Source organism: Streptomyces sp. sk2.1 (assembly GCF_008120935.1).
Taxonomy (GTDB): Bacteria; Actinomycetota; Actinomycetes; order Streptomycetales; family Streptomycetaceae; genus Streptomyces.
Map to the genome: position 1 here is coordinate 29,617 of NZ_RDBO01000055.1, position 102,291 is coordinate 131,907.

Annotated in this window: 89 protein-coding genes, 2 tRNA genes and 2 pseudogenes; 45 read left to right on the top strand and 48 right to left on the bottom strand. The window is 71.1% G+C overall.

Going from position 1 to position 102,291, the window contains the following annotated elements; genetic code table 11:
- A partial coding sequence (locus EAO76_RS17370; protein ID WP_148837367.1) for a VWA domain-containing protein occupies window positions 1-671 on the top strand: 671 nt, incomplete at its 5' end.
- Here the strand turns inward: EAO76_RS17370 and EAO76_RS17375 are convergent.
- Both EAO76_RS17375 and EAO76_RS17380 read right to left on the bottom strand, forming a co-directional pair.
- Entirely contained in the window at window positions 605-1,819 is a 1,215-nt protein-coding gene (locus EAO76_RS17375; protein ID WP_148836870.1) for a cell wall metabolism sensor histidine kinase WalK, read from the bottom strand. The two genes, EAO76_RS17370 and EAO76_RS17375, sit on opposite strands and share 67 nt — an antisense overlap.
- Window positions 1,816-2,469 (bottom strand): response regulator transcription factor, encoded by a 654-nt coding sequence (locus tag EAO76_RS17380; RefSeq protein WP_222872185.1) that lies wholly within the window; start codon window positions 2,467-2,469, stop codon window positions 1,816-1,818. Before EAO76_RS17380 ends, EAO76_RS17375 begins: the two co-directional genes overlap by 4 nt.
- 148 nt (window positions 2,470-2,617) lie before the next feature.
- Between EAO76_RS17380 and metG the strand changes: the two genes are divergently transcribed.
- Window positions 2,618-4,222, top strand: a complete 1,605-nt coding sequence (gene metG / locus EAO76_RS17385; RefSeq protein ID WP_148836872.1) for a methionine--tRNA ligase — start codon at window positions 2,618-2,620, stop codon at window positions 4,220-4,222.
- A gap of 97 nt (window positions 4,223-4,319) precedes the next feature.
- Here the strand turns inward: metG and EAO76_RS17390 are convergent, their stop codons facing one another.
- Window positions 4,320-5,147: a L,D-transpeptidase family protein gene (locus EAO76_RS17390; protein WP_262375555.1), complete on the bottom strand. Its 828-nt coding sequence runs from the start codon at window positions 5,145-5,147 to the stop codon at window positions 4,320-4,322.
- A gap of 781 nt (window positions 5,148-5,928) precedes the next feature.
- Between EAO76_RS17390 and EAO76_RS44635 the strand changes: the two genes are divergently transcribed.
- The 3 genes from EAO76_RS44635 (at window position 5,929) to EAO76_RS17405 (ending at window position 8,023) form a co-directional block, all read left to right on the top strand.
- Window positions 5,929-6,873, top strand: coding sequence for an amidase domain-containing protein (locus EAO76_RS44635; protein WP_187438674.1), 945 nt, complete (start codon window positions 5,929-5,931; stop codon window positions 6,871-6,873).
- Between the two features lie 43 nt (window positions 6,874-6,916).
- The gene (locus EAO76_RS17400; protein WP_148836874.1) at window positions 6,917-7,387 is read left to right on the top strand and encodes a hypothetical protein; all 471 of its coding nucleotides are present in this window, start codon (window positions 6,917-6,919) and stop codon (window positions 7,385-7,387) included.
- A 201-nt stretch (window positions 7,388-7,588) separates the two neighbouring features.
- Entirely contained in the window at window positions 7,589-8,023 is a 435-nt protein-coding gene (locus tag EAO76_RS17405) for a hypothetical protein (RefSeq protein WP_148836875.1), read from the top strand.
- Between the two features lie 64 nt (window positions 8,024-8,087).
- Here EAO76_RS17405 and aspS read toward each other — a convergent pair whose 3' ends face one another.
- Complete coding sequence (gene aspS / locus EAO76_RS17410) at window positions 8,088-9,908, bottom strand: aspartate--tRNA ligase (protein WP_148836876.1); 1,821 nt, start codon at window positions 9,906-9,908, stop codon at window positions 8,088-8,090.
- 242 nt (window positions 9,909-10,150) lie between these two features.
- Between aspS and EAO76_RS17415 the strand changes: the two genes are divergently transcribed.
- Window positions 10,151-12,307 carry a SpoIIE family protein phosphatase gene (locus tag EAO76_RS17415; protein ID WP_148836877.1) on the top strand — a complete coding sequence of 719 codons (2,157 nt, stop codon included), beginning with the start codon at window positions 10,151-10,153 and terminating at the stop codon, window positions 12,305-12,307.
- Window positions 12,308-12,400: 93 nt separating this feature from the next.
- Here EAO76_RS17415 and EAO76_RS17420 read toward each other — a convergent pair whose 3' ends face one another.
- The 3 genes from EAO76_RS17420 to EAO76_RS17430 all read right to left on the bottom strand — a co-directional run bounded on the left by EAO76_RS17420 (window position 12,401) and on the right by EAO76_RS17430 (window position 15,234).
- Window positions 12,401-13,501: an AI-2E family transporter gene (locus EAO76_RS17420; RefSeq protein WP_148836878.1), complete on the bottom strand. Its 1,101-nt coding sequence runs from the start codon at window positions 13,499-13,501 to the stop codon at window positions 12,401-12,403.
- Window positions 13,502-13,665: 164 nt separating this feature from the next.
- On the bottom strand, window positions 13,666-14,622 hold the full coding sequence (locus EAO76_RS17425) for a pirin family protein (RefSeq protein WP_148836879.1): 957 nt from the start codon (window positions 14,620-14,622) through the stop codon (window positions 13,666-13,668).
- Between the two features lie 171 nt (window positions 14,623-14,793).
- Window positions 14,794-15,234: an SseB family protein gene (locus EAO76_RS17430; RefSeq protein WP_148836880.1), complete on the bottom strand. Its 441-nt coding sequence runs from the start codon at window positions 15,232-15,234 to the stop codon at window positions 14,794-14,796.
- Window positions 15,235-15,406: 172 nt separating this feature from the next.
- Here EAO76_RS17430 and EAO76_RS17435 point away from each other — a divergent pair, with 172 nt between their 5' ends.
- From EAO76_RS17435 to EAO76_RS17455, 5 genes are all read left to right on the top strand, one after another.
- A complete protein-coding gene (locus tag EAO76_RS17435; protein ID WP_148836881.1) occupies window positions 15,407-17,233 on the top strand; it encodes an acyl-CoA dehydrogenase in 1,827 nt (608 codons plus the stop codon).
- A 105-nt stretch (window positions 17,234-17,338) separates the two neighbouring features.
- The gene (locus EAO76_RS17440; RefSeq protein ID WP_148836882.1) at window positions 17,339-17,962 is read left to right on the top strand and encodes a Uma2 family endonuclease; all 624 of its coding nucleotides are present in this window, start codon (window positions 17,339-17,341) and stop codon (window positions 17,960-17,962) included.
- A gap of 73 nt (window positions 17,963-18,035) precedes the next feature.
- The gene (locus EAO76_RS17445) at window positions 18,036-18,716 is read left to right on the top strand and encodes a hypothetical protein (RefSeq protein WP_148836883.1); all 681 of its coding nucleotides are present in this window, start codon (window positions 18,036-18,038) and stop codon (window positions 18,714-18,716) included.
- 106 nt (window positions 18,717-18,822) lie between these two features.
- The gene (locus tag EAO76_RS17450; protein WP_148836884.1) at window positions 18,823-20,121 is read left to right on the top strand and encodes a M18 family aminopeptidase; all 1,299 of its coding nucleotides are present in this window, start codon (window positions 18,823-18,825) and stop codon (window positions 20,119-20,121) included.
- A 226-nt stretch (window positions 20,122-20,347) separates the two neighbouring features.
- Window positions 20,348-23,326, top strand: a complete 2,979-nt coding sequence (locus tag EAO76_RS17455; protein ID WP_148836885.1) for a BTAD domain-containing putative transcriptional regulator — start codon at window positions 20,348-20,350, stop codon at window positions 23,324-23,326.
- A gap of 581 nt (window positions 23,327-23,907) precedes the next feature.
- Here EAO76_RS17455 and EAO76_RS17460 read toward each other — a convergent pair.
- On the bottom strand, window positions 23,908-25,740 hold the full coding sequence (locus EAO76_RS17460) for an NHL domain-containing thioredoxin family protein (protein WP_148836886.1): 1,833 nt from the start codon (window positions 25,738-25,740) through the stop codon (window positions 23,908-23,910).
- An 82-nt stretch (window positions 25,741-25,822) separates the two neighbouring features.
- On the opposite strand from EAO76_RS17460, the gene EAO76_RS17465 reads away from it, so the two are divergent.
- The gene (locus EAO76_RS17465; protein ID WP_148836887.1) at window positions 25,823-26,314 is read left to right on the top strand and encodes an LURP-one-related/scramblase family protein; all 492 of its coding nucleotides are present in this window, start codon (window positions 25,823-25,825) and stop codon (window positions 26,312-26,314) included.
- 131 nt (window positions 26,315-26,445) lie between these two features.
- On the opposite strand, the gene EAO76_RS17470 is transcribed toward EAO76_RS17465, so the two are convergent.
- A complete protein-coding gene (locus EAO76_RS17470; RefSeq protein ID WP_148836888.1) occupies window positions 26,446-27,225 on the bottom strand; it encodes a carbon-nitrogen family hydrolase in 780 nt (259 codons plus the stop codon).
- Between the two features lie 172 nt (window positions 27,226-27,397).
- Between EAO76_RS17470 and EAO76_RS17475 the strand changes: the two genes are divergently transcribed.
- Entirely contained in the window at window positions 27,398-28,222 is an 825-nt protein-coding gene (locus EAO76_RS17475; protein WP_148836889.1) for a maleylpyruvate isomerase family mycothiol-dependent enzyme, read from the top strand.
- A 99-nt stretch (window positions 28,223-28,321) separates the two neighbouring features.
- On the opposite strand, the gene EAO76_RS17480 is transcribed toward EAO76_RS17475, so the two are convergent.
- Window positions 28,322-29,632 carry a nitrate/nitrite transporter gene (locus EAO76_RS17480; protein ID WP_148836890.1) on the bottom strand — a complete coding sequence of 437 codons (1,311 nt, stop codon included), beginning with the start codon at window positions 29,630-29,632 and terminating at the stop codon, window positions 28,322-28,324.
- Window positions 29,629-30,336: a GntR family transcriptional regulator gene (locus EAO76_RS17485; RefSeq protein WP_316248352.1), complete on the bottom strand. Its 708-nt coding sequence runs from the start codon at window positions 30,334-30,336 to the stop codon at window positions 29,629-29,631. Before EAO76_RS17485 ends, EAO76_RS17480 begins: the two co-directional genes overlap by 4 nt.
- Before the next feature lie 288 nt (window positions 30,337-30,624).
- Between EAO76_RS17485 and EAO76_RS17490 the strand changes: the two genes are divergently transcribed.
- Entirely contained in the window at window positions 30,625-31,524 is a 900-nt protein-coding gene (locus tag EAO76_RS17490) for a D-alanyl-D-alanine carboxypeptidase family protein (RefSeq protein WP_148836891.1), read from the top strand.
- A 142-nt stretch (window positions 31,525-31,666) separates the two neighbouring features.
- A complete protein-coding gene (locus EAO76_RS17495) occupies window positions 31,667-32,365 on the top strand; it encodes an alpha/beta hydrolase (protein ID WP_148836892.1) in 699 nt (232 codons plus the stop codon).
- Between the two features lie 45 nt (window positions 32,366-32,410).
- Here the strand turns inward: EAO76_RS17495 and EAO76_RS17500 are convergent, their stop codons facing one another.
- Complete coding sequence (locus EAO76_RS17500) at window positions 32,411-32,800, bottom strand: VOC family protein (protein WP_148836893.1); 390 nt, start codon at window positions 32,798-32,800, stop codon at window positions 32,411-32,413.
- A 93-nt stretch (window positions 32,801-32,893) separates the two neighbouring features.
- Window positions 32,894-33,826, bottom strand: coding sequence for a class I SAM-dependent methyltransferase (locus tag EAO76_RS17505; RefSeq protein WP_222872180.1), 933 nt, complete (start codon window positions 33,824-33,826; stop codon window positions 32,894-32,896).
- A 355-nt stretch (window positions 33,827-34,181) separates the two neighbouring features.
- On the opposite strand from EAO76_RS17505, the gene EAO76_RS17510 reads away from it, so the two are divergent.
- Window positions 34,182-34,643 carry a hypothetical protein gene (locus tag EAO76_RS17510; protein WP_148836894.1) on the top strand — a complete coding sequence of 154 codons (462 nt, stop codon included), beginning with the start codon at window positions 34,182-34,184 and terminating at the stop codon, window positions 34,641-34,643.
- 79 nt (window positions 34,644-34,722) lie between these two features.
- Here EAO76_RS17510 and EAO76_RS17515 read toward each other — a convergent pair whose 3' ends face one another.
- Both EAO76_RS17515 and EAO76_RS17520 read right to left on the bottom strand, forming a co-directional pair.
- A complete protein-coding gene (locus EAO76_RS17515) occupies window positions 34,723-34,905 on the bottom strand; it encodes a DUF397 domain-containing protein (protein ID WP_148836895.1) in 183 nt (60 codons plus the stop codon).
- Complete coding sequence (locus EAO76_RS17520; protein WP_262375558.1) at window positions 34,902-35,789, bottom strand: helix-turn-helix transcriptional regulator; 888 nt, start codon at window positions 35,787-35,789, stop codon at window positions 34,902-34,904. Before EAO76_RS17520 ends, EAO76_RS17515 begins: the two co-directional genes overlap by 4 nt.
- A gap of 243 nt (window positions 35,790-36,032) precedes the next feature.
- On the opposite strand from EAO76_RS17520, the gene EAO76_RS17525 reads away from it, so the two are divergent.
- Entirely contained in the window at window positions 36,033-36,551 is a 519-nt protein-coding gene (locus EAO76_RS17525) for an ATP-binding protein (protein ID WP_148836896.1), read from the top strand.
- Here EAO76_RS17525 and EAO76_RS17530 read toward each other — a convergent pair.
- Genes EAO76_RS17530 through pdhA (EAO76_RS17540) form a run of 3 tightly spaced genes read right to left on the bottom strand, consistent with a single transcriptional unit; the run spans window position 36,538 to window position 40,276 of the window.
- Complete coding sequence (locus EAO76_RS17530; protein ID WP_148836897.1) at window positions 36,538-37,986, bottom strand: dihydrolipoamide acetyltransferase family protein; 1,449 nt, start codon at window positions 37,984-37,986, stop codon at window positions 36,538-36,540. The two genes, EAO76_RS17525 and EAO76_RS17530, sit on opposite strands and share 14 nt — an antisense overlap.
- A 10-nt stretch (window positions 37,987-37,996) precedes the next feature.
- Window positions 37,997-38,977: an alpha-ketoacid dehydrogenase subunit beta gene (locus EAO76_RS17535; RefSeq protein WP_148836898.1), complete on the bottom strand. Its 981-nt coding sequence runs from the start codon at window positions 38,975-38,977 to the stop codon at window positions 37,997-37,999.
- A 6-nt stretch (window positions 38,978-38,983) separates the two neighbouring features.
- Window positions 38,984-40,276 (bottom strand): pyruvate dehydrogenase (acetyl-transferring) E1 component subunit alpha, encoded by a 1,293-nt coding sequence (gene pdhA / locus EAO76_RS17540; RefSeq protein ID WP_262375559.1) that lies wholly within the window; start codon window positions 40,274-40,276, stop codon window positions 38,984-38,986.
- A 340-nt stretch (window positions 40,277-40,616) separates the two neighbouring features.
- On the opposite strand from pdhA (EAO76_RS17540), the gene EAO76_RS17545 reads away from it, so the two are divergent.
- The 3 genes from EAO76_RS17545 to EAO76_RS17555 all read left to right on the top strand — a co-directional run bounded on the left by EAO76_RS17545 (window position 40,617) and on the right by EAO76_RS17555 (window position 43,132).
- On the top strand, window positions 40,617-41,276 hold the full coding sequence (locus EAO76_RS17545) for a response regulator transcription factor (protein ID WP_148837373.1): 660 nt from the start codon (window positions 40,617-40,619) through the stop codon (window positions 41,274-41,276).
- Between the two features lie 170 nt (window positions 41,277-41,446).
- Window positions 41,447-41,974, top strand: coding sequence for a pyridoxamine 5'-phosphate oxidase family protein (locus EAO76_RS17550; protein ID WP_148836899.1), 528 nt, complete (start codon window positions 41,447-41,449; stop codon window positions 41,972-41,974).
- A 156-nt stretch (window positions 41,975-42,130) separates the two neighbouring features.
- On the top strand, window positions 42,131-43,132 hold the full coding sequence (locus EAO76_RS17555) for a phosphotransferase (RefSeq protein ID WP_262375560.1): 1,002 nt from the start codon (window positions 42,131-42,133) through the stop codon (window positions 43,130-43,132).
- A 98-nt stretch (window positions 43,133-43,230) separates the two neighbouring features.
- Here EAO76_RS17555 and EAO76_RS17560 read toward each other — a convergent pair whose 3' ends face one another.
- Window positions 43,231-44,862, bottom strand: a complete 1,632-nt coding sequence (locus EAO76_RS17560; RefSeq protein ID WP_148836901.1) for a protein kinase domain-containing protein — start codon at window positions 44,860-44,862, stop codon at window positions 43,231-43,233.
- Between the two features lie 354 nt (window positions 44,863-45,216).
- On the opposite strand from EAO76_RS17560, the gene EAO76_RS17565 reads away from it, so the two are divergent.
- The 6 genes from EAO76_RS17565 (at window position 45,217) to EAO76_RS17590 (ending at window position 53,188) form a co-directional block, all read left to right on the top strand.
- Window positions 45,217-46,863: a protein kinase domain-containing protein gene (locus EAO76_RS17565; protein WP_148836902.1), complete on the top strand. Its 1,647-nt coding sequence runs from the start codon at window positions 45,217-45,219 to the stop codon at window positions 46,861-46,863.
- 488 nt (window positions 46,864-47,351) lie between these two features.
- Window positions 47,352-47,840 (top strand): hypothetical protein, encoded by a 489-nt coding sequence (locus tag EAO76_RS46305; RefSeq protein ID WP_262375561.1) that lies wholly within the window; start codon window positions 47,352-47,354, stop codon window positions 47,838-47,840.
- 81 nt (window positions 47,841-47,921) lie between these two features.
- Window positions 47,922-48,536, top strand: coding sequence for a PadR family transcriptional regulator (locus EAO76_RS17575; RefSeq protein ID WP_148836903.1), 615 nt, complete (start codon window positions 47,922-47,924; stop codon window positions 48,534-48,536).
- 175 nt (window positions 48,537-48,711) lie between these two features.
- Window positions 48,712-49,563 carry an ABC transporter ATP-binding protein gene (locus EAO76_RS17580; RefSeq protein WP_148836904.1) on the top strand — a complete coding sequence of 284 codons (852 nt, stop codon included), beginning with the start codon at window positions 48,712-48,714 and terminating at the stop codon, window positions 49,561-49,563.
- The gene (locus EAO76_RS17585; RefSeq protein WP_148836905.1) at window positions 49,560-52,409 is read left to right on the top strand and encodes an ABC transporter permease; all 2,850 of its coding nucleotides are present in this window, start codon (window positions 49,560-49,562) and stop codon (window positions 52,407-52,409) included. Before EAO76_RS17580 ends, EAO76_RS17585 begins: the two co-directional genes overlap by 4 nt.
- A 224-nt stretch (window positions 52,410-52,633) precedes the next feature.
- Complete coding sequence (locus tag EAO76_RS17590) at window positions 52,634-53,188, top strand: bacterial proteasome activator family protein (RefSeq protein WP_148836906.1); 555 nt, start codon at window positions 52,634-52,636, stop codon at window positions 53,186-53,188.
- A 170-nt stretch (window positions 53,189-53,358) separates the two neighbouring features.
- On the opposite strand, the gene EAO76_RS17595 is transcribed toward EAO76_RS17590, so the two are convergent.
- The 7 genes and pseudogenes from EAO76_RS17595 to pdhA (EAO76_RS17630) form a co-directional block, all read right to left on the bottom strand.
- Window positions 53,359-54,345 carry an NAD(P)H-quinone oxidoreductase gene (locus EAO76_RS17595; protein WP_148836907.1) on the bottom strand — a complete coding sequence of 329 codons (987 nt, stop codon included), beginning with the start codon at window positions 54,343-54,345 and terminating at the stop codon, window positions 53,359-53,361.
- A gap of 118 nt (window positions 54,346-54,463) precedes the next feature.
- The gene (locus EAO76_RS17600) at window positions 54,464-55,600 is read right to left on the bottom strand and encodes a TrkA family potassium uptake protein (RefSeq protein ID WP_148836908.1); all 1,137 of its coding nucleotides are present in this window, start codon (window positions 55,598-55,600) and stop codon (window positions 54,464-54,466) included.
- Window positions 55,558-57,166, bottom strand: a pseudogene (locus tag EAO76_RS17610) (molybdopterin molybdotransferase MoeA). The gene EAO76_RS17600 and the pseudogene EAO76_RS17610 overlap by 43 nt, the downstream one beginning before the upstream one ends.
- A 392-nt stretch (window positions 57,167-57,558) precedes the next feature.
- Window positions 57,559-58,440 (bottom strand): DUF6457 domain-containing protein, encoded by an 882-nt coding sequence (locus EAO76_RS17615; RefSeq protein ID WP_148836909.1) that lies wholly within the window; start codon window positions 58,438-58,440, stop codon window positions 57,559-57,561.
- A 182-nt stretch (window positions 58,441-58,622) separates the two neighbouring features.
- Window positions 58,623-60,068, bottom strand: a complete 1,446-nt coding sequence (locus tag EAO76_RS17620) for a dihydrolipoamide acetyltransferase family protein (RefSeq protein WP_148836910.1) — start codon at window positions 60,066-60,068, stop codon at window positions 58,623-58,625.
- Window positions 60,068-61,099, bottom strand: coding sequence for an alpha-ketoacid dehydrogenase subunit beta (locus tag EAO76_RS17625; RefSeq protein ID WP_148836911.1), 1,032 nt, complete (start codon window positions 61,097-61,099; stop codon window positions 60,068-60,070). Before EAO76_RS17625 ends, EAO76_RS17620 begins: the two co-directional genes overlap by 1 nt.
- On the bottom strand, window positions 61,096-62,259 hold the full coding sequence (pdhA, locus tag EAO76_RS17630) for a pyruvate dehydrogenase (acetyl-transferring) E1 component subunit alpha (RefSeq protein WP_148836912.1): 1,164 nt from the start codon (window positions 62,257-62,259) through the stop codon (window positions 61,096-61,098). Before pdhA (EAO76_RS17630) ends, EAO76_RS17625 begins: the two co-directional genes overlap by 4 nt.
- A 265-nt stretch (window positions 62,260-62,524) precedes the next feature.
- Between pdhA (EAO76_RS17630) and EAO76_RS17635 the strand changes: the two genes are divergently transcribed.
- Window positions 62,525-63,031, top strand: a complete 507-nt coding sequence (locus EAO76_RS17635; RefSeq protein WP_148837375.1) for an Lrp/AsnC family transcriptional regulator — start codon at window positions 62,525-62,527, stop codon at window positions 63,029-63,031.
- 227 nt (window positions 63,032-63,258) lie between these two features.
- Here EAO76_RS17635 and EAO76_RS17640 read toward each other — a convergent pair whose 3' ends face one another.
- Window positions 63,259-63,852, bottom strand: coding sequence for a TetR/AcrR family transcriptional regulator (locus EAO76_RS17640; protein ID WP_148836913.1), 594 nt, complete (start codon window positions 63,850-63,852; stop codon window positions 63,259-63,261).
- A gap of 123 nt (window positions 63,853-63,975) precedes the next feature.
- Here EAO76_RS17640 and paaN point away from each other — a divergent pair, with 123 nt between their 5' ends.
- Entirely contained in the window at window positions 63,976-65,676 is a 1,701-nt protein-coding gene (paaN, locus tag EAO76_RS17645; protein WP_148836914.1) for a phenylacetic acid degradation protein PaaN, read from the top strand.
- A gap of 91 nt (window positions 65,677-65,767) precedes the next feature.
- On the opposite strand, the gene EAO76_RS17650 is transcribed toward paaN, so the two are convergent.
- The 3 genes from EAO76_RS17650 to EAO76_RS17660 all read right to left on the bottom strand — a co-directional run bounded on the left by EAO76_RS17650 (window position 65,768) and on the right by EAO76_RS17660 (window position 68,636).
- Window positions 65,768-66,409: a TrmH family RNA methyltransferase gene (locus tag EAO76_RS17650; protein WP_148836915.1), complete on the bottom strand. Its 642-nt coding sequence runs from the start codon at window positions 66,407-66,409 to the stop codon at window positions 65,768-65,770.
- A 179-nt stretch (window positions 66,410-66,588) separates the two neighbouring features.
- The gene (locus EAO76_RS17655; protein WP_148836916.1) at window positions 66,589-67,857 is read right to left on the bottom strand and encodes an HTTM domain-containing protein; all 1,269 of its coding nucleotides are present in this window, start codon (window positions 67,855-67,857) and stop codon (window positions 66,589-66,591) included.
- The gene (locus EAO76_RS17660) at window positions 67,854-68,636 is read right to left on the bottom strand and encodes a DUF5819 family protein (RefSeq protein WP_148836917.1); all 783 of its coding nucleotides are present in this window, start codon (window positions 68,634-68,636) and stop codon (window positions 67,854-67,856) included. Before EAO76_RS17660 ends, EAO76_RS17655 begins: the two co-directional genes overlap by 4 nt.
- A 115-nt stretch (window positions 68,637-68,751) precedes the next feature.
- Here EAO76_RS17660 and paaA point away from each other — a divergent pair, with 115 nt between their 5' ends.
- From paaA to EAO76_RS17690, 6 genes are all read left to right on the top strand, one after another.
- The gene (gene paaA / locus EAO76_RS17665; RefSeq protein ID WP_148836918.1) at window positions 68,752-69,783 is read left to right on the top strand and encodes a 1,2-phenylacetyl-CoA epoxidase subunit PaaA; all 1,032 of its coding nucleotides are present in this window, start codon (window positions 68,752-68,754) and stop codon (window positions 69,781-69,783) included.
- The gene (paaB, locus tag EAO76_RS17670) at window positions 69,780-70,070 is read left to right on the top strand and encodes a 1,2-phenylacetyl-CoA epoxidase subunit PaaB (protein WP_093548044.1); all 291 of its coding nucleotides are present in this window, start codon (window positions 69,780-69,782) and stop codon (window positions 70,068-70,070) included. Before paaA ends, paaB begins: the two co-directional genes overlap by 4 nt.
- Complete coding sequence (gene paaC, locus EAO76_RS17675) at window positions 70,067-70,768, top strand: 1,2-phenylacetyl-CoA epoxidase subunit PaaC (protein ID WP_148836919.1); 702 nt, start codon at window positions 70,067-70,069, stop codon at window positions 70,766-70,768. Before paaB ends, paaC begins: the two co-directional genes overlap by 4 nt.
- Window positions 70,762-71,268: a 1,2-phenylacetyl-CoA epoxidase subunit PaaD gene (gene paaD / locus EAO76_RS17680; protein ID WP_148836920.1), complete on the top strand. Its 507-nt coding sequence runs from the start codon at window positions 70,762-70,764 to the stop codon at window positions 71,266-71,268. Before paaC ends, paaD begins: the two co-directional genes overlap by 7 nt.
- Window positions 71,269-72,327 (top strand): 2Fe-2S iron-sulfur cluster-binding protein, encoded by a 1,059-nt coding sequence (locus EAO76_RS17685; RefSeq protein ID WP_148836921.1) that lies wholly within the window; start codon window positions 71,269-71,271, stop codon window positions 72,325-72,327. It begins immediately after the preceding gene.
- Between the two features lie 114 nt (window positions 72,328-72,441).
- Window positions 72,442-73,629 (top strand): acyl-CoA dehydrogenase family protein, encoded by a 1,188-nt coding sequence (locus EAO76_RS17690; protein WP_148836922.1) that lies wholly within the window; start codon window positions 72,442-72,444, stop codon window positions 73,627-73,629.
- 156 nt (window positions 73,630-73,785) lie between these two features.
- On the opposite strand, the gene EAO76_RS17695 is transcribed toward EAO76_RS17690, so the two are convergent.
- From EAO76_RS17695 to EAO76_RS17710, 4 genes are all read right to left on the bottom strand, one after another.
- Entirely contained in the window at window positions 73,786-74,130 is a 345-nt protein-coding gene (locus EAO76_RS17695; RefSeq protein ID WP_148836923.1) for a rhodanese-like domain-containing protein, read from the bottom strand.
- Between the two features lie 46 nt (window positions 74,131-74,176).
- Window positions 74,177-75,217 carry a J domain-containing protein gene (locus EAO76_RS17700; protein ID WP_148836924.1) on the bottom strand — a complete coding sequence of 347 codons (1,041 nt, stop codon included), beginning with the start codon at window positions 75,215-75,217 and terminating at the stop codon, window positions 74,177-74,179.
- A gap of 185 nt (window positions 75,218-75,402) precedes the next feature.
- Window positions 75,403-76,854 carry a DUF2252 domain-containing protein gene (locus EAO76_RS17705; protein WP_148836925.1) on the bottom strand — a complete coding sequence of 484 codons (1,452 nt, stop codon included), beginning with the start codon at window positions 76,852-76,854 and terminating at the stop codon, window positions 75,403-75,405.
- A 146-nt stretch (window positions 76,855-77,000) separates the two neighbouring features.
- Window positions 77,001-78,176: a hypothetical protein gene (locus EAO76_RS17710; protein WP_148836926.1), complete on the bottom strand. Its 1,176-nt coding sequence runs from the start codon at window positions 78,174-78,176 to the stop codon at window positions 77,001-77,003.
- Window positions 78,177-78,268: 92 nt separating this feature from the next.
- Here EAO76_RS17710 and EAO76_RS17715 point away from each other — a divergent pair, with 92 nt between their 5' ends.
- On the top strand, window positions 78,269-78,730 hold the full coding sequence (locus tag EAO76_RS17715) for a MarR family winged helix-turn-helix transcriptional regulator (RefSeq protein ID WP_148836927.1): 462 nt from the start codon (window positions 78,269-78,271) through the stop codon (window positions 78,728-78,730).
- 134 nt (window positions 78,731-78,864) lie between these two features.
- On the opposite strand, the gene EAO76_RS17720 is transcribed toward EAO76_RS17715, so the two are convergent.
- Window positions 78,865-78,947, bottom strand: a tRNA-Leu gene (locus EAO76_RS17720).
- 315 nt (window positions 78,948-79,262) lie between these two features.
- Here EAO76_RS17720 and EAO76_RS17725 point away from each other — a divergent pair.
- The 6 genes from EAO76_RS17725 to pknB all read left to right on the top strand — a co-directional run bounded on the left by EAO76_RS17725 (window position 79,263) and on the right by pknB (window position 87,335).
- Entirely contained in the window at window positions 79,263-80,132 is an 870-nt protein-coding gene (locus EAO76_RS17725; RefSeq protein ID WP_148836928.1) for a DUF3662 and FHA domain-containing protein, read from the top strand.
- Window positions 80,133-80,142: 10 nt separating this feature from the next.
- A complete protein-coding gene (locus EAO76_RS17730) occupies window positions 80,143-80,658 on the top strand; it encodes an FHA domain-containing protein (protein WP_148836929.1) in 516 nt (171 codons plus the stop codon).
- 129 nt (window positions 80,659-80,787) lie between these two features.
- Window positions 80,788-82,302: a Stp1/IreP family PP2C-type Ser/Thr phosphatase gene (locus tag EAO76_RS17735; protein WP_148836930.1), complete on the top strand. Its 1,515-nt coding sequence runs from the start codon at window positions 80,788-80,790 to the stop codon at window positions 82,300-82,302.
- 22 nt (window positions 82,303-82,324) lie between these two features.
- A complete protein-coding gene (locus tag EAO76_RS17740; RefSeq protein WP_148836931.1) occupies window positions 82,325-83,734 on the top strand; it encodes an FtsW/RodA/SpoVE family cell cycle protein in 1,410 nt (469 codons plus the stop codon).
- On the top strand, window positions 83,731-85,188 hold the full coding sequence (locus tag EAO76_RS17745) for a penicillin-binding protein 2 (RefSeq protein ID WP_148836932.1): 1,458 nt from the start codon (window positions 83,731-83,733) through the stop codon (window positions 85,186-85,188). Before EAO76_RS17740 ends, EAO76_RS17745 begins: the two co-directional genes overlap by 4 nt.
- 167 nt (window positions 85,189-85,355) lie before the next feature.
- Entirely contained in the window at window positions 85,356-87,335 is a 1,980-nt protein-coding gene (gene pknB / locus EAO76_RS17755; RefSeq protein WP_148836933.1) for a Stk1 family PASTA domain-containing Ser/Thr kinase, read from the top strand.
- A 244-nt stretch (window positions 87,336-87,579) separates the two neighbouring features.
- Here the strand turns inward: pknB and EAO76_RS17760 are convergent, their stop codons facing one another.
- From EAO76_RS17760 to EAO76_RS17785, 6 genes are read right to left on the bottom strand one after another with little or no spacing between them, the layout of a single operon-like run.
- Complete coding sequence (locus EAO76_RS17760) at window positions 87,580-88,308, bottom strand: class E sortase (protein WP_148836934.1); 729 nt, start codon at window positions 88,306-88,308, stop codon at window positions 87,580-87,582.
- 27 nt (window positions 88,309-88,335) lie between these two features.
- Entirely contained in the window at window positions 88,336-89,829 is a 1,494-nt protein-coding gene (locus EAO76_RS17765) for a class E sortase (RefSeq protein WP_148836935.1), read from the bottom strand.
- The gene (locus EAO76_RS17770; protein WP_148836936.1) at window positions 89,826-90,464 is read right to left on the bottom strand and encodes an aminodeoxychorismate/anthranilate synthase component II; all 639 of its coding nucleotides are present in this window, start codon (window positions 90,462-90,464) and stop codon (window positions 89,826-89,828) included. Before EAO76_RS17770 ends, EAO76_RS17765 begins: the two co-directional genes overlap by 4 nt.
- On the bottom strand, window positions 90,461-90,643 hold the full coding sequence (locus EAO76_RS17775) for a hypothetical protein (protein WP_148836937.1): 183 nt from the start codon (window positions 90,641-90,643) through the stop codon (window positions 90,461-90,463). Before EAO76_RS17775 ends, EAO76_RS17770 begins: the two co-directional genes overlap by 4 nt.
- Window positions 90,644-90,700: 57 nt before the next feature.
- Complete coding sequence (locus EAO76_RS17780) at window positions 90,701-91,396, bottom strand: class E sortase (protein WP_148836938.1); 696 nt, start codon at window positions 91,394-91,396, stop codon at window positions 90,701-90,703.
- A gap of 45 nt (window positions 91,397-91,441) precedes the next feature.
- Window positions 91,442-92,209 carry a DUF881 domain-containing protein gene (locus EAO76_RS17785; protein ID WP_148836939.1) on the bottom strand — a complete coding sequence of 256 codons (768 nt, stop codon included), beginning with the start codon at window positions 92,207-92,209 and terminating at the stop codon, window positions 91,442-91,444.
- A 141-nt stretch (window positions 92,210-92,350) separates the two neighbouring features.
- On the opposite strand from EAO76_RS17785, the gene crgA reads away from it, so the two are divergent.
- Entirely contained in the window at window positions 92,351-92,605 is a 255-nt protein-coding gene (gene crgA, locus EAO76_RS17790; protein ID WP_148836940.1) for a cell division protein CrgA, read from the top strand.
- Between the two features lie 434 nt (window positions 92,606-93,039).
- Here the strand turns inward: crgA and EAO76_RS17795 are convergent, their stop codons facing one another.
- Window positions 93,040-93,939, bottom strand: coding sequence for a rhomboid family intramembrane serine protease (locus EAO76_RS17795; protein WP_148837376.1), 900 nt, complete (start codon window positions 93,937-93,939; stop codon window positions 93,040-93,042).
- Between the two features lie 169 nt (window positions 93,940-94,108).
- Window positions 94,109-94,636 carry a peptidylprolyl isomerase gene (locus EAO76_RS17800; RefSeq protein WP_148836941.1) on the bottom strand — a complete coding sequence of 176 codons (528 nt, stop codon included), beginning with the start codon at window positions 94,634-94,636 and terminating at the stop codon, window positions 94,109-94,111.
- 542 nt (window positions 94,637-95,178) lie between these two features.
- On the opposite strand from EAO76_RS17800, the gene EAO76_RS17805 reads away from it, so the two are divergent.
- On the top strand, window positions 95,179-95,889 hold the full coding sequence (locus tag EAO76_RS17805; RefSeq protein WP_148836942.1) for a DUF5324 family protein: 711 nt from the start codon (window positions 95,179-95,181) through the stop codon (window positions 95,887-95,889).
- 155 nt (window positions 95,890-96,044) lie between these two features.
- Here EAO76_RS17805 and EAO76_RS17810 read toward each other — a convergent pair.
- Window positions 96,045-96,117 (bottom strand) — tRNA-Ala (locus EAO76_RS17810).
- 170 nt (window positions 96,118-96,287) lie between these two features.
- On the opposite strand from EAO76_RS17810, the gene EAO76_RS17815 reads away from it, so the two are divergent.
- On the top strand, window positions 96,288-96,836 hold the full coding sequence (locus EAO76_RS17815) for a DNA-binding protein (RefSeq protein WP_148836943.1): 549 nt from the start codon (window positions 96,288-96,290) through the stop codon (window positions 96,834-96,836).
- A 100-nt stretch (window positions 96,837-96,936) separates the two neighbouring features.
- On the top strand, window positions 96,937-98,316 hold the full coding sequence (locus EAO76_RS17820; RefSeq protein ID WP_148836944.1) for a serine/threonine-protein kinase: 1,380 nt from the start codon (window positions 96,937-96,939) through the stop codon (window positions 98,314-98,316).
- Between the two features lie 63 nt (window positions 98,317-98,379).
- Here EAO76_RS17820 and EAO76_RS17825 read toward each other — a convergent pair whose 3' ends face one another.
- From EAO76_RS17825 to EAO76_RS46310, 4 genes and pseudogenes are all read right to left on the bottom strand, one after another.
- Window positions 98,380-99,726 carry a hypothetical protein gene (locus tag EAO76_RS17825; RefSeq protein ID WP_262375564.1) on the bottom strand — a complete coding sequence of 449 codons (1,347 nt, stop codon included), beginning with the start codon at window positions 99,724-99,726 and terminating at the stop codon, window positions 98,380-98,382.
- On the bottom strand, window positions 99,726-101,603 hold the full coding sequence (locus EAO76_RS17830; protein ID WP_399462453.1) for a VWA domain-containing protein: 1,878 nt from the start codon (window positions 101,601-101,603) through the stop codon (window positions 99,726-99,728). The genes EAO76_RS17825 and EAO76_RS17830 overlap by 1 nt, the downstream gene beginning before the upstream one ends.
- 224 nt (window positions 101,604-101,827) lie before the next feature.
- Window positions 101,828-101,962 carry a DLW-39 family protein gene (locus EAO76_RS45430; RefSeq protein ID WP_003958712.1) on the bottom strand — a complete coding sequence of 45 codons (135 nt, stop codon included), beginning with the start codon at window positions 101,960-101,962 and terminating at the stop codon, window positions 101,828-101,830.
- Between the two features lie 101 nt (window positions 101,963-102,063).
- Window positions 102,064-102,204, bottom strand: a pseudogene (locus EAO76_RS46310) (acyl-CoA dehydrogenase family protein); the annotation flags it as partial.
- Between the last annotated feature and the right edge of the window lie 87 nt (window positions 102,205-102,291).

A 102,291-nucleotide genomic window follows, 5' to 3' on the forward strand; every position in this document is an offset into this window, starting at 1 on the left:
CCCGGGTCAAGTCGCGCGCCCCCGGCCTCGTCGCCCCGTACAAGGCCGCCCAGGCCGGACTGAAGGCGCACGGGCTGACCGGCCTGCGCGCCACCGTCTACCTGGTCCTCGACCGCTCCGGCTCCATGCGGCCGTTCTACAAGGACGGCAGCGCCCAGCACCTGGGCGACCGCACCGTGGCGCTCGCCGCGCACCTCGACGAGGACGCGACCGTCCCCGTCGTCTTCTTCTCGACGGAGATCGACGGCACCGGCACGATCGGCCTCGCCGACCACGAGGGCCGGATCGACGAACTGAACGCGGGCCTCGGCCGCCTCGGCCGGACGAACTACCAGGCCGCCGTCGAGGAGGTCGTCGCGCACTACGAGGGCTCCGGGGCCACCGGTCCCGCCCTGGTGATCTTCCAGACGGACGGCCCGCCGGACGCCAAGCAGCCCGCCAGGCAGGCGCTGGCCGACGCGGCCCGGCTGCCGCTGTTCTTCCAGTTCGTCGCGTTCGGCGAGCAGGACGCCAAGGGCTTCGACTTCCTGCGGAAGCTGGACGCCCCGAACGCCGGGTTCTTCCACGCCGGCCCCGCTCCCCGCGAGGTCGCGGACAGCACGTTCTACCGCGAGGTGCTCGCCGCGCTCCCCGCCTGGCTCGCCGCCCGCGAAACGGCGCCCGACGCCTGATCCACCGGCAGTCGTACGGTCACGGCGAGCCCGCCCCCGGGGCCCGGCACCGCCGTGACCGTACCGCCGTGCGCCAGCGCGATGGACCGCACGATCGACAGGCCGAGGCCGGAACCGCGCCCCATCCGGTCCCGGCCCTCGCCCCGCCGGAACGGTTCGAACAGCCCCGGGATGTCCGCCGCCTCCACCACCGGCCCGGTGTTGCGCACCTCCAGCAGCGCCCCGCCGCCGTCCACCGTCAACGACACGTCCACCGACCCGTCGGGCACGTTGTACGTGACCGCGTTGGCCAGCAGGTTCGCCACCAGCTGCGCGAGCAGCAGCCGGTTGCCCCGGACCATCGTGCGGGGGCCGGTCCCGACCCGCACCCCCGGATGCCGGGCGGTCTCCTCCGCCACCACGTGCGCCAGGTCCACCGCCTCCCGCTCGCCCTCCGCGAGCCCGCGCTCGCTGCGCGCCAGCACCAGCAGCCCCTCGATGAGCCGCTCGCTGCGCCGGTTGTTGTCCAGGAGCGTCTGCCGGGTCCGTACGAGATCCTCCGGGGACGGGTCGTCCAGCCCGATCTGGATCGCGGCCCGCTGGGTGGCGAGCGGCGTCCGCAGCTCGTGGGAGGCGTTGGCGATGAACCTCCGCTGGCTGTCGAACGCCTTCTCCAGCCGGGCCAGCAGCGCGTCGAGCGTGTCGCCCAGCTCCTTCAGCTCGTCGTCCGGACCGCTGGACGCGATCCGCTCGTGCAGGTTGTGCTCGGAGAGCCGCCGCGCCTTCGCGGTCATGGCGTGCACCGGGCGCAGCACCCGCCCCGCCGTCCACCAGCCCACGCCGACCGCGCACGCCGTCATGACGAGCAGCGAGGCCACGGACCACATGAGCAGCTGGTGCCCGGCCGCGTCGCTGACGTTGTCGGTGAGGTCGTAGACGGTGGGCGGCCCGAGGCTGCGCCGGGTGACCAGCGGACCGTTCACCGCGTAGCCGGGCTGCACCACGGCCGCGGTGCGGGCTATGTCGCGCGCCTGGGAGTCCGTACCGACGCGGGAGGCCAGGTTGACGGTGGTGAGCAGCGCCGTGCCGAGGATCAGGAACACCCCGCCGTACACCAGCGCGATACGGGCCCGGATCCTGGAGTGCGGCACCCCCGACAGCCACTTCACAGCGCGTACCCCACACCCTGCACCGTGCGTATCACGGCCGGTTCCCCGAGCTTCCCGCGCAGCTTGCTCATGCAGACGCGGACCGCGCCGGTGAACGGGTCGGCGTTGGCGTCCCAGGCCCGTTCCAGCAGCTCCTCCGCGCTGACGGCCCCGCCGTCGGCCTCCAGCAGCAGCTGGAGCACCGAGAACTCCTTCGGCGACAGGTCCAGCTCGCGCCCCTCCCGGGAGGCGGTGCGCCGCACGGTGTCGAGCCGGATGCCGTGCCGTTCCAGCTGCGGCGGCACGGGGCGGGCGCTGCGGCGGCGCAGCGCCCGTACCCGCGACACCAGCTCGGGGAACTCGAACGGCTTGCCCAGGTAGTCGTCGGCGCCGAGGTCGAGCCCGGCGACCCGGTCCTCCATGGAACCGGCGGCGGTGAGCATCAGGATCCTGGTCCGGGAGCCGGAGGCGACGAGCCGCCGCGCCACGTCGTCGCCGTGCACCCGCGGCAGGTCGCGGTCGAGGACGACGACGTCGTAGTCGTGCAGCCCCAGGTAGGCGAGGGCGGCGTCGCCGCTGTACACCGTGTCGACGGCGAAACCCGCGCGCCGCAGCCCGGTGGCGACCAGCTCCGCCAGGATCTCCTCGTCCTCGGCGACCAGTACCCGCATCGTGATGTCCCCTGCCTCGTGCATGCGCGTCCACTCCCTCCCAGGATGCGTCTTTGCTACGGGAAGGCATGTTTCGCAAAGGTCTCCGCACCCGTGAGCGGGTTTATCGGTGTGAATCGATCTCCCGCAGGCCGTTAGGATTTCGACCATGGCGGCCACTGGATCCGAGAAGCAGGGGGCGACGGCGTACTACGTCTCGACCCCCATCTACTACGTCAACGACGCTCCTCACCTGGGCCACGCCTACACGACCGTCGCAGGCGACGTGCTCACGCGCTGGCACCGCCAGCGCGGCGAGAAGGTGTGGTACCTCACCGGCACGGACGAGCACGGTCAGAAGATCATGCGCACTGCCGAGACGAACGGCGTCACCCCGCAGGAGTGGTGCGACAAGCTCGTGGAGGAGGCGTGGAAGCCCCTCTGGGAGCACCTGGACATCGCGAACGACGACTTCATCCGTACGACGGAGAAGCGCCACACCGACCGGGTGCAGGAGTTCGTGCAGGACCTGTACGACAAGGGTGAGATCTACAAGGGCGGCTACGAGGGCCCGTACTGCGTGGGCTGCGAGGAGTACAAGCTCCCCGGCGACCTGATCGAGGACGAGGCCGGCGTCAAGCTGTGCCCGATCCACAAGAAGCCGGTGGAGATCCTCAAGGAGGAGAACTACTTCTTCAAGCTGAGCTCCTACGGCCCGAAGCTGATGGAGTTCTACGCGGACAACCCGGACTTCATCCAGCCCGAGTCCGCCCGCAACGAGGTCGTGAACTTCGTCAAGCAGGGCCTCCAGGACCTCTCCATCTCCCGCTCGACCTTCGACTGGGGCGTCCCCGTGCCGTGGGACGAGAAGCACGTCATCTACGTGTGGGTCGACGCCCTGCTGAACTACGCCACGGCGGTCGGCTACGGCGCCAACCAGGACAAGTTCGACGGGACCTTCCCCGCGAACGTGCACCTGGTCGGCAAGGACATCCTCCGCTTCCACGCGGTGATCTGGCCCGCGATGCTGATGGCGCAGGGCCTGCCGCTGCCCGGCAGGATCGCGGCCAACGGCTGGCTGATGGTCGGCGGCGAGAAGATGTCGAAGTCGAACCTGACGGGCATCAAGCCGCAGGACCTGACCTCGCACTTCGGCGTGGACGCCTACCGCTGGTACTTCCTGCGCGCCATCGCGTTCGGCAGCGACGGCTCGTTCTCCTGGGAGGACTTCTCCGCCCGCTACACCTCCGAGCTGGCCAACGACTACGGCAACCTCGCCTCGCGCGTCGCCGCCATGGTCGGCAAGTACTTCGGCGGGGCGCTCCCGGAGGCCACCGCCGCGGGCGACGCCGAGAAGGCGGTCCAGGACGGGCTGGCGAAGGCCGTCGCCACGGCCGACCGGAAGATCGGCGAGGAGCTGGACTTCCAGGCCGGCATCCTGGCGATCTTCGACTTCGTGAAGCAGGTCAACGGCTACATCACGGAGCAGGAGCCCTGGAAGGTCGCCAAGGACGACTCCCCCGAGGGCCGGGCCCGCCTCGCGACGATCCTCTACACGGCCGCCGAGTCGCTGCGCGGTGTCGCGGTCCTGCTGAACTCCGTGATGCCGGAGACCTCGCAGAAGCTGTGGGACTCCCTCGGCGCCGAGGCGTCCCTGGGCGCGCTGGCCGACCAGCGCGTGCAGGACGCCGGCACCTGGGGCCGTCTCCCGGTGGGCGCGACGGTGACGAAGGGCGCGGTGCTCTTCCCCCGCCTGGAGGAGAAGCCCGCGTAAGCGGCCCCGTACACACGGCAGAGGGCCGGCCTCGCACCCGCGGGGCCGGCCCTTTCCGGTGTCCGGCGTACGGGCCCGTCCCCGGCCCGTTTCCGGTTCACCGTTCCAGGGCCTCCTCGTCGCCCATCACGACGACGGGCTTCTTCGCCGGGTCGAGGGCGCCCAGGAGTTCCCGCATCCGGTCCTCGGTGAGCGAGATGCAGCCCTGGGTGGGGCCGCCGTGGTCGACGTGGATCCAGATGCCGCCGCCGCGCTCCTGGCCGAGCGGGCGTTCCCGGTCCAGGGGGGTGACACCGGGGACGCGGTTGTAGTCGATGGCGACGACGTAGTCGAAGGACCCTTCGAGCGGCTCGCCCTCGAACCCCTCGCCGCTCACCGAGAACAACGGGTCCTGGTCGTAGGGGAACGCCGTCCGGGGCGGTTCGAGCAGACCGCCCGCGTGCGTCAGCCCGTAGACACCGACCGGGGAGCGGAGGTCCCCCTCCCAGTGCTCGTCGGTCCAGCCGTTCAGGGCGTTGTGGGCGGGCCAGCGGGTCGTGACGGGCTGCCAGCCGCGGGCCGGTTCGTCGCGGGTGTAGAGGACCGCGCTGGACCGGCTGGAGTCGTAGTCCTCACCGGTGACGACGAGCACCTGCTTGGCGTCCGCCGGGATCGAGGCCCGGGTCCTCGGCCCCAGTGCGGGGATCTCGCGCGGCCGGGCGATCGGCACGCGCGGCCCGGGGGCCGCCCGTTTCCGCACCCCGTCGCCCTGCGGGCCCGCGACACCGACGGACGCCGTGGCACTCGCCCCGGCGGCGGTGTCGGGGGCGGCGGCGGAGTCGGAGGTGTCGCCGCAGGCCGTGAGCAGCAACAGTGCGGCGGCGCAGGCACCGAGGTGGACGGCGTACGGGGGACGCCGGACAGCCGACGGACGGGACACGGACACGGGGACTCCTCAGCGTTCGGTCATGGGTGGGGGACAGCACCGGCGACCTCCCCGTCACGCCTCCTGCTGCCGACCCCAGTTAACGCCGCGTCGCACGAGCGCGAATCCGCACGAGGGCCATACGGCTGTACCGCCCGCCGTTTCCGCGCGCCGGAAAGTCCCCGGCCGGTCGCTTGCGTGTAGGTTCCGGGCCTTTCCGTTCGGTGGGGAACACGAAGGCCCGGCCTTCACCGGGCCGGTGATCGCGGACTCCGCGACGAAGCACCGGCCGATGCGTGCGGCAGGTGTGCCCGTTCTCGTGCCCGGCATTCAGCACGCCATGGGGCAGTCGTGTACGGGTGCGGACGTCACCCCCGCCGGTGTGCCCACGCCCGCCACTCACGGGAGAACAATGCTTGCAAAAGCAACTTCATTCCGTTCAGTCGATCCACGAGAAACCTTATTCGCCAATCTCATCGCAGGTTTCGGACAAGGTTCCTTCACGCATCGAACGTTCCCTCATGCCAATGCGTCCTTGAGCACGACCAGTCACCAAGCTCTTGGGGGAAGCATGCGCATGGACACATCGCACAGACGCGTCCTCATCCCGGCATTGGCCACAGCACTGCTGTCCGTCGGCACCGCCGCGGCGGCGGATTCCGCGGACCGCCCTTCGGCACCACCGGATCCAGGCCGTCTCTCCCAGTTGGCCGAGCGCTACCTGCAACAGCGCGCCGATGCGGTGACGACGAACCCGGTGCGGTCGCGCTCGGCTGACGCCCTGTCGACTGCAACGGGGCCGATGAGGGCAGAACTGCGGCGCGACCTCGCCGCGCTGGCCCGAAAAGGCAACGCCTACAAGAAGATCGACGGAGGTTACACGCACGCCGAGGTCGATGTGACCGTGCTCGACACGACGACCAACGGGAGCACGGCGACCTCGCACATCATCGAGAACGGCCGTCTCCGTCTGCCGTTCACCGCGACCGAGGTGGCCGACGGGGCTCCGGAGTACGAGGAGTACTCCGTCCCCCACACGCTGACGTTCACGCGGGACACGTCCGGTGCGTGGCTGCTGGCGAAGGACGGGGTCGAGGCCGACGGCGGGCCCGTGCCGAGCACTCAGATCGCCGACCCCGCCGACGACCCGGCTCCGGATTCGGAGAACGAAGGCAACAAGGGCACGGCCTCCGCGACGACCAGACCGCCCGGTGGCTCGGCCGATCCGAAAGCCACCCTCGCCGCCAAGGCCTCCGCAACCGCTTCGTACAACTACAGCGCCATGGTGCGCTACGCCAACAAGCACTGGAAGAAGCCGAACAGCGACTACCGCACCTACGGAAACGACTGCACGAATTTCATCTCCCAGGTGATGCGGGCCGGCGGCTGGAAGGCGACCTCCGGCAGCTTCGCCAGCCGCAAGAACAACAAGAAGTGGTTCTACGCAAGCCACACTTGGACCACCAGCTACACGTGGGCCGGTGCCGAGAACTGGTACTGGTTCGCGGTGAAGCACTCAAAACGGACCAAGTCGCTCGACAACGTCTGGAAGCTCACTTCCGCCGATGTGCTCCAGGCGAACTGGAAGCCCCGGAAGGACGACATCATCGATCACACCATGGTCGTCACCAAGCTCTACAAAGGCACCCCATACCTCACATATCACACAGGAAACACCCACAACAAGAGCCTCCGCAAGCTGCTCGCCGATCACCCCAACGCTGCCTGGTACGCACACCGGACCTGAAGAACCCGCCTGACATCCAGGCCGAATCACTTGTGAGGGACACATGAACAGGCGCTACTTCGTCGGCGTCACCCTCGCCGCGCTGCTCGGCCTGGCCGGGTGCGGCAACGGCGATTCCGAGCCGAAGGCGAGCGGTGACCGCGAGACGGTCGAGGCATACATCACCGCGCTCAACGAACGTGATACGGAAGCCCTGTTGGAGCTGGACGGCGCGACCGGCCAGACCGCCGAACGGGACGCCGAGAAGATCGTCGAGGAAAAAGGCGGTCGCGGCCTCAAAATCGAGGACATCCGGATCGACTACGACTTCGGCCCCGATGTCGGGTCCGCGAAAATCATCGCCAAGGACAGCAAGGGCGCCGACTACCGCGAGAGTCTCACCATCACCCGCGATGACGGAAAGTGGTACCTCACCGTGCTGCCCGCACCGACGCAGGGGCAGGAAGGAAAGAAGACGGCCGGGACGAACAAGCCGTCCGACGGTACCGGCCCCTCGAAGTCCATGTCCGGCTGACCCCGGCACCCACAAAGGAACGTGGATGCGGCCTCCGGAGCATCCCGGGACACGGCGTCGAGGCGCGGATGCGGCGTCAGGACACGGGTACGGGGCACGGCATCCGAGGTCCGGGGCACGGCGTCGGGCCCCGGTCCCGGCGCCGGTCCCGGAACCGGGACCGGCTTTCCCGTGTGCCGCGTCTCGTGTTCGATGGCGGTCATGAGGACCGAGGACGAGGCCCCGCGGACCGAGCGCGTCCTGCTCGTGGAGAGCCGTGCCGATCCGACCGCGCTCACGACCATGGGCCGGGGGCTGCCCCGGCCCGCCGGGAACAAGGTCGCCCTCTTCCTCTCGTACAACTACGCGGAGGTGCCGGTGGGCCGGCGCTTCGGCTGCTGCTTCCGGCGCTCGGACGAGAGCGACATCGTCCGGGTCGCGGCCACCGTCGTCGCCGTGACCCAGCAGTTCGGGGCCGTGTGGGACGAGATCCCGCACGGCTGGAAGACCCTGGCCGTGCTGAGGTTCGAGCCGGAGGTCCCGGCCATGGTCCGCGACCTGCCGGAGGCCGGTGCGTGGTTCGAGCGACCCGTCTCCGTGTACATCTCCGACATGGCCACCTGGGAGGCCCGGACGGCTACCGGGCGAGAACGCTGAAACAGCCCCCGGCCGAGGTGGCCGGGGGCTGTTTCACGTGGAACCGAAGCGGAACGGGCGACGCCTACTTCGCGCCGGTGTCCCGTGCCACGGAGTCCCTGGGGTCGGCCTTGTCCTTCGTCGTCGCGGCGACCGGCTTGCGGAGCTGGATGTTCAGCTCGCGCAGGCGGGACTCGTCCAGCTCCGTCGGGGCGCCCATCATCAGGTCCTGGGCGTTGCCGTTGAGCGGGAAGGCGATCGTCTCGCGGATGTTGGGCTCGTCGGCCAGCAGCATCACGATGCGGTCGACGCCCGGGGCGATGCCGCCGTGCGGCGGGGCGCCGAGCCGGAAGGCGCGGAGCATGCCCGCGAACTCGTGCTCGACGGTCTCGCGGTCGTAACCGGCGATCTCGAACGCCTTGAGCATGACGTCGGGCTCGTGGTTCCGGATGGCGCCGGAGGACAGCTCGATGCCGTTGCAGACGATGTCGTACTGCCAGGCCAGGATGTCCAGCGGGTCCTTCTCCTCCAGGTCCTTCATGCCGCCCTGGGGCATCGAGAAGGGGTTGTGGGAGAAGTCGATCTTGCCGGTGTCCTCGTCCTTCTCGTACATCGGGAAGTCGACGATCCAGCAGAACCGGAAGACGTCCTCCTCGAAGTGGCCGGCGCGCTTGGCGGCCTCGACGCGGACGGCGGACATGATCTTGGAGACCTCGTCGAACTCGCCCGCGCCGAAGAACACGGCGTGACCGGGAACGAGGGAGAGCCGCTCGGTGAGGGTCTTGACGTCGGTCTCGGTGAGGAACTTGGCGATCGGACCGGCCAGCGTGCCGTCCTCGCCGACGCGGACCCAGGCCAGGCCCTTGGCACCGTGCTGGACGGCGTAGTCGCCGAGGCCGTCGAAGAACTTGCGGGACTGACCGGCGGTGTCCGGGACCGGCAGGGCACGGACGTGCTTGCCGGCGAACGCCTTGAACTCCGAGTCGGCGAAGACGTCGGAGATGTCGACCAGCTCCAGCTTGGCGCGCAGGTCGGGCTTGTCGTTGCCGTACTTCAGCATCGACTCGCGGAACGGGATGCGCGGGAACGGCGAGGTGACGTGACGGCCGTTGCCGAACTCCTCGAAGAGCTCGGTCATCAGCTTCTCGATCGGCTGGAAGACGTCCTCCTGCTCCACGAACGACATCTCGACGTCGAGCTGGTAGAACTCGCCGGGCGAACGGTCCGCGCGGGCGTCCTCGTCGCGGAAGCACGGCGCGATCTGGAAGTAGCGGTCGAAGCCGGAGATCATCAGCAGCTGCTTGAACTGCTGCGGGGCCTGCGGCAGGGCGTAGAACTTGCCCGGGTTCAGCCGGGACGGGACGACGAAGTCACGGGCGCCCTCGGGAGAGGTCGCGGTGAGGATCGGGGTCGCCATCTCGTTGAAGCCGAGGGCCACCATCTTGGAGCGGATGGCGGCGATGACGGCCGAGCGCAGCATGATGTTGCGGTGCATGCGCTCGCGGCGCAGGTCGAGGAAGCGGTACTCCAGGCGCCGCTCCTCGTTGACCCCGTCCTCGGTGTTGATCGTGAAGGGGAGCGGGGCGGCCTCGCCCAGCACCTCGACCTCGGTGACCTCGATCTCGATCTCACCGGTCGGGAGCTCGGGGTTGACGTTGTCGGCGCCGCGCGCGGAGACCTTGCCGTCGATCCGTACGACGGTCTCCTTGGTGAGCTTCGCCAGCGCCTCGTTGCCGGGAGTGCCGGGGCGGGCCACGAGCTGCACCAGACCGTAGTGGTCGCGCAGATCGATGAAGAGGATGCCGCCCAGGTCTCGGCGATTGTGCAGCCAGCCGCTCAGCCGGACGTCGGTGCCGACGTCAGAGGCGCGGAGCTCGCCGCAGGTGTGGGACCTGTACCGATGCATCGTCGTTCATCCAGTCTTCGCGATTCGGGGTGGATTCAGCCTCCCCAGGCTACCGCCCGCACCCGCGCCGGTTCATTGACATTGGCACGGCCATGATCGTCCGGTGCGGTACGGGCCGCCCCGGAAGCCGTGCGGACCGGCCCCGGACGAGCTCCGCGACCGGCCCCCGCGATCCTCCGCGACCGTCCTCGGGCGGCCGTCCTCGGTGGCGTTCGCGGAGCAGATCTTCTTAAAGTGGGGCAATGCGCACCGAGGACGTCCTGGCCGCGACGGGGACCGGCCTGTGGCGCTGGGACAGCGGAGCCGGGACCGTCACGCTCGATGCGGAGGCCGCCCGGCTGCTCGACATGCCCGCGGAGGCCGGTGTCTTCCGCGAGTCCGCGGTGCGTTCCCGCTTCCATCCCGTGGACTGGAACGAGATCCACGGCCTGGTGGGCCTCGCGTTCGCCGAGGGCACCCTCGCCGAGGCCCGGATGCGGATCGTGGACGACCGGGGCAGGGTGCTGCGCACCGTGCGCAGCCGTTCCCGGCCGCTCCTGCCCGAGGAGGTGGACGGCACGCACTACGTGCTGGTCGGCACCCTCCAGGAGGTCACCGAACCGCAGCCCGGCGTCACCGGGGTGCCCACGCCCATCACCGGCGACTGGCGCCGCTCCCGCGAGGCGTTCCTGCTGGACGCGGGCCGGGCGCTGGCCGAGGCCCGGTCCACCGCGGAGGTGCTGCGGGTCGCCGCCTCGCTCTCCATGCCCGGGTTCTCGCCGGACGGCCTGGCGGTCTTCGGCGTCTCGGGCGACCGGCTGACGGTCACCGGGCACCACGGGCACAGCGTGGGCGACGAGGACCCGTTCAACGACATGCCGCTGGAGACGGACTACCCGGCCGCCGAGGTCGTACGGACGGGACGGGCGATCTACCTGTCCTCGCCGGAGGAGTACCGCCGCCGCTACCCGGTCACCTGGCCGCTCGCCGGCCGGTTCGGGCGCCGGTCCTGGGCCTTCCTGCCGCTGATCGTGGCGGGGCGCACCATGGGCGCCTGGATGGCGGGGTTCCGGCACCCGGTGTCGTTCTCGCCGGACGAACGGTCCGTGCTGACGACGGTGGCCCGGATGCTCGCGCAGGCGCTGGCCCGCGCCGGGGTCGCCGAGACCGAGCGGGAACTGTCGCTGGGTCTCCAGCGCTCGATGATGCCCTCCCTCGGCCCGGAGATCCCCGGCATGACGGTCGCCGCCCGCTACATCCCGACCGGTGGCGGGCTCCAGGTCGGCGGCGACTGGTACGACATGATCCCGCTGCCGAACGGGCGCATCGCCCTGGTCATCGGTGACGTCCAGGGCCACGACGTGCGGGCCGCCGGGCTGATGGGGCAGCTGCGGATCGCCCTGCGCGCGTACGCCGCCGAGGGGCACCGGCCGGACGCGGTGCTCTCCCGGGCCTCGCGCTTCCTGTCCGGGCTCACGGACGCCTACGAGAACGGGGAGGCGATCGGGCCGCGGTTCGCGACCTGCCTGTACGCGGAGGTCGATCCGGAGACCGGCACGCTGGACATCGCCCGGGCGGGCCACCCCGACCCCGTGGTGACGACCGCGGACGGAACCGCGCTGATCCGCCAGACCGAGGGCGGACTGCCGCTCGGCGTCGAGGCGGACGCCGACTACCCGACGAGCCGGCTCACCCTGGAACCCGGCGAAACGATCATGCTCTGCACGGACGGGCTGATCGAGACCGGCGGCCACGACATGTTCTCCGGCTGGTTGCGACTGCGGCCGATCATGGAGCGGCACACGGGCGACCTGGAGAAGCTCGCCGATGCCCTCCTCCAGGTGGTGCACGGGCCGGCGGCGCGCTACCTGACGGGCCCGCTGGCGGACCGCCGGGAGGACGACATCGCGTTGCTGCTGCTGCGGCGCGACGAGGGGGAGGCCAGGCAGACGGCACCCCGGCGCACCGCGCTGACCATCGCTCAGGCCGAGCCGGAGCGGATCGCGGCGGCCCGGCAGCAACTGCGGGAGCTGCTGCACGACTGGGCGGACCCGGAGCAGGTCGACGCCGCGGTGCTGATGATCTCCGAGATGGCCACCAACGTCCTCGTCCACACGGACGGGGACGCACGGATGGTCGCGCAGGCCACGGGGGAGCACGGCGAGCGGCGGCTGCGGGTGGAGGTGGCCGACAGCAGCGACGAACTGCCGCACAAACGACGACCCGGCGAGATGGCCTCCAGCGGCCGGGGGCTGGTCCTGATGGAGATGCTCGCCGACGCGTGGGGGGTCGATCCGCGGGGAGCGGGGAAGTCGATCTGGTTCGAGCTGTACGAGTCGGAGCCGGAGGACACGACGGACGGGGAGGCCGACTCCGTGCCCGAGGACTCCCAGAAGCCCCAGGACTCCCAGGAGCCCTGAAAGCCCAGGGAGCCCCAGGACTCCCTGGGGCCCCAGGGTCCCGAGGACCGAGCCGGTCCCGCCGGCTCCGGGGCTCCCCGGAAGGCCCCGCCCTCAGCCGACGGACGGACCGGGGGCCCCGCCCCCGGAAGCGCCCGGAGCACCCGACGACGGCCCCGGACGGTCGCCGCGCAGCTCGCCGATGACGCCGAAGGCCGCCGCGCAGACCGGGACCGCGAGCAGCATGCCCAGCAGCCCGGCCACACTGGCCCCCGCGGTGATCGCGATCATGACCATGGCGGGGTGCATCTGGACCGTACGGCTCTGGATCATCGGCTGCAGGACGTGCCCCTCCAGCACCTGCACGGCGAGCACCACCCCCAGCGCCCAGAGCGCGATCACCAGCCCCCGGTCGGCGAGCGCGACCAGGACCGCGACGGCGCCGGAGATGAAGGCCCCCAGGTAGGGGATGTAGGCGCCGACGAAGACCAGCGCCCCCAGTCCCACCGCGCCGGGAACCTGCAGGATCAGCAGGCCGACGGTGATGCACACGGCGTCGATCAGCGCGATGAACGTGGTGCCGCGCATGAAGCCCTCGACGGCCTCGAAGGCCCGCCGCCCCATGGCCTCGATCAGGTCCCCCGTGCCGCGCGGCGCGATCGCGTGGGCGAGGCTCGCGGCCCGGTCGGAGTCGCGCAGGAAGAAGAAGGTCAGCAGGAGGGCGAGAACGCCGGTGGCGACGAGCGAGCCGACCAGGCTGAGCCCGGAGAGGATTCCGCCGGCCGCGCTCGCGCCGAACTTCTCGACGATCTTCCGGGCGTTGGCCACGAGGTCGTCCGCGTTGGTGTTCTCGCCGATGCCGAAGTGGTCGATGATCCACTGGCCGGCGTCCTTCAGCGACCGGACGATCTGGTCGCCGGTGTCCACGAGCGCGGTGACGACGATGTACCCGGCGCCGCCGACCACCGCGACGAGCAGGACGCAGGTGAGGCCCGCCGACAGCGAGCGCTTCAGGCCGGCGGCAGTCAGCCGGCGGTCGACCGGGCCGAGCAGCGCCGTGCCGAGCAGCGCGAGCAGTACTGGGGTGACCGCCGTCTTGAGGACGATGCACAGCCAGATGACGACTGCGGCGACCCCGGTGACGAGCAGCGCGACGACGCACCAGGCGGCCGTGCGCCGCGCCGCGTCGGGCAGCAGGGGTTTGTCGGTCTGCACCCTCCCACCCGACCACGGCGCGGGGGCCGTGTCCCGCCTGCGGAGCCGTACGGGTGACGGGTCGTCACACGCCGGTGCCGGGCGCCCCCGTCGGGGACGCCCGGCACCGCGGGCCGCGGGCCGGACCCGTCACCCGGCCCGTGACCCGTCACGCGCGGCGGACGTCACATGCCGTGGACGGCGGGCACCGTGCCGAGGCGGCCGGCCTGGAAGTCCTCGAACGCCTGCTTCAGCTCGGCCTGGCTGTTCATCACGAACGGCCCGTAGTGCGCCATCGGCTCGCGGATCGGGCGGCCGCCGAGCAGCACGACCTCCAGGTCCGGGGTGTTGCCGTCCTGCTTCTCGTCCGCGCGGACGGTCAGCGAGGAGCCGGCGCCGAAGACCGCCGTCTGCCCCATGTGCACGGGGCGGCCCTCCGCACCGACGCTGCCGCGGCCCGCCATCACGTACGCGAGGCCGTTGAAGTCCTCGCGCCACGGCAGGGTCACCTCGGCGCCGGGGCGCACGGTGGCGTGGATCATCGTGATCGGGGTGTGGGTGATGCCGGGGCCCTCGTGCCCGTCGAGCTCACCGGCGATGACGCGGAGCAGCGCGCCGCCGTCCGGGGAGGCGAGGAGCTGGACCTGGCCGCCGCGGATGTCCTGGTAGCGGGGGGCCATCATCTTGTCGGCCCGGGGCAGGTTCACCCAGAGCTGGAGGCCGTGGAAGAGGCCGCCCGACATCACGAGGGACTCCGGCGGGGCCTCGATGTGCAGGAGGCCGGAGCCGGCGGTCATCCACTGGGTGTCGCCGTTGCGGATGGTGCCGCCGCCACCGTTGGAGTCCTGGTGGACGAAGGTCCCGTCGATCAGGTACGTGACGGTCTCGAAGCCGCGGTGCGGGTGCCAGGGCGTTCCCTTCGGCTCGCCCGCCGCGTACTCCACCTCGCCCATCTGGTCCATCATGATGAACGGGTCGAGGTGCTTGTAGTCGATCCCGGCGAACGCACGGCGAACCGGGAAGCCCTCGCCCTCGAACCCGCTCGGCGCCGTGGTGACGGCGAGCACGGGACGGGCCGTGGCGTCGCCCGGGGCGGCGACCTTGGGCAGGGTCAGCGGGTTTTCGACAGTCACTGCGGGCATGGGAGCCACCTCCGGCTTGGTCTTCCCCCAATTTAGTTGAATGGTGAACATCCCGCAAGGTCCCATCCATTCCCGCGCCGCCCCGCGCACGACGAGAAGGGCCCGTACCGGTCGATACGGGCCCTTCTTCCGATGATTCCGGCCGGACGCCGGCCGCGTACGCGCGACGCGTCAGCCGTACATGCGGCGCATCGCGAAGTCGACCATCTGCTCCACGGCCTTCGCGTCGAAGACCATGCGGTGCTCACCCTCCATGTCGAGGACGAAGCCGTAGCCGGTCGGCAGCAGGTCGATCACCTCGGCACCGGTGATCACGAAGTACTTGGACTCCTTGCCCGCGTACCGCCGCAGCTCCTTGAGCGTGGTGAACATCGGGATCACCGGCTGCTGGGTGTTGTGCAGCGCCAGGAACCCGGGATTGTCACCGCGCGGGCAGTAGACCTTCGACGTCGCGAAGATCTGCTGGAAGTCCTCGGCGGACAGCGAGCCGGTCGTGAAGGCACGCACCGCGTCCCCCAGGGACGGCGGCGAGGGCTCCGGATACAGCGGCTGCTCGCCGTAGCCGCCACCCATCTGCTGCTGTGCACCCGGGTTCTGGTCGTAGCCGTACATGCCGCAAAGAGTAATCGGACACATCGGGGCCTTGAGGGGTTGCGTCTTATTACTGACGGGTAGCATCATCGTAGAGGTCAGCTGATATACGCACGCCGGCTCGTCGCCCGTCCGGCCCGCACCCCGACCCCCGGGGCGCCGCGCGCCACCGCTATTGATTACGGAGCCTTCCATGGGGCACTACAAGTCGAATCTCCGCGACATCGAGTTCAACCTCTTCGAGGTCCTCGGTCGCGACAAGACGTACGGCACCGGTCCGTTCGCCGAGATGGACGTCGAGACGGCGAAGAGCATCCTCGACGAGGTCACCCGCCTCGCGGAGAACGAGCTGGCCGATTCCTTCGCCGACGCCGACCGCAACCCGCCGGTCTTCGACCCCGAGACCAACACCGCGCCGGTCCCGGCGGCCTTCAAGAAGTCGTACAAGGCGTTCATGGACTCCGAGTACTGGCGTCTGGGCCTGCCCGAGGAGATCGGCGGCACCACCTCGCCGCGCTCCCTGATCTGGGGCTACGCGGAGCTGCTGCTCGGCGCCAACCCGGCCATCTGGATGTACTGCTCCGGCCCGGCGTTCGCCGGCATCCTCTTCGAGGAGGGCAACGAGGCGCAGAAGAAGATCGCCGAGATCGCCGTCGAGAAGCAGTGGGGCTCGACGATGGTGCTGACCGAGCCGGACGCCGGTTCCGACGTCGGCGCGGGCCGCACGAAGGCCGTCGAGCAGGCGGACGGCTCCTGGCACATCGAGGGCGTGAAGCGCTTCATCACCTCGGGCGAGCACGACATGTCCGAGAACATCCTCCACTACGTGCTGGCCCGCCCCGAGGGCGCCGGCCCCGGCACGAAGGGCCTCTCGCTCTTCCTGGTCCCGAAGTTCGAGTTCGACTGGACCACCGGCGAGCTGGGCGAGCGCAACGGCGTGTACGCGACCAACGTCGAGCACAAGATGGGCCTCAAGGCGTCCAACACCTGCGAGATGACCTTCGGCGACAAGCACCCCGCCAAGGGCTGGCTGATCGGCGACAAGCACGACGGCATCCGCCAGATGTTCCGCATCATCGAGTTCGCCCGCATGATGGTCGGCACGAAGGCGATCGCGACCCTGTCGACCGGCTACCTGAACGCGCTGGAGTACGCCAAGGAGCGCGTCCAGGGCACGGACCTGTCGCAGTTCATGGACAAGACCGCCCCCAAGGTCACCATCACGCACCACCCCGACGTGCGCCGCTCCCTCATGACGCAGAAGGCCTACGCGGAGGGCATGCGCTCCCTCGTGCTGTACACCGCCACCGTCCAGGACGCGATCCAGGAGAAGGAGGCCGCGGGCGAGGACACGAAGGCGCTGCACGGCCTCAACGACCTGCTGCTCCCGATCGTGAAGGGCTACGGCTCCGAGAAGTCGTACGAGCAGCTGGCGCAGTCGCTCCAGACCTTCGGCGGCTCCGGGTACCTCCAGGAGTACCCGATCGAGCAGTACATCCGTGACGCCAAGATCGACACGCTGTACGAGGGCACGACCGCGATCCAGGGCCAGGACTTCTTCTTCCGGAAGATCGTCCGCGACCAGGGCGCCTCGCTGAACGCCCTCGCCGAGGAGATCAAGAAGTTCCTCGCCGGCGCCCAGGGCAACGAGGAGCTGGCCGGTGCGCTGGACTCGCTCGCCAAGGCGGCCGTCGACCTGGAGGCGATCGTCGGCACGATGATCACCGACCTCACCGCGACCGGCGAGGACGTCAAGAACATCTACAAGGTGGGCCTCAACACCACCCGCCTGCTGATGGCCTCCGGCGATGTCGTCGTCGGCTACCTGCTGCTCAAGGGCGCCGCCGTCGCGGCCGAGAAGCTGCCGACCGCGACCGGCAAGGACGTCGCGTTCTACCGGGGCAAGATCGCCGCCGCGAAGTTCTTCGCCGCGAACGTCCTGCCGGGCGTCTCGACCGAGCGCGCGCTCGCCGAGGCCGTCGACAACTCCCTGATGGAGCTGGACGAGGCCGCCTTCTAGTCCCGTTCAAGATCGCCAACACGCACCGCCACCCGGACACGCTTTCGGGTGGCGGTGCTGTCGTACCAGCTGGGTACGCTGAGTGCACGGCCGAGAATCCCGTCCATGGGAGGAACCATGACCGCCGAGGCACTGCCCGAAGCGTCGCAGCCGCGGCGCGACGATTCCAAGTGGCCGGTCCCACCGCCGGACGGCTACACCGTGGACGAATTCTTCACGCTCGACCTCCCGCCGCACGCAGAGCTGATCGACGGGAGTCTGGTTTTCGTGAGTCCGCAGCGAGAATTCCACACGCTGGCGATGTATCTGCTGGAGCAGGGACTGCGCAGTCATGTCCCGGAGGAGCTGCGTGTCCGTCGTGAGATGGCCGTCGTGCTCGGCAGGCGCAACGTTCCGGAACCCGACCTCGTCGTGGTGAAGGCGGACGCCGTGGGAGGACTGCGCCGGACCCGCTACGAGGCCGCCGACGTCCTGCTCGCCGTCGAGGTGGTCTCCCCCGACTCCGAGGACCGCGACCGCGACACCAAGCCCCACAAGTACGCGGCGGCGGGCATCCCGCACTTCTGGCGGGTCGAGATGGACGGCGAGCACGACCGGCCCGTGGTGTGGACGTACGAGTGCGACGCGGTGACCAGGACGTACGCCCCGACCGGTGTCCATCGCGACCGGCTGAAGCTCTCCGTCCCGTACGACATCGACATCGACCTGACCGACATCGACCGGCTGTAGACCTGGTACCGCCCCGCCGCGCCGGCCCTCTCTAGTATCGGAGGTCCAGGCAGCCGGAGGGGGCGGGTCACTCGTGGGTGGCAAGGGTTTCGCGGGTATACGGGGTGTACGGGGGAGCCGGGGGCTCCTGGCGGCCGGGGCGGCGCTGCTGCTGCTCGCGGGCTGCGGGGGCGACGGCACGGAGGCGAAGGCGCTCGACCGGAAACAGGCCGCCTCCTTGCTGCCGGACGCGAAAGCCGTACCGGGCTGGCGGATGTACGTGAAGCCCGACGCCCAGAAGCCGGTGGCCGGGTTCCCGCCGTCGGTCTGCATGGCCACCACCGAGAAGAAGCGGAAGACGGCCTGCGACACCGTCACGTCCTGGGGCGGCTCGGCCTTCGTGCGGAAGCCGGACGTCACCACGCTGAACTTCTGGGTCCTCGCCTACGAGGACGAGAAGACCGCGGACGCCGCCTACGACGTCCTGATCGAGTGGTACGGCGGGGACCGGGTCGGCCGGGACGCCCGGAAGGTGGACCTGGGCGACATCGGCGACGACCGGGAGGCCAACCGCGCCGCCGTCGGCACCATGGGCGGACCGGCCACGATCGCACAGGTCCGGGTCGGGACGACCGTCCTGGGCATCAGCACCGGCACCCAGGGCAAGACGACCGTTCCCGACGAGCAGGTCGAGGCGTTCGCCGCCGTGATCGCCGAGCGGGCGCAGCAGGCGCAGAGCGGCGAAAAGCCCTCCGCGAGGGTCTCCGGACACTGACCGGGCGTCGACCGGACACGGGGCGGGCACGGGGCGGGCACGGGGCGGACACCCCGCCGGGGGCGACGGTGAGGCGCGCCGGTCCGGCCTCGTTACAGTGAGGAACATGAGTTCCTCCCCCCGCTTCGACCGCGGCCACACCGACGATCTGCAGGCCTTCCTGATGGCCTCCCCCTCCCCGTACCACGCCGTTGCCACCGCGGCCGAGCGCCTGGAGAAGGCCGGATTCCGGCAGGTGGAGGAGACCGCCGCCTGGGACGGCACCACCGGGGGGAAGTACGTCCTGCGCGGCGGCGCGATCGTGGCCTGGTACGTGCCGGAGGGCGCGGGGGCGCACACCCCGTTCCGGATCATCGGGGCGCACACCGACTCGCCGAACCTGCGGGTCAAGCCGCTGCCCGACACCGGGGCGCACGGCTGGCGGCAGGTCGCGGTGGAGATCTACGGCGGGACGCTGCTCAACACCTGGCTCGACCGGGACCTCGGCCTCGCCGGCCGGATCTCGCTGCGGGACGGCACCCACCGGCTGGTGAACATCGACCGGCCGCTGCTGCGCGTGCCGCAGCTGGCCGTGCACCTGGACCGGTCGGCCAACCCCGACGGGCTGAAGCTGGACCGGCAGAAGCACATGCAGCCGATCTGGGGCCTGGGCGAGGTCTCGGAGGGCGACCTGATCCGGTTCGTCGCCGAGGAGGCGGGCGTCGACGCCGAGGACGTGACCGGCTGGGACCTGATGCCGCACGCCGTCGAGCCCCCCGCCTACCTGGGCCGGGACCGCGAGCTGCTGGCCGGGCCCAGGATGGACAACCTGCTCTCGGTGCACGCGGCGACCGCCGCGCTCGCCGCCGTCGCCGGGCAGCCGGACGACGAGCTCCCGTACATCCCGGTCATGGCCGCCTTCGACCACGAGGAGAACGGCTCGCAGTCCGACACCGGTGCCGACGGCCCGCTGCTCGGCACGGTCCTGGAGCGCTCCGTCTTCGCACGCGGCGGCGCGTACGAGGACCGGGCGCGGGCCTTCGCCGGGACCGTCTGCCTCTCCTCCGACACCGGTCACGCGGTCCACCCCAACTACGCCGAGCGCCACGACCCGACCCACCACCCGGTGGTCAACGGCGGACCGATCCTCAAGGTCAACGTCAACATGCGGTACGCGACCGACGGCAGCGGCCGGGCCGTGTTCGCGGAGGCGTGCCGGAAGGCGGACGTGCCGTGGCAGACGTTCGTCTCCAACAACTCGATGCCGTGCGGCACCACGATCGGCCCGATCACCGCCGCCCGGCACGGCATCCAGACGGTGGACATCGGTGTCGCGATCCTGTCCATGCACAGCGCCCGTGAGCTGTGCGGCTCGGACGACCCGTACCTGCTGGCCAACGCGATGACGGCGTTCCTGCAGGGCTGATCCCCGCCCGCCGGGGCCCGCACCGCCCGCCGCCCGGCCCGTCGGCGGCGGCGGGCGGCGGGCATCCGGCCCGCGAACGGGTGTTCCGGAACATGCCGGAATGCGGCATTCCACTTTTGTCGCGGCAACCGGCGCCACCCGTCGTCGACGCCTCGGGAGCCCCGATATCCTGGGACTTTCCCGCTGCCCGGCCATGGGCGCGTCCGGCCCGGAAGGAAAGCCGCTCGTGGAGTTCCGGCTGCTCGGCACCGTCTCCGTCGACACGTACACCGGGCCCCTGCCGCTCGGCCCCGCCAAGCGCCGCAGCCTGCTCGCCGCGCTGCTGCTGTCCGCGAACACCCCCGTCTCCATAGCGAGACTGACGGACTCCCTGTGGGACGACGAGCCGCCGCTGCACGCCCGCAGCGTCATCCAGGGACACGTCTCCCGGCTGCGCGCCCTCCTGGTCGGCGCGGACGCGGAGGCGTACGGGGTGGAGCTGGTCACCCTCGGCGACGCGTACGTGCTGCGGCTGCCGGAGACCCTGCTGGACTCGCAGCGGTTCGAGGAGCTGCTGACGCTGGCGCGGGGGCAGCGCAACCCCGCCGACGCCGTGCTGATGTTCAAGGAGGCGCTGTCCCTGTGGCAGGGCCCCGCGCTCAGCGGCGCGTTCGCCGGGCCGCCGCTCCAGGCCGCCGCGCACTCGCTGGAGGAGTCGCGGCTGGCCACGGTCGAGCAGCTGGCGCGCGCCTACTCGGCGCTGGGGGAGCACAACCGGGCCGCGGCGGTGCTGCGGGCGGAAGCGGTCACGCACCCGATGCGGGAGTCGCTGGCGGCGGGGCTGATGACGGCGCTGTACCGGGCGGGGCGCCAGTCCGAGGCGCTGGACTGGTTCCACCGCACGCGACGGCTGCTCGCCGACGAGCTGGGCATCGACCCGGGGCACGAGCTGGCCGACGCGTACGCGCTGATCCTGCGCGGCGACCCGGGGCCGGACGCCGCGCGCAACGCGTCCGACGGCCGGGGCGCGGCGCCGTCCGCCCCGGCCCGGACGGACGGCGGCCCCGGCCCCCGTGCCGAGGGCGGTGCCCCGGCCGCCGGGGCCGGGTCCACGACGAGCCCGGCGGCCGCCCCGCCGGCCGGTCCGGGCTCCGGGGACGGGGCGGCGGGGACCGATGCCGGTTCGACGGCCCGGCCGGCCGTTGCCGCGGGCGCCGGTACGGGCCCGGGCGCGGGCGGTGACACGGCCGTCGCCCTCGCGCCCGCGGCGGCCCGGCCCCTCCAGCTGCCGCTCCTCGGCAGCACCCCGCACCCCGCCGACCTGCTGCCCCGCGCGCCCCGCGGCTTCCAGGGCCGGACCGCCGAGCTGGCCGCGCTGACCCGGGCCGCGGCGGGCGAGGCACCCGTCTGCCTGGTCACCGGACCGGCCGGGGTGGGGAAGACCGCGATGGCCGTGCAGTGGGCGCACCGCAACTCCGCCACCTTCCCGGACGGACGGCTCTTCGCCGATCTGCGCGGGTTCAGCGACACCGGCGAACCCGCGGCCATCGAGGTGCTGCGCGAGTTCCTGCTGGCGCTCGGGGTCGCGCCGCGCCGCGTCCCGGAGTCCGTGGCCGCCGCGGCGGCGCTCTTCCGCTCGCTGACCGACGGGCGCCGACTGCTCGTCGTCCTCGACAACGCCCGCGACTCCGCCGCCGTCCGGCCGCTGCTGCCGGGCGGCAGCGACTGCGTCACCCTGGTCACCAGCCGGCACCGGCTGGAGGGCCTCATCGCCTCGGACGCCGCCCGTCCCGTACCGCTCGACGTCCTCGAACCGCCGGACGGCACCGCCCTGCTCGCCGGTGTGCTCGGCGAGGACCGGGTCCTGGCCGAACCGGTCGCGGCCCGCCGGCTCGCCGAACTCTGCGGGGGGCTGCCGCTCGCGCTGCGGGTCACCGCGGCCCGGCTGGCGGGGCGCCCGACCCGGACCCTGGCCGGTCTCGCCGACGAACTGGCCGACGAGCGCAGCCGGCTGACGTACCTCGACGTGGACGACACCGGCGTCTCGGCCGCGCTGCGGCTGACCGTGCAGCAGCTGCCGCAGGACGCCGTCCACCAGCTCGCCCGGCTCGGCCACCACCCGGGCAGCCACTTCGACCCGTACACGGCCGCCGCGCTCGCCGGAACCGACCCGGTCGCCGCCTCGGCGGCACTGGAGCGGCTCGCCACCGCCCACCTCGTCTCCGAGACCGCGCCCGGCCGCTGGGGGCTGCACGACCTGGTGCGCCTCTACGCCCGCGGCATGGACCCCACGAGCGGGCCCGAGGCCCTCATCGGCGTCCTCGACCACTACATCGCCACCGCGCTGGCCGCCGCCGACACGGCCGAACCCGGCGGCGAGCCCTGCTTCGTCCTGCCGGACGACTACCACCGCCCCGCCGCCGTGCGGGACTTCACCGACCGGGCGACGGCCATGCGCTGGCTGGTCACCGAGCGCGACGATCTGGCGCTGGCCGCCGTCGCCGCCCGGAACGCCGGGTTCCACGACCGGGCGTGGCGGATCATCCTGCTCCAGTGGCCGCAGGTGGTCTGGCGGGTGCGGGACAACTGGTCCCCGCTGCTGGAGCTGGCGCTGGACTCCGCCCGCGCCCGCGCCGACACGTACGCCGAGTCGCGGGTGCTCAACCTGCTGGGCTGGGTGCTGACCGAGGAGGGCCGGACCGCCGAGGCGATCGCCCTGCTGGAACGCTCGCCCGGCCTCGCCCGGCAGTCCGGCGACCGGCTCGGCGAGGCGACCGCGCTGATCAACCTGGCCGTCGTCCAGGCCGAGCAGGGGGAAGTGGACATCGCGCTGGAGAACTGCGAGCAGGCCGTCGGGCTGGCCCGTGCGGAACAGGACCCGCACACCGAGATGCTCGCCCTCCAGCACCTGGCCCGGATGCAGCTCACGGCGAACCTGCCGCTGGACGCCCTGGAATCCGCCCGGACCGCGCTCGACCTCGGCCCCGAGCACGAGGAGGTCGCCCGCAGGGTGCTGCTGCTGACCACCAGCGGCGAGGCCCATCTGGCGCTCGGCTCGGAGGAGGAGGGCATCCGGCTGCTGGACCGGGCGGCCGGGGAGGCGGAGCGCACCGGTTACGACGGGGGCGCGGTCCGGGCCCTCGAAGCGCTGCTGCGGGTGACGGCCCGACCGGAGTACCGCAAGCGGTACGAGGAGGCCGTCCACCGGCTCACCGACGACGGGTGACACGTGCGTGCGCGGGGCCGGGCCGTCGCGCACGGGCGGTTCCGCGGCCCCGCGGCCCCGCGCCCGGCCTCCCGCGCCCCGCGGCGCCCCGTACGTCGTGCCCCGTACGTCGTGCGTCGTGCCCCGTACGTCGTGCGTCGGCCCGGATGCGCCCGGTCCCGCGCACCGGACGCGCCCGGCCCCGCACATCAGCGAAACGTCAGGATCACGACAGCGGAACGTGAGCGGCGCCGCCCAGAATCGTCGATGCCGACGAGGCGGGAACGGGTTCGCCGACGCCCGTTGTCCGCCGCCGCTCCCTCGTCGGGAGAAACCGGAAGGAACCCGCGCGTTCCTTCCGCGACCGGCCACCGGTCGCGCGGCCGCGCGACGGCATGGACGGCCTCGGAGCTGTCGGGCCCCGACCCAGCGGGTCCCGGCGGAACAGGTCCCGACCGGCAGACCCCGAACTGCCGGTCGGGACCACCGGAGCCGGATCGCACCGGGGGGTGGGATCCGGACGCCCGGGGGGCGGGGTCCGGACCGGCAGGACCCGAACCCGCCGGTCCGGAAGCCCTGCCCGACGTCCCCGGCCCGGTGTCTCAGCCCCGGGCCTGTTCGTCCATTCCCGCCAGCACCAGCGGCAGCCGGGGCGCTCCCCCGGCGCTCACGCGGACGGGGACGCCCCAGTCCTGCTGGTGGACGTGGCAGGCCGGGTACTCGTTGGCCGGGTCGTCGTCGCAGGAGGCCGCCATCGCCGACACGTGCAGCACGCCCTCGGTGACGCCGTCGGCCAGGACCAGGTCGCGGAACAGGTCGGTACCGGCCCCCGCGCCCCCGGCCAGCAGCTCGGGCGGGGTCGCCGAGACCAGCAGCCGGGTCGAGGGACCGTACCGGGTGTCCAGCTTCTGCCCGGCGGGGGCCTGGAAGACCACGTCGAGCCGGAGCGTGCCCGGGGCGATCTCGGTGGCCGCGCGCTGCGTGCGGTGCGCCCGGTCGGCGACGCGTACGGCCTCCTCGGGCAGGCGCAGCCGGGTCAGCCGGTGCCGGGCGGACTCGACGACGACGAGGTCGCCGTCGACCAGCACGGCGTCGCTGGGCTCGCGCAGGTCCGTGGCCAGTGTGGTGACCTCGTCGCTCGCGGGGTCGTAGCGCCGCAGCGCGTGGTTGTACGTGTCGCAGACCGCCACGGACCCGTCGGGCAGCGCGGTCACCCCCAGCGGGTGCTGGAGCAGGGCCTGTCCGGCGGCGCCGTCGCGGTGCCCGAAGTCGAAGAGCCCGGTGCCGACCGCCGTACGGACGGCGAAGCCGGTGCCGTCGCGCTCGACGTACCGGAGGGCGGACGTCTCCGAGTCGGCGACCCAGAGCCCGGTCCCGTCGGCGGACACGGCGAGCCCGGACGGCTGGGCGAACCACGCCTCGGCGGCCGGTCCGTCGACCAGCCCCTCGTTGGTCGTACCCGCCTCGACGCGCACCGTCCCCGTCCCGGGGTCGTACGTCCACAGCTGGTGCACGCCCGCCATGGCGATCCACAGCCGGTCCGCGAACCAGGCGACGTCCCAGGGGGAGGAGAGGTCGACCTCACGGGCCGGGCCGGACGTCGGCGAGCCCTGCCACCACTGGCGGCCGGTGCCCGCGAGGGTCGTGGTCCCGCCGGTGGCGGGGTCGAAGGCGCGCAGGGCGTGGTTGACCGTGTCGGCGACCACGATCCGCCCGTCGGGCAGCGCGGCGAGCCCCTGCGGCTCGGAGAACCGGGCCTCGTCGGGCCCGCCGTCGGCGAACCCCCTGTCCCCCGTTCCGACGTGACGGCGAACCGTTTCACCGTCACGTTCGATCTCGACCAGGCGGTGGCGGGTGGTGTCGGAGACGAGGAAACCGCCGTCGGGCAGGAGCAGCGCCTTGCCGGGGAAGCGCAGATGCGTGGCGACCGGCTCGGGCGCGACGTACGGGCCGTCGCCCCGGCGCAGCGTGCCCTTCGCGCCGTGCTCGGCCTCCAGCTCCTCGACCAGCTTCTCGATGGCGTGCGCATGGCCCTCGCCCGCGTGCTGGGCGACGACGTAGCCCTCGGGGTCGATGACGACGAGCGTCGGCCAGGCCCGTACGGCGTACTGCTTCCAGGTGGCCAGCTCCGGGTCGTCGAGGACCGGGTGGTGCACCCCGTACCGCTCGACGGCGTCCACGACGGCCCGGTGCTCGGCCTCATGGACGAACTTCGGCGAGTGCACACCGATGATCACGACGGTGTCGCGGTGCTTCTCCTCCAGCTCGCGCAGCTCGTCGAGCACATGCAGGCAGTTCACACAGCAGAAGGTCCAGAAGTCCAGGATCACGATGCGTCCTCGCAGGTCGGCGAGGGTGTACTGCTGGTCGCCTGTATTGAGCCAGCCGCCCTTGCCGATCAGCTCGGGGGCCCTGACGCGCGCACGTGTTGCCATGTGGACAGTCAACATCACCGCGGCCCGCGCGCATTCCGGAGGGTCCGGGCCTTCCGGGAGTTCCTGGGGGAACCTGTGGCCCATGAGATTCCTGGTGCGCGAACGGCTCTTCGCCGTCGGTGACGACTACTGGATCGAGGACGCGAACGGCCGCAAGGTCTTCCTCGTCGACGGCAAGGCCATGCGGGTGCGGGACACCTTCGAGCTGAAGGACGCCTCGGGCCGCGTCCTGGTCCGGAGCCGGCAGAAGCTGCTCAGCCTGCGCGACACGATGGTCGTCGAGCGCGACGGCGAACAGCTCGCCGAGATCAGGCGCAAACGGCTGTCGCTGCTGCGCAACCACTACCGGGTCACACTGGTGGACGGCACCGTGCTCGACGTCAGCGGCAGGATCCTGGACCGCGAGTTCGCCATCGAGTACGACGGGGAGCTGCTGGCCCAGATCTCCCGGCGGTGGCTGACCGTCCGGGACACCTACGGGATCGACATCGTGCGCGAGGACGCGGACGCGGCGCTCCTCCTCACCGTGGCGATCTGCGTCATCATGCTCGCCGACAAGGAACGCGACGGCTGAATCCGGCCGCTCTCGCACCACCCGGCCGACTCATGGTGACCGGCCGGTTCGCAGTGACCTGACCCGGCCGTTTCACGTGAAACGGCCCAAGGGCGCGCTCCGGGCCCGTCGCATACCGGGAGCGGGCGGGGTCAGAGGCCCAGGCGGCGGTCCTTGAGGGCCGGGAACTGCTCACGGGTCTCCGCCACTCTCGCCGGGTCGAACTCCACGTCGAGCACCTCCTCGTCCGCGCCCGCCTCCGCGAGCACCTCGCCCCAGGGGTCGACGACGATGCTGTGCCCGGCCTGCTCGACACCGCCATGGGTGCCCGCGCAGCCGACGGCCAGGACGTACGACTGGTTCTCCACCGCGCGGGCGCGGGCCAGCAGCGTCCAGTGGGCGCGACGGCGCTCGGGCCAGCCCGCCGCGACGACCAGCGTCTCGGCGCCCGCGTCCACCAGGCCCCGGAACAGTTCGGGAAAGCGCAGGTCGTAGCAGGTGGCGAGGCCGAGCGTGGTCTGCGGCAGGGCGACCGTGACCAGCTCGTCGCCGGCGCCCATCATGACCGCCTCGCCCTTGTCGAAACCGAAGCGGTGCACCTTGCGGTACGCGGCGGCCAGCTCGCCCTCGGGAGTGAGGACGAGCGAGGTGTTGTAGAGGGTCCCGTCGGCGGCCCGCTCGACGACGGAGCCCGCGTGCAGCCAGACCCCGGCGTCGGCCGCGGCCTTCGCCATGATGTCGTGGGTGGGGCCCCGGAGCGGTTCGGCCTCCTTCTCGAACTCGGCGTACGAGAAGGCACCGACCGGCCAGAGCTCGGGAAGGACCACCAGGTCCGCGCCGCGGCGGGAGGCGACCAGCGAAGCCGCGCGCCGCCTGCGGGAGTCGACGGATTCGTCCGGGTCTACTGCGATCTGGATGAGGGAGGCGCGCACACTACCACCGTCCTGGCGTTCAAGCCGTCGACACGGCCTACGATCGTCACACGAAAGCACTGCCGAGGTACCTGCTCGCAGCGTAACTTAGCGACCGAACCTCCCACGCAGTCCGCCGCCGCCCGCGCCCAGCACTCCAGCCCATGCACCGCAGAACCGCACGAGGGGTCCCGTGACCGTCCATCCCAGCCTCCAGACCTACGCCGATGCCTGGACCCACTCCATCGAGTCGATAGCCGAGCTGGTGAAGTCGCTCCCCGAGGGGGAGTGGAACCGCAGGACACCGTGCCCCGCCTGGTCGGTGCGCGATGTCGTCTCGCACATCATCGGCATGGAGTGCGAGCAGCTCGGCGACCCGCGTCCGATCCACTCCCTGCCCCGCGACCTCTACCACGTGCAGAGCGACTTCGCCCGCTACATGGAGATGCAGGTCGACGTGCGGCGCCACCACACCGCGCCGGAGATGACCTCCGAACTGGAGTACACGATCATTCGCCGCGCACGTCAGCTGCGCAACGAGACGCGCGATCCCGAGACCATGGTCCGGGCCCCGCTGGGCGCCGAGCAGACTCTCGAACTGGCACTGCGGATGCGGGTCTTCGACGTCTGGGTGCACGAGCAGGACCTGCGGACGACGCTGGGCCGGCCCGGCAACCTGGACTCCCCCGGCGCCACCGTCGTCCGGGACACCCTGCTCGACGCGCTGCCGAAGGTGGTCGCCAAGGACGCGGGCGCACCGGCCCGTTCGGCGATCGTGCTCGATGTGAACGGGCCGCTGGAGTTCCTGCGCACCGTCAGGGTCGACGCGGAGGGCCGCGGTTCGGTGGACGGTTCGCCCTCGCTCGGCCCCGCGGTGACGCTGGCGATGGACTGGGAGACGTACTTCCGTCTCGCCTGCGGGCGGGTGCGGGCGGGCGCGGTCGCCGACCGGATCAAGATCGAGGGCGACCAGGACCTGGCGGACGCGATCCTGCGGAACTTCGCCGTCACCCCGTGAGGCGCGCCCCGGTGCGGCAGGCGCGGCGCGGGACGTGGCACCGCGCCGCGCCGCACCGCATCGCGTCACATCGATCCGCGCCGCACCGGGCCGGCAGCGTCACACCGGTACGTGCACGGCCTCCACGCGGCTGATGACGTGGTGCTCCCGCTCCCGGTGCGCGGCCCTGGAGCGCAGTCGCAGGATCTGCACGACGCCGATCGCCTCCAGCACGAAGACCGAGGAGAACGCGATCCGGTAGTTGTCACCGGTCGCGTCGAGCAGGACGCCGACGGCGAAGAGCGTGGTCATCGAGGCGATGAAGCCGCCCATGTTGACGATGCCCGAGGCGGTGCCCTGCCGCTCCGGCGGGTTGGCGGGCCGGGCGAAGTCGAAGCCGATCATCGAGGCCGGGCCGCACGCGCCGAGCACCGCGCACAGAACGATCAGCAGCCACATCGGCGCGTGGTCGGCCGGGAAGAAGACGGCCGAGGCCCAGAGCAGCGCCGTGGCCGCGACCGTGCCCAGGGCCAGCGGGGCGCGGGCGGCGTGGTGCCGGGCCACGATCTGCCCGTAGACCAGACCGAACGCCATGTTGGAGAGCACCACCAGGGTGAGCAGCTCACCGGCGACGGACCGGCTCAGCCCCTGTGCCTCGACCAGGAACGGCAGCCCCCACAGCAGCAGGAACACCATGGCCGGGAACTGCGTGGTGAAGTGCACCCACATGCCGAGCCGGGTACCGGGCTCCCGCCAGGCGTCCGCGATCTGCCCGCGCACGTGGGCGGCACCCGCCCGCTCGACGGGCGGCGGCCCGTGGCCCTCGGGGTGGTCCTTCAGGAACAGCAGCAGGGGTACGAGGACGACGACGCCGGCCATCGAGCTGCCGACGAAGGTGGTGGTCCAGCCGAGCCCGTGCAGGGCGCGCGCGATCAGGAGCGTCGAGACGAGGTTGCCCGCCATCCCGAAGAGCGCCGCGATCTGCCCGATCAGCGGGCCGCGCCGGGCCGGGAACCAGCGCGCCCCGAGCCGCAGCACGCTGATGAACGTCATCGCGTCGCCGCAGCCCAGCAGCGCCCTGGACGCCAGCGCCATGCCGTACGAGGGGGACAGCGCGAAGCCGAGCTGCCCGAGGGTGAACAGAACGGCCCCCATGGTGAGGACCTTCTTGGTGCCGAGGTGGTCGACCATCAGGCCGACGGGTATCTGCATGCCCGCGTAGACGAGCAGCTGGAGGATGGAGAAGGTGGCGAGCGCGGAGGCGTTGACGTGGAACCGGTCGGCGGCGTCGAGCCCGGCGACGCCCAGGCTGGTGCGGAAGATGATGGCGACGAAGTAGACCGCGACGCCGATGCCCCAGACCCACACGGCACGTCGGCCGCCGGGGGGATCGCCGGGCAGGGACAGGGTGGGAGCAGCGGCGGAGCTCACCGGTCCTCACCCCTGACCAGCACCTTGACCCGGCTGACATGGCGGCGCACGACCTGCGCGGCACCCTCCGCGTCACCGGCCCTGATCGCCTCCAGCAGCTCGCCGTGCTCGGTGATGTTGGCGGCGATCCGGCCCGGGTGCGCCTCCATCACGGCGACGCCCATCCGCAGCTGCCGGTCGCGCAGCTGGTCGTAGAGGCGCGAGAGGATCTCGTTGCCCGCGTTGCGCACGATCTCGGCGTGGAAGCAGCGGTCCTTCACGGACACCTCGGCCAGGTCCCCGGCCTCGGCCAGCAGCCGCTGCTCCTCCAGGAGTTCCTCCAGCCGGGCGATCAGCCGCGGGGAGGCGGGCACGGCCTTGCGGGCCGCGAACTCCTCGACGAGCAGCCGGGTCTCCACCACGTCCGCGATCTCCTGGGCGGATACGGCGAGCACCAGGGCACCCTTCTTCGGGTACAGCTTGATCAGCCCCTCGACCTCCAGCCGCAGCAGCGCCTCGCGCACCGGCGTGCGGGAGACGCCGACGGCCTCGGCGAGGTCGCCCTCGGTGAGGAGCGTGCCGCCCTCGTAACGGCGGTCCAGGACCGCCTCCTTGATGTGGGTGTAGACGCGCTCGGCGGCGGGCGGCCGCTTCACGACCGCCTTCGCGGTCGCCTTGGTGACGGTCTCATCGGAGGGCTTCACGGTCGAGGGCGCGGCAGGCATGCACACAGCATAGATACAACATGCGTACATGCTGAAACCCGTCCAGGATGCGGACCGGCAGGCACCCGCCCGGGGCCCGGCCGGCCCTCCTGACCAGCACCCCCGATCAGCATCCCGGCCCGGACCCGATCAGCACCCCGGCACGGACCCGCCCCGAGCCCCGGCCGGAAATCGCCCGCAGCCCGAAATTGCCCCAGGAATCGGCACATCCATCCCCCGGTCTCATGAGTCTCACCACCGAGCGGCACCTTCATGTGGCCGCATTCAAGGGGCATTTGGAGCTTTCAGTTGAAAATCGGCATCAAGGGCATAAACCGCATCACCTCCTCCGCCACCGTGGCCCTGACAGCGGGTGCCGTCATCGCGAGCGGCGTGTTCGCCTCCACGGCTCAGGCCGCCACGCCGCCCACCCCGAAGATCACCGCCGCCGGCGGTTACACGATGAACAACGGCACCGCGAAGTCCCTTTTCGCCAAGGCCGCGGACACCCGTCGTTCCACCGGCTCCACCACCAAGATCATGACGGCCAAGGTGGTGCTGTCGCAGAAGAACCTGAACCTGGATTCCAAGGTCACGATCCAGAAGGCGTACAGCGACTACATCGTCTCCAAGGGCGCCTCGTCGGCCCGCCTCATCGTGGGTGACAAGGTCACCGTCCGCCAGCTCCTGTACGGCCTGATGCTGCCGTCCGGCTGCGACGCCGCCTACGCGCTGGCCGACAAGTTCGGCTCCGGCACCACCCGCGCGGCCCGTGTGAAGTCGTTCATCGGCAAGATGAACGCCCAGGCCAAGTCCCTCGGGCTGAAGAACACCCACTTCGACTCGTTCGACGGCATAGGGAACGGCTCGAACTACTCGACGCCGCGCGACCTGACGAAGATCGCCAGCAGCGCGATGAAGAGCTCCACCTTCCGCTCGATCGTCAAGACCAAGTCGACCAAGCAGAAGGTCACCACGAAGTCCGGCGGCTACCGCTACATGTCGTGGACCAACACCAACACCATGCTCAGCAGCTACAGCGGTGCGATCGGCATCAAGACCGGCTCCGGCCCGACGGCCAAGTACTGCCTGGTCTTCGCCGCCACCCGCGGCAGCAAGACGATCGTCGGCACGGTGCTCGCCTCCACGAACGCGACCAACCGTTCCGCGGACATGAAGAAGATCATGGACTACTCCTTCAAGAAGTAGCCCGGTCCGGTCGTCACGGCAGGAGGGGCCCCGTCGCATCCCGGCGTGGGCCCCTCCGCTGTGTCCGGGGTCCCGTCCGCTCGGTGTTCGCCGTCGGCCGAGCCGGTCGCGCCCGTCGGCCGGCCGACGGCACGATGCCCGTATGCGACCGACCCTCGTCCTCGTCCACAGTCCGTCGGTGGGTCCCGCCACCTGGGCCCCGGTGGCCGCACGGCTGACCGCCGCGGGGCACCGGGTGCGGGTGCCGTCCCTGCTGCGCGTGGGAACCGGCGAACCGCCGTACTGGCCCCGGGTCGTCGAGGCCGTCCGGAACGGCCTCGACGGAATCCCGGCGGAACACCCCCTCGTACTGGTCGCGCACAGCAACGCGGGACTGTTCCTCCCGGTCGTCCGCGCGGGGCTCGACCATCCGGTGACCGCCTCGGTCTTCGTCGACGCGGCCCTGCCGGCCCGTACCGGACCGACCCCTGTCGCCCCGCCCGGCCTGCTGGAGTTCCTCCGCCCCCTGGCGGTCGACGGCACACTGCCGCGCTGGACCGACTGGTGGGACGAGGCCGACGTCGCGCCGATGTTCTCCGACCCCGAGGTGCGGCAGCGGGTCGTCGACGAGCAGCCGAGGCTGCCGCTCGCCTACTACGAGCAGCGCGTCCCCGTCCCCGAGGGCTGGGACGACCACCCCTGTTCCTACCTGCTGTTCGGGCCGCCGTACGACGGGACGGCCGCCGAGGCACGCGAACGCGGCTGGCGCGTCGCGCACCTGCCCGGCGAGCACCTGCACCAGATCGTCGACCCCGCCGGCACGGCCCGGCACATCCTCGAACTCACCTGGGGCGGGGCCTGAACGGCCCCGCCCCCGGTGATGCGTCGCCCGCCGCCCCGAGGACGCTCAGTCGAGACAGAACTCGTTGCCCTCGACGTCCTGCATGTTGATGCACGACTCGTTCTCCTCGTCGGCATACAGCACCTTCGTGCACACCGCGCCGAGCGCCACCAGCCGATCGCGTTCGGCCTCCAGCACGGCCAGCCGCTCCGCACCCACGAGCCCGGTGCCGGCCCGCACGTCGAGGTGGACCCGGTTCTTGGCGACCTTGCCCTCGGGCACCTGCTGGAAGTACATCCGCGGACCCTCGCCCGTGGGGTCGGAGCACACGGCCCACGTGCCCTTCCCCTCGGGAGGCAGCGTCAGGGAGTACCCCAGCACCTCGCACCAGAAACGGGCGACACGCTCGGTGTTCGCACAGTCGAAGGTGACCTGGAACTTCTTGACCGATGACATCCCGCCAGCCTAACAGCGCACCTCAGCGGCCCAATTCCCGGCGGGAACAGGCGAATTGCCCGACGAACAACCAGTCCCCGGGCACCCGGGGAATCACCGGCCCGCGTGCCGCCACCAGAAGGAGCCCGGGTGGAAGTGCCCGGTCACGCCGAGCCGGCGCCAGAGCGGATCGAGGATCCTCCGCAGCTCCGGGTCGGCGTGGACGAAGGCGTTCGGCAGCCGGACGTCGAAGCGCTCCGGCGCGGCCGTGAGCAGCGCGGCCAGCAGGTACTGCTCCGAGTACAGGCGCCAGCGCCAGGACTCCGGATAGTCCGCCGGGAGCATGATGTCGTGGACCTGGACGAGCACCCCCGGCTTGAGGCGGGGCAGCAGCTCGAAGAAGAACACCATGACGTCGGAGCCCATCTGGAGCCGGTGCGAGCCGTCGACGAAGAGGATGTCCCCCGGCTCCAGTTCGGCGAACACCCCGAGGTCGGCGTCCTGGAGCGGGACACGGACCACCTCGTCGCAGAGGTGGTCGATGTGGGCCCGGGGCTCCGGGTCGATGGACGTGATGCAAGTGCTCAGCCCGAGGTCCTCGATGGCCCGGCGGGCGAACTTGGTGGAGTTCCCGGAGCCGACCTCCAGGTAGCGGGCCGGCTTCTCCGCGGCGAGGAAGCCGTAGAGCGCGGCCGCGTCCAGCGGGGGCAGCCAGGTGTTGCCCCAGTAGGCGGTGGACGCCTTCTCCACTCCCTCCATGGGGATCGCGGCCAGCTGGTCGGCGTACTCCAGGAAGCCGGTGAGCTGCTCCGCGTAACGCTCCCGGTTCTTCTCCAGGAGCTCGCGCACGGGGCCGAGTTCGGCACGCGGCTCGGGTCTCACCACATGGTCCAGGAACACCGGTTTGGCCAGCCCGAAGGCCCACATGACCAGCCCGAACGCGGTGGGTCTGCGCTCCAGTCGGTCGAGCCCGCGGCGCAGGACGGGTAATCGCTCCAGCAGAGTGGGAGAGGGTTCGGACACGACGTTCGGGGGCTGCGTGCGCAAGGCGGGGAACCTTTCGATCGGTCGGACGGCCGAGAAGGATGAACCACGGGTTCCGCAGGCACTGTTCGGTCGGAGGCGGCGGTACTCAGGACGCCGCTGATCCTTTCCCTGATCCGCCCGCCCGTATCCCCGAAGTCCGTCCGCACGACGCCGGACCAGTGCCGTATCGGACACCGCCCGCCCCGCTCCGACGCGTCACCCCCCGGGGGGCATCGCCCCGTGACGGCGCGAGTCGTTCCCGGGACGGGACGCCGACATTGTCATGGCAGTGCAACCACCTGACACGTCACGACCGGTTTCGGCCCCTCGCTGGATAGCTTGGCCCGTGATTACCGGCAGATCAGAGGGGATTCACATGAAGCTCAAGCATGTCGGCCGTGTGGGGGCCACCGGTGGACTGGTCGCAGCGGCGCTCGCCACATCGGTCGTCATCACCCCCTCCGCAGCCTCCGCAGCCGACAGCTGGCAGTGCTACGGCAAGGAGGTCAGGCGCTGCGCGACCGTCTCCTGGGACAACGCGAGCAAGACCTTCCGGGCCAAGGCGAAGATCACCGACGTCGCGGGCGGCGGCGACTACCAGGTCAAGGTCACCAACGTGAAGCTCGAACGCTACCCGGCGGGCAAGCGGGTGACGATGCGCACCGCACAGGACTACGACGGCTGGCACGGCACCGGTGACTCGGCCACCACCAGCAGCATCAACGCCTGCAAGTACCCGCACGACAGCTACCGCGTGGTGGCGACGTTCAGCTGGAAGAAGGGCAAGGCCTCGGAGGACAGGACCTGGCGCCCCGACATGTCCTGGGTCGGCTGCTGAACCACCCGAGGCGTCCGTCCCGTATCGCTCCGGTGCGGGACGGACGTGTTTCCTGTCCCGCCGGCCCCGCCGTTCCGGGTCAGTCCGCCCGGCCCAGCCCGGCCCGAAAGGCGTCCCAGGCGGCGGGACCGAGAACGATGACGGGTCCGGCGGGATTCTTGGAGTCGCGGACGGCTACCACTCCGGGGACGTTGGCAGCCACTTCTATGCACTCACCATGCGCTTCGCTGTAGCTGGACTTCCTGAAGCAGAACGCGATCATTTACTCATCCCTTTGGCGATGCTCGCGATGAACCGCACCGAATCGTACGGCGACAGGCTCATGGCGCAGGTGCGCGCGAACAGCTCGGAGTACGCCATGCTCTCTTCCGCTCCCTCCACCCAGTTGGTGGTGCGCAGCCCGTCCATGTGCACCACGTCCACGGCGTCCTCCTCGGCGAACGAGAGGATGTTGAAGGGGCCTCCGCTGCAGGGATTCACCTCCGCGCGGAAGGGAAGCACCTGCACGTCGATGTTGGGCTGCTCCGCGAGTCGGCACAGATGCTCCAGCTGCCCTCCCATGACCTGAGGGCCACCGATCATCTGACGCAATGCGGCTTCCCAGATCACCGCGTGCACACGCAGAGGCTTCTCGCCCTGCAGGCGGCGCTGACGGTGCGCACGCACATCGACGATACGCTCGACCTCATCGATCCTGTCGGGCGAAACAGCCGCCACCGCAAGGGCTCTCACGTACTCGGGCGTCTGGAACAAGCCGGGAACCAGGGCAAGTTGCCAGGTTCGCACTCTGAGCGCGACATCCTCCATCGCAACGTACTCGCGCAGGCTTCCCGGATTGAGTGAAGTCGTCCACCAGCCCTTCGCCTTGCGTCGCTCCCGGTCCAGTTTGGCCAGCCGGAGCAACCCCTCGACCACGTGCGGATCATCGACGTCATACGCCCGGCAGAGCGCTGCGACATCCGGGTCCCTGACCGGAACCCATCCGTGTTCCATCTTGGCGATCTTGGCCGCCTGAGCACTGAGAACGGCCGCGGCCTGCGTCTGATTCAACCCTGCGGCCTCCCGGAAGGTCAGCAGCTGACCGCCCAACTGCCGTGCCAGAACCGTAGAAACGCGATTCCCCAACCCCACACGCGCTTTCGACACCGTTCAGTACCTCCTGTACGCGCCCAGTCTGCACGGCGTGACCGGACAGTCACAATCACTCGTTGGGGATAAATATCTCCAAGTTGGTTGTGCCACCATGCGGGAGTCACTACGTTCGGTGTCCAGTCGCTCACCGAGCGGCGAACAGACTCTGGCGGAAGTGCACCGCCCTGCCCCGCGCCCGAAAACGGCGCCCCGCAGGCACGGCATCGCCACCGCCCGCACCCACGGAGGCACGCGCCCATGACCGCAGCCGAACAGAACTCCGTCCCCGAACCCGCCCCCGAACCCGTCCTCCGCGAGGACCGGATCGACTTCGCCCCGACCGCCGACCGGGTCTCCTTCTCCCGGCGGCGCGCCGCGCGGCTGGTGCGGGAGTGGGGGTATCCGGGGCTGGCCGGGGACGCGGCGTTGCTGGTCAGCGAGTTGGCGACCAACGCGTTACTGCACGGCGTCGTCCGGGGGCGGCTCCTGCGGGTGCGGCTCACGCTCACCGCGACCACGCTCCGGGTCGCGGTCAGCGATCCGTGGGGCGAACGGCTGCCGGTTCTGCGCGAGGCGACGAGCGAGGAGTGCTACGGGCGCGGGCTCCTGATCGTGGCGGGGATCGCCGACCGGTGGGGCGTCGAGTCGCGCACCGTCGGCAAGACCGTGTTCGCCGAACTCGCCCTGCGGAAGGGGCCGGACGCGCCGGTGGGCCCGCGCGAACTTCGCGCGGGCCCACCTCATGCACGTACCGCCGGAACGGTCACGCCCAGGTGATCAGGCGCTTCGGCTGTTCCAGGATCGCGGCGACGTCGGCCAGGACCTTGGAGCCGAGCTCGCCGTCGACCAGGCGGTGGTCGAACGACAGGGCCAGCGTGGTGACCTGACGCGGCTTCACCTTGCCCTTGTGGACCCACGGCTGGAGCTTGATCGCACCGACCGCGAGGATCGCGGACTCGCCCGGGTTCAGGATCGGGGTGCCCGTGTCGACGCCGAAGACGCCGACGTTGGTGATCGTCACCGTGCCGCCCGCCATCGCGGCCGGGGACGTCTTGCCGTCCCGGGCCGTGGAGACCAGCTCGCCCAGGGCCGCCGCGAGCCGCGGCAGGGTCATGTCGTGCGCGTCCTTGATGTTCGGCACGATCAGACCGCGCGGGGTGGCCGCGGCGATGCCCAGGTTCACGTAGTGCTTCTGGACGATCTCCTGGCCGGCCTCGTCCCAGGCGGCGTTGATCTCCGGGTTCCGCCTGATCGCGACCAGGAGGGCCTTGGCGATGATCAGGAGCGGGTTGACCCGCACCCCCGCCATGTCCTTGTCCTCCTTGAGCTCCGCGACCAGCTTCATCGTGCGCGTCACGTCGACGGTGACGAACTCGGTGACGTGCGGGGCCGTGAAGGCGCTGCCCACCATCGCCTGCGCGATGGCCTTGCGCACGCCCTTGACCGGGATGCGGGTCTCGCGGGCGTCCGCCACCGTCCCGGCCACCGCCGGTGCCTCGACGGCGGGTGCGGGTGCGGGCGCCTGAACCGGAACGGGCACGGGGGCCTGCGCCGGTACGGGCGTGGCCGCGGCGTGCACGTCCTCGCGGGTGATGATCCCGTCCTTGCCGGTCGGGACGACGGTCGCCAGGTCGATGCCCAGGTCCTTGGCCAGCTTGCGCACCGGCGGCTTGGCGAGCGGACGGTCCTTCGGGGCCGCGAGCGCGGCGCCGTGGCCGTTCATCTCGCCCTGGATCGCCGCGACGGCGGCCGGCACGGAGGCCACCGCGCCCTTGCGGGCGCGCCGCTTCGTGGAGGTCTCGGCCACGCCGTAACCCACCAGGACGGGCTGGCGGCCCTTGGGGGCCTCGGCCTCCGGCTCGGCCGCGGCGGCCGGCGCGGGGACCTCGGCGGCCGGTGCGGGGGCCGCCGCCTCGGCCGGGGCCGCGTCACCGCTGCCCGGGGCCACGTCCACCGCGATGATCACCTGGCCGACGTCGACGGTCGTGCCCTCGGGGAAGCGCAGCTCGTGCACCACCCCGTCGAACGGGATCGGCAGCTCCACGGCCGCCTTCGCGGTCTCGACCTCGCACACGACCTGACCGTCGGTGACGGTGTCGCCGGGCTGGACGTACCACTTGAGGATCTCCGCCTCGGTGAGTCCCTCGCCCACGTCGGGCATCTTGAACTCGCGGAAGCGGGCAGCGTTGGAAGTGTCGGTCATCGTTGTCACGTCCCAGTCCTCAGTACGCCAGCGAGCGGTCGACGGCGTCGAGCACACGGTCGAGACCCGGCAGGTACTCGTCCTCCAGCCGCGCCGGCGGGTACGGGGCGTGGTAGCCGCCGACCCTCAGCACCGGCGCCTCCAGGTGGTAGAAGCACCGCTCGGTGATCCGGGCGGCGATCTCCGCGCCGGAGCCGTAGAACACCGGGGCCTCGTGGACCACCACGAGCCGGCCGGTCCGCTCCACCGAGGACTGGATGGTGTCGAAGTCGATCGGGGACATCGAGCGCAGGTCCAGGACCTCGACCGACTTGCCCTCCTCCTGGGCGGCCTCGGCCGCCGCCAGGCAGACCTTCACCATCGGCCCGTAGGCGGCGAGCGTCAGGTCGGAACCGGTGCGCGCCACCGCCGCCCTGTGCAGCGGGCCGGGGATGGCGTCGGTCTGGACCTCGCCCTTGTCCCAGTAGCGCCGCTTCGGCTCGAAGAAGATCACCGGGTCGTCGCTCTGGACGGCCTGCTGCATCATCCAGTAGGCGTCGCTCGCGTTCGACGGCGAGACCACCTTCAGGCCCGCGACGTGCGCGAACAGTGCCTCGGGCGACTCGCTGTGGTGCTCGACGGCGCCGATGCCGCCGCCGTAGGGGATGCGGACGACGACGGGCAGCTTGATCTTGCCGAGCGCGCGGGCGTGCATCTTCGCGAGCTGGGTGACGATCTGGTCGTACGCGGGGAAGACGAAGCCGTCGAACTGGATCTCCACGACCGGCCGGTAGCCGCGCAGGGCCAGGCCGATCGCCGTGCCGACGATGCCGGACTCGGCGAGCGGGGTGTCGATCACCCGGTCCTCGCCGAAGTCCTTCTGGAGCCCGTCGGTGATCCGGAAGACCCCGCCCAGCTTGCCGACGTCCTCACCCATGATGAGGACCTTGGGGTCGGTGTCGAGGGCCTTGCGCAGCGACTCGTTGAGCGCCTTCGCGATGGACATCTTTTCCATGGCCATGGCTGCTTACTTGCCCTTCTCGGCGGAGTCGGCGAACGATGCCTGGTACGCGGCGAACTGGGCGCGTTCCTCGTCGACCAGCGGGTTGCCGTCTGCGTAGACGTTGTCGAAGATCGCGATCGGGTCCGGGTCGGGCATCGCCCGCACCACTTCGCGCACCCGCTTGCCGAGTGCCTCGCTCTCCTCGTCCAGCGCGGTGAAGAACGCCTCGTCGGCGGCGCCCTGCTTCTCCAGGTACGTGCGCAGCCGCAGGATCGGGTCCTTCGACTCCCAGGCGGCCCGCTCCTCGTCCCTCCGGTACTTCGTCGGGTCGTCGGAGGTGGTGTGCGCGCCCATCCGGTAGGTGAACGCCTCGACGAGGGTGGGCCCCTCACCCCTGCGGGCCCGCTCCAGCGCCGACCTGGTGACCGCCAGGCAGGCGAGTACGTCGTTGCCGTCGACCCGGATGCCGGGGAAGCCGAAGCCCTGCGCGCGCTGGTACAGCGGGACGCGGGTCTGCCGCTCGGTCGGCTCGGAGATCGCCCACTGGTTGTTCTGGCAGAAGAAGACGACGGGGGCGTTGTAGACCGCGGAGAAGGTGAACGACTCGGCCACGTCGCCCTGGCTGGAGGCGCCGTCGCCGAAGTACGCGATCACGGCCGAGTCCGCGCCGTCCTTGGCGACGCCCATGGCGTAGCCGGTGGCGTGCAGGGTCTGCGAGCCGATGACGATCGTGTACAGGTGGAAGTTGTTGCTGTTCGGGTCCCATCCGCCGTGGTTCACCCCGCGGAACATCCCGAGCAGGTTGGTCGGGTCGACCCCCCGGCACCAGGCGACGCCGTGCTCGCGGTACGTCGGGAAGACGTAGTCGTCGTCGCGCAGGGCCCGGCCGGAGCCGATCTGGGCGGCCTCCTGGCCGAGCAGCGAGGCCCACAGGCCCAGCTCGCCCTGGCGCTGCAGCGCGGTGGCCTCGGCGTCGAAGCGGCGGGTCAGGACCATGTCCCGGTACAGACCGCGCAGCTCGTCGTCGGTCAGGTCGATCGAGTAGTCCGGGTGCTCGACGCGCTCCCCCTCGGGCGTCAGCAGCTGGACGAGCTCGGGCTCGGAACGCTGCGGCGCCTTCGTGGCTGCCGTCCTCGCCGCGGTCTTCTTCGCGGCGGTCCTCTTCGCGGGCGCTTTCGCGGACTTCTTCGCCGGCGTGCTCACCGGCTTCTTCGCGGGCGTCGGCGTCTCAGCGGGCGCTTTCGCGGTCGTCTTCGCTGCGCTGGTCCGCTTGCTGCTGCGTCGCGGTGTGCGCGCGGCAGTGCTCTCCACGGTCACGTGCGTGCTCCTCCGTCGGTCCGGCCCCCGGGGTCTGCCGGGAAGCCAGTGCGGCTCGCCTGGGTCCGTACCCGTGCACGGGGTGGGTGCCGCTCGGTTCGGGGACAGGCGTGACAGGTGCCCCGGCGAGCGCCCTGCCAAAAGCACGTTACCCAGTGCGACGCATAACTGCGAAACCCCATCTGACCTGCGATTTTGCTTGGATTTCCAAGTAAATCGAAAAAGTCGGGAACTCTCGCTGGTCACAGCCTAGGTAACGGCCCCGCAGGTCACCGGAACAACCGCACGTTATCCCGCCGTTCGGCGGCAGGGAAGAGGCGAGTGTGTGAGACTGCATTTTGTGCGCGAACAAGGAAAAATCACCGTTTTCCTGCTGGACGACCATGAAGTCGTCCGGCGGGGAGTCCATGAATTGCTCTCGGTCGAGGACGACATCGAGGTCGTCGGCGAGGCCGGCACGGCGGCGGACGCCCTGGTGCGCATCCCGGCGACCCGGCCGGACGTGGCGGTGCTCGACGTACGGCTGCCGGACGGGAGCGGCGTGGAGGTGTGCCGGGAGATCCGCTCCCAGGACGAGAACATCAAGTGCCTGATGCTCACCTCGTACGCCGACGACGAGGCCCTGTTCGACGCGATCATGGCGGGCGCCTCGGGGTATGTGCTGAAGGCGATCCGGGGCAACGAACTGCTGAACGCGGTGCGGGACGTGGCGGCCGGGAAGTCGCTGCTGGACCCGGTGGCGACCGCCCGGGTCCTGGAGCGGCTGCGCGACGGGAAGAAGGACCGGGGCGACGACAGGCTCGCCTCCCTCACCGACCAGGAGCGCAAGATCCTCGACCTGATCGGTGAGGGGCTGACGAACCGGGTGATCGGCGAGCGGCTGCACCTCGCCGAGAAGACCATCAAGAACTACGTCTCCAGCCTGCTCTCCAAGCTCGGCATGGAACGGCGCTCGCAGGCCGCCGCGTACGTGGCCAGGCTGCAGGCGCAGAAGCACTGAGCGGGCACTGCCGGGCGAGTACCGACGAGCAGGACTGCCGGGCGAGTACCGCTGAGCAGGACTGCCGAGCGGGAGTGTCGGGCGGGACCGCTGAGCGGGACTTTGGTCCCGGCGCAACCGGGGCCGCAGCCTCTGTCGGCGGTCTCGCCCGGTGACGGAGAGTGGAGGCCATGTCCTCCGAGGAACTCCAGGCGATCGAACTGCTCGGCCGCGTCCCGTACGGTCGGCTGGCCACGAGCATGCGGGCCCTTCCGTTTCTGATGGTGGCGCGCCACGTCGTGATCGACGGCCGGGTCCTCCTGCGGCTGCACGGCGGCTTCCGCTACCACGACTCCTGCGACGGGGCGGTCGTGGCGTACGGCGCGGACAACTTCAACACGGTGGTCCCGGGGACGGGGAGCATGCTCCCGGGGGTGGACGACGGCGCGGCGAGGACCGTGGTCCCGGGGATGGAGACCGTGGTCCCGGGGGAGGGGGGCGGCGAGGTCGTGGACGGCGGCGATCTGTGGGCCGTCCAGTTCACCGGACCCGCCCAGGTCGTGCGCCCGACGGCCGAGCAGCGGGAACTCTTCGGCACGGCCCCGGCCCGGGTGAACGGCGAGCCCTTCGCCCCGGCGTACCTCAGGATCGACCCGCATTTCGCCTCTGTGCACACTCTGGGCTTTCACGCAAGTGAACCAAAGCGCCACGTAGCGTGATCTAACATTTGGTGAGTGCCGCGCTCATCTGTCACCCTTTCTTCCGCTCCGCCGGTAGCCCTCTCCGCCGCCCCGCCGGGGGCCTTCTCCGCCGCTCCGCCGGTCGGCGAACCGCACCCGTCCACGCCCCACCGACCAGGGCGCCCGGTGCCCCCGGTGGACGAGGTACTGCGCCGATACCCGGACGCGGGCGAGCCCCTGACCTGCAAACCCGTCACTCAGGGGCTGCTCAACCACGGCTACCGCGTCTCCACCACCCGCGGCTCCTTCTTCCTCAAGCACCACCTCGACGACACCACCGGCGACCGCGCCACGATCGTCCGCCAGCACCGCGCCACCCAGCGCCTGCAGTCGCTCGGCGTGCCCGTGGCCCCGCCCGTGGCGGACACCGAGGGCGAGACGGTCACGGAGATCGGCGGCCGGTGCTACGCCCTGCACCCCTGGGTGGACGGGCTGCACCGGGCGGGCGACCAGCTCACCACCGCCCAGTCGGAGCGGCTCGGGTCCCTGCTCGGGGCCGTGCACACCGGGCTCGAACAGGTCATGGAGGAGGGCACCGGCCCCGCGCAGCGGACCGGCGGCCACCACAGCCCCGACCCCGTGGAAACGTTCACGCTGATCGACGAACTGCTGGCCGCCGCGCGCCGGCGCCGGCCCCGGGACGCCTTCGACGAACTGGCCGAGCACCGCCTCCTGGAGCGGCGCGTCCTGCTGGAACAGCACGCCGACCGCAGACCGCCCACGCCCGACGTCCCGGCGACGGGCTGGGTGCACGGCGACTTCCACCCGTTGAACGTCCTGTACCGGGGCGCGGACCCGGTGGCGATCCTCGACTGGGACCGGCTGGGCATCCAGCCGCGCGCGGAGGAGGCGGTGCGGGCGGCGGCGATCTTCTTCGTGCTCCCGGCCGGGAGGCTGGAGCTGGAGAAGGTACGGGCGTACGCGCGGGCCTACCGGCGGGCGGCCGGGGCCGGGGCGGCGGAACTGGCCGCCGCGGTGCACCGGGTGTGGTGGGAGCGGCTCAACGACTTCTGGATACTGCACTGGCGGTACTGCCTGCACGACCGGAGGGCCGACCCGCAGTTCCCCGCGGTGTCGGCCCTGGCGGTCTGGTGGACGCGCGAGTACGAAGCGGTGCGCGAGGCGTTCACGGAGTGAGCCCGGCGGGGCCCGTTCCGGTTCCGGAACCGGAACGGGCCCGGGGCCCGGACCGGAGGGTGTCCGGTCCGGGCCCCGGGCCCGTCGAGTCGCTCAGATCACTGGCCGGCGCCCGACGCCGCACCGGCCGCGGCCGATGCGCCGGCGGGAGTGCCCGTGCCGCCGGCGTCCGTGCCGGTGCCGCCGTTGTCCGTGCCCGTGCCGCCGTTGTCCGTACCGGTGCCGCCGTCGTCCGTGCCCGTACCGCCGTCGTCCGTACCGGTGCCGCCGTCGTCCGTGCCCGTACCGCCGGCGTCCGTACCGGTGCCGCCGTTGCCCGTGCCCGGCGTGGACGGTCCCGTGGTCGGCGGCTCGTACGTCTGGCTCGGGGTGGTGGACGGGGAGTAGGTCCGCGACGGGGGCGTGTCCTCCTGGCTGCCGGTGGAGTCCCCCGGCAACTGGTTCTGCTCGGTCTCCTCGTCGGTCGGCTCGGAGGAGTCCTTCGTCGGGGACGGCGATTCGGATTCCGTCACCGGGGGCTTCTTCTGCTTCGTACCGCCGTCGTTCGCCGCGTTGACCGCGATGGCGACGCCCGCGCCGATCGCGATCAGCGCGAGCACCACGAACAGCCACAGCTTGCCGCGGCCGCCGCCGGAACCGCCCTGGCCGCCCTCGTAACCGCCGTCGTCGGGGTTCATCGGCGGCAGGATCGGGCCCTGCGAGGTGTCCCCGTAGTGCGGCGGGTGGCCCATCGCCATCGTGCCCCCGGTGACGCCCGCGGGCGGGGTGTGGCCGCCCTCGTGCACCGCGACCGGGCCGGTGTTCCACGTGTGCGTGTGGCCGCCCTGGACCTGGAGCATCTGCAGGCCGTACTGGACGAGGCCGCGCATCTCCTCGGCGCTCTGGAACCGGTCGTCCGGGTCCTTCGCCAGCGAGCGCATGACCAGACCGTCCAGCTCCGGCGGCACCGAGTTCAGCACCTCGGACGGCGGGACCGGGATGTCCTGGACGTGCTGGTACACGACGGAGAGCGGCGTCTCGCCCGTGAAGGGGGGCCGCAGCGCCAGGAGTTCGTACAGCAGACAGCCGGTGGCGTAGAGGTCGGAGCGGTGGTCGACGGCCTTGCCCAGCGCCTGCTCGGGGGAGAGGTACTGCGGSGTGCCCATGACCATGCCGGTCTGGGTCATCGTCGACTGCGCGCCGTGCAGGGCCCGCGCGATGCCGAAGTCCATCACCTTGACCGCGCCCGAGTTGGTGATGATCACGTTGGCGGGCTTGATGTCGCGGTGGACGATGCCGTGCTGGTGCGAGTACGCGAGGGCCTCCAGCACCCCCGAGACGATGATCAGCGCCTGCTCGGGCGGCGGGGCCTCGGCGCTGATCAGCAGATCGCGGATGGTGCGGCCCTCGACGWRCTCCATCACGATGTAGGGGACGGTCTGCCCGCCCACCACGTCCTCGCCGGAGTCGTACACGGCGACGATCGCATGATGGTTCAGGCCCGCAACGGACTGCGCCTCGCGCGTGAAGCGGGCCTTGGAGACCGGGTCCTCCGCCAGGTCGGAGCGCAGCAGCTTGACCGCGACCGTGCGGCCGAGTCTGACGTCCTCGGCCGCGAAGACCTCCGCCATTCCGCCCCGGCCGAGGCGGTGGGTCATCCGGTAGCGTCCGTCGCCCACGACGCCGTCGATGCCCCAGGAGTCGGTGCCATCCGAGACTCCGCCGCCGTTTGCTTCGGAATCGGGTGCCATCAGTCCTCGCCGTCGTATCTGTCCGCGCGTCCGCGGTGCTCACGGTGCCCGGGGCCTTCCGTTCGGATCGCGCCGGGCTTGCGGGCCCGGCGCGATCCGAACGGAAGGCCCCAGCTGCATTGCCACGCCACGCTACAGCCTCCGCCGGACACCCCGTGGCCGACAGGGGCGGGTCATCCGACCGCCCGGCGCGCCTTCCACAGAAAATCCATGTTGTTCCTGTAACGCTTCCGAGACGCTTCTTGTGCGTAGGGTCACGGAACGGGCACCTGGCTTGACGTGTCGTACCCCTGGGGCAGACTTGGCGCGTAAATAGGGATGATCGCGTCAGTCGCGCCGAGGGGGAAGCAAGTCATGAGCCAGGACGGCGCACACGGCGCTCAGGGTCGCTATGCGGGCGGTTCGGTCGCCGGCGGGCGCTACCAGCTGCGCGATCTGCTCGGCGAGGGCGGGATGGCGTCCGTATACCTGGCGTACGACACCGCGCTGGACCGCCAGGTCGCGATCAAGACCCTGCACACGGAACTGGGCCGCGAGCAGTCCTTCCGCGAACGCTTCCGGCGCGAGGCCCAGGCCGTCGCGAAACTGCAGCACACCAACATCGTCTCGGTCTTCGACACCGGCGAGGACGAGCTCGGCGGCGCGCTGATGCCGTACATCGTCATGGAGTACGTCGAGGGCCAGCCGCTCGGCTCGGTGCTCCAGGCGGACGTCCGGAACCACGGCGCGATGCCGGCCGACCGGGCGCTGAAGGTGACGGCCGACGTCCTGGCCGCGCTGGACACCAGCCACGAGATGGGCCTGGTCCACCGCGACATCAAGCCCGGCAACGTGATGGTGACCAAGCGCGGCGTCGTGAAGGTCATGGACTTCGGCATCGCCCGCGCCATGCAGTCGGGCGTCACGTCGATGACCCAGACCGGCATGGTCGTCGGCACSCCGCAGTACCTCTCCCCCGAGCAGGCCCTGGGCCGCGGGGTGGACGCCCGCTCCGACCTGTACTCGGTCGGCATCATGCTGTTCCAGCTGCTGACCGGGCGGCTCCCCTTCGACGCGGACTCGCCGCTCGCGATCGCGTACGCGCACGTCCAGGAGGAGCCGGTCGCGCCCTCCACGATCAACCGGTCGATCACGCCGGCGATGGACGCGCTCGTCGCCCGTGCGCTGAAGAAGAACCCGAACGAGCGCTTCCCGAGCGCGGCGGCGATGCAGGACGAGATCGCCCGCGTGCTGAACGCGGGCGGTGCCGCGGGCGCGCCGATGATCGTCGCGGGCGGCGGCGCCCCGACGAACAGCGGTTCGGGCGTCGGTTCGGCGGTCTTCCCGCCGGTCGACCAGTCCGGCGGCATGCCCCAGAGCGTCCAGACGCCGTACCAGCCGGGCCCGTACCAGTCGGGCGCCCAGCCGGGCCCGTACGGCCCGACGACCCCGGCCCCCGCCCCGGCCCAGTCCTACGGCTACCCGCAGTCGCCCCAGCCGTACCAGAGCCAGGCCCCGGCCCACCAGACCCCGCCGCCCTACACGCTCTCCCCGCAGACCCAGAACCAGCCGCGGTCCGGCTCGGGCGGCAGCGGCTCGAAGCGGAACATGCCGGTGATCGTGGGCGCGATAGTGGTCTCCCTGGTCGCGATCGGCGGACTGATCACGGTGCTCTCGCTGAACGGCAACAACGAGGAAGACCCGGATCCGACCAAGTCGACGGTCGCCGGCGAGCACAAGCCGCCGGAGCGGAACCGGACGATGGACCCCGAGAAGTGCACGGACGCCCTGGAGGACAACGACGATCCGGCGAAGGTGAGCGCGCCCAAGTTCCTGTACAAGGACTACCTCTCGGCGAAGGCGTGCGCGGACGCGGCCGGCTGGGTCGTCAAGAAGGTCAAGGTTCCCGGCAACACGTACGCGGAGGACCAGATCATCGACCAGTTCCCGTCGGCCGGCACCGCCGTGGACAAGACGGGCGCCCACTTCGAACTCCGCGTCGCGACGGGCGACCCGGCCTGAGCCGCCCAGGTGCGGCTCCAGGTCTGCCGGGGTGAGGGAGACACCCTGCTCAACTGCGCGTACAGCCCCTGGAGGTCCAACGGCCTCGCTTAGGAAATCCACAGAAAGGACCCGGCGTACACCCGTATGCCGGGTCTTTCCTTTGCCGAAATGCCCGTCATGTCCATGCATGCAACGCTGTGTCCATGTTTGCCGAGCTCATCCGCACATGCCCTGCAAGGCGAGCCGCCTTCATAGCCGCGGCAGGGATGGCACTGGCCCTGGCTCAGCCCGTGGCCCACGCCGGCCAGCGAGCACCTCGCGAGACGCTCGGGCCGGTGCACGAGCCGCGCAACACCTCGGCGGGCGATCCGGCGCACACACACCGCAGTCATGGTCCGGCAAGTTCCGCGCCGCCCCCTCGTCAGCACCCCCCGTCAGCCACGGCCCCGCCGAACGGCCCATCGGCCGTTCCTTCATCGATCCCCCCTTCAGTCGGCCACTCACCCATGCCGACGACCACCCCTCCTGCGGGCAGTTCGGCCACTGAGGCACCGCCGATATCCGGCTCCCCCTCCGGTTCCGCGTCCTCCCCCCGGTCACCTGCGTCCCCTTCTTCCTCCTCGTCCACCTCCGGGGCCGACTCCGAGACCACCTCCGGCAAGGGGTCCTCGCCTCCCGACGCGCAGTCCCCGCTGGCCGGGCGCGAGGCCGGGGAGGGGCGGCTGCGGCCCGGACGGCAGTTCTCGCCGTGGGAGCTCGCGCACGCGGACGGCCTGCTCGATCCGCCCGAGGAGCAGACCCCGGCGATCGATCCGGAGCCGATACCCGTCACCACCCCCACGGAGACCGCGCCCACCGGGACGGAGCCGGCCCCGCGGCAGGCCCTGGACGCGCCGACCGTGAGCCAGGTGAAACAGGTGTCGCTCGGCGCGGGAATCGCCCTGATCGGGACGGGACTGGCCTTCCTGGCGTTCCGCATGCGCCGCTCGAACTGACCCTCCGCCCGGCCCCCGAGCAGCCCCGGGCCTCACGGAGGAGGCTTGCATCGAACAACATACTCGGTATACATACTGAGTATGTCGATCCGCCACGGGCTGCTGGCCCTCCTGGAGCGGGGCCCCCGGTACGGCTCCCAGCTCCGCACCGAATTCGAATCGCGCACCGGCTCCACCTGGCCGCTCAACGTCGGGCAGGTGTACACGACGCTGGGCCGGCTGGAGCGTGACGGCCTGGTCGTCCAGGACGACGAGGACGACCAGGGACACGCCCTCTACGCGATCACCGACGACGGACGCACCGAACTGCGGAACTGGTTCGAGACGCCCGTCGACCGCAGCAACCCGCCCCGGGACGAGCTGGCCATCAAGCTCGCGATGGCGGTCGGCGCGCCGGGGGTGGACATCCGCGCCGTCATCCAGTCCCAGCGCCGCCACACCCTGAAGGCGATGCAGGACTACACCCGGCTCAAGGCCCAGTCGCTCAGCTCCGCCCCGTCCAACCGCGACGAGGTGGCCTGGCTGCTCGTACTGGAGCAGATGATCTTCCAGGCGGAGGCCGAGGCCCGCTGGCTGGACCACTGCGAGACCCGGCTGGTCCGTCTCGCCGAGGCCGCCGCCACGGAGCCGGAGCCCGAGGTCCGCACGCCCGGCCGCGCCGCGTCCCGTACCGCCCGCGCACGCAGCCGACGCTGACGCGCACCACTCACCACTCACCACTCACCACTCACCACTCACCACACAGGATGCGCACCGCACAGGATGCGCACCGAGGTCCGCGGACCGCGCAGCCGGCAGGACGCCCGCCGACCCGTCGCGGCCCCGCCCACCCCGTCGCCACACACCCGTTCCTAGGGGGGAACCGCCCGCCATGTCCTCGCACGCCCCGTCCCGATCCGCAGCACCCGCCGGTTCACCGCCGTCGGCCGGCACACCGGTGCTCGAACTCCGGGCGCTCACCCGCACCCACGGCTCCGGCATCGCCGAGGTGCACGCCCTGCGCGGCATCGACCTCCGCGTGCACGCCGGTGAGTTCGTCGCCGTGATGGGCCCCTCGGGCTCCGGCAAGTCGACCCTGCTGACCATCGCGGGCGGCCTCGACACCGCGACCGGCGGCCAGGTGATCATCGAGGGCCAGGACATCGCCGCCCTCGGCCGCAAGGGCGTCGCCGCCCTGCGCCGCCGCAGCATCGGCTACGTCTTCCAGGACTACAACCTCATCCCCGCCCTCACCGCCGCCGAGAACATCGCCCTGCCGCGCGAACTCGACGGCGTCTCCGTCCGCAAGGCCCGCAAGGAGGCGCGGGCGGCGCTGGAGGAGATGGGGCTCCTGGAGATCGCCGACCGGTTCCCGGACGAGATGTCCGGCGGCCAGCAGCAGCGGGTCGCGATCGCCCGCGCGCTGGTGGGGGACCGACGTCTGGTGCTCGCCGACGAACCGACCGGGGCCCTCGACTCCGAGACCGGCGAAACGGTGCTCGCCCTGCTGCGCAACCGCTGCGACCAGGGCGCGGCCGGGGTGATGGTGACCCACGAGCCGCGGTACGCGGCCTGGGCCGACCGGGTCGTGTTCCTCCGGGACGGCTCGATCGTCGACCAGTCGCTCACCGCCGACGCCGACTCGCTGCTCTCCGTCGGAGCCACCGGGGGCACCGAAGCCGCAGGCACCGACGGCACCACCGGAATCACCGGAATCACCGGAATCACCGGGACCGCCGAGTGAGCGTCTTCACGGGCTGGCGCGCGGCCCTCCGGATAGCCCGGCGCGACGCACTGCGGGCCAAGGGCCGCAGCGCGCTGGTGGTCGCGATGATCGCCGTACCGGTGCTCGGCGTCACCGCGCTCGACGTGACGTACCGCAGCGCGTATCCGACCACGGCCGAACGGCTGACGGCCGAACTGGGCTCCGCCGACGCCCTCTTCAGGGACCCGCGGAGCGGCCCCATCGAGCAACTGCCCGACGGCGAGATGTACATGTCCGTCGACGAGGAGGCCGTCCCGGACGAGAGCGGCCCGGCGATCGACATCGGCACCACGTTCCCCAAGGGTTCGCGGGCGATCGACATCCGGTCCGCCCCGGCGGACGTCACCACCGCGTACGGCATCGCCAACACCGACATCTTCGAGGTCCGGACCTCGGACAAGATGGTCCGCGGCATGGTCGACCTCGTACGCGGCTCCTACCCGCACGGCGCGGGCGAGGTCGCCGCCACCGAGCCGTTCCTGAAGTCGACCGGGCTGGACGTCGGCTCGACCACCACCGTGCGCAATTCCGGCAGGAAGTACCGGATCACCGGCGTCGTCGAGCAGCCGAACGCGCTGAAGACCGATGCGCTGTACGCCGATCCCGGAGCGGTCCTCGCCCCGTGGAAGGCCGGCGCCAAGAACGACAAGAAGGTGATCCCGCCGAACGAACGCCCCGTGCAGTGGCTGGTCGAGGGCCCCGCGGGAGCAGGAGTGACCTGGCCGGACATCCTCCGGGCCAACAAGTCGGGTGTTCTCGTCAAGTCCCGTCAGGTCGTGCTCGACCCGCCGCCGGACTCCGAGGTCCCGCTGGCCGGGAAGGGCTACCAGTCGTACGCGGGCGGTTCCGACGAACTGAGCGTCGCAGTCGTCACCGTGGTCGCCATGGCGATCCTGGAGATCGTGCTGCTCGCCGGGCCCGCCTTCGCGGTCGGTGCGCGCCGCTCCCGCCGTCAGCTCGGTCTCCTCGGCACCTGCGGCGGGGACCGGCGCCATGTCCGGGCCGTGGTGCTCAGTGGCGGTCTCGTGCTCGGCGGGGTCGGGGCGGTGACCGGTGCGGTGGCCGGGATCGGACTCACCGCGGTGCTCCGCCCGATACTTGAGGACCTGGTCGGACACCGCTTCATCTCCCTCGAACTGCGGCCGGTGGAACTGCTGGGCATCGCGGCGTTCGGCCTGGTCACCGGCCTCCTGGCGGCGTTCGCCCCGGCGATCGTGGCAAGCCGGCAGTCCGTGCTCGAATCGCTCACCGGCCGTCGCGGCGTCCGCCGTTCCTCCCGGGTCCTGCCGATCCTGGGCTGCTGCGTCCTGACCATCGGCACCGGCGTCGCCGTCTACGGCGGCACCACCGGCGACTCGGGACTGGTCTCCGGCGGTTCGATAGTCGCCGAGCTCGGTCTGCTCGCCTGCATCCCGGTGCTCGTCGGCCTCCTCGGCCGGATCGGCCGGAGGCTGCCGCTCTCGCCCCGGATGGCGCTGCGCGACGCGGCCCGCAACCGCGGCCGTACGGCTCCGGCGGTCGCGGCCGTGATGGCGGCCGTCGCGGGATCGGTGGCCGTCGCCACGTACACGTCCAGCTCCACGGCCGAGAACGAGTTCAACTACGTCCCCACGATGACGCAGGGCACCATCCTCCTGTCCTCCTCCTACTCCGCCGAGGACGATGTCGCCGAACAGCTCCCGCGGGCCCGGCCCGCCGTCGAGCGGAGCCTGGCCACCACCGGCAGGCGCGCCGACTACCGGCGGGTCTGGGCGGGCAGCGACTGCAACGTCTACGAGTCCGAGAGCTGCGGCTCGCTCGAAATGGTCGTACCCGCCGGAAAGGACCACGCCTGCCCGCTCACCGGCAAGGGCGCCAAGGCGCTCGCCGCCCGGCTCTCCGCCGACGAGCACAAGGAACTGATGCGCTCCCCGGCCTGCCTGACCCGCCTCATGCCGTCGGGCATCTTCAACTCCGACATGAGCAGCATCATCGTCGCGGACGAGGCCCTGCTCGACGTCTACGCGAAGTTCTCCGACCCCGCCGCCGCCGAGGCCCTGGCGGCGGGCACCCCGGTACTGCTCAACAAGACGTACGCGAAGAACGGCGAGGTCACCATCAAGGCGGTCCACCGGTACAGCAAGGAGGACAAGGAGAACCGGGCACAGCACCCGGGCAAGCCCCGGACCACCACGGCGAAACTGAAGGTGTACGTGGCGCCCGAGAAGTACGCGGCCACCCCCGGGATCAGCATGGTCATGCCGCAGAGGACCGCGGAACGGCTCGGCCTGCACACCTCGCCCGCCGGAAGCGTGTACACCGCCGCCCACCCGCCGACGGACGCCGAGCTCCAGCGGGCGCGCGCCGCGATCGACCAGGCCGGCGGCGGCCTCTGGGTGCAGGCCGAATCGGGCCCCTACAAGATGGAGGACACCATGCTGGTGATCCTCACCCTGCTCGCCGGACTGGTGACCCTGGGCGCCGCGTCGATCACGACGGGCCTCGCCAAGGCGGACGCCGAGGCGGATCTCAACACGCTCAGCGCGGTGGGCGCGCCCCCGGGCGTACGGCGGAAGCTGTCCGGCTTCCAGTGCATGGTGGTGGCGCTCACGGGGGTGGTGCTCGGCACGCTGGCGGGTCTGGTGCCCGCGGTGGCGCTGCGCCTCGTCGACCTGCGCGACGCGCTGAAGACGATGCGCGCGGAACCCATGGAGTCGGCGTACACCCCGATCGTGCTGCCCTGGGGCACCATCGGCCTGCTCGTCGTCGGGGTTCCGCTGCTGGCCGGGCTGCTCGCGATGGCGTTCACCCGCTCGCGCCTCGCCCTGGCCCGCCGGGCCGGATGACGGTACGGGGGACGGCACCGGCGGCGACGCGGATGGCGGTACGGGGGACGGCACCGGCGGCACCGGCGGCGACGCGGATGGCGGTACGGGCCGGAGAGCCGGTGCCGCGAACCGCCGCCGGGTGACGGGCGCGATCGGCCGATCCAGTGCCCCCGCGAACGGTGGATCAACCGTTCGCGGGGGCACCAAGGTGTTGTACGGCAGGTGTGCGAGACAATGTCGCCATGGAGATGCCGAGGAATGAACGGTCGCAGGAGCACCCCCAAGTCCTCGTGGTGGGACAGGACGGCATGGCGATCGGCGGCGGTGGCGGTGGCACTGACGACGAATCGCGTGAGGTCCCGGTGACGGAGATGGTCGAACAGCCCGCGAAGGTCATGCGCATCGGCAGCATGATCAAGCAGCTCCTGGAGGAGGTCAGGGCGGCTCCTCTCGACGAGGCGAGCCGGGTCAGGCTCAAGGAGATCCACGCCGGCTCCGTGAAGGAGCTGGAGGACGGTCTCGCGCCGGAGCTGGTCGAGGAGCTGGAGCGGCTCTCCCTGCCGTTCACCGACGAGTCCGTGCCCTCCGAGGCGGAGCTCCGGATCGCCCAGGCCCAGCTGGTCGGCTGGCTGGAGGGGCTGTTCCACGGCATCCAGACGACACTGTTCGCCCAGCAGATGGCGGCGCGGGCCCAGCTGGAGCAGATGCGTCGCGCCCTTCCGCCGGGCAGCGTCCACGAGGACGAGGACGGCAGCGGGGACCCGCACGGCGCCCTGCGGTCGGGCCCGTACCTCTGATCCGCCGCCGCTGACCGCCCCCACGACCACCGGGCCGGACGCAGAACCGCTTCCGCCCCCACATACCCACAAGTCCCACAGCCCACAGCCCACAGCCCACAGCAACGTACCGCCGAGGCCCGGCGCACAGGTCATGAACCAGGTGCGCCGGGCCTCGGTCGGTCCACGGATCAGCCCGCGGGCGCCCGCAGCAGCACCTTTCCGACGTGTCCGCTCGACTCCAGCACCCGATGGGCCTCGGCGGCCTCCGACATCGGCAGCGTGCGGTCCACGACCGGCCGGACGATGCCGTCGGCGATCAGCGGCCACACGTGCTCACGCACCGCGGCGACGATGGCGGCCTTCTCGGCGAGCGGACGGCCGCGCAGCGAGGTCGCGGTGATGGCGGCCCGCTTGTTGAGCAGGGCCCCCAGGTTCAGCTCGCCCTTGACGCCCCCCTGAAGGCCGATGACGGCCAGCCTGCCGTTGACGGCGAGCGCCTTCACGTTCCGGTCCAGGTACTTCGCGCCGACGATGTCGAGGATGACGTCCGCACCGGCCCCGTCCGTGGCCCTGCGCAGCTCCTCGACGAAGTCCTGCTCCCGGTAGTCGATCAGGATGTCGGCCCCGAGCTCCGCACAGCGCGCCAGCTTCTCCGGTCCCCCGGCGGTCACCGCGACCCTGGCCCCCACGGCCTTGGCGAGCTGGATCGCCATCGTGCCGATGCCGCTGGACCCGCCGTGCACCAGCAGCGTCTCGCCGGGGCGCAGGTGGGCCACCATGAAGACGTTCGACCAGACCGTGGCCGTCACCTCGGGCAGCGCCGCGGCCAGGACCGGGTCGACCCCGTCCGGTACGGGCAGCAGCTGCCCGACGGGTACGGCCACCTTCTCCGCGTATCCGCCGCCCGCGAGCAACGCGCAGACCTGGTCCCCGACCGACCAGCCGGTGACGCCGGGCCCGACCTCCGAGATGCGGCCCGCGCACTCCAGACCGGGGTACGGGGACGCGCCGGGCGGCGGGTTGTAGAAGCCCTGCCGTTGCAGCACATCGGCGCGGTTGACCGCGCTGGACACCACATCGACGAGGACCTCGCCCTCGCCGGCCACCGGATCGGGCACCTCGGCCCACACGAGTGCCTCGGGGCCACCGGGTTCGGGGATCGTGATCGCATACATGGCCGCGAGGCTACTCCGTGCCCCCGGACGGACCACGAAAGCGAACCGAACCGCGCCGGACCACGCCGAGCCACGCCGGGACGAGCCGCCCCGAACCGCACCGATGCAACCGCTCCGTCTACGAGCGCGGCATGGCCGGGGGCTGATTGTCCGGCGGCAGGTCGTTCGTGGCCCGCACGATGGTGATCAAACGGTCCGTCAACTGCAGTGGGCTGGCCGCCGGATCGTCGTAACCGAGCAGCCGGTGTCCCCGCAGCACGCTGACCACCAGATCGTCCGTCTCCCGGACGCTCTTGCCCACCTCGGCCTTTATCACCGGCCGTTCGACGAGGTCGAGCCCGCTGCCCTGCTGGATCAGGTCCTCCATCACCGTGCCCGCGCTGGGGCTGAGGACGGAGAGGCCCAGCAGCCGGCCCGCCGCGCTGGCGCTGGTGATCACGGCATCGGCCCCGGACTGCCGGAGCAACGGGGCGTTCTCCTCCTCGCGCACCGCGGCGACGATCTTCGCGCCGCGGTTGAGCTGCCGGGCCGTCAGCGCCACCAGCACCGCCGTGTCGTCGCGCTGGGTGGCGATGATGATCTGACGTGCCTTCTGAAGCTCCGCCCTCAGCAGGACGTCGCTGCGCGTCGCATCGCCGATCACGCCCACGAACCCTTCGGCGTTGGCGATCTCGATCACCTTGGACGCCGGGTCGACGATGACGATCTGTTCCTTCTTCAGGCCGGTGGCGCGCAGGGTCTGGATGGCCGAGCGGCCCTTCGTCCCGAAGCCGACGACGACGGTGTGGTCACGCAAGTTGGTTCTCCAACGCTTCAGCCGAAAGTCCTCCCGGGTCCGTTCCGTGAGGACCTCAAGAGTGGTGCCGACCAGAATGATCAGGAAGAGCACCCGCAGCGGTGTCACGAGCAGCACATTGGTGAGCCGGGCGCCGTCCGAGTACGGGGTGATGTCGCCGTAGCCGGTGGTGGAGAGCGTGACCGTCGAGTAGTACACCGCGTCCAGCAGATCGACCCGGTCGTCGGCGGCGTCGTGATAGCCCTCGCGGTCCATCCAGACGATCAGCACGGTCACGGCGAGCACCAGCAGCGCCATCAGCAGTCGCTTGGCGACCTGCCGGGCCGGTCCGTCGACGACACGTCTCGGAAGCAGCACCCGCGTGGGCAGGGTCTTTTCGTCGGCACGCCTGGCCATCGCATCATGGCCGGGAAGTTTCACGTGAAACGCCCTTCCGTCCACGGCAGCGCCGAGACCCACGGCAGGTCGAGGATCTCCACCTCGGTGCCGGACCGTACCCCGCCGGGCGGTACGACGGCCAGACCGTCAGCAGCAACGATCCCGCGAAGCATCGCCGGACCGTTGTAGTGCAGTGGTACGACGTACTCGCCGCCGCCGTTCCCGGTTCCCATGCCGCCCCTGCCGTATCCGCCACCGGTTCCCGAGCCGCCACCGTATCCGCTGCCCGTTCTGCCCGTGGAGCCGCGTCCACCACCCGGCACATCGATGAAGTCGACGGCGGGTGCCGCGGGTCCGGCGGTACGGCGGGCGACGGGCACGAGCCGGGTGTCGTGCGGATGCCCCCGCACCCCGTCACGCACGACGGCCCGGCGCACCGGTTCCGGCATCCGGCCGGTCAACCCGTGCAGCAGCGGCGCGGCGAGGGTGAGGAGCGCGGAGACGGCGGCCAGCGGATTGCCCGGCAGCCCGACGAGGTACGCCCTTCTCCCACTCGCCGCACGAGCCTCCGGTTCCCCGCCTCCCTCACGCCCCGTCGACCAGCAGCTCGGCACCGACCTCGGCAAGCACCGGGTGGACATGATCGACCGGGCCTGCGGCCGTGCCCCCGGTGGTGATGACCAGATCGGCATCCGTGCTGGTCAGAGCATGCCGCAGGGCTGCGGCGTCGTCGCCGAGCCGCTGCGGGTCGGACACCTCGGCGCCCAGCGCGCGCAGCCAGGGACCGATCATCGGGCCGAGGGCGTCACGGATCAGGCCGTCGTGCGGCAGCCCCTCGGTCAGCAGTTCGTCACCGAGGACGAGGACGTCGACCCGGGGCCGGGGCGCCACGGCGAGCGTGTCGTACCCGGCCGCCGCGGCCAGACCGAGAACGACGGGGGTCACCACGGTCCCGGCGGGCACGAGCCGGTCCCCGGAACGGCACTCCTGCCCGCGCGGCCTGATGTCCTGCCCGGGAACGACCGAACGCGTCGCATGAAGCAGCCCCTTGGCCTCGTCCACGCGCGCGTGTTCGCTACGGATCACGGCGTTGGCGTTCGCCGGGATACGGGCCCCGGTGGCGATCCGCACTGCATCCCCGTCGGGCAGCGGGGCGGGAACGCCCTGTCCGGCGAGAATGCCCGGTCCCCGGCCCGGACTCGCCCCCGTCGCCGAGCCGGCCCCGGCCTCCTCCTCGGTCACGGGGGCCTCACGGACGGTCCACGGTCCCGGCCCGGAAACGACCCAGCCATCCATCGCGGAAGTGTCGAAGGACGGCAGATCGGTGAGCGCGACGAGCGGCTCGGCGAGTACGTGGCCGAATGCCCGGTCGAGCGCGAGCCGATCGGTCCGTACAGCCGCCTCGCGCCCGGCCCGGGCCGCGAGCGCACGCGCCTCCCGCCAAGGGGCCGACGTCTCGTGCCGGTCACGCCCCGGGACCCGGCCGACACCCCCGCTCACCGGCACCGACCCGACCGCCCGGAACCCCGAATCCAGTCCCGGTCCCGGTTCCGGTCCCGATCCCCCTGAGTCCAGCCGGCTCGACGAATCCGATCGCCCCGGAAGATTCCCCCTGTCCGAGGAATCCGCGCTGTTCGTGGACCCCACCCCGTCCGAAAGGTCCGCCCCGTCCGGGGAATCAGGCTGGTCCCGGGAATCCGGCTGGTCCGGGGAATCAGACTGGTCCGGGGAATCAGACTGGTCCCGGCAGTCCCGGTGTTCCGGGGACCGGGAACCCGTGGGGTCGAGACGCGTCCCGGGACAAGGCCGGCCCACCGGACGGGGCTCATCGGCCGTCCGGCGCCTGACCAGTGCGAGCGCCTCCTCGACGGCCCGTTCCTCCTCCGAAGCCGGATCGGGAGCCGGGCCGGGAACCCAGCCGGGATCGGAGTCGGGATCAAAGGCGGGACCGGCCCCGGAGGCAGAGGCGTGGACGACCCCGGGAACAGACGCGTGGCCTGCTGCCGGCCGCCGGGCACCGGCCCCGCTGTCGCGAGCCGTCATTGCGTCTCGTTCTCGTCCGCCCAGCGGCGGGCGAGCGCGGCGGCCTTCCGCGCGGCCTCGGCCACCGCCTCCACGGCACCGTCCCCGTCCCCGCTCCCGTCCCCGCTCCCGGCCCCGTTCCGGCTCGCCCTCGCCGCCGCGTAGCCGACCAGAAAGGTCGTCAGCGGCGCGGCGGGCCGGGCGACGCCGTGGGCGGCGTCACGGGCGAGGTCGAGCAGGACATCGGTGTCGACGTCGAGTTCGATGCCGAGTTCGTCCTTGACTGCGGTGATCCATTCGTCCAGCACCACCCCATGCTCTCTGATGCGGGCCCGGGCCGACGCGATGTCCTTCCAGGTGTCGCAGTCGAAAGAGGCCAGGGGGTCGCCCTCCACCCGCGCGAGATCGAGTTCGTGCGTCAGCAGGCGCAACGGCAGCCCGGACAACCCCCCGTGCTCGGTGGCGAGCAGCGCGAGCTCGCGACGCAGCGGTTCGGCACCATAGACGGCGACGAGCGGCTGGTCACGCCCGTCCTGGTCGACGCACAGCGCTCCCTCGCGCCGCCCGTCCTCCACGGCCGCCAGCAGCGCTCCGACCGTGTCGGCCCCCAGAAACGGCAGATCGGCGGAGAGCACGAGGACCCGCTCCGCCGTGGTCAGCCGGACCCCGGCGTCGAGCGCCGCCAACGGACCGCCGCCCCGCGGCACTTCGTACGTCCAGGTCACCGCGCGCACAGTGGGCCGGCGCCCGCCCACCACGACCGTCGTCGAGGCGTCGGCACAGGCCGAGAGCACCCGGTCGAGCAGCGCACGGCCACCGACCCGGATTCCCGGCTTATCGGCGCCGCCGAGCSGCTCGGCGGCCCCTCCGGCAAGGACGATGGCGTCATAGGCGGTCATGCGTCCGAGTATGCGGGCCGTGCTCCCCCGCCGTTCCCCCGCGTCCGTGTTCCAGCGAACCCGCCAAAACACGGACGCGGGGAAACACGGACTCGGAGAACACGGACGCGGAGGACAAGGGCTCGGGCTCGGCTCGGGCTCGGCTCGGGCTCGGGGGAGACGAGGCCTGCGGCTGTTCCCGCCTACAACGTGCGCAGCAGCACCGCCGGTTGTTCCACGCAGTCGGCTATGTAGCGGAGGAACCCACCGGCCGTACCGCCGTCGCAGACCCGGTGGTCGAAGGTCAGCGAGAGCTGGACGACCTGGCGTACGGCCAGCTCGCCCCCGTGCACCCAAGGCTTGGGCACGATCCGGCCGACCCCCAGCATCGCCGCCTCGGGGTGGTTGATGATCGGGGTCGATCCGTCGACCCCGAACACTCCGTAGTTGTTCAGCGTGAACGTGCCGCCGGTCAGCTCCGCCGGGGTCAGCCGCCCGGCCCGTGCCGCCTCCGTCAGCCGGGCGATCTCGGCCCCGATCGACTCCGCGTTCCGGTTGTGCGCGTCCCGCACGACGGGGACCACCAGCCCGCGATCTGTCTGGGCCGCGAACCCGAGGTGGACCTCCGGCAGCCGCACGATCTCCCGCGCCTCCAGGTCCACGGTGGAGTTGAGCTCGGGGAACCGGGCCAGCGCGGCGGTGCAGATGCGCGCCAGCAGGGCGAGCACCGACACCTTGGGACCGGCCGACGGACCACCGGCACCGTTCATCGCGGCTCTGGCCGCCATCAGCTCGGTGGCATCGGCGTCGACCCAGCACGTGGCGTCGGGGATCTCCCGCCGACTGCGCGCCAGCTTGTCGGCGACCGCGCCCCGCACACCGCGCAGCGGAATCCGCTCCGCGCCCGCGGTCACGGCCCCGCGCGCCGCCGACGGCTGTGCCGGCGCCACACCCGCCGCTGTCGTCTCTGCCATTGCCGTTCCCACTGTGGGAACCGCGGTCGACAGAGCTGTGGCCGGCTCTTCCAGCATCCTGATCGCGGCCTCGACATCGGCCCGCAGGATCAGCCCGTCCGGCCCGGAACCCGCCAGTTTTCGCAGGTCAAGACCATGCTGCCGCGCCAGCTTCCGTACCGGAGGGGAAACGACGGCCACCGGGCCCGGCTCCGCGACCGGAAGCGGAGCGGCGCCCCCGGCCGACACCTCCGCGGACACCCGCGCCACCGACGCCTCGGGGCGGACCCGGCGCCGACGTGCCACCGGCGCGCCCGTCCCGTACCCGACCAGCACATTGCCGGACGACTCCGCCGCCCCTGAACCAGAACCGGAACCGGAATCAGCACCGGAACCAGCGCCGACACCGGAGCCGGTGTTCGGACCGGCACCGGCTCCCGCCTCCTGCTGCGATCCCACCGCGACCGTCAGCAGCGGTGCCCCGACCGGGAGTTCGGCTCCTTCCTCGCCGAACCGCGCCGTGACCACACCCCCGTACGGGCACGGCACCTCCACCATCGCCTTGGCCGTCTCGACCTCGACGACCGGCTGGTCGATGGCGACGACATCGCCGACCTCCACCAGCCAGCGCACGATCTCCGCCTCGGTGAGCCCCTCACCGAGGTCCGGCAGCTTGAATTCGAGTACCTGGGCCATCAGCTCTCCGCCTCCCACTGCAAGCGGGCGACCGCGTCCAGCACCCGGTCCACGCCCGGGAGGTGGTGCCGCTCCTGCATCGGCGGCGGATACGGGATGTCGAACCCGGCGACGCGCAGCACCGGCGCCTCCAGGTGGTGGAAGCAGCGCTCCGTGATCCGGGCCGCGATCTCACCGCCCGGCCCGCCGAACCCGGAGGACTCGTGGACGACGACCGCACGCCCCGTGCGCCGCACGGAAGCGGCGACGGTCTCGTCGTCGAACGGCACCAGGGAGCGCAGGTCGACGACTTCGAGGTCCCAGCCCTCCTCGACGGCCGCTTCCGCGGCCTCCATGCAGACGGGCAGCGAGGGCCCGTACGTGATCAGCGTGGCGCTGCGCCCGGTGCGGCGGACCACGGCCCGGCCGATCGGTTCCACGGCCACCGGCGCCTCGGGCGACCAGTCGGCCTTCGACCAGTAGAGCCGCTTCGGCTCCAGGAACACCACCGGGTCGTCGGAGGCGATCGACGCCCTCAGCAGCCCGTACGCGTCCTCGACCGTGGCGGGCGTGACGACGTGGAGGCCGGGCGTCGCCATGTAGTACGCCTCGGAGGAGTCGCTGTGGTGCTCCACCCCGCCGATCCCGCCGCCGTACGGCACCCGCACCGTGATCGGCAGCGGCATGGCGCCGGCCGTCCGGTTCCGCATCTTCGCGACATGGCTGATGAGCTGCTCGAAAGCCGGGTAGGCGAAGGCGTCGAACTGCATCTCCACCACGGGCCGCAGCCCGTACATCGCCATGCCGACCGCCGTACCGAGGATGCCCGCCTCGGCCAGCGGGGTGTCCGTGCAACGGTCCTCGCCGAACTCCTTCGCCAGACCGTCGGTGATCCGGAAGACCCCGCCGAGCGTGCCCACGTCCTCGCCGAGCACATGCACCGTCGGGTCCTGCGCCATCGAGTCGCGCAGTGCCCGTCCGAGGGCCTGGGCCATCGTGGCGGGCTTGGTCCTCGCCGTCCGCTCCCCGGTGGCAGCCGCCGCCGTCGTCATCGCCGCTCCTCCACGTCGTCGTGGCCGTTCCGGTCCTGCTCCGCGTCCAGTTCGACGCGCAACCGGGCGGCCTGCTCCCGGAGTTGCGCGGTCTGTTCCTCGTAGACGTGGGCGAACAGGTCCATCGGGTTCAGCACCGGGTCGGCGTTCATCCGCTCGCGCAGGGCGGCCGCCATCCGGTCCGCGGCCTCGCGCGCCTCCTCGATCCCCTCGTCACCGAGCAGCCCCCGCCCGGTCAGCTCCCGCTCCAGGATCCGGATCGGGTCGTGCTCGCGCCACGCCTCCACCTCGCTGTCGACGCGGTAGCGCGTGGCGTCATCGGCGTTCGTGTGGGCGTCCATGCGATAGGTCACCGCCTCGACGAGTGTCGGGCCGTCCCCACGACGGGCCCGCGCCACCGCCTCGCCGAGCACCTGGTGCACGGCGGCCGCGTCGTTGCCGTCCACCAGGCGGCCCGGCATCCCGTATCCCACGGCCTTGTGCGCCAGGGACGGCGCGGCCGTCTGCTTCGCCAGCGGTACGGAGATCGCGAAGCCGTTGTTCTGCACGAGGAAGACCACCGGGGCCCGCCAGACCGCGGCGAAGTTCAGCGCCTCGTGGAAATCGCCCTCGCTGGTCCCGCCGTCACCGACCATGGCCAGCGCCACCACGTCGTCGCCCTTGAGCCGGGCCGCGTGCGCCAGCCCCACCGCGTGCGGCAACTGGGTGGCCAGGGGAGTGCAGAGCGGGGCGATGCGGTGCTCCCGAGGGTCGTAACCCGTGTGCCGGTCACCGCGCAGCAGCGTCAGCGCCTCGACCGGGTCCAGCCCCCGCGCCACCGCCGCGAGGGTGTCGCGGTAGCTGGGGAAGAGCCAGTCCCGCTCCTCCAGCACCAGGGCGGCCGCTATCTCGCAGGCCTCCTGGCCCGTGCTCGACGGGTAGACGGCGAGCCGGCCCTGCTTGGTGAGCGCGGTGGCCTGCGCGTTGTACCTCCGGCCGCGGACCAGCTCCGCGTAAAGGCGCAGAAGCAGCTCGGGATCGGCGTCCGCCACGGCGTCCGTACCGAGCACGCGGTACGGCTCGGGGTCCGGGAGCAGCGGCGCGGGATCGGTGAGCGGCTTCCAGGCCGGGGGCGGCGCGGGCCGGTAAGCAGCCGCGCCGGGCAGCTCTTGGACCGTCATGACAAGCACCTCCTGGCATCGAGGGGTTTCGAGCGGCGTCTGTCGGCATCGGGGGGATGGTCCGATGCCGAGGGGTGTCGAAATACATCGAAATGTCGAGCGCTGTCCGAGGTGCCGATGCGGCGTTCCTCACCTACCGATTGTTCGGTCGCGAGCGCATTTTGGCTACAGGCGCCTCCAGCCTGTGGACAAACGGTTCTCCACAACCTGGGATAGAGGCAGGTCGTCCAGGACGGGGAGGCACGGGCACATGTCAGCTGAACAAATGGCCGCTGGTGGAGAGGATCCCGGCCGGCTTCCGCCCGCCCGCCCGCTCGACGCCATCGACCGCGACATCCTGCGACTGCTCCAGACGGACGGACGCGCCTCGATCCGGTCGGTGGCCGATCGCGTCCACGTGTCGCGGGCCAACGCCTACGCCCGGATCAACCGGCTCCTCGACGACGGCGTGATCCGCGGTTTCAGCGCGCGCGTGGACCACGAGCGGGCCGGGCAGGGCGCCTCCGCGTACATCACGCTCAAGATCGTCCAGAATTCCTGGCGCACCGTGCGCGAGCAGCTCCAGGCGCTGCCCGGGGCCACCCACATAGCGCTGGTCAGCGGCGACTTCGACGTGCTCCTGCTGGTGCACACACCGGACAACAGGACGTTGCGCGAGCTGGTCCTCACGAAGATCCAGGCCATTCCGGAGGTCCTCTCGACCCGCACGCTCCTGGTGTTCGAGGAGACGGACCTGGCGCCGGGCCCGGACAGGCCCACCGAACTCACCTGAAGCACATGCTCGCGGGTCCCGCCCGGCCGGGAGCGTCCGGGGCCGTCCGCATCCACCGGTTTCCGCCCGGCCGGGAACGCCTGATGCCCGTCCGTACCCACCGACCCCGACATACCGACCCCGACATACCGCCCCCGACCCACCGGCCCCGACCCGCCGGTCCCGCCCGACGGGTCGGGAACGAGCCATTCGACGGCCGATGGTCCGACGAATCGGCGATCAGTGGTTCAGCGGCTGGAGCGCATGCCCTCGAAAGCCACCCGGACCAGCGTGTCCGCCAGCCGCTCGCCGTCGGCCCCGCCGTCCGGCAGCGGGCGGTACCACTCCACCAGCGAGTTGACCATTCCGAAGAGCAACCGGGTCACCAGTCGTATGTCCACGTCGGAACGGAGGTCGCCGTCCGCGACCGCGGCCTTGAGCAGCTCGGTCACCCGCTGGTCGAACTCGCGGCGCCGCTCCATCGCCCAGCGCTCCGTGTTCGTGTTGCCCCGCACGCGCAGCAGCAGCGTGACGTAGGGGAGTTCGGCTATCAGCACGTCGACGGTGCGGCGGGTGACGTACTCGACCCGCTCGATCGCCCGCCCCCGCGTCGCTCCCGGCTCGTCCAGAATCCCGAAGAGCCCGTCCAGCGCCCGGCTGACCGCCCGCCGCAACAGCTCTTCCTTGCCCGCGACATGGTGGTAGATGGACGACTTGGAGATGCCCGCCGCCTTGGAGAGGTGCTCCATGGACGTGCCGTCGTAGCCGCGCTCGTTGAAGACACGGACGGCGACGGTGAGCAGGGTCTCCGGGGTGTACGTGTCCCGCTTGGCCGTGGTCATGTCCGCGATCCTCCCCTACGAGTTGTCCACAGGTTTGGCGGGCCCCCTTGTCCCGACCGATCGTTCGGTTACTCTAACTCTGTCCGCCCGTCCCTGCCCAGCTCGACGAGGAGTTGGTCCGTCATGGCCGCCGAGCTCTCCCCGCAACTGCTCTCCGAGAAGCACCGATCCACGCTCGACCGGGCCCTCGACGCGATCCGCACGCGCGCCTACTGGTCCCCGCACCCCGAGCACCCGAAGGCGTACGGCGAGGGCGGTGCGCCCGGCAGCCTGGGCCCCGCCGAGGGCAAGGCCGCCTTCGACGCCGTGCTGAACACCCGGCTCGACCTCGGCCAGCCCGGCACCGACGGCTGGACGGGCGGGGAGGTCTCTCCGTACGGGCCGGAGCTGGGCGTGGAGTATCCGCACGCCGACCCGGACGTCCTGCTGCCGGCGATGCGTGCGGGAATGGGTGCCTGGCGGGCTGCGGGTCCCGAGACCCGGGCCCTGCTCTGCCTGGAGATCCTGGCCCGGATCAGCGCCCGGACCCACGAATTCGGTCACGCCGTGATGCACACCAGCGGCCAGGCCTTCATGATGGCGTTCCAGGCGGGCGGCCCGCACGCCCAGGACCGCGGCCTCGAAGCCGTGGCGTACGCCTACGAGGAGCAGGTCCGCACGCCGGGAAGCGCCGACTGGTCCAAGCCCCAGGGCAAGCGCGACCCGCTCCAGCTGCACAAGTCGTTCACCGCGGCGCCGCGCGGCATCTCGCTGCTGATCGGCTGCAACACCTTCCCCACGTGGAACGGCTACCCCGGTCTCTTCGCCTCCCTGGCCACCGGCAATCCCGTACTGGTCAAGCCGCACCCGCGCGCCGTGCTGCCGCTCGCGCTCACGGTGCAGCTGGCCCGTGAGGTGCTCGCCGAGGCGGGCTTCGACCCCAACCTGGTCGCGCTGGCGACCGAGCGGCCGGGCGAGGGCATCGCGAAGACCCTCGCGCTCCGCCCCGAGATCAAGATCATCGACTACACCGGCTCCACCGCGTTCGGCGACTGGCTGGAGGCCAACGCCCGACAGGCCCAGGTCTACACGGAGAAGGCCGGGGTCAACACGATCGTCGTCGACTCCACGGACGACTACCGCGGCATGCTGTCCAACCTGGCGTTCTCGCTCTCCCTGTACAGCGGCCAGATGTGCACGACCCCGCAGAACCTGCTGATCCCCCGGGACGGCATCACCACCGACGCCGGCGACAAGTCGTACGACGAGGTGGTGGCCGACATCGCCGGTGCGGTGACCGGCCTGCTGGGCGACGACGCCAGGGCGAACGCGCTGCTCGGCGCCCTGGTCAACCCGGACGTGAAGGCACGCCTGGAGGCGGCCCCGGACCGGGGCGAGGTCGCCCTGTCCTCCCGCGAGGTGGCCAATCCGGAATTCCCCGATGCCGTGGTCCGCACCCCTGTCGTCGTCAAGCTGGACGCCGCCAAGCCGGACGACGAGGAGCACTTCCTGTCGGAGTGCTTCGGGCCGGTCGCCTTCGCGGTGGCGGTCGACTCGACGGCCGCCGCCCTGGACCTGCTCCGCCGCACGGTCCGGGACAAGGGCGCGATGACGGTCGGCGCGTACACCACCTCTCCGGAGGTGGAGGGCGCGGTGGTGGACGTCTGTCTGGACGAGTCGGCCCAGCTGTCGCTGAACCTGACCGGCGGTGTGTACGTCAACCAGACCGCGGCCTTCTCCGACTTCCACGGCTCGGGCGGCAACCCGGCGGCGAACGCGGCGCTGTGCGACGGGGCCTTCGTGGCCAACCGCTTCCGCATGGTGGAGGTCCGCCGCCAGGCGTGACCACCGGAGGGTGTGGGCCGTCCGGSCCGGACGGCCCACACCCTCAGCCCGCCGCGCCACACCCCGCCCGGCCCGGCCCGGCGGCCGGTCCTCAGCCTTCCGGGATCTCCGCGTACCGCTGCACCCACGCGTGCATGGCGATGGCGGCCGCAGCCCCCGCGTTGATCGACCGGGTGGACCCGAACTGCGCGATGGAGCACACCATCGCCGCATGCCTGCGGGCCTCCTCGGTCAGCCCGGGGCCCTCCTGCCCGAAGAGCAGCACACAGCGCCGCGGCAGCTCGGTCCGCTCCAGCGGCACCGCCCCCGGCAGGTTGTCGATCCCGATGATCGGCAACCCCTCGGCCTTCGCCCACGCGGTCAGCGACTCCGTGTCGGGGTGATGCCGCACGTGCTGGTAGCGATCGGTGACCATCGCGCCCCGCCGGTTCCAGCGCCGTCGGCCCACGATGTGGATCTCCTTGGCGAGGAAGGCGTTCGCGGTGCGCACCACCGAACCGATGTTGAAGTCATGGCCCCAGTTCTCGACCGCCACGTGGAAGTCGTGCCGCCGCAGGTCCAGATCGGCGACGATCGCCTCCCGGGTCCAGTACCGGTAGGCGTCGCCCACGTTGCGCCGGTCGCCGTGGGCGAGCAGCTCGGGGTCGTACCGCTCGTCCGAGGGCCAGGGCAGCGGATGCGGCCCGACGCCCACCTCCGTCCCGAATCCGTCGTCGTACTGCACCGGCTCCACGGACGGCCCGTGCTCCTTTGAGAGAACGTTCCCCGCCGGAGCGTCCTCCGACGAGGAAGCGCGCTCCGCCGGGGAAACAGGCCCTGCCAGGGAAACGGGCCCCACCTGAGGAGCCGGCTCCGTCACCGCTGCGGACGCGTCACCGGTACGGCCGGTACTGCCACTCTCACTGCTGCTGCTCACCCGACGAGCGTATGGCCCCCGTCGCCGCTGTGTTGCGGGGCCTCCTCGTCGTCGGCGGCCCGCCGCTGCTCCGGAAGCCTGTTCCCGCTCGAGAACAGCAGTTTCCGCCCGAGGGTCACCCGGCCACCGAGCCAGACCAGGAAGACAGTCGGCAGGAAGACCGAGTCGGCGGCGATCATCGCCATCGAGAAGAAGGGCAGCCCGAGCAGCAGGGCGATGCCCGCGTGCTCGCAGATCATGGCGACGAGCAGGACGTTCTTGACCCGTCGGTTGAACAGGGTGAAGGGGAACGCGACCTGGACGATGACGGTGCCGTACGTGATCAGCATCACCATCACGCCGTTGGAGGCGAGGATGTCCGACAGCGCGGGCCACGGCGTGAAGTAGTCGAGCTTGAGCGGGTAGTAGAGCGCCGTGCCGTCCTGCCAGCGCGAGCCCTGGATCTTGTACCAGCCGGCCGTGGCGTAGATGAGGCAGACCTCGGCCATGATCACGACGAGGGTCGCGTTGTGGGCGAGGTTGGCGATGACATCGAGCAGGATCCGCGTCTGGCTCTGCGGGGCGTAGCGGTTCACGGCCCACCAGGCGCCCTCGCCGATCCACAGGATCCACAGGAGCGTGGGCAGCCACCAGGTACCACCGAGCCCGTCCGTCGCGCTGGCCGCGATCAGCACCACGCCGAGCACCACCCAGAGGACCGGGCCGACCACGTCCCCACGCGTCGAGCGCCGCGGAACATCGGCTTCCACGCCCGTTCCCCGCGCCGCTTCTTCCGCTTCCGCCGCGCGTGCCGCACGCCGGGCGTCCAGCGACCAGACCCGCCCGCAGCGCGTGAGCACCAGGTAGATCGCCATCAGGTGGATGACGTTGTCGCCGCCGTCACCCATGAAGATGCTGCGGTTCTGCAGGGAGAGGACACCGGCCATGAAGAGGACCGACATGGCACGCGTGTGCCAGCCGACCATCAGCAGCGCCGCGGAGAGCAGCGCGATCGCGTAGACGATCTCGAACCAGACCGCGCTGTCCGACCACATGAGGGCGGTGAAGGCCTGGTTTCCGGATATGAGCTGCTGCGCCATGTCCCAGCGCCACGGGGCGTCGGGGCCGTACATCTCGTGGCGGTGCGGCAGCTCGCGCAGCAGGAAGAGCAGATAGGTCGCCGAGAAACCGATCCGGATGACGGCGCTCTGGTACGGGCCGAAGGCCGAGGAGGTGATGCGCTGAACGGCGTGGGCGACCTTGCGGTCGAAGGAAAGCGTGCTCACTTGTCCGTCCCCTCGGCGTTCTTGTCCGCCCCCCCGGCGTCCGCGGGAAGGTCGGCCGCGGTGATGTTCCACCAGGGCAGCACCCGGTAGGACGGCTTCGTGCTGATCTTCTCCTCGCTCCATCCGGGTGCCGCGACGGACCGTGTCTCGGAGCGGATCTGGATGCGCTCGACGGTGCCGCCGTAGTCGTGTTCGCTCAGGCGCAGCATCGCGATGCGGCGGATGTACTGCTCGGACAGCCGGCCGCGAAGGCCGTTGGCCCGGTTCTCGTTGTCGTGGGAGTTGAGGTAGAAGTCCCAGCCGCGGCGGAGTTCGTTCTGATGGATGTGGCTGGGGAGGAGATTGCCGCGGATCGCCTTGCCGTCCTCGCCGGAAAGGCTCATCCAGGCGGTGGTGCGGCGGCCGTCGGCACCCGCTATCTCGGCGCGCACGTGCACGGCGATGTTCTGCTGGAGCGGGTTCGGGGCGAAGAGCTTCCAGTTCTGCTCGAACTCGGGGTAGACCCAGTCGTCGACCGCTTCGCCGTGCCGCTTGGTCAGCGTGTTCGAGGGCGCGACGTGCAGGAACACCATGACCAGCTGGGTGCAGGCGACCAGCCCGATCACCGACAGCACGACCGCGGCCACGATCTGGTACGGGAGCGACAGGGCGGCCATCCCGCCGCGGGTGCTCGTCCCCGCCTCCCCGTCGGCGGCGGAAGGGGCGTCCTCGTGCCGTACCGTCTCCGGCCCGGCGGCGCCGTCACCGCTCTCGGCGCCCCTGTCGTCGTACGAATCCATCCCGCCCCGATCCCCGTCGCTCCCCGGCCAGTTATCAACAGGGTTGACACCCTACGGGCCGCCGACTCACCATTGAAGACATTGAACCGAACGATCGGTCGGTAGGGAGTCCGGGATGGCGGCAGTGACTGCGGACCAGGCGACGCAGGCGGGAGCGGGCGGCCCCGAGGGGGCGGACGGGGCCCTGGCGGCAGCGTTCGACGCCGCGGTGGCGGCGGACGAGCGCATCGAGCCGCGCGACTGGATGCCCGACGCGTATCGAGCCTCGCTGGTCAGGCAAATGGCCCAGCACGCCCATTCCGAGATCATCGGGATGCAGCCGGAGGCCAACTGGATCTCGCGGGCGCCCTCGCTGCGCCGCAAGGCCATCCTGATGGCCAAGGTGCAGGACGAGGCGGGGCACGGCCTCTACCTCTACAGCGCCGCGGAGACCCTCGGCACCGGCCGCGAGGAACTGCTCGACAAACTCCACGCGGGCCGCCAGAGGTATTCGTCGATCTTCAATTACCCGACGCTGACCTGGGCGGACGTCGGCGCCATCGGCTGGCTCGTGGACGGCGCGGCGATCACCAACCAGGTGCCGCTGTGCCGCTGTTCCTACGGCCCGTACGCCCGCGCGATGGTCCGCATCTGCAAGGAGGAGTCCTTCCACCAGCGCCAGGGGTACGAGCTGCTGCTCGCCCTCAGCCGCGGCACCCCGGCACAGCACGAAATGGCGCAGGACGCGGTGAACCGCTGGTGGTGGCCGTCCCTGATGATGTTCGGCCCGCCGGACGACGCCTCGGCCCACTCCGCGCAGTCGATGGCCTGGAAGATCAAGCGCCACTCCAACGACGAGCTGCGGCAGCGCTTCGTGGACATCTGTGTCCCCCAGGCCGAGACGCTGGGGCTCACCCTCCCGGACCCCGACCTCCGGTGGAACGAGGAGCGCGGACAGCACGACTTCGGCGCGATCGACTGGACGGAGTTCCAGGAGGTCCTCAAGGGCAACGGCCCGTGCAACGAGCAGCGCCTCGGCCAGCGCCGCCGGGCGCACGAGGAGGGCGCCTGGGTCCGTGACGCGGCGGCCGCCTACGCCGAGAAGCACTCGACAGCACACACGACGGCGCGGACCGCGACCGTACGGAACGGGGAGGCGACAGCATGAGCAGCTCGACCGAATGGCCCCTGTGGGAGGTGTTCGTGCGTTCGCGCCGCGGTCTCTCCCACACCCACGCGGGCAGCCTGCACGCCCCGGACGCGGAGATGGCCCTGCGCAACGCGCGCGATCTGTACACCCGCCGCTCCGAGGGCGTCTCCATCTGGGTGGTCCCGTCCGCGCAGGTCACGGCCTCCTCCCCGGACGAGAAGGACTCCTTCTTCGAACCGGCCGGTGACAAGCCGTACCGGCACCCGACGTTCTACGAGATCCCGGAAGGGGTGAAGCACCTGTGACCGCGGCCCTCGCCCTGGGCGACGACGCGCTGGTGCTCTCGCACCGGCTGGGGGAGTGGGCGGGTCACGCCCCGGTGCTGGAAGAAGAAGTGGCCCTGGCCAACATCGCCCTGGACCTGCTGGGGCAGGCCCGGGTGCTGCTCTCCCTCGTCGGGGACGAGGACGAGCTGGCCTACCTGCGCGAGGAGCGCGCCTTCCGCAACGTCCAGCTGGTCGAGCAGCCGAACGGCGACTTCGCCCACACCATCGCCCGCCAGCTCTACTTCTCCACCTACCAGCGGCTGCTGTACGAGCAGCTGGCGGCGGGCGACGGCCCGTTCGCCGGCCTGGCGGCGAAGGCCGTCAAGGAGGTCGCGTACCACCAGGACCACTCCGAGCACTGGACGCTGCGGCTCGGCGACGGCACGGACGCGAGCCACGAGCGGATGCAGGACGCCGCGGACGCCCTGTGGCGGTTCACCGGCGAGCTGTTCCAGCCCGTCGAGGGCGTGGAGGTCGACTGGCAGTCGCTGCACGGCGGCTGGCTGGAGTCCGTCACCGCGGTGCTGGAGCGGGCCACGCTGACCCTGCCGACCGGTCCGCAGTCCGGGGCGTGGACGGCGGGCGCGGGACGCCAGGGCATCCACACCGAGCCCTTCGGCCGGATGCTCGCCGAGATGCAGCACCTGCACCGCAGCCACCCGGGGGCGTCATGGTGACCGAAACGCTCCTGGAGGAGGAGCTGCACCGGCTCGCGGGCTCCGTGCCCGACCCCGAGCTGCCCGTGCTGACCCTGGAAGAGCTGGGTGTGCTCCGGGGCGTGGACGTCCTCGGCCCCGGCAGGGTCACCGTGCGCCTCACCCCGACCTACACCGGCTGCCCCGCCATCGAGGCCATGTCCGCCGACATCGAGCGGGTGCTGCACGACCACGGCATACCAGAGGTCTCCGTGGTCACCGTGCTCTCACCGGCCTGGTCCACGGACGACATCAGTGCGGAGGGGCGGCGCAAGCTGGCCGAGTTCGGCATCGCGCCCCCGCGCCCGCACGATGCCGCGGCCTCCGCGGGTGGTCCGGTGCCGCTCACCCTCTCGGTGCGCTGCCCGCACTGCGGATCGACCGAGACGGAGCTGCTGAGCCGGTTCTCCTCCACCGCGTGCAAGGCACTGCGCCGCTGCGTGACGTGCCGCGAACCGTTCGACCACTTCAAGGAGTTGTAGATGTTCCATCCGCTCCGGGTCCGCGCGATCGAACGGCTCACGGACGATTCGGTGGCCGTCACGCTCGCCGTACCGCCCGAGCTGCGCGAGACCTTCCGCCACCGGCCCGGCCAGCACCTCAACGTGCGCCACACGGTCGACGGCGAGGAGATCCGCCGCTCGTACTCGATCTGCTCCCCCGCCACCGAGGAACCGGACGAGCCGGTGCTGCGCGTGGGCATCCGGCTGGTCGACGGCGGCGCGTTCTCCACGTACGCGCTGAAGGAACTCGCCGTCGGCGACGTGGTCGAGGCCATGCCCCCGATGGGCCGCTTCGTGCTCACGCCCCGCGCCGGGCACTTCGCGGCGATCGTCGGGGGCAGCGGGATCACGCCGGTCCTGTCCATCGCGGCCACGCTGCTGGCGCGGCAGCCGGATGCCCGGTTCTGCCTGATACGCAGCGACCGGACAGCCGTCTCCACGATGTTCCTGGACGAGGTCGCCGACCTCAAGGACCGCTACCCGGACCGGTTCCAGCTGATCACGGTGCTCTCCCGGGAGGAGCAGCAGGCCGGTCTCCCCTCCGGCCGGCTGGACCGGGACCGCCTCGCCGAACTGCTGCCCGCGCTGCTCCCGGTGACCGAGGTGGACGGCTGGTACCTCTGCGGACCGTTCGGGCTGATCCAGTCCGCGGACCGGGCGCTGCGCGACCTGGGCGTCGACCGGAGCCGCATCCACCAGGAGATCTTCCACGTGGACGACGGCCCGGGCACTCCCGCCCGCGCCCGGGCCGAATCACCGGCCCACAGCAGACTCACCGCGACCCTGGACGGTCGCTGCGGCACCTGGCCGGTGGAGAAGGACGAATCGCTGCTGGAGACCGTGCTGCGCAGCCGCGCCGACGCCCCGTACGCCTGCAAGGGCGGGGTGTGCGGGACCTGCCGGGCCTTCCTGGTCTCGGGCGAGGTCCGGATGGACCGGAACTTCGCGCTGGAGCCGGACGAGACGGAGGCGGGCTACGTGCTGGCGTGCCAGTCGCATCCGATGACGCCGGAGGTGGAACTCGACTTCGACCGCTGACCGCCTCCTGCCGCGCCCTCCCCCGCGCCCTGTTCCCTTCTCGTAGAACCTGTTCTATCTTGACGGACCGTCAGATTCGGGTACGGGAGCAGCGGTTCGCGGGAGGCAGGGACAGTGGACTTCACCTTCACCGAGGAACAGCAGGCGGCCACGGAGGCGGCGCGGGCGGTCTTCTCGGGTACCGCACCCGACAGAGTGCCCAGCCCCGCGCTCACACCGGGCGCGGTGGCCGAGGACATCGACCGGCCGCTGTGGGCCGAACTCGCCGCCGGCGACCTGCTGGGCCTGACCCTGGAGCCGCGGCACGGCGGGGCCGGACTCGACCCCATCGCGCTCTGCCTGGTGCTGCGCGAATCCGCCAGAGTGCTCGCACGGGTGCCGTTGCTGGAGACCTGCGCGGTCGCCATGGCGCTCCAGCGGTACGGGGACCCCGGGCTGGTCGCCGAACTGCTGCCCCCGGTCGTCCGGGGCGAACTGGTGCTCACCGTCGGAGCCAACGGCCGCTCGGGCCATGATCCGGCCGAACTCGCCGTCACCGCACGCCGGGAGACGACCGCGGAGGGCCCCCTGCCGGACGGGGGCTCCGATGATGCCGACGACGCCGATTCGGGGTGGGTGCTCGACGGGACGCAGTCGGCGGTGCCATGGGCGCAGGTGGCCGACTGGATCGCGGTTCCGGCGCACACGGACGGGGGAGGGGCGGTGGTCGCCCTGATCCGGCCGGACCAGGACGGCGTCGACCTGGCCGAGCAGGTCTCCACCAACGGCGAGCGGTTCGCCGAGGTCCGGCTGCGATCGGTGCGGGTCGACCGGCGCGCGCTGATCGACGGTGCCGGGGCCTGGGAGTGGCTGCGAGCCCTCCTCACCACCGGAACGTGCGCGCTCGCGCTGGGCCTGGGCGAGGCCGTACTCGCCATGACGAGCGAATACACCGGGAAACGCGAGCAGTTCGGCTTCCCGATCGCGACGTTCCAGGCCGTCGCCGTGCAGGCCGCGGACCGGTACATCGACCTGCGGGCCATGGAAGTGACGCTCTGGCAGGCGGCCTGGCGGATCTCCACCGGGGCCGACGGGGCCCTGCCCGCCGAGGGCGACATCGCCGTGGCGAAGATCTGGGCGTCGGACGGCATCCGCCGGGTCGTGCAGACGGCACAGCATCTGCACGGCGGTTTCGGCGCCGACACGGACTACTCGCTGCACCGCTTCCATGCCTGGGCGAAGCAGATCGAGCTGTCCCTCGGCCCCGCAGCGGCCCACGAGGAGGCCCTGGGCGACCTCCTGGCCGCGCACCTCCTCGACTGACACCCGCCCCACGCCCCGACGACGTGCGCCCCGACCGGCCCCGGAAGGCCGACCGGTCCGGCGCCGGACCGGCACCACTCGACCACCCCGACCGGACTCCTCGGCCGAGCGGGCCGGTCGAGCGGGTCGGTCGGCCACCCGGCCCAGCGGGCCGGTTCAGAGCACGAAGGCCGGGCTCTCGCCGTCGGCGACCATCGGGCGTCCGGCACCGTCCCAGGCGAGCATGCCGCCGTCGATGTTCACGGCGTCGACGCCCTGCTGCACCAGGTACTGGGTGACCTGGGCGGACCGGCCGCCGACCCGGCACATCACATGCACGCGCCGACCGTCGGCGACCGCTTCGGTCAGCTCACCGAAGCGGGCCACGAAGTCACTCATCGGGATGTGCAGGGCTCCTTCGACGTGCCCGGCCGCCCACTCGTTGTCCTCCCGGACATCCAGCACGAAGCCGTCCGCCGGAACCGCCGCGACGTCCACCGAGGGCAGCGGGGCGAAATTCATGGGTCATGCCTTCTCTCGTACGTACGCTCCAGGGTCACCGGGAACGCTACTGCACCAGACCCGCCAGCTCGTCCTCGCGCTGCGCGACCTCGCCCAGCAGCTGCTCGGCGATCTCGTCGAGCAGCCGGTCCGGGTCGTCGGGCGCCATCCGCAGCATGGCGCCGATCGCGCTCTCCTCCAGTTCCCGCGCGAGCACGGTGAGCAGGTCCTTGCGCTGGGTCAGCCAGTTCAGCCGGGCGTAGAGCTCCTCGCTCTCGCCGAGCTCCGGCTCGGGCATCGCGGGGCCCGCCTCCCACTCCTGCGCCAGCTCCATCAGGAGGGCCTCGTCACCGAGCCCGTAAGCGGCGTTCACCCGGGCGATGAACTCGTCCCGGCGGGACCGCTCCGCCTCGTCCTGCGCCAGGTCCGGGTGGGCCTTGCGGGCCAGGTCGCGGTAGAGCCTGCGCGCCTCCTCGGTCGGCCTGACCCGCTTGGGCGGTCGCACCGGCTGCTCGGTGAGCATCGCCGCCGCCTCGGGGGACAGCCCGTCCGAGTCGATCCAGTCGTGGAACAGCTCGTCGACACCGGGCATCGGCATCACGACCGCCCGCGCCTCCTGCGCCTTGCGGATGTCCTCCGGGTCACCCGTCCTGGCGGCGCGGGCCTCCGCGATCTGCGCGTCGAGCTCGTCGAGGCGGGTGTACATCGGGCCGAGCTTCTGGTGGTGCAGCCGGGAGAAGTTCTCGACCTCGACCCGGAAGGTCTCCACCGCGATCTCGAACTCGATCAGCGCCTGCTCCGCCACCCGGACCGCCCTCGCGAGCCGGGCCTCGGGCCGTTCCCCCGCGGCGGTGTCGCCCGTACCCCCGTCGGCGGCGCCGTCACCGGTCCGACCGTCGCCGTCACCGGCCACGGCCTCTCCGGCAGCGTCCGCGGCCGCCCCGTCGGGCGCCCCGCCGACGGCGCCGGCCCCCGAACCGGCACCGGCCGGCTGTCCCTGCTCCTCGGTCTGCTCCTCGTGCCGGGCATGCCGCCCGTGCTGCCGGTCGTTGTCCTGCCGGTCATCGTCGTTCCGGGTGGTCGGCACTCCGGCGGCTTCGTGGGTCACCCGTCCAGCGTATGGCCACGGACCACGCCCCCAGGACGCGCGGTCGGCTCCCGCACTCCTCGAACGCCCGACCGCTCCCGCCCCGGGCCCGCCGCAGACCTGTCTCAGAGCCGTTCCCGGCGCCGTCTCCCGCTCCACCGGACGCCCCGGTACCCCACGGGCCGTCGCCGGGTCCCCCGGCCCTCTCAGACGCCCAGCTCGGCGGCTATTCGCCCCGAACCGATGGCCTGCACCAGCTCCGTGTGGTCCGCCTCCGTACGGTCCGCGTAGGTCACCGCGAACGCCGCCACGGCCTCGTCCAGCTCCTCGCTCTTCCCGCAGTAACCGGCGATCAGCCGAGGATCCGCGCTGTGCGCGTGAGCACGGGCCAGCAGCGCACCGGTCATCCGGCCGTAGTCGTCGACCTGGTCGGCCGCCAGCGCCGCCGGGTCGACGCTGCCCTTGCGGTTCCTGAACTGCCTCACCTGGAACGGACGGCCGTCCACGGTCGCCCAGCCCAGCAGGATGTCGCTGACGACCTGCATCCGCTTCTGCCCGAGCACCACCCGGCGCCCCTCGTGGGCCACCTCCGGCACCTCGAACCCGACAGCCGGCAGGTACGGCGCCAGCACGGAGGGCCGCGCCTCCTTCACCTGAAGCACCAGGGGCTCACCGCGGTGGTCGAGCAGCAGCACCACGTACGACCGGGTGCCGACGCTTCCGGTGCCGACCACCCGGAACGCCACGTCATGGATCGCGTACCGGGCGAGGAGCGGCACACGGTCCTCGGAGACCGTGTCCAAGTAGCCCCCGAGCGCCGCCGCGACCGCCGCGGCCTCCTCGTCCGGCACCCTCCGCAGCACCGGCGGCGCGTCCACGAAGCGGCGCCCGCCGTCCCCCGAGTCCTCGGTCGACCTGGCCGCGAAACGGGCGCTGGTGTTCTTGCGGGCCTTCTCCGAAACCCGTTCCAGGGTCCCGAGGAGGTCCCGGGCGTCCGTGTGCGAGACGAGTTCCTCGTCCGCGATGGCGTTCCATGCGTCGAGCGCGGGCAGCTTGGCCAGCAGCCGCATCGTCCGCCGGTACGCCCCCACCGTGTCGTACGCCCCCCGCCGGCAGGTCTCCTCGTCCGCACCGGCTTCGCGCCCCGCGAGCACCAGCGAGGTGGCGAGCCGCTTGAGATCCCACTCCCACGGGCCGAACACGGTCTCGTCGAAGTCGTTCAGATCGATGACCAGGCTGCCGCGCGCGTCGCCGTACAGCCCGAAATTGGCCGCGTGGGCGTCGCCGCAGAGCTGAGCGCCCACCCCGCTGACCGGAGTACCCACCAGGTCATGGGCCATCAGCCCGGCCGACCCGCGCAGGAAGGCGAAGGGGGTGGCCGCCATCCGGCCCACCCGGATCGGGGTGAGAGCCGGCACCCTGCCCCTGCTCGACTCCTCGACCGCCCGCACCGCGTCGGGCCGCCCGGCCGGAAGGTCCAGGAAGGCGTGCGAGGCCCTGGGCACCCTCGCCCGCAGCGCCTTGCCCTCCTTCCGCGACGGCCGCGCCACGCCCCCGCCCGCCCCGGTCGCCCGCCGCGCGAATCCCGGCACGACCGGGATGCGCGGATCGCTCTCCACGGCCCTCTGAACCGGCACGGTCGCTTCGATTTCACCCATGGTGCGCAGCCTCCCCCCGCTCCCCTGCGCTCCCGGCCCTACGCCCTGTCGCAGATCAATTCCGACGAAGGTACCTCCGTGGGCCGAAACCCGTCTGCCCCTGTGGAAAACCTGATCCGCAGCCTGTGGACAACAATCCGCCCTGGTCAGACGCCGACGGCTTCCTCCATCTCCTCCTCGGCCTTCGCCTCTTCATCCGCCCCGGTCCCGGCCCGGGTGGCATTCCTCACGGCGTGCTTCGGCCCGTGCGCCTCCGGGGCGATGACGGACCCGGCGGTGACGGATCCGGCAGTCGCGGACCCGGCCATGACGTCGCCGGACGAGATCGCGGCCGCCTTCCGCCGCTTCGACTCGGTCAGCCCGGCCAGCCCCACCAGGACCAGTCCCGTCACGAACCAGAGCGCCAGCACCAGCACGTTCCCGCCGAGCCCGTGCCCGTCGAAGTACACATGGCTGCGCACGCCCTCGACGAAGCCCGCACCGTTCCAGAAGGAGTGCAAGGAGGAGAAGAAGCCGGACTGCAGCTCGGGCCGGAAGATGCCGCCGGAGCTGGTGAAGTTGAGCATCACGAACAGCACCATCAGCCCGAGCGTCGTCCACCGCTTGAGGAACGTGTGCAGTCCGACGCCGATCAGCAGAATGCCCGCCGAGTAGAGCCAGGCCATCGCCCACAGACCGCCGAGCCCGTGGTCGACGAGGCCGAACACCGGCCCCGCGAACATCACCCCGATCACGCTCACCACCAGAGACGCGGCAACGGCCAGCGCGGCCCTGATCCACAGCGCCAGCACGGCACCCGCGCCGCCGATCACCGCGACCGACGCGTACGAGCCGATGCTCACCGCGACCAGCAGGAAGAAGATGCCCTGCCCGGTCGGATCACCGTCCGCCGTCGGCACCGTGTCCGTCACCTTCAGCGGCGCACCCCGGTCGGCCGCGACCTCGGTGAAGACCTTCTCGACCACCGTGGCGCTGGTGTCGGACGAGGCACTGGCCACCAGCAGCTCGGGGTGTTCGCCCGGCAGGTACGCGCCGAAGCTCGCCCGGGTCCTGAGGTGCTCCACCGCCGCCGCGCGGTCGGGGACGGTACGCACGCTCAGCGCCCCGTCCCCCTTGTCCTGCAATGTCTGCGCGAGCAGCCGGGCGCTCGGGCCCGAGCCGACCACGTCCACCCGCAGATCGTGCGGCTCCGGGGCGTGGAACGCCCCGAGGTAGGCGAGCCCCATGCCGATGCACATCAGCAGCGGCGTGACGAAATGGCCCAGCACATGCCGCAGAGCGGCGGCGGTGGACCCGGTGCCGGCACTCGGACCAGCGGACATGCGAACACCTCAATAGTTGGCTTTTGCAACCTATTACTTGTTGTACTCTACAACTGAATTCCGAGGAACGCGATCCGGAAGGCGGGCCGGCGATGGAAACCCCCGAGAAGCGCGAAGAGTCGCTGGACGTCATCCAGCGGGAGTTGACCGCCTTCGCACGCCGGGCGCGGGCCGCCGCGGCCCGCCTCCACCCGGAGCTCCCTCTGGTCTCGTACACACTGCTGGCGCACATCGACGACCGGAACGGATGCCGCGCGACGGACCTGGCCGCCCACTACATGCTGGACAAATCGACGGTCAGCCGGCAGATCGGGACCCTGGAGAAACTGGGGCTGATCGAACGCCACCCGGACCCGGACGACCACCGCATCCAGGTACTGCACCCCACCGCGGCCGGAGTCCGGGCCCTCGCCTCGACCCAGGCCAGTCGGCACGCGGCGTACCAGCGGCGCCTGGCCGACTGGACGGAGGACGACCTCGCCCGGTTCGCGGAATACCTGCTGCGCTACAACTCGGCGGGCGACCCGACCACGGACACCTCACAAGCCCCGTAAGCTCTGTTAAGCCTCGTAGCCACTCAACAGCCACCCAGCGGCCACAGAGTCAGGCGTTTCACGTGAAACGGAAACAATGGAGGCCGGGAACGAAGAAGCCCCACAGACCGTTGGCCTGTGGGGCTTCTCTCTTGTGCGCGAGGGGGGATTTGAACCCCCACGTCCCTAAGGACACTGGCACCTGAAGCCAGCGCGTCTGCCGTTCCGCCACTCGCGCAAGAGTGGTGTTTCCGGGCTCTCTCACCGTTTGGTGCGATCGCCTGGCGACATCCGGAAGATTAGCACGCTGGACAGGGTGGATTCACATCCGTTGTTTCGCCGACCGTCAGGAGGGCAGCGGGAACGCCGAGCGGCCGCCCCCACTCCTCCTGTATGTACCCGGGGTGCGGGACACTGTGAGGAGGCCGCCTCTACGATCCGTGTGAGAGGTGACACTCATCCACAGGGCAGACAAGGGGAACCAGCCGATTTCCCGACGCGTGGATACGATCAGTAAGCAGTACAGGGACGACTACGACGGAGGAGGTGCCCCATGGGAGTCATGAAGCGTTTCGAGCAGCGTCTCGAAGGTCTGGTCAACGGCACCTTCGCCAAGGTCTTCAAGTCCGAGGTCCAGCCGGTCGAGATCGCGGGAGCCCTCCAGCGCGAGTGCGACAACAACGCAACGATCTGGAACCGCGAGCGGACAGTCGTCCCCAATGACTTCATCGTCGAGCTCAGCACCCCCGACTACGAGCGACTCAGCCCGTACTCGGGCCAGTTGGGCGACGAGCTCTCCGGCCTGGTCCGCGACTACGCCAAGCAGCAGCGGTACACCTTCATGGGCCCCATCAAGGTCCACCTGGAGAAGGCCGACGACCTCGACACCGGGCTCTACCGGGTGCGCAGCCGCACCCTGGCGTCGAGTTCGTCACAGGACCCCCAGAGCCGGCAGGGAGCGCAGGGCCACCCCGGCCAGCCCCCCTACCCCGGACCGGGACGGTCCCCGCAGCCTCCCGGCGGAGGCTACGGCTACCCGCCCAGCTCCGCCCCGCCCATGCCCGCGGCCCCGCCGCCGGGCGCGGGCAGGCCCAGCGCCGACCGGCACCCGCCGGCCGGTCCCAGCCCCCTGCCCAACGCGCAGGTGCGACGCTGGATCGAGATCAACGGCACCCGCCATCAGATCTCCCGCCCGACGCTGGTGCTGGGACGCAGCACCGACGCCGACGTGCGGATCGACGACCCCGGCGTATCGCGTCGGCACTGTGAGATCCGGACCGGAACGCCCTCGACGATCCAGGATCTCGGGTCTACCAACGGCATCGTGGTAGACGGGCAGCACACCACCCGCGCTACGCTCCGCGACGGCTCGCGGATCGTCGTGGGCAGCACCACCATCGTTTACCGGCAAGCCGAAGGGTGAAGCGGGGGCAATGTCAGAGCTGACCCTGACGGTCATGCGGCTAGGTTTCCTGGCTGTTCTGTGGCTGTTCGTGATCGTGGCCGTCCAGGTCATCCGCAGTGATCTGTTCGGAACGCGCGTCACGCAGCGCGGCTCACGCCGCACCGCGAACGACGCACGACCGCCACAGCAGCGCCAGAACGCCGCGGCACCGCCGCAGCAGCGTCAACAGTCCGGCCGCCAGCGCCGGGGGGCACCCACGAAGCTGGTCGTCTCCGAGGGCAGCCTCACCGGCACCACGGTGGCGCTCCAGGGGCAGACCATCACGCTGGGCCGCGCGCACGATTCAACGATCGTGCTGGACGACGACTACGCGTCCAGCAGGCATGCCAGGATCTACCCCGACCGTGACGGCCAGTGGATCGTCGAGGATCTCGGGTCCACCAACGGCACGTATCTCGACCGGACCCGTCTCACCACCCCGACGCCCGTTCCGCTGGGTGCGCCGATCCGAATCGGCAAGACCGTCATCGAGCTGCGGAAGTAGTACGACAATGAGCGAGCGGAGCGAGCGAGCCGCGGCGGTACGGTCATCGGACCCCGCCCGGCTCCCGACCGGAGGGTGGGCAGTGTGGCTCGAGACCGGCTGTACCCCGAGCCGACGGGAGAGGTGCGCATGAGTCTTTCCCTGCGCTTCGCCGCCGGATCGCACAAAGGCATGATCCGGGAGGGCAACGAGGACTCCGGCTACGCCGGTCCGCGCCTTCTCGCCATCGCCGACGGCATGGGCGGCCAGGCTGCCGGTGAGGTCGCCAGCTCCGAGGTGATCTCCACCCTCGTCCAGCTCGACGACGACGTCCCGGGCTCCGACATCCTGACTTCGCTCGGTACGGCGGTCCAGCGGGCCAACGACCAGCTGCGCATGATGGTCGAGGAGGACCCCCAGCTGGAGGGCATGGGCACCACGCTCACCGCCCTGCTCTGGACCGGCCAGCGCCTCGGTCTCGTCCACGTCGGCGACTCCCGCGCGTACCTGCTGCGCGACGGCGTGCTCACCCAGATCACCCAGGACCACACCTGGGTGCAGCGGTTGGTCGACGAGGGCCGGATCACCGAGGAAGAGGCCACCACCCACCCGCAGCGCGCCCTCCTGATGCGCGCCCTGGGCAGTGGCGATCACGTCGAACCCGATCTCTCCATCCGCGAGGTCCGGGTCGGCGACCGCTACCTGATCTGCTCCGACGGGCTCTCCGGCGTCGTCTCCCACCAGACGATGGAGGAGACCCTCGCCAGCTACCAGGGCCCCCAGGAGACCATCCAGGAACTGATCCAACTCGCCCTGCGCGGCGGCGGACCGGACAACATCACCTGCATCGTCGCGGACGTTCTCGACGTCGACAGCAACGACACCCTGGCCGCGCAGCTCAACGACACCCCGGTCATCGTCGGCGCGGTCGCCGAGAACCAGGCCGCGCAGATGACCGCCGCCGAGAGCACGGCCGCCATGCAGACCCCGGCCGGACGCGCGGCCGGCCTCGGCCGCCCCGTCCCGCCGCCCCCCGGAGGAGGCTTCGGCCCGCCCGGAAGCGGTGAGGACGTCGGCTACGGCGGGATGCCGGACGGCTCCTTCGACGCGTACGCCGACGACGACTTCGTGAAGCCCGGCGGCGGCCGCAAGTGGCTCAAGAGGTCCCTCTACACCGTGCTGGCGCTCGCCGTCGTCGGTGGCGGCCTCTACGGCGGCTACCGCTGGACCCAGAACCAGTTCTACGTCGGCGCGAAGAACGACCACGTCGCGCTGTTCCGCGGCATCAGCCAGGAACTGGGCTGGGTCTCGCTCTCGAAGGTGGAGAAGGACCACCCCGAGATCGAACTCAAGTACCTCCCGGCCTACCAGCGCAAGCAGGTCGAGGCGACCATCGCCGAGGGCGACCTCGCCTCCGCCCGCGAGAAGATCGGCGAGCTCTCCGTCCAGGCGTCCGCCTGCAAGAAGAACGCCGAACGACGCGCCGCCGAGCGGGCCAGATCGGACGAGGGCCAGGCCGCGGGCACGGACTCGGACGCCGCCAAGACATCCGGTGGCGCCAAGACGTCCGAAACCGACAAGACCAAGCCGACCAAAACTCCCACTCCTGGTCCCAGCCTCTCGGAGGAAGAGAAAAAGCTGGTCCCGCAGTGCGGTAAGCAGTAAGCCGTAGGGGGCCTTCAGCACCATGAGCGTTGTCACCAACACGACCACGATCGGCGCGATCGACGCGCCGAGCCGCCGCAACACCGAGCTGATGATGATGGGCTTCGCCGTCGCCATCTCGGTCTTCGCCTACGCCAACGTCGGGCTCGCCATCGACGGCAAGCTTCCGTCCGGCATGTTCGGATACGGCGCCGGAATCATCCTGCTCGGCGGCGTCGCCCACCTCGTGGTGCGCAAGTTCGCCCCGTACGCGGACCCGCTGCTGCTGCCTCTGGCAACCCTGCTCAACGGCCTGGGGCTGGTGCTGATCTGGCGGCTGGACCAGTCACAGCGACTGATCCAGCGCGCGGAGTTCGCGTACGGGAAGTACAGCCCCGACGCCCCCAAGCAGTTGCTCTACTCGGCGATCGGTGTCGCCTTCTTCGTCGCCGTGCTGATCATCCTCAAGGACCACCGCATCCTCCAGCGCTACACCTACATCTCGATGGCCGTGGCGCTGGTCCTGCTGGTCCTGCCGATGTTCTTCCCGGCGGTGAACGGCGCGAAGATCTGGATCAGCCTCGGCCCGTTCACCATCCAGCCGGGAGAGTTCGCCAAGATCCTGATCGCGGTGTTCTTCTCCGGCTATCTCATGGTGAAACGTGACGCCCTGGCGCTGGCCAGTCGCCGTTTCATGGGTATGTACCTGCCGCGTGGCCGCGACCTCGGTCCGATCATCACCATCTGGGCCCTGTCGATCCTGATCCTGGTCTTCGAGACCGACCTCGGCACCTCGCTGCTCTTCTTCGGCCTCTTCGTCGTGATGTTGTACGTCGCCACCGAGCGGACCAGCTGGATCGTCTTCGGTCTGCTGATGTCTGCGGCGGGCGCAGTCGGTGTGGCGTCCTTCGAGTCCCACGTGCAGCAGCGTGTGAACGCCTGGCTCGACCCGTTCGCCAAGGCCACGATGGCGCAGAGCGACCAGATCGCCCAGTCGCTGATGTCCTTCGGTGCCGGCGGCACCCTCGGCTCCGGGCTGGGCCAGGGCCACTCGGACCTGATCATGTTCGCCGCCAACGCCGACTTCATCCTCTCCACCGTCGCCGAGGAGCTGGGCCTGGCCGGGATGATGGCCGTCCTGCTGATCTACGGCCTGATCATCGAGCGGGGCATCCGCACGGCGCTCGCCGCCCGTGACCCCTTCGGCAAGCTGCTCGCCGTCGGGCTGTCCGGGGCCTTCGCGATCCAGATCTTCGTGGTCGCCGGCGGTGTCATGGGCCTCATTCCGCTCAGTGGCATGACGATGCCGTTCCTCGCGTACGGCGGTTCGTCCGTGCTGGCCAACTGGGCGCTGATCGCCATCCTGATCAGGATCAGCGACACCGCACGCCGCCCCGCCCCGGCACCCGCGCCGTCCCCCGATGCCGAGATGACCCAGGTGGTCCGACCGTGAACAAGCCCCTGCGCCGAATCGCGATCTTCTGCGGCGTCCTCATCCTCGCCCTGCTCGTGCGCACCAACTACCTCCAGTACGTCCGAGCCGACGAGCTGAACAAGCGTGACGAGAACCGCCGCGTCCGGATCGAGCGCTACGCGCACGAGCGCGGCAACATCATCGTCGACGGCAACCCCGTCACCGGGTCCGTCGAGACCAAGAGCAGCGACTTCAAGTACAAGCGGGTCTGGAAGGACGGCCCCATGTGGGCCCCCGTCACCGGCTACTCCTCGCAGGCCTTCGACGCCTCACAGCTGGAGAAGCTGGAGGACGGCATCCTCACCGGCAACGACGACCAGCTCTTCTTCGACCGCACCCTGTCGATGTTCACCGGCGACAAGAAGCAGGGCGGCAACATCGTCACCACGCTGAACGGCGCCGCGCAGAAGGCCGCGTTCAAGGGGCTCAACGGCAAGAAGGGCGCCGCCGTCGCCCTCGACCCGCAGACCGGCGCCATCCTGACCCTGGTGAGCACCCCGTCGTACGACCCCTCGGTCTTCGCGGGCAACTCCGACAAGGACAGCAAGGCCTGGGAGAAGCTCCTGAAGGACAAGGACAAGCCGATGTTCAACCGGGCATTGCGCGAGACCTACCCGCCCGGCTCGACCTTCAAGGTCGTCACCGCCGCCGCGGCGCTGGAGAACGGGCTGTACACCGACATCGACGCGAAGACGAAGTCGCCGCTCCCCTGGCGGCTTCCCCTCTCGACCCAGGACCTCGACAACGAGGGCACCATCCCCTGCGAGAACGCCTCGCTCCGGGAAGCGCTGCGGTGGTCCTGCAACACCGTCTTCGGCAAGATCAGCGACGACCTGGGCAACCAGAAGATGATCGACCAGGCCGACAAGTTCGGCTTCAACGAGGAGATCTTCACCCCGGTCCGCGCCGACGCCAGCGTCTACCCCAAGGACAACCGTCCGCAGAACGCCATGGCCGGCATCGGCCAGGCGTCCAACCGCGCCACCCCGCTCCAGATGGCCATGGTCGCCGCCGCGATCGCCAACGACGGCAAGCTGATGCAGCCGTACATGGTCGCCGAGCGCCAGGCCCCCAACCTGGACGCGATCTACACCCACGAGAAGGAGCAGTTCAGCCAGCCCCTCTCCGGTGAGAACGCGCAGAAGCTCCAGCAGATGATGGAGACCGTCGTCGAGACCGGCACCGGCCGCAACGCGCAGATCAACGGCGTCACCGTCGGCGGCAAGACCGGTACCGCCCAGCACGGCCTCAACAACAGCGAGAAGCCGTACGCATGGTTCATCTCGTACGCCAAGACCGACAGCGGCTCCCCGGTCGCCGTCGCCGTCGTCGTCGAGGACGGCCAGGCCAACCGTGACGACATCTCCGGTGGCGGTCTGGCCGCGCCGATCGCCAAGGCCGTGATGGAGGCGGTCATCGACAGCAAGAAGTGATGCCCATCACATCGGGTGGCATACCTGCACATTGGGATACCGGTCGGATATCGAGTCCGGACTTCCGCCCGATCAGGTAGTGCGTGGCCGGTAGCGTATGTGCGAGCAGCACACCGCCGGGCCGCGCACCGGTGCGGTCGGGACTGACGGAGAGGGCTGGAACAGTTATGGAAGAGCCGCGTCGCCTCGGCGGCCGGTACGAGCTGGGCTCGGTGCTCGGCCGTGGTGGCATGGCCGAGGTCTACCTCGCACACGACACCCGGCTCGGCCGCACCGTAGCCGTGAAGACGCTGCGGGCCGACCTGGCCCGCGACCCGTCCTTCCAGGCCCGGTTCCGCCGTGAGGCCCAGTCCGCCGCCTCGCTCAACCACCCGGCGATCGTCGCCGTCTACGACACCGGCGAGGACTACGTCGACGGGGTCTCCATCCCGTACATCGTCATGGAGTACGTCGACGGGTCGACGCTCAGGGAACTCCTGCACTCCGGCCGCAAGTTGCTGCCCGAGCGCACCCTGGAGATGACCGTCGGCATCCTCCAGGCGCTGGAGTACTCGCACCGCGCGGGCATCGTCCACCGGGACATCAAGCCGGCGAACGTCATGCTGACGCGCACCGGTCAGGTCAAGGTCATGGACTTCGGCATCGCCCGCGCCATGGGCGACTCCGGCATGACGATGACCCAGACCGCCGCCGTCATCGGCACTGCCCAGTACCTCTCCCCGGAGCAGGCCAAGGGCGAGCAGGTCGACGCGCGCTCCGACCTGTACTCGACCGGCTGCCTGCTCTACGAACTGCTGACGGTCCGGCCGCCCTTCATCGGGGACTCACCCGTCGCGGTCGCCTACCAGCACGTGCGGGAAGAGCCGCAGAAGCCCAGCAACTTCGACCCCGAGATCACGCCCGAGATGGACGCGATCGTGTTGAAGGCCCTGGTCAAGGACCCCGACTACCGCTACCAGTCGGCCGACGAGATGCGCGCCGACATCGAGGCCTGCCTCGACGGCCAGCCGGTCGCCGCCACCGCGGCGATGGGCGCGGCCGGTTACGGCGGCTACGACGGTTACGGCAACGACCAGCCCACCACCGCGCTGCACGCCACCGACCCGAACGGCGCGGCCACGTCCATGCTGCCGCCGGTCAACCCGGACGACGGCGGCTACGGCTACGACGACCGGCCCGACCGGCGCCGGCAGAAGAAGAACAACACCTCGACGATCCTGCTGGTCGTCGCGGGCATCCTGGTGCTGATCGGGGCGATCCTGATCGGCCGGGCGGTGTTCAGCGACACCAAGAGCAGCGGCGAGATCGACGCGCCGAACATGGTCGGCACGACCGTGGACCGGGCGCAGAAACTCGCCGACAGCGCCAACATCATCCTGAAGATCGGCTCGCGCGAGCCCTGCGAGGAGCAGGACAAGGGCAAGATCTGCAGCCAGACCCCGGAGCCCGGCAGCACGATGGAGGAGAAGGAGACCATCACGGTCGTCGTCTCCACCGGAGCACCGAAGGTCGAGGTCCCGGACGTCGTCGAGAAGACGGAGGCGACCGCCCGCAAGGACCTGGAGGCCAAGGGCTTCACGGTGACCGTCAAGGCGGTCGAGTCCGAGAAGACCGCGGGTACGGTCATCGAGCAGAGCCCCGAGGGGAACTCGAAGGCCGAGCGGAACTCCGAGGTCACGATCACGGTGGCCAAGGAGGCCACCCTGGACCTCCCGGACGTCCGCACCCGTACGTACGAGGCGGCCGAGGCCCAGCTCAGGGGCATCGGGTTCACCAACATCTCGCGCACCGACGTCGACTCCGACCAGCCGGCGAACACGGTGATCGAGCAGACCCCGGGGGCCGGCAAGCAGGCCAAGGACGTGCAGATCGTCCTGAAGGTCTCCAAGGGGCCGCAGCAGCCGGAGAAGGCCACGGTGCCCGACCTGCAGGGCAAGACCCTCGCGGAGGCGAAGGCCCTGCTGGCCCAGGCGGGTCTGCAGCTCGGTCAGGTCCAGGGTCCCGGTGACGACAACGCGAAGGTCTTCGGCTTCCAGCCCGGTGTGAACCAGCAGGTCGACAAGAACAGCGCGGTCAACGTCCAGACCATGCCGGGCGGTGGGGACGGCAACATCTTCGGCGGACCGTCCGGCTCGCGGAAGCACTGATACCGCCCCGCACCGACCGCCATCGGGCCCCGGCACCTCACGGTGACCGGGGCCCTTTGCCGTCCCCCGGCCCTTCCGCTCCTGTCGTGCTCCCGCCCTGGCGCCCCTGTCCGTCTCCGGTCCCTCCCGGCCGATGGGCCCACCCGGCCGGTGGGCGGCCGTGGCTCCGGCAGCACGCACGAAGGCCCGAAGCCGCACACGGTGGTCGCGGCTTCGGGCCCTTCTCGGTGGAGCGGCGGATCGGCTAGCGCAGTTCCGCCGGCTTCGTGCGGTCGTTGTCCACCTTCTCGGTACGGACCAGTTCGCCCCACACGATGTAGCGGTACTTCGACGTGTAGACCGGCGTGCAGGTCGTCAGCGTGATGTAGCGGCCGGACTTCTTCGCGCCCGAGCCCTTCGGCACCGGCTGCAGGACGTCGACGTTGTACTTCGACGTCTCGGGAAGCTCCTTGAAGACCTTGTAGACGTACCAGGTGTCCCTGGTCTCGAAGACGATCGCGTCCCCGGTCCGCAGCTTGTCGATGTTGTGGAACTTGGCGCCGTGCCCGTCACGGTGTGCCGCCAGGGTGAAGTTGCCCTTCTCGTCCCACGGGAGGGCCGACTTCACCGGCTCCGTGTAGTAGCCCGCGATGCCGTTGTTGAGGTTCTCGGTGTCGGTGCCCTTCTTGACCAGGACCTCGCCGTTCTTCATCGACGGGACGTGCAGGAACCCGATGCCGTCCTTGGTGTCCAGCGCACCCGGTCCGCCCGCCCAGCGGTCGCGGACGGTTTCGCCCTGCTTGGTGGCCTCGCGATCGGCGAGCACATTGGTCCACCAGAGGGAGTAGGCGACGAAGAGCCCCAGCACCAGGCCCGCGGTGATCAGCAGTTCACCGAAGACGCTGACCGCGGTCGCGACGGGATGGCGGCCCCTGCGCCGGGGAAGGGGCGTGGACTCGTCGACCCGCTCTTCGTCCTCGGTCCTAGCTGTCACCGCACCCGTCCCTGTCGTGATGATGATTCAGCCCACGAGCGCGTCGGGCTTCCCCTTGCTGCGCGGTCGTTCGTCGACCATCTTGCCCCAGACGATCAAACGGTACGTACTCGTGAATTCCGGCGTACAGGTCGTCAGAGTGATGTACCGGCCCGGCTTGGTGAATCCGGAACCGGCCGGCACCGGATCGATCACCGAGACGTTGGACGGCGACGTCTGCGGCAGGATCTTCGCCATCTCGTACGTGTAGTACGCGTCCTGCGTCTCCACCACGATCGGGTCGCCGGGCTCCAGCCGGTTGACGTAGCGGAACGGCTCGCCGTGCGTGTTGCGGTGGCCGGCCAGGGCGAAGTTGCCCTTGTCGGCCGACGGCATCGCGGTGCGGAGCGAGCCCTCGCTGTAGTGGCCGACCATGCCCCGGTCGAGGACCTTCTCCTTGCTGATGCCCTCGGCGATCGGGGCGACCACGTCCAGCTTGGGGATGTGGATGATGGCGAACCCCTGGCCCGCCTCGAAGACCCCGGGGTTGCGGTCGCCCTTGGCCCAGTCGTCCTGGATCTTGTTCGTCTCCTTGCCCGCGTACTGGTTCGCACGCACGTTCGTCCACCACAGCTGGTAGGTGACGAACAGCAGCATCAGCACGCCGAGCGTGATGAACAGTTCACCGGTGAACCGGCTGGCGACCACGGCCGGGCTGTCCTTGGCCGCGCGTGCCGCACGCCGTGCCTCGACCCGTGACATCGGCCTGTCTGGCTGCGCCGCGGCCGGCGAGGACGTCCGTGCCGGTGCGTCGGCACGGCGGCGGCCGCGTCCCTTGGCCGCACGGCGACGTTCGGCACGGCCTCCGGGGAGCGGTTCCGGAGGCGTGTCCCCGGAGCCCGTCCCCGGCTCCTCAAGGCCCTGCTCGGGGTCCTCGAAGCCCTCCGTGCCCCCCGTGCCCTTCGGCAGCACCGGGTCCGGGCCGGCGCCCACTCCGTCGATGACCGGCAGGACGGCCGTTTTGTCGTCGGCCGGAAAAGGGTCCGGCTCGTGGACGGTCCGCAGGACGGCCGTCCCGTCATCGGCCGGGAAGGGGTCCGGGTAGGAGGGGGAGGGATCGGACCGGGCCGGGGGCACCGGAACGGGCGCGGGCGCCGACGCGGGGCCCTGCCGCCCGTACCAGTCCCGTTCGAACCCCTGGGAGTCGTACCACTCGTTCGGGACGCTCTCGGGGCCGCCCCGTGCCTCCCGTGCCGCCGGTGGCGGCCCGGACGGCTGCGCCCCGGGGTCCGGCCCCGCCCCGGACCACTGCTGCGGGGCCGGATTCCGGTGCCGCCCCCGTCCGGCCTCCGGTGCCGCGGCCTCCTCGGGACGGATGTTGTCCGCCCTGAACCACGGCGAGGCATGCTGCCCGGGCAACGGATCGTTCAGCGGATCCGCCAGCCGGTCGACCGCCGCCTCGAACACGCCCGCGGCCTCGTACGTTCCCTGCTCGTACGGGCCGTCCTGTCCTGCTTCGTGTTCGGGGCGGAGGGGGGTCACGCGACGGCCTTGCCCACCACCGGCGCGAGCCCCGCCGACCTCGCGACGGCTCCGGTGTCACCGCACTGCACCAGCCAGTTGGCCAGCATCAGGTGCCCGTACTCGGTCAGCACCGACTCCGGGTGGAACTGCACGCCTTCCACCGCCAGTTCGCGGTGGCGCAGCCCCATGATGATGCCGTCGGCCGTGCGCGCCGTCACTTCCAGCTCCGGCGGTACGGTGCCGGGCTCGGCGGCGAGCGAGTGGTAGCGGGTCGCGGTGAAGGGGGACGGCAGGCCGGCGAAGACCCCCACGCCCTCGTGCGTCACCGACGAGGTCTTGCCGTGCAGCAGCTCCGGGGCACGGTCCACCACGCCGCCGTAGGCCACCGCCATCGACTGCATCCCCAGGCAGACCCCGAAGACCGGGACGCCCGTCGCCGCGCAGTGGCGGACCATCTCGATGCAGACGCCCGCCTGCTCCGGGGCACCGGGGCCGGGCGACAGCAGGACGCCGTCGAAGCCGTCCTGGGCGTGCGCCGTCGTCACCTCGTCGTTGCGCAGCACCTCGCACTCGGCACCGAGCTGATAGAGGTACTGGACGAGGTTGAAGACGAAGCTGTCGTAGTTGTCCACCACGAGGATGCGGGCGCTCACTGGCCGCCCTCCGTCCCTGTCGAGCCGTCGACTGTCACGTCACCGAACGGGAGCAGGGGTTCCGCCCATGGGAAGACGTACTGGAAGAGCACATAGACGACCCCCAGCACCAGTACGAGCGAGATGAGCGCGCGCACCCACGTGTTGCCCGGCAGATGCCGCCAGATCCAGCCATACATGCTGTCCCCTCCATTCGGTACGGGAACCAGACTAAAGGGCCGCGGCACGAGCGTGGGTCAGCTGTGGAAAGCCGCCGGTCTGCCTTCCGCGACGGGCTGGGTGGCGTCGAGGTGCGCCCAGGCGATGAGCCGGTGGCTGCTGCCCCACTCGGGGTCGCAGGTGGTCAGTGTCAGATAGCGGCCGGGCCCGTCGAAGCCGGATCCGCGGGGGACCGGGGCGATGACCCCGGTGTCGCTCGGCACGGTCCGGTGGGGCGGTTTCTCGATCCGGTACGTGAACCACGTCGTCCCGTCCGTCAGCAGGACCGCGTCGCCCCGGCGCAGTCTCGGGAAGTCCTTGAACGGGTCACCGTACGTGCGGCGGTGTCCGGCCACCGCGAAGTTCCCCGTCCCTCCCGGACGGGCGGTGCCCCGGTAGTGGCCGAGACCTTTCTGCAGGGTCCTGACCTCGGTGTTCTCCAGGACGGGCCATTCCCAGCCCTTGCCGAAGCGCGGTATGTACAGCATCGCGAACGGCTTGCCGTCCCGGTACGCGGCGGGTGCGGGGGGCTTGGACGACTCCGGGGCGGGCCGTGCTCCGGGCACGGGAGCCGTCCGCTCCCACTGGCCGCGCAGGGCGTCGAGCTCCTCCCCGGTCGCGTCCGCGGCCTTCACCCCGGTCCAGAACAGCACGTACACCACGAAGAGCACGATGAGCGCGCCGACGGTGATGCAGAGCTCGCTGAACGTCCTGACGACCAGTCGCACCGGCACCGGGTCGGCCTCCCCAGCTGCTCGCTACTTCACGGGAGCCACTCGCTACTTCATGGGCTCCGCGTGGTGGAGGTCCACTGTGCCCGAGTAGCCGGGAAGAGTCACCGCATCGTGCTCGTCCACTTTCCAGCCGAGCCCGTACGCCTTGACGTACAGCAGGTAGTTGTTGATCGCCGGGGAGTCGTTGAGCGCCTGCTTGAGCCTGCCCGGGTCGCCGATCGCGGTGATCTTGTACGGCGGGGAGTAGACCCGGCCCTGGAGGATCAGGGTGTTGCCGACGCAGCGCACCGCGCTCGTGGAGATCAGCCGCTGGTCCATGACCTGGATGCCCTTGGCACCGCCCTGCCAGAGGGCGTTGACGACCGCCTGCAGGTCCTGCTGGTGGATGACCAGGTCATTGGGCTGCGGGTCGGGGTAGCCGGGGCCGGCGGTGGCGTCGGGCGGGGCGTCGTCGAGGGTGACCGACACCGACCGGCCGGTGAGCTTCGTGGTGCCCGCGGCCCGTTCGAGCTCCTTGAGCCGGGCGTCCTCCGCCTCGGTGCTGCCGTCGTCGCGCCGGGCCAGGGCGTCGATGTCATCGCGCACGGATGCGGTGGTCTCGTCCAGCCGGGCGTTCTTCTCGCTGCGCTGCTGGATGAGGTCCGAGAGCTTGAGCAGCGAGGAGTCGGTGCGGATATTGGTGCCCTTGGCCGTATTGGCGCTGGTGACGAAGATCAGCCCGGCCAGGGCGAAGACGCCGGCGGTGAGCACTCTGGCCGGGTGCCGGAAGGTGCGCCGGACCGGCCCTTGGGGAGAGTCGGCAGAATTGCTCAACGTACCCTTATCTCCTTAGGCGCCACGGAAGCACTACGCTAACGGACGCCCGGGGGAGGCAGCAGTCCCCCTCGCGCCAGCCCCGGCTGCCAGCCACAGTTCCCTGCGCGGTCACGCAGCGCATCGACAGGAGAGTTCCTCGTGCCGAAGTCACGTATCCGCAAGAAGGCCGACTTCACGCCCCCTCCGGCGAAGCAGGCAACCAACATAAAGCTGACCAGCCGCAGCTGGGTCGCGCCCGTGATGCTGGCGCTCTTCCTGATCGGCCTGGCCTGGATCGTCGTCTTCTACGTGACCGACGGCGACCTGCCCATCGACTCGCTGGGCAACTGGAACATCGTCGTCGGCTTCGGCTTCATCGCCGGTGGCTTCGGCGTCTCCACGCAGTGGAAGTAGCGCCCTCCCGCGTCTGACCGCACGGCGGGGCCCGCTCCCGCAACCCTTGCCCCGAGTTACCCACAGCGTTATCCACAGGCAGGGGAAAAGGTCAGACGATCTGTGGATAACCCTCCGGCTGTTGACGCCGATGTGACTGCAGTCTCTCCCCCGGAGGAGAGAGCGCCCCTTGTCCCTGCTGGAAAAACCCAGCTCAGCGACAAGGGGCACAGCTGTTCCCACAGAATGCACAAGATCCGGCACCCGCTGTGGACAACTCCCGCCACAGACGATCACAACTGGTCCGATCCGGACGACCAGGAGCCTGATCCGGGCAGCCACAGCCCCCGGCCCGCACAGCCCCTGTCCTGCGGAGCTCCGCCCGCACGGCCCCGCCCGCACAGCTGCCGGATCCGGCGCGGGCCTCCCGCGCGGACCTCCGCGCGGCGGTCCGCTCAGGTCAGCGCGGCCGTTCTGGCGACGACGACGAAAACCACGGCCGCCAGGACGAGGGCACAGGTGCCGTACTGCACCAGATCGCGCCGCTCCCGGGGGGCGTGCACCATGCCGATCGCGATCAGCGTGCCCGCGATCAGGCCGCCGACATGCGCCTGCCAGGCGATTCCACCCCAGGGGTTGAACGTGATGACCAGGTTCACCGCGAGGAGCACGAGGACCGGACGCATGTCGTAGTTGAGCCGGCGCATCAGCACGGCGGTGGCACCCAGCAGGCCGAAGATCGCTCCGGAGGCACCCAGCGAGCCCTGCACGGGCGCGGAGAGCCAGTAGGTGAGGGCACCGCCCGCCAGTCCGGAGATCAGATAGAGCGCGAGGTAGCGGGCGCGGCCGAGCGCCGCTTCCAGCGGGCCGCCGAGCCACCACAGGCCCAGCATGTTGAACAGGATGTGCCACATCTCCTGGTGCAGGAACATCGACGTCACCAGCCGGTACCACTGGCCCTCGGCCACGCCCTCCAGCGGGCCGCCGAAATGGGTCGTGGCCCGGCCGAGCAGCATCAGCTCCTCGACCAGCGCGTCGCCCTTCACCAGCACCGCGAGGTACACGGCGACGTTGAGGCCGAGGAGGACCTTGGTGACGAGGCGGGGATCGGTCGTGATGCTGCCGCCCGCGACGGTGCGCGGCCGGTTGGCGGCCGGGCCGTGCCCCGTACCCGATCCCTGGCGGACGCAGTCCGGGCACTGGAAGCCGACCGAGGCGTCGACCATGCACTCGGGGCAGATCGGGCGCTCGCACCGGGTGCAGCGGACGTTCGCCTCGCGGCCGGGGTGGCGATAGCAGCCGAGCGCGCCCTCCGCGGCGGACGGGTCCGGGCCCCCCGGCGGCTGCTGGTCCATCGGTCCCATGGCTTCCCGGTCCCTTCGGTCCTCTGCGCGGCGGCACGCACGACGCCGCCCTGCTCGCCCCGGTACACAACAAGTACCGCTCTGCAACAAGTACGGACGAGCAGGGCGTTTGGTTCCCGAAAGGATGATCAGAGCGTGATCATCAGATGACCCGCGGCGATCAGCGGGTCTCGATGACGACCGACTCGATCACGACGTCGTTCACCGGACGGTCCGTGCGGGGGTTGGTCCGGGTGGCGGCGATGGCGTCCACGACCTTCTTGCTCGCGTCGTCGGTGACCTGGCCGAAGATGGTGTGCTTGCCGGTCAGCCAGGCGGTCGGCGCCACGGTCACGAAGAACTGCGAGCCGTTGGTGCCCGGACCCGCGTTGGCCATGGCCAGCAGGTACGGCTTGGTGAAGGCGAGGTCGGGGTGGAACTCGTCGGCGAACTCGTACCCCGGGCCACCGGTGCCGTTGCCCAGCGGGTCACCGCCCTGGATCATGAAGCCGCCGATGACGCGGTGGAAGACGGTGCCGTCGTACAGCTTGTCCGTCGACTTCTTTCCGGTCTCGGGGTGCGTCCACTCCCGCTCGCCCTTGGCGAGCTCGACGAAGTTCTTGACCGTCTTGGGCGCATGGTTCGGCAGCAGCTCGATCTCGATGTCGCCCTGGTTGGTCTTCAAGGTGGCGTAAAGCTTCTCGGCCACGATCTGCCTTCCGTAAGTCTTCGGTGACGTGCAAGCCGTCGGTGGCGTCCGGGGCGTCCGTGCCGTTCACCGCACGGCCCCGACGTCCACCGTTCACCGCCCGGTCCTCGGTGACGTTCCGATCCTCGCACGGACCACCCGCCCCGTCGCCCGACCGCCGCCGACGGGGCGCCGCGCTCACCTCCCTGCCCGATTCCGCGCCCCGTATGGAGTCGCGGGCACGACCGGCTCTCTCCGCCCCGTCGCGGCATCGGCACACCGCCCCTGCCGCTTCCTCGCCGCTCCCCTGCCGCGACTTCCCTGCCGCGACGAATGCGGCCAAGTGCGTGACGAAGCGGCGCGGACCGGATCGAACCATGGCATTGTCGGCATCAGGCTCCCCTTGCACCGCATGGCCCGAAGGCATTTCCAGTGACCCGGATGTCCCGGACACCCCGGATGCCCCGGATGCCCGCCCCGCATGCCGTACCGGAATCCGGCGGGCATGATCTCGGAATGGGTGGAAAGGCGGAGTACCACCCGCCACCAAGGAGGAGGATCCCGTGACCCGCATCGACAGCGTGCGCGCCGCAACCGACTCGGCGAAGGACAGCGTGCAGCACGCCGCGGAAGTGGTGGCGCCCTACGCCGAAACGGCCAAGGACCAGGCCGCACACCTCGCGCACGAGGCCCGCACCCGGCTCGCGCCGAAGGTGTCCAAGGCGGCTCATCAGGCCCGTGTCCAGTACGACGCGCATCTCGCCCCCCGTATCGAGATGGCCCTCACCCACGTACCCCCCAAGGTCGACGAGGTCGGCCGGCGCGCGGCCCTGCACACCCGGCGGGCCGCCCGCACCGCGGCGGACTACACCGTGCCGCGCGTCGAGCACGCGATGGCCGTCGCCCAGCCCATGGCCGAGGAGGCGACGGCCCGCAGCGCCGCCGCGCTGGCGGCGCTGCGCGGGCAGGTCACCGCGCAGGAGATCCGGCAGCTGGCCAGGAAGCACGAGCGGCGGGCGCGGGCCGGGCGGCTCTTCAAGGGCTTCGTCGTGGTCGGCATCGTGGCGGGCGTCGCCTACGCCGCCTGGCGGTGGTGGGACAAGCAGGCCAACCCCGACTGGCTGGTCGAACCGCCCGCCCCCACGGAGGTCTCCGACCGGCCGCCGCTGACCTCGGTCGACGGCAGCGGCCCGGCCCCGCTCGACCCCGACGCCCGTACCGAGCGGGCCGAGGACGAGGGCAACGGGACCGGCGGCCCGGACGACCGCCGCTGATCCGCCCCCGTCACGCCGAAGCCGTACCCATAAGGAGCCGTGCCCGCCGGAGCCGTTGTCCACAGGACCCCGGGTTCTTGTGGGCACGGCTTCGCCCTTCAACGCACGAAACCCCCTCCTCCTGCGTTTCCACAGGAGGAGGGGGTTTCGACGAGTGGAGCCTAGGAGATTCGAACTCCTGACATCTGCCTTGCAAAGGCAGCGCTCTACCAACTGAGCTAAGGCCCCGAAAAAGGACAGCACCGGACGCTCCGGCATCCTGGCCACCGCCGCAGAACCACAGTACCGGGTACCCCCCGCATTCCTGCAAAAGGATAGGGACTCCCGGTCGGCGACCACTCTCCGTAAGATGCTCGACGAGGTTCGCAGCAGCGAAGCCGCAGCGAAGGGGAGACGCCATGGACGCAGCGCAGCAAGAGGCCACCGCAAGAGCCAGGGAACTTCAGCGCAGTTGGTACGGGGAGCCCCTCGGCGCACTCTTCCGCCGGCTGATAGACGACCTCGGTCTGAACCAGGCCCGGCTCGCCGCCGTCCTCGGGCTGTCCGCCCCCATGCTCTCCCAGCTGATGAGCGGCCAGCGGGCGAAGATCGGCAACCCCGCGGTCGTCCAGCGCGTCCAGGCGCTCCAGGAGCTGGCCGGCCAGGTCGCGGACGGCAGCGTCAGCGCGGGCGAGGCCACCGACCGCATGGAGGAGATCAAGAAGTCCCAGGGCGGCTCCGTCCTCACCAGCACGGGCCAGACCTCCCACACCGGCGGCGCCCCCACCGTCCGGCGCGTGGTCCGCGAGATCCAGTCGCTGCTGCGATCGGTCGCGGCGGCCGGCGACATCATCGACGCCGCCGACTCCCTCGCCCCGACCCATCCCGAACTGGCAGAGTTCCTCAGGGTGTACGGCGCGGGGCGCACCGCGGACGCGGTGGCGCACTACGAGGGGCACCAGAGCTAGGACCGTCCGCCCGGATCGGGCCGGGCAATGCCTCCGAAGAACCGGTCGTGGGACCGGACGTCGTGGGACCGAAACGGGAACTGGGAGCGGGCACAGCGCAATGGGTGAGGTCTTCGCCGGTCGGTACGAACTGATCGATCCGATCGGACGTGGTGGGGTCGGCGCCGTCTGGCGTGCCTGGGACCACCGGCGCCGCCGTTACGTGGCGGCCAAGGTCCTCCAGCAGAGCGACGCGCACACACTGCTGCGCTTCGTGCGCGAACAGGCGCTGCGGATCGAGCACCCGCACGTGCTCGCCCCGGCCAGCTGGGCCGCCGACGACGACAAGGTCCTGTTCACCATGGACCTGGTGAGCGGCGGTTCGCTGGCCCATGTCATCGGCGACTACGGGCCGTTGCCTCCCCGTTTCGTCTGCACCCTCCTCGACCAGCTGCTGTCGGGGCTGTCCACGGTGCACGCGGAGGGCGTCGTGCACCGGGACATCAAACCGGCCAACATCCTGATGGAGGCGACCGGTACCGGCCGCCCGCATCTGCGGCTGTCCGACTTCGGCATCTCCATGCGCAAGGGCGAGCCCCGGCTCACCGAGACCAACTACGTGGTGGGGACGCCCGGTTACTTCGCCCCCGAGCAGATGATGGGTGCGGAACCCGACTTCCCCGCGGACCTGTTCGCGGTCGGGCTCGTCGCGCTGTACCTGCTCCAGGGGAAGAAGCCCGACGCCCAGGCACTCGTCGAGCACTTCGCCGCGCACGGCACCCCGGGGGCCCCGGAAGGGATTCCCGAACCGCTGTGGCAGGTCCTGGCAGGGCTGCTGCAGCCGGACCCGCAGGCCCGCTTCCGTACCGCGACGGGCGCGCGCAAGGCGCTGACGGCCGCGGTCGAGATGCTGCCCGAGCCCGACCCCGACGACGAGCCCGTCGAGGTCTTCGACCAACTCGGGCCGCTGCCCGAGGGGTTCGGCCCGTCCGGACCGGTCACCGCCCCCGCGCAGGAGCAGCAGGGCGCACAGGGGCCGCAGGGCGCACAGGGCATACCGGGCCCGCAGGACGGCCGGTCCGCCCAGCAGGGGCCGGTGAGCGGGCAGTCCTACGCCCAGCCCCCGGTCTCGATGTCGGAGACGGGCAGCTTCCATCTCCCGCCGCCCCCGCAGCAGCCCACACCGCCGCCCCAGCAGGTCCAGCAGCCTCAACAGGTCCAGCAGCCTCACCCGACTCCCTCCTACGCCTCGTCCGCGTCGGAGTTCTCGCAGGCCCCCACGTCCGCCGTGCGTCACGACCCGGTGGCCACCCGGGCGTACACCGCCGGGCAGCCGCAGGTCCCCGCGCCCGGCACCTCCCCGCACTCCGCAGTGCCCGCACCCGCGCCCGCGCACGCCCCGCAGAAGCGGCCGGGACCGCCCCTGAAGGTGGCGGTCCCGATCCTGGTGGTGGCGTTGATCTGCTTCGCGGTGGGCATCTGGGCGCTGACCCGGAGCTGAGGCCCTTCGCCCGACCCGGGCCTGCCCGCCGAGGGCGGGACGGCCCGGGTCGGACACGGCCGGCTACCAGGTCTGCGGCGGGCTCCCGTACGGCGACTGCCCGTCTCCGGCCGGGGCGGCCGGGACGGCCGTCGCGCGGCGCCGCGCCAGCAGCGTCCACACGCCGAGCCCGAGCACCAGCACCGACCCCGTGCCGATCCCGGCCGCCCCGATCAGCTTCATCCGGTCGCTGTCGGCGGCCTGGGGAGTGCTCTTGCCGTCCCTCGCCATGTCCCTGTCGTCCTGCGTGACCGAGAAGGGACCGGCGTCCCCGGTGTAGGGCGACTCCTCGGCCTTCCCCTCGACCTTGATCCTGAGGGTCAGCGGAATCGCCTTGTCGCCGTAGGCCTTCGCGATCTTCGGGTTGAGCGTCACCGAGAGGTAGTACCAACCGGCGAACCGCATGGCGCCGACGCTCCCGTCCGAGTCGTAGCGGTTCTCGTACGCCACCGGGGGCAGCGGGTCCAGCGACACGGACGCGGGCTTCCCGGAGTACGACAGCGGCGACGCGGAGTCGACGTGGCCGTGCGCCGGGTTGTCCAGGGACATCGTGAGCGCGCTGCTGACGTACTCGTCCGAGGCGTTGTTGTTGCTCAGGTCGGCGGTGGCGAAGACCTGCTGCCCCCAGTCCACCGGAATCCGGTAGAAGAGGGTCTGCCCGGGCCGGATGCCGTCCTTCTCCTGCCACTCGCCGGTGTCCAGGCCGGTCGCGTCGTAGTAGCTGGTGCCGCCCGACCGTTTCTGCGGGGCGGCGGTGGGCGGCACGGGGGAGGCCGACGGCCAGTCGTCCGGCGCGTCGGTCGGCATCGAACCGGCCGACTTCAGCTGCGGCTCCGACGCGTAGCGCAGCTCCAGCTCCCACGCGTCGGGGGTCGACGTCGCCTTGCTCTCCCGCTCGATCAGGACGTTGTACGTCCCGGCCTCCTGGCAGGTGCTGCTGCCCTTCTCCATGAGCCGGTGGGCGTACGCCGCGATCGGACGCGGGAACTCCGCCGACTCGAACCGCGCGTCCTCCGAGCTGCACCGCAGGTCCGCGCTGTCCCGGATGCTGACCGTGATGCCGTCCCCGTAGGCGACCTGGCCGCCGCCCTCGGGCACCGCGACCGCCGAGACGTAGGCGTTCGTCTTCGCGTCGAGGTTCAGGCGGTAGTAGAGCTTCTCACCGGGCTTGATCGAGCTCCGGTACACCAATCCGGAGGTCAGCGCCGGGGCCTCGGTGCTGACCTCCGCACCGTCGATCTTCTTCGCCCCGGGGTCGAAGGCGTACGCGCCGGCCTCCCCGGCCGCGTACGCCTGCCCCGGCAGCGCCGCCGCCGCGCACATCGCCGCGACCGCGGCCAGCGCCACCCGGCCCCTGTTGCGCTGCCTCATCACGCGCTTCCCCTCGTCGTCCGTGCGGCCCGTCCGCGACGCCCGCGCACGAACACGAACCCCACGGCCACCACCACCGCGGCGCCCGCCCCGACAGCGGCCGCAATGCCGGTCCATCCTGCCCCGCCCGTACCGCCGCTGTCTCCGGCGCCGGTCGAATTGCCCTCCTTGTCCGGCTTCTTGGCCGCGACGGGTGCGTTGTGCTCGGGACCGGCCAGCTCGTCCCCGAGCACCGACACCCGCAGCACCAGCCCGATCTGCGGGTTCTCCGCGATCTCCGCGGCCTGCGACCCCAGCGTCACCGAGATGTAGAAGTCGCCCCCTATGTGCACGGGACGGACCGCGGAGGGGTACTCGTAGCGATTGGTCCAGGCGACCGGCACGCCTCCCATCCGGATCACCGCGGGACGCCCGCTGTACAGCGTCGTCGGGCTGAACTCGCCGCCCCCGGAGACCGGGAACCGGGCGGGCGTGAACAGCCGGCTCGCCCCGTACGAGTACGTGGTGGCCATCCGCCCCACCGTGGGCTCGTTCGCGAACTCCACGTCGTAGCGCACCTGCTGGCCCCAGCCGACCGGGACCTTGTACCAGAGGGTCTGCGCCGGAAGGATCCGGTCGCGCCACACTCCTCGGCCGATCCTCCTCGCGTCGTTGAAGCCGGTGCCGCCCCGCACGTCCTCGGGCTCGCCGGTGGGCAGCACGGCGTCCTCGCCGCCCTCGCCGTACTCCGGCCGCGACTGGGCGGGGGTGACCCCCTTCCGCAGCGGCGCCTCCACCCCGTGGACGATTTCGAGCGGCCAGCGCGCGGCGTCCGGGTTGTTCCTGGTCTCCCGCTCGACCTTCAGCCAGTACCGGCCGGCCCGGTCGCAGGTTCCCCCTCCCTTCTCCGAAGGGATACGGGCCACCGCCGAGGTCAGCGGGGTCGCGCCCTCGTCCGGCCGCGGGAAGTTCGCGTTCTCCGACTGGCAGAAGCCGTCGGCGTCGTGCACGACGGTGGTGCGCAGCACGTCGAACATGTCGACGGCCGTTCCGGGCTGCGGCACCGCCGTCGCCGAGAAGTCCGCCGTCGAGACGGCGTCCAACTCGGCCGCGTAGTACCGGGTCTCGCCCGGCCCGATGGTGTCCAGGTACTGCCCGGGCACGAGGGCGGGCGCCTTCTCCCGGGTCGCCGCCCCCTCGATCCGCTCGCCCCGCAACCGGTAGCCGTCCGCGGAGAGTTGCGCCGCCCGTTGCAGCTGCCGGGCCAGGGCGGCCGCGTCCGGGGCGTCGTAGTAGCGGCCGTTGCCCGCGGCCGCGACGCATTCGAGCTGTTCGCGGGCGGCGCCCCTCACCTGGAAGCCCACCGTGTCGATCCGCAGCCCGACCCCCTCCTTGCCGAGCCGCTCGGCGACCTCGCAGGGCTCCGGCGCACCGCAGTTGTCCTCGCCGTCGGAGACCAGCAGGATCGTGCGGGTGCCGACGGCCCCGCCCGAGGGCTCCGGAAGGTCCTCGGCGGCCTTCTGCAGCGACAGGCCGATGGGAGTGTCCCCCTTGGGCCGCACGGCCGCCACGGCCCGCTTCACGGCCGCCCGGTCGAGTTCGCGCACCGGCCGCACGAGCCTGGTGTCCGTACAACCGCGGGCCCGGTCGGCGCCGTACACCCGCAGTCCGGTCGGATATCCGTCGGGGAGGCCGTCGACGACGGTGCCGACGGCCTTGCGGGCGCTCTCCATCCGGGTGCGCCCCGTGCCGTCGTCGTCCGCCATGGAGCCGGACGAGTCGAGGACCATGACCAGGCTGCCGGACGGGCCGTCGGCCCCGGACGCCGCCGGGGCCGCGAACGCGCCGCCCGCGGGTGCGGCCGCGGCCGGCGGCACCCCCGTCCCCAGGGCGAGCAGCGCCGCCCCGGTCCACACCCCCGCGACCGCGCCGCGACGACGGCGCCCCCTCCACCGGTCCCGTGTCTCCACCCCGTGCCCCCTCGACCGAAAACCCAGTTGTTTTGCTCAAGCAACTTATTGATTTGCTTGGGTGAACTCAAGAACACGGGCGTCACGGTCCCGCAACAGCACGAAGCCCCGGCCGCTCAGCGACCGGGGCCCGCAATCAGGCTGTTCTTGTCTCACACACCCGAACCTGCGGGCACGGAGTCAGTCGCCTCCGTCCACAGATCCTGCTCGGCGCGATCCGCCTGGATCTGGCGGTACACGAGGAGCCCGCCGATGGCGGCCAGTGCGACCAGGAGAAGCTTCTTCACCGCGCGACCTCGTCTTTCCTTGACGTAGGGGACTTCTGCCGCCCGACTATACACACCGACCGATATCAACCGGTGACCTCCCCGCGGCCCAACTGGCGCCCCGGGGAAAGCGATCTTCCGGGGACCGCCCGCCCCAGGTGGTGGGCGAGCAGGATGCCCTTGTGCAGTTCCACGGCCATGTCCGCGAGCTTGGCCTGGGTGAGCTGGAAGCCGCCGATCGGCCGGTCGAACTGCTCCCGGGATGCCCTTGTGCAGTTCCACGGCCATGTCCGCGAGCTTGGCCTGGGTGAGCTGGAAGCCGCCGATCGGCCGGTCGAACTGCTCCCGGG

Coding starts and splice junctions, on each gene's coding strand:
- EAO76_RS17660 (WP_148836917.1), bottom strand. CDS start 68,636: ATGGATTCGTACGACGACAGGGGCGCCGAGAGCGGTGACGGCGCCGCC.
- EAO76_RS17705 (WP_148836925.1), bottom strand. CDS start 76,854: ATGGGTGAAATCGAAGCGACCGTGCCGGTTCAGAGGGCCGTGGAGAGC.
- pknB (WP_148836933.1), top strand. CDS start 85,356: ATGGAAGAGCCGCGTCGCCTCGGCGGCCGGTACGAGCTGGGCTCGGTG.
- EAO76_RS17685 (WP_148836921.1), top strand. CDS start 71,269: ATGTTCCATCCGCTCCGGGTCCGCGCGATCGAACGGCTCACGGACGAT.
- pdhA (WP_148836912.1), bottom strand. CDS start 62,259: ATGACGGTCCAAGAGCTGCCCGGCGCGGCTGCTTACCGGCCCGCGCCG.
- EAO76_RS17710 (WP_148836926.1), bottom strand. CDS start 78,176: ATGTCCGCTGGTCCGAGTGCCGGCACCGGGTCCACCGCCGCCGCTCTG.
- EAO76_RS17590 (WP_148836906.1), top strand. CDS start 52,634: ATGGAGATGCCGAGGAATGAACGGTCGCAGGAGCACCCCCAAGTCCTC.
- EAO76_RS46305 (WP_262375561.1), top strand. CDS start 47,352: ATGCCGACGACCACCCCTCCTGCGGGCAGTTCGGCCACTGAGGCACCG.
- EAO76_RS17380 (WP_222872185.1), bottom strand. CDS start 2,469: ATGCGGGTACTGGTCGCCGAGGACGAGGAGATCCTGGCGGAGCTGGTC.
- EAO76_RS17795 (WP_148837376.1), bottom strand. CDS start 93,939: ATGGACCAGCAGCCGCCGGGGGGCCCGGACCCGTCCGCCGCGGAGGGC.
- EAO76_RS17815 (WP_148836943.1), top strand. CDS start 96,288: ATGGACGCAGCGCAGCAAGAGGCCACCGCAAGAGCCAGGGAACTTCAG.
- EAO76_RS17515 (WP_148836895.1), bottom strand. CDS start 34,905: ATGATCGCGTTCTGCTTCAGGAAGTCCAGCTACAGCGAAGCGCATGGT.
- EAO76_RS17400 (WP_148836874.1), top strand. CDS start 6,917: ATGAACAGGCGCTACTTCGTCGGCGTCACCCTCGCCGCGCTGCTCGGC.
- EAO76_RS17695 (WP_148836923.1), bottom strand. CDS start 74,130: ATGAATTTCGCCCCGCTGCCCTCGGTGGACGTCGCGGCGGTTCCGGCG.
- EAO76_RS17820 (WP_148836944.1), top strand. CDS start 96,937: ATGGGTGAGGTCTTCGCCGGTCGGTACGAACTGATCGATCCGATCGGA.
- EAO76_RS17510 (WP_148836894.1), top strand. CDS start 34,182: ATGAAGCTCAAGCATGTCGGCCGTGTGGGGGCCACCGGTGGACTGGTC.
- EAO76_RS17415 (WP_148836877.1), top strand. CDS start 10,151: ATGCGCACCGAGGACGTCCTGGCCGCGACGGGGACCGGCCTGTGGCGC.
- paaB (WP_093548044.1), top strand. CDS start 69,780: ATGAGCAGCTCGACCGAATGGCCCCTGTGGGAGGTGTTCGTGCGTTCG.
- EAO76_RS17640 (WP_148836913.1), bottom strand. CDS start 63,852: ATGACCACGGCCAAGCGGGACACGTACACCCCGGAGACCCTGCTCACC.
- EAO76_RS17725 (WP_148836928.1), top strand. CDS start 79,263: ATGGGAGTCATGAAGCGTTTCGAGCAGCGTCTCGAAGGTCTGGTCAAC.
- paaA (WP_148836918.1), top strand. CDS start 68,752: ATGGCGGCAGTGACTGCGGACCAGGCGACGCAGGCGGGAGCGGGCGGC.
- EAO76_RS17635 (WP_148837375.1), top strand. CDS start 62,525: ATGGCCGCTGGTGGAGAGGATCCCGGCCGGCTTCCGCCCGCCCGCCCG.
- EAO76_RS17500 (WP_148836893.1), bottom strand. CDS start 32,800: ATGTCATCGGTCAAGAAGTTCCAGGTCACCTTCGACTGTGCGAACACC.
- EAO76_RS17620 (WP_148836910.1), bottom strand. CDS start 60,068: ATGGCCCAGGTACTCGAATTCAAGCTGCCGGACCTCGGTGAGGGGCTC.
- EAO76_RS17550 (WP_148836899.1), top strand. CDS start 41,447: ATGTCCTCCGAGGAACTCCAGGCGATCGAACTGCTCGGCCGCGTCCCG.
- metG (WP_148836872.1), top strand. CDS start 2,618: ATGGCGGCCACTGGATCCGAGAAGCAGGGGGCGACGGCGTACTACGTC.
- EAO76_RS17730 (WP_148836929.1), top strand. CDS start 80,143: ATGTCAGAGCTGACCCTGACGGTCATGCGGCTAGGTTTCCTGGCTGTT.
- EAO76_RS17430 (WP_148836880.1), bottom strand. CDS start 15,234: ATGTACGGCTACGACCAGAACCCGGGTGCACAGCAGCAGATGGGTGGC.
- paaD (WP_148836920.1), top strand. CDS start 70,762: ATGGTGACCGAAACGCTCCTGGAGGAGGAGCTGCACCGGCTCGCGGGC.
- aspS (WP_148836876.1), bottom strand. CDS start 9,908: ATGCATCGGTACAGGTCCCACACCTGCGGCGAGCTCCGCGCCTCTGAC.
- EAO76_RS17465 (WP_148836887.1), top strand. CDS start 25,823: ATGAGATTCCTGGTGCGCGAACGGCTCTTCGCCGTCGGTGACGACTAC.
- EAO76_RS17580 (WP_148836904.1), top strand. CDS start 48,712: ATGTCCTCGCACGCCCCGTCCCGATCCGCAGCACCCGCCGGTTCACCG.
- EAO76_RS17575 (WP_148836903.1), top strand. CDS start 47,922: ATGTCGATCCGCCACGGGCTGCTGGCCCTCCTGGAGCGGGGCCCCCGG.
- EAO76_RS17595 (WP_148836907.1), bottom strand. CDS start 54,345: ATGTATGCGATCACGATCCCCGAACCCGGTGGCCCCGAGGCACTCGTG.
- EAO76_RS17435 (WP_148836881.1), top strand. CDS start 15,407: ATGGGGCACTACAAGTCGAATCTCCGCGACATCGAGTTCAACCTCTTC.
- EAO76_RS17460 (WP_148836886.1), bottom strand. CDS start 25,740: ATGGCAACACGTGCGCGCGTCAGGGCCCCCGAGCTGATCGGCAAGGGC.
- EAO76_RS17740 (WP_148836931.1), top strand. CDS start 82,325: ATGAGCGTTGTCACCAACACGACCACGATCGGCGCGATCGACGCGCCG.
- EAO76_RS17440 (WP_148836882.1), top strand. CDS start 17,339: ATGGGAGGAACCATGACCGCCGAGGCACTGCCCGAAGCGTCGCAGCCG.
- paaN (WP_148836914.1), top strand. CDS start 63,976: ATGGCCGCCGAGCTCTCCCCGCAACTGCTCTCCGAGAAGCACCGATCC.
- EAO76_RS17495 (WP_148836892.1), top strand. CDS start 31,667: ATGCGACCGACCCTCGTCCTCGTCCACAGTCCGTCGGTGGGTCCCGCC.
- EAO76_RS17625 (WP_148836911.1), bottom strand. CDS start 61,099: ATGACGACGGCGGCGGCTGCCACCGGGGAGCGGACGGCGAGGACCAAG.
- EAO76_RS17775 (WP_148836937.1), bottom strand. CDS start 90,643: ATGTATGGCTGGATCTGGCGGCATCTGCCGGGCAACACGTGGGTGCGC.
- EAO76_RS17525 (WP_148836896.1), top strand. CDS start 36,033: ATGACCGCAGCCGAACAGAACTCCGTCCCCGAACCCGCCCCCGAACCC.
- EAO76_RS17450 (WP_148836884.1), top strand. CDS start 18,823: ATGAGTTCCTCCCCCCGCTTCGACCGCGGCCACACCGACGATCTGCAG.
- EAO76_RS17485 (WP_316248352.1), bottom strand. CDS start 30,336: ATGCCTGCCGCGCCCTCGACCGTGAAGCCCTCCGATGAGACCGTCACC.
- EAO76_RS17735 (WP_148836930.1), top strand. CDS start 80,788: ATGAGTCTTTCCCTGCGCTTCGCCGCCGGATCGCACAAAGGCATGATC.
- EAO76_RS44635 (WP_187438674.1), top strand. CDS start 5,929: ATGAGGGCAGAACTGCGGCGCGACCTCGCCGCGCTGGCCCGAAAAGGC.
- EAO76_RS17535 (WP_148836898.1), bottom strand. CDS start 38,977: ATGGCCATGGAAAAGATGTCCATCGCGAAGGCGCTCAACGAGTCGCTG.
- EAO76_RS17405 (WP_148836875.1), top strand. CDS start 7,589: ATGAGGACCGAGGACGAGGCCCCGCGGACCGAGCGCGTCCTGCTCGTG.
- EAO76_RS17715 (WP_148836927.1), top strand. CDS start 78,269: ATGGAAACCCCCGAGAAGCGCGAAGAGTCGCTGGACGTCATCCAGCGG.
- EAO76_RS17825 (WP_262375564.1), bottom strand. CDS start 99,726: ATGAGGCAGCGCAACAGGGGCCGGGTGGCGCTGGCCGCGGTCGCGGCG.
- EAO76_RS17425 (WP_148836879.1), bottom strand. CDS start 14,622: ATGCCCGCAGTGACTGTCGAAAACCCGCTGACCCTGCCCAAGGTCGCC.